This window comes from Hymenobacter sp. NBH84, assembly GCF_014217645.1.
GTDB classification, from domain to species: domain Bacteria; phylum Bacteroidota; class Bacteroidia; order Cytophagales; family Hymenobacteraceae; genus Hymenobacter; species Hymenobacter profundi.
The window spans coordinates 1,373,946-1,489,288 of sequence record NZ_CP043644.1 but is presented as its reverse complement, the minus strand read 5'-3'; the positions used below and the strand labels follow the sequence as shown (position 1 = coordinate 1,489,288).

Sequence of the window (115,343 nt, the reverse complement as noted above, 5' to 3'; positions counted from 1 at the left end):
CTGGTGAGCGAGACGCCCAGCTTCAGCAACAACCAAACCTTCATTACAAATACGGGAGTGGGGGGCGGTTTCGCGAAGGAGCGCTACGCTTCTACCACCGACCAAACGGTGCAACGTCCCAACCTGGCTGGAAATCTCAACCTGCGCCACGTGTTTGCCGACTCCACCAACGCTCCAGAGTTGACTGTTGACCTGGATGTGGCCCGCTACGCCACCGACCGCCTGCTGGCCCTGACAACCGTTTACGAGCTACCCGACGACCCTACCAACGTGCTGCACGGCGACCAGAAGAACCACGTCACTATTCAGTCGGCCAAGGCAGATTACAGCCGTCTGCTACCCTACCGCATCCGCCTGGAAACTGGCGCAAAAGCTACGTTCATCAACTCCGATAACGACGCGGTATTTACAAATATCACTGAGGGCACCATCACGACAGTGGATACCAACAAAACCAACCGCTTCCGCTACGATGAGAACGTGAATGCCGCCTACTTCAGCCTGCAACGCGCTACTGCCCGCACCACTACTCAACTGGGGCTGCGGGCCGAGCAAACGAACACGTTGAGCCGGCAGTCGGTGGGCGACGAGCGCTATGAACGGCACTATTTGCAGCTGTTCCCAAATCTGTCGGTGAAGCGGACGCTTTCGGAGCAGCATGAGCTGGCCCTCTCCCTGAGCCGCCGCCTCGACCGGCCCAGCTACGGGCAGCTTAACCCGCTACGGGTGTATTTTGATGCTACCTCGTACCAGTCGGGCAACCCGGCCTTGCGGCCCCAGACCAGTTACAACCTGGAGCTGACGCACACATTTCAGCAGAAATACATCAGCACCCTAGGTTACGCCCGCACCAGCAACCTTATTCAAAATGTGGTGCAGCCCGCCCCCGAAGGTGGCCGCACGGTGGTGAATCAGTTTGCCAATCTGGGCACGCTGCACTTCCTTACGCTCACACTCACGGCGCCCGTGGAAGTCACCAAGAGCTGGACCATGTACAACAACCTGGTGCTGTTCTACGGCCGCTACCTGGGTAACCTGGCCGGCACCAACCTGGACAGGGGCCGTCCAGCATTCACCTTCAACACCAACCAAAGCTTCAGCTTCGGGCGCGGCTGGTCGGCGGATGTGACGGGGCTGTACCAGTCGCGGGAGGTAGCGGCCTTTGAGGTAGTGCGCCGCCGCGGACAGGTAACGGCCGGCGTGCAAAAGTCCTTGTGGGACAAGCAGGCCACCCTGCGCCTGAACGTGTCGGACATCTTCTACACCACGCCCATCCGCTCTACGGCCACGTACGACAACTTCCGGGAGACTTTCTACAACCGCTTCGACAGCCGCGTGGCTACCCTGGCCTTCACCTACCGCTTCGGGGGTAACAAGGTAGCGGCTGCCCTCAAACGCACCGTAGGCGCCGACGAAGAACTACGCCGGACGGGCGGGTTTTAAGGAAGTACGACAGGGAAACAACTACCCGCGCCGCTTTGCGTCTAAGGAGGAGAGTTCAGCTCATTCTTCCCTCCTCCTGTATGCTTCTCGACACCAAACTACCCGTTGCCTACATCCTCACGCGCATGTGGCCCGATATTATTCGGGTACTGGTCATTTCCCTTTCGTTTCAATTGCTGAAATATTTTCTGGGCGACTACCTCCCCGAAATTCCCTTGCAGCTGCCTACCATCCTAGGTAGCTTGATTTCGTTGCTTCTGGCCTTTAACCTCAACCAGTCGTACGACCGGTGGTGGGAGGCGCGCAAGCTGTGGGGTGCCATCGTGAACGATTCGCGGATGCTGGTGCTGCAAATCCTGCATTTTGTGCCCAATGACCTGTTGCGCAGCCCTACCCTCGGTTCGCCTTTGCAGGCCTTTGCCTACCGTCAGATAGCGTGGTGCTACAGCCTGGGCCAGTCCCTGCGCGGCCAGGACGGGCTGGCGGGCCTCGACAAGTTTCTCCCGGAGCAAGACCTGGCTTATCTGCGCAAACACAGCAACAAGCCCGTCGGGATTCTGGCGCTGCACACGGCGCACACGAAAGAATTGTATCAGCAGGATGTTATTAACCCTTTCCAGCAAGTGCAGATTGACAGCACTATCGTGCGTTACACGGAGGCAATGGGCGGCGCGGAGCGAATCAAGAACACCGTATTTCCCTCCAGCTACCGCCAGCTCATTCATGTGCTGATCTATGTTTTCTTGATTACCCTTTCGCTGAGTTTGGTGGAAACGATCGGCTTATGGGAAATCCCGGTGCTGATGACCATTGCCGTTGCCTTCCTACTCCTGGACCGCACCGCCCGCTACCTGCAAGATCCTTTCAGCGACACGCCCACCGACACACCAATGACGGCCGTGGCCCGCACCATCGAAATCAATTTGCGGCAACTGTTGGAAGAAGATAAAGAGAATATTCCCGCGCCGATGGTATCGGGGTCATATTACTTGATGTAGCAACACATAGTACTTGCATTCGTGACTACGCACAGTAGCAGCGGAGTAGGCTGTGCATTTATATGCAGAACAGGAAGAACTTTGAGTTTTGTTGTGACTGAAGGTATTGGTTTGAATTGTATTAGCAGAGCATAGCTGACAACTCTAGCAACAAGACTCTCTTAACTTGAAACACAAACAGTAGTCAGCTTTAGCAGTATAATGGCGTAGTACAATGGCCATAGCGGAACTTTTCAAACACCTTTTTTAAATACTTTAGCACTATATTCGCATATACAAAAGTAGAATACATTCCCCTTTATAACTGAAGCCCGCATTTGTTTACGAAACTGTTCGTAAACAAATGCGGGCTTTGCTTTTCTCTACTTCCTTATAATGCTGCAGACTATTTTTTGAATCAATTCTAACATACAATATAAAACCTTTATATACAACGCTTTATACTTAAATATATCAGTTGAGCTGACCTGTAAAATTAGGAAAGCGATACCTTTTCATAAAAAAAACATCTTGTGAATAATAGGATCTTTTGAGATTATGATCTTAATTCGCTTCATCTGTTGAAATTTTGTCAAATAATCGTTCAGTTTTCTACGAGGAAATCAACACCTTTCTTATCCTCTATAGCGTGCTCATCACTACGCTATAGATTGCGGATAAAAGTTTGATGCTCCTTCGAAAACTAGTTCAATCAAGAGTATTTGTCCTCACTAGAAAGGATACTTGAAAAGTTTACTGATTTAAGAGAGCACATTACCCACCACGTATTCGCTAATACGAATACGCTTTCTTGGTGCTCTACCCATTCTGGCTGTTGTTCTACAGTGCTTAACGAACAGCTTCTCGCCATTGAATGACTACCCTACCCTGGTGCTTTTTGAGAAAAGCAGTTATAGAAAGGTTTGAAAAGATTTTTGAGCTGTTGCTATTTCCTGGAGAATGAATCAAGCATTTGTTGCTTGAGAGCAACAACTATTGCAAGAGCCTGAAAACGACAGAATACACACCTACTTAAACCCAATTCCGCATGAAGAAAACTTTACTTCTCAGCTTTGTTTTGATGCTGGCGCTGCTAACCCAGGCGTGGGCACAGAACAGAACTGTAACAGGACGAGTAACGGACGTTACCACTGGCGAAGGGATGCCAGGAGTAACTGTTCACCTCAAAGGAACCTCCACGGCTGCACCAACAGACGCGAATGGAAACTATACAATTGGCGTTCCGGCGGGTGAAGCAACGTTGGTATTCACCTTCATTGGGTATGTCAACAAAGAAGTTGCCGTTGGCAACCAATCCACGCTCAACGTAGCCTTAGCAAGCGACTCGCAGAACCTGAATGAGGTAGTGGTAGTGGCCTACGGTACAGCAGACCCCGCCACGTATACGGGCTCGGTCACCCAGATTGGGGCTGAGAAACTGTCGCAACGTCCGGTTACTAACGTTACGAACGCCATTGCCGGCCAAGCCGCTGGGGTGCAGGTTAGTGGGGGATCCGGGCAACCCGGCGCTGGTCCTGACATCCGTATACGGGGCTTCAGCTCAGTGAATTATGCTAATGACCCGCTATATGTAGTAGACGGGGTACCGTACACGGCTGGGCTATCAAACCTGAACACGGAAGACATTGCCAGCATCTCTATTTTGAAAGATGCTGCGTCTACCGCGCTGTATGGCTCCCGCGCCACCAACGGGGTAGTAATGATTACCACCAAGCGGGGTAAGAAAAACCAAGTACAGGTGAACGTGCGGGCGTTGCAGGGCGTCTCTTCCCGGGCTGTTCCTGAATATAACCGCGTGAACGCACAAGAGTACTACCCCCTGATGTGGGAGGCCTACCGCAATAGCCTGGTTAATGCTACCACCACCCGCGAGCAGGCCAACCAGCGCGCTACTAATAATATTAAGGGCCTGCTGGGCTACAATCCATTCAATGTGCCTGACAACCAGATTGTGGGCACGGATGGCACCCTGAACCCTGACGCGCAACTGCTGTGGGGCGATGATCTGGACTGGGAAAAGGCGATAACCAGAACTGGTTCGCGCTCCGACTATACAGCCAGCTTCAACGGGGGCACGGAGAAGAGCGACTATTACGTTTCGCTGGGCTACCTGAACGAGAAAGGCTACGTGATCAGATCGGATTTTGAGCGTTTCTCTGGCCGTATGAATGTCAATAGCAACCTGACCAACTGGTTCAAGGCCGGCGTGAACATGAACTACACGCTTACCAACTCCAACCAGGCCAGCACGGGTAGCGCTACGGGCTTCGTGAATCCGTTCTTCTTCAGCCGCGGCATTGGCCCTATCTACCCCGTGTATCAGCACGACCCCGCAACGGGTGTCTATGTACTAGATGCTAATGGCCAAAAAATATACGACATAGGCGGCTCCTCCCCTACCATGACCCGCCCGGTGTATCCCGGCCGTCATATTGTGGCCGAAACCCAATGGAACAACTACCTCTACCGGCGCAACGTGTTGGGTGGCAGAACCTACGGTGAAATCACTTTCCTGAAGGACTTCAAGTTCACGGGTAATTTTGCCGTTGATATCACCAATTACGAGGAGCAGACCTACGAAAACACAGTAGTAGGTGATGGTGCCCCTGCAGGTAGAGCTGGCCGGGTACTATATAACCTAACCAGCTACACGGCCAACCAACTGCTCAACTACAACAAGACGCTGAGTGGAGTACACACCGTGGAAGTGCTACTGGGCCACGAGAACTACAGCCGGAACCGCGACTACCTGAACGGATCCAAGTCGGGCGAGGTAATTGCCGATAATACAGAGCTGCAGAATTTCAACACAATCAACAGCTTCAATACCTATCTGCAAGAGCACCGGATTGAGTCGTATTTCGGTCGGGCTAACTACACGTTCGATGACCGGTACACGGTTTCCGGTTCGTATCGCCGCGACGGCTCCTCGCGCTTCTACAAAGACGTACGCTGGGGTAGCTTCTGGTCGGTGGGTGGCTCCTGGCGCCTGGATAAGGAAACCTTCTTCACCACGCCCACCTGGGTTAACATGATGAAGCTGCGTTCTTCCTATGGGCAGGTAGGCAACGAGAACCTGGAAAATTCGGATGGAAATAACTATTACGCCTGGCAGGCGCTGTATACCCTTGGCCAGAACAACGCAGCAGAAGCAGGCTTCTCGCAGGCAACCTTGGGTAACCGAGGATTGGTTTGGGAGAAGAATAACAGCTTCGATGCCGGGCTTGAATTTGCCTTGTTCGGCAACCGACTGAACGGCTCGGTTGAGTACTTCAACCGGACGTCGGAAGATCTGTTGTTTGAAGTGCAGCTGCCGCTTTCCAGTGGGGTAGCCAACCGCATCGAAAACATTGGGGCGATGTACAACCGAGGCCTGGAAATTCGTCTGGCCGGGGACATCATTAAAACCAGCGCGTTCAACTGGAATCTGGACGTGAACTGGACCACGTACAAAAACGAGATAACCAGATTGCCCTACGACGAGCTAGTATCTGGCACCAAAAAGTTGAAGGTAGGCCGGAGCCTACAGGAATTCTGGCTGCGCGAGTACTACGGAGTTGACCCCGATAACGGCGACGCGCTATACCGCGCCATCTCCTACAACGAGAGTAACAGCAAAATCATCGGTGGCGATACGGTAACCTCGAATGCCAACAACGCTCGCTACCACTACGCCGGCACAGCCATTCCCAAGTTCTCGGGTGGTATCACCAACACGTTCACCTACAAAGGCTTCACACTGTCAGCCCTGCTGACGTACTCTGTTGGTGGCAAGTTCTACGACAGCCAGTATGCTACCCTCATGAACCACGGCACCTATGGCGGTGCCATGCACGAGGACATGCTGAACCGCTGGCAGAACCCTGGCGACATTACGAATGTACCCCGCCTGCAAGTAGGCAATACCGCCAACCTGGCCGCGGCTTCCGACAGATGGTTGACCGATGCTTCTTATCTCAACTTCCGGTCGGTATCCCTGGGCTACAACATCCCGGCAGCTCTCTCCACCCGACTCAAGCTGCGCAACGTGAACATCTTTGCCACTGGTGAGAACCTGGCGCTGATTACCAAGCGCAAAGGCATGAACGTGGCCCAGACTTTCTCGGGCACTACGTCGGCCGTGTACCTGCCCGCCCGCGTGCTTTCGCTGGGGATGAATCTCTCCTTGTAGTAACTGATTTGTAATGAAAAAGACGATATACAGCGCTTTCCTAACCAGCGTTTTACTTTTTTCCTCCTGCGATAAGGATTACCTGGACACTTCGCCCACCGATGCCGTAACGGAGGAAAACGTTCTTGCTAACACCAAGAACGCCATGGCAGCCCTAAATGGCATCCACCGAATATTGTATTTGCAGCACAATGGTAGCCAAAACCAGGGTGGAGAAGGGTCCATGAAAATCATGATGGATGCTTTGGGAGAAGACTGGGTGCAGACCCTGGGTACTAGTTGGTGGGCGAATGAGCATAACTGGACTTCGCACCGGAATGCTACCTCTACTTCTACCTACAACCACGCCTGGTACTATTTCTACTACCGCATCATCTCCAATGCCAACATGCTCATCAACGGGCTGGACAACGCAACCGGACCTGAAGCGGAAAAGAAGATGGTCATTGGCGAGGCCTTGGTGTACCGTGCCTGGGCTCACTTTCAACTGGTGCAGGTATTTGGAGAACGGTACGACGCTGGCAAAACAAACGACCAGCTGGGAGTGCCGCTGATGATGACCAATACCACGGAAGGTCAGCCTCGCGCCACTGTACAGGCTGTATACGATCAGATCAATAAAGATCTGGACGATGCCATTACGATGCTGACCGGCCTTGACGCGCGCCCAGCGAAATCTCACTTCAATGCAGCAGTCGCCAAAGGCATCAAAGCCCGGGTAGCCCTCACCCAGCAAAACTGGTCTGTAGCTGCGAAGTCTGCGCAGGAGGCTATTCAGCAGAGTGGCGCTACCCTCATGAGCCGGACGCAGTACACGAGCGGGTTCAACAACGTAGACAACCCGGAGTGGATGTGGGGCAGCAAAATGCAGTCTGATCAGACCAACTATTTCTACTCGTTTTTCGCTTACATGTCGGCCAATTTTAGCTCCACCGCTATCCGGCAGAACCCGAAGAAAATCAACTCGGTGCTCTACGATCAGCTGCCTGCTACCGATGTCCGCCGGCAGCTTTGGGACCCAACCGGCACCAGCATTCCGGCTCCACCTAATGGCGTGAAAGTGAAGTATGGTCAGAAGAAGTTTCTGGTAGCCGATCCAAACCTGAGCATTGGCGACGTGCCGCACATGCGCTTGGCGGAGCTATACTTGATTTTGGCCGAGGCCGAAGCCCGGCAAGGAGTTAGCACCGCTGCTACCAATTTGTTTACGCTGGTGAGTGCCCGTGATCCGCAGTACGTGCGGTCTACCAACACGGGCCAAGCCCTGGTAGACGAAATTCTTATCCAGCGCAGGGCAGAGCTGTGGGGCGAAGGCTTCCGCTTCCTGGATTTGAAACGCACCAACAGCCCGCTGAACAGAACAGGCGCAAACCACATTGAGCAATGGGCTTGGGCAGTTAGAACAAACAACTTCACGGTTCCGGTTGGCGCGAACGAATGGCAATTCCTATTCCCGCAAGCCGAACTCAACGTGAACAAAGCCATTGTGCAAAACCCACTGTAGAGATGTCATGGATTTGTTGACGAAGAGATTCAGACAACACGTCTAGCCACCCATTTGGCTTGAAAAGCAAAAGGCCGTTGCACTGCTTGTGCAACGGCCTTTTGCGTTGTGGCGCTTACTTAGCTCCTACCCTGTCATTCAGTACGGCTCGGTATAGCTGCGGATTGTTCTCCTCGAACCCAACAAATCTTCGTATTTCTTTCCCTCTGCTATCGGCTAAAATAACCAGAGGAATAGCGCTAAAGTTGAATTTTTGCTGCACCAAGTCGATCTGCTCTTTATCGACGATGAGCTGCTGCCATGCCATCTGTTCTTGACCTAAGGCCTTCTGCCAGCTCTCTGGTTTGTCGTCGATGGAGACACTAACCAAGTTCACGCCCCGGTCCTTGTACTCAGCATAGAGTTCTTTGAGCTGGGGAATCTCCTTGCGGCATGGCCCGCACCAGCTGGCCCAAAACACGAGCATATTCACCTTGGCGCCGTTGTCCATCATCCAGCCTTGCTGGTTGTCGGGTCTCGCGAAGGACATATTAGGGTAGGGCTGATCCGGGTCTACTCTGTTTGCCAAGTAGCTTTTGACTTTTGTGCCAAAAGCTGAGGCCTGCACCTCTGGGGTGAACAGCGCTAGGATATCGCCTAGCTCCTGCTCAGAGTATTGCTCTTTCGCGTTGTAGATTTCCTTTATGAGGTAATAAGAATAGGGGTTCTTCTTAACTGTATTTGTAAAAAACTTAATTCTAGCTGCCCGTTTTTCTCCCTCACTATTACCCAACCAACCAAAGTCTGCTCTATTTAAACTGTACATAAGACTGGTTTCTTTACTACCAGATACTCTTATTTTATTGCCCTGTAAATTACCCTCTAATTTTGTATGGTTTTTTTCTAAGAAAAAAGCTGTGTTGTAATATTTTAAGCTATCGGCACCTTTAGTATGATTATAAAACGCTAGCATTCTATATCCTAGACGTTTGTAATACTGCTCCCTATCGGTGGAGTCATATGGTATATCGTTGGTGTAGTGAATAGATACCATACTAGGCGTGAACAAGGAATCTGGTTTCAGCTTGAAGAGGAAATGCCCATCCTTACACTCCACCGAATCAAGCAAGATGTCATATTGGTAGGCATCAGCTAAGTACACCTTACCATCCGGCATATTCTTCACATTTCCCTCGACAATAATTTCGTCAGCAGGTTTCTCTTTGGCGCAAGCACACAAGCAAGCGAGTAGGCTAATTTTCACGAACAAATTTCTCATGAGTTAATAGGATAGTAGGTTGATTTGCAGAATACTGAACGGTAATAACTGAATATACAATATACTATTTCTCATAACATGAAAAGCGCCGCGTCAGTACCAACAGAATCTTACTGTCGGTGCTGACGCGGCGCTACACGTTAGTGCAAACTTCCCCTACCCTTTTGCCGTCAATGTAATGTACGGGATGATACATTCCTCCAGCGAGATGCCGCCGTGTTGGAACGTGTCTTTATAGTAGTTCACGTAGTAATTGTAGTTGTTGGGGTAGGCGAAGAAGTAGTCGCCCACGGTAAACACGTAGGCCGTGCTCACGTTCTCGCGGGGTAGGAAGATGCGCTCGGGCTTGCGCACCACGTACACGTCGCGGGAGTCGTCGAAGCCCAGGTTTTTGCCGTGCTTGTAGCGCAGGTTGGTATTCGTGTTTCGGTCGCCCACAATCTTGTAGGGGCGCTTCACACGGATGGTGCCGTGGTCGGTGGTGATGATGAGCTTGCCCTTCTTCTCGGCAATGGTTTGCAGCATCTCATACAGCGGCGAGTGCAGAAACCACGAGCGGGTGATGCTGCGGTACGCCGACTCATCGGCGGCCAGCTCCCGAATCATGGCCATGTCGGTGCGGGCGTGGGAGAGCATGTCCACAAAGTTGTAGACGATGACGTTGAGCTTATAATTGTTGTGCAGGTTGCTCATCTTGCCCAGCAAGTCTTTGCCGGCCTGCAAGTTGGTTACCTTATGGTAGCTATGCTTGTACTTCTGGTTGGCGCGCTGGAAGTTGATTTCCATGAACTCCGCCTCGTGCAGGTTCTTGCCCTCATCGTCGTCGTCGTTCACCCACAGATTAGGGTATTTCTTCTGAATCTCGCCCGGCATCATGCCCGAGAAGATGGCGTTGCGCGCATAGGCCGTGGTGGTGGGTAGGATGGAGTAGTACATCTCCTCCGAGTCCACAGTAAACAGATCGGCAATGATGGGCTCCAGAATCTTCCACTGGTCGTAGCGCAGGTTGTCGATGAGCACGAAGTATACGGGCGTATCGCCAGTTTCCTTGAGCAGCGGAAATACGCGCTCCTTAAACAACTGGTGCGACATGAGCGGGGCGTCCTCGTCGTCGCCGTTCACCCAGTCCTCGTAGTTTTCGGTAATGAAACGGCCGAAGTAGGTATTCGCTTCGTCCTTCTGCATGTTGAACACGTCGGCCATACTCTTGCCTTCCGTCTCATCAATCTCCAACTCCCAGTAGGCCAATTTCTTATACACATCAGCCCACTCCGAAGGCGAGAGCCGGTCGCCTAGCTGCATGCCTAGCTGGCGGAAGTCGCGCTGGTAGCTGCTGTTGGTTTTCTCCGACACCAGGCGCTTGTTGTCCAGCACCTTCTTCACCGACAGCAAGATCTGGTTGGGGTTCACGGGTTTGATGAGGTAGTCGGCAATCTTGCTCCCGATGGCCTCTTCCATAATGTGCTCCTCCTCGCTCTTGGTAATCATCACTACCGGCACAGTCGGCTTTATCGCCTTAATTTCGGTGAGGGTTTCAAGGCCAGTAAGGCCGGGCATATTCTCATCCAGAAACACCAGATCATAGGTTTTTTCCTGAATTTCCTCAATGGCATCAGCGCCAGAGTTCACGCCGGTTACATCGTAGCCTTTTTCTTTGAGAAAGAGAATGTGAGGTTTGAGCAAATCGATTTCGTCGTCGGCCCAGAGAATGGAATATTGCATAGGGGGGTCTTGGGGTTGCAGCGCCAAGTGGTGCTTCGCGCCTTATTGAACGAACTGTTGTAGCCTTGCATTGTCGCGCGGTGGCAAGAAATGCATTCTGGCAAGCCAGCAGCTACCGTTTCGTGAGTAGCTTTACCGTTGATTCGGCACTTTGGGTTTTAGAAAATTAAGGCAAGGCTATATTCTTCTACCCCATTATCAACCAGGAAAAACCGAAAATAGTTAGCAACCAGTGCAAAGCAGTAGCGTTGAGCTTGTGCAAATGTGCTGCATCGCTAACAGCTACGGTAGCTTTATAGCACGAACTTGGAGCTTGGCGCTACGTTCTATCATGAATAAGAAAAAAATCTTCAACGACCCTGTATACGGCTTCGTGACCATCCCCACGGAGCTGCTGTTTGACCTGATTGAGCACCCGTACTTCCAGCGGCTGCGGCGGATTCAGCAGTTAGGTTTGACCAACTTTGTGTATCCGGGGGCGCTGCACACGCGCTTTCACCATGCGCTGGGTGCTATGCACCTGATGTCGCTGGCGCTACGCTCGTTGAAGGATAAGGGTGTGAAGATTTCGGCCAAGGAAGGCGAGGCGGCCATGATTGCCATTTTGCTGCACGACATCGGCCACGGGCCACTTTCGCACGCGCTAGAGCACAGCATTTTCGATGGGGTGCCGCACGAGCAGCTCTCGTTATATCTCATGCAGCGGCTAAATACAGAGTTTGACGGGCAGCTCGATCTTGCTATCGAGATTTTCCAGGGCTCCTACCCCCGGCCGTTCTTTCACCAGCTGGTGAGCAGCCAACTGGATATGGACCGCCTCGACTACCTCAACCGCGACTCCTTCTACACGGGTGTGCAAGAGGGTAGGCCAGGCGCTGACCGTCTCATCAAAATGCTGACGGTAGTAGACGAGAAGTTGGTACTAGAAGAAAAAGCCGTGTACAGCATCGAGAACTTTCTAGTGAGCCGCCGCCTGATGTACTGGCAAGTGTACCTGCACAAAACCGTTACGTCGGCCGAACAGATGGTGATTCGCATTGTGCAGCGCGCCCGCGACCTGGCCCGCGCCGGACAGGAGGTAGGGGCATCGTCGTGCCTGCACTACTTCCTGAGTCGGCCGGTCAGCATCCGCGAGTTTGACACCGACGACAGCATTTTACAGCGCTTCGTGCAGCTCGACGACTACGACATTTGGGGCGCGGTGAAGCAATGGGCCACTCACCCCGACAAGGTACTCAGCTACATGGCCAGTAGCATCCTGAATCGTCATCTGTTTAAAATAACCTTGCAGTCCGACGCGTTTGAGGATGATTTCAAGCTGGGTGTGACGGAGCTGATTGCCGAACATTTTCAACTGCCTGCTGATGAAGCTGCCTTACTCATGCTGCACGGCCGTATCAGCAACAACGCCTACGACGCCGTAGGCGACACCATCGACGTGCTCACCAAGCGCGGACGCGTAGTAAACGTAGCCGAGGCCTCGGACCTACCCAATATCCGCGCCCTCAGCCAACGGGTGGAAAAACACTACCTCTGCTACCCCAAGGAGATTATGTAGTGATTAACAGCTAGTTGCTGAGCTTGAAGCTAACTAGGTCACGCTCACAGTAGAAAAAGGGATATTTCTCTAATTTTGCCCGCTATGGAATTTACGGTAAGTCAGGTGGCGGAAGTGCTGCGCGGCACAACAGAAGGAGATGCCACGCAAAAGATTGATCGGCTGGCGAAGATCGAAGAAGCCCAGCCGGGTTCGCTCTCTTTTCTGGCCAACGCCAAGTACGAGCCGCACCTATATACCACGGGCGCGTCGGCCGTGATTGTGAGCCGGGACCTGGTGCTGCGCCAGCCCGTTACCGCCGCCCTCATCCGCGTCGATGACCCCTATTCCAGCTTTACTACCCTGCTGGAATTCTACCAGCAGGCCACCCGCACCGGCCGCCGGGGCGTGGAGGAGCCGACCTTTCTGGGCGCGGGCTCGGAGGTAGGCGAAGGCCACTACCGCGGCGCCTTCTCCTACGTAGGCGAGGGCTGCAAAATTGGGCGCGACGTACTAATTTTCCCGCACGCCTACCTCGGCGACCGGTGCACCGTCGGCGACGGTACCATCATCTATGCTGGCGCCAAGCTCTACTCCGATACGGTGGTAGGTGCCCGTTGCGTGATTCATGCCGGCGCGGTGCTAGGCTCCGACGGCTTCGGCTTTGCGCCCCAGCCCGACGGCTCTTACCGCCCCATTCCGCAGATTGGCAACGTGGTGCTGGAAGACAACGTGAGCATTGGAGCCAATACCACGATTGACTGCGCTACCATGGGTTCCACAGTCATTCGAGAGGGTGCCAAAATTGACAACCTGGTGCAGCTGGCCCACAACGTAGAGGTAGGCCGGCACACGGTTATTGCGTCACAAACGGGCGTGTCGGGTTCTACTAAAATCGGTGATTTCTGCGTGCTGGCGGGCCAGACGGGCATTGCCGGGCACCTTACGTTGGCCAACCATACCACGGTTACGGCCCAGTCAGGGGTAGGCAAGTCTATCAAGGAAGAAGGGGTATTCTTACAGGGTGCTCCCGCCTTCCATTTGCGTGACAGCCTGCGCGCCCAAGCCGTTTTCCGACACTTACCCGACCTGGAGCGCCGCCTGAGTGTGTTGGAACGTGCCAATCCAAAGCCGGAAAAGTCATAGCTTTGTCGCTACAGAAGCTGTTGGCTATTGGCTGTTAGCTGTTAGCCTTGGTTTTTTACCTCATACGTCACCCTTCTGAATACACCTGTACGGTATTCAGCTAACAGCTAACAGCCCGTAGCTACTAGCTTTACATGAACGACAAGCAACACACGATTAAGGCCCCGGTAACCGTGAGCGGCATTGGCCTGCACACGGGCGTGGTGGCCACCATGACCTTCTGCCCGGCTCCGGTCAACCACGGGTACAAATTTCAGCGCATCGATTTGCCTGGCCAACCGCTCGTAGATGCCGATGTAGACAACGTGGTAGACCTCTCCCGCGGCACCACTATCGAGCAAAACGGCGCCCGCGTAAACACTGTGGAGCATACGTTGGCAGCCCTGGTGGGCCTGCAAATTGACAACGTGCTTATCCAGCTCAGCGGCCCCGAGCCGCCCATCATGGATGGTTCGTCGTACGAGTTCATCAAGCCGTTGCAGGAGGTAGGGCTGGAAGAGCAGAACGCCCTGCGCAACTACTTCGAGATTCCCGACGAAATCCGTTACCAGGACAACCCCCGCGGCGTGGAAATTGCCGCCCTACCCCTCGACAACTATCGCCTCACGGTGATGGTGGACTACAACTCGCCGGTGCTGGGCTCGCAACACGCCTCCCTTACAGAGATGTCGCAGTTTGCCACTGAAATTGCTTCGTCGCGCACGTTTTGCTTCCTGCACGAACTGGAAGCACTTTACAAGCAGAACCTCATCAAAGGTGGCGACCTGAGCAACGCCATTGTGGTGGTAGACCGCGTGGTGAGCGAAGATGAGCTAAGCGAGCTGGCTGAGATGCTGGGCAAGCCCAAAGTGGCCGTGAAGAAGGAAGGCATCCTCAACAATGTGGACCTGCGCCACAAAAATGAGCCCGCCCGCCACAAGCTCCTAGACCTCATTGGCGACCTGGCCCTGGTAGGCCGCCCGCTGAAAGGGCAGATTCTGGCCGCCCGGCCCGGCCACGCCGCCAACGTAGCGTTTGCCAAGCGCATCAAAAAGAAGATGCTGGAGGTAGACTCCTCGCCGGTGCCGCACTACGACCCTGCCCGCGTGCCGGTAATGGACATCAATCAGATTTCGGCCATCCTACCCCACCGCTACCCCTTCCTGCTCATCGACAAAATCATTCACTTGGATGCCACCACGGTAACCGGCGTGAAAAACGTGACGATGAACGAGCCGTTTTTTCCCGGTCACTTCCCCGGCAACCCCGTGATGCCCGGCGTATTACAGATCGAGGCAATGGCCCAAACCGGCGGTATTCTGGTACTTAATACCGTACCCGACCCCGAAAACTACTGGACGTATTTCCTCGGCATCGACACCTGCCGCTTCCGTCGCATGGTGAAGCCCGGCGACACCATTATCTTTAAGTGCCAGCTGCTGGCCCCCATCAAACGGGGTATTGCCAAGATGAGCGGCAAGGCTTTTGTGAACGGGAAAGTGGTGATGGAGGCCGAAATGAGTGCCAGCATCGTGAAGAAAAGTTAATTAAGAATTAAAAGTTAAAAATTAAAAGATGGCTCCGGAGCGTTAGCTGCTCTCGCCATTCTTGTCAATTCTTAATTTTTAATTATTAATTTTTAATTGAAAGAAAGCATGAACCAGCCGTTTGCCTATATCCACCCCGAAGCAAAAATTGCCCATAACGTAGTGGTAGAGCCATTCTCCACTATTTATCAGGACGTTGAAATCGGGGAGGGTACCTGGATTGGTCCGAACGTGACCATTATGCCGGGCGCCCGGATTGGCAAGAACTGTAAGATATTTCCAGGCGCCGTCATTTCCGCCGTACCGCAGGACCTGAAATTTGCGGGCGAAAAAACCACGGCCCACATCGGCGACAACACCGTGCTTCGGGAGTGTGTGACGGTGAACCGCGGCACCGTGGACAAAATGCGCACCGTAGTAGGTAGCAACTGTTTGCTGCAAGCCTACGTCCACGTAGCCCACGATTGCACCATCGGCGACAACTGTGTCATTTCCAACGCCGTGCAGATTGCTGGGCACGTTACTATTGGTGATTGGGCTATTTTAGGTGGCACTTCTGCAGTGCATCAATTCGTGCAAGTTGGCCAGCACGCCTTTATCGGTGGTGGCTCCTTAGTGCGAAAAGACGTTCCACCATTTATTAAGGCCGGACGCGAGCCGCTCACCTACGCGGGCGTTAATTCGGTCGGGCTGCGGCGCCGGGGTTTTTCCGAAGCTGCTATTTTGCAGGTACAACAGTGCTACCGCTTGTTATTCATGAGCGGGCTAAATACCAGTGATGCTCTTGATAAGATTGAGCTGGAAATACTGCCGAGCCCCGAGCGTGATGAGGTAATCAACTTTATCCGTACCTCTGGTCGGGGTATTGTCAAAGGCTTCTCGCGCAGCGCCGACAGTGCAGATTGAGGCGCATTCGTTAAGCAAGCGCTACTTGCGCGAGTGGATTTTTCGGGACTTGACTCACACGTTTCAGCCGGGGTCGGCCACGGCTATTCTGGGCCCGAACGGCTCGGGCAAAAGCACGCTGCTCAACACGTTGTCGGGGCAGCTCCTGCCTAGCCAGGGCATGCTGACCTACTCCTGGCAAGGCAAACCGGTAGCCGTGGACGATGTGCCACGCCTGCTGGCGTACTGCGCGCCCTACCTGGAAGTAGTAGAAGAGCTAACGCTCACGGAGCTGCTGCACTTTCACACCCGCTTTAAGCCTCTGCGCCCCGGCCTCACGCCCCAAAAGCTGATTGAGTTGATGTACCTCGAAAACTCGCGTCATAAATTGGTGCGCGACTTTTCCTCAGGCATGAAGCAACGCTTGAAGCTAGCCCTAGCCCTCTACGCCGACGCCCCCCTACTCCTGCTCGACGAGCCGACCACCAACCTCGACCGGGCCGGCGTGGCGTGGTATTTGGAGCACGCCCACGCCACCATTGCCGAGCGCACGGTGTTGGTCAGCTCCAACGTGCCGGAGGAATACGAATTCTGCCCGAACCACCTCAACGTCACGGATTTTGGAGCGCGGGCAGCCCGCTGATTATGGCTGGTAGCGCGTATATTTGATTATAACCTATTTCGGTATGTCAGCCCAACCACAACCCTATATTACACCCGAGGAGTACTTAGCCGCTGAGCGCGCTGCCCATCGTGATATAGCTGGTAAGCACGAATACTTTCAGGGAGAAGTATATGCCATGGGCGGCGCTAGCCGGCAACATAACTTATTGGTAACCAATTTGATTGTGGGACTAGATACGCGTATTGGTGATGCCTGCAACGTGTATCCTAGCGATATGCGTGTACATGTAGCCAGCAATGGTTTATATACTTACCCGGATGTAGTGGTAGCGTGTGGAGACGAAGAGTTTTTGCCGGACGCCTACCTGGATACACTGTTGAATCCGGTTGTGCTGGTTGAGGTTTCTTCCCGCTCCACAGCACAATATGATCAGGAAGGCAAGTTTCTTCTATACCGCAATATTTCCAGCCTGCGGCACTATTTGCTGGTTGATAGCCAACGTGTACGCATACTATGCATCACGCGACTGGAGGCCGATACGTGGAACTTTCGCGAGTACAGCCAGCTGACTGATCAAGTACTATTATCCGCTTTGGAAGTGGAAATTCCTGTCAGCGAAATCTACCGAAAAGTACCTTTGCCGGCTGCTAATGGCGCTTTGTAAGATTCTCTTTACCTTTCGCCCAAACTTCTAAATGCCCTCGCCGTATCTTCGCCCTTGGGCAGCGGCGCAACGAAGCTGCTTTATTTTTTTCACCTCTTTTCGCCCCTTACCACGGCTATGAGAACGTACGACGACTTCGACGACGACAACCTCGACGATGACGACGAGCTTGACAATTTTGCTAAAGCCGGCGGCAGCAAAACCCGCGGCAGTGCCGAGGATAAGCTCTCGGCCAAATACTCCGACTACCTGATGTGGCGCGACACCGGCTCCTCGCACGACGAGGCCCTGGACCTAGCCAGCATGACGGAGGAAGAATACGCCACAGCAGAGGCTGCCGACGACTCCAGCGACAGCAGCGGCTTCGGCAGCTTCGATGACGATCTGGATGATGATGATGACCTGGATGATGACGACACCTACAGCAGCCGCAGCAGCAAGCGCGGCGGCAAAGGCCGTTACGACGATGATGATTACTAATGTGCTGATTTTTTGATGTACTGGTATGCTGATTTTCTGCACATTTAGCACGCAACAAATACAAGAAAGAAGGCCCGTGCTTGCATAAGCACGGGCCTTCTTTCTTGTATTTCCATCAACAATCAGCACATCAACTCTTGCCAAATACACGCTTCAGCAGCTCTGTAGTACGGGCTACGGGGTTCTCACGGATATTGGCTTCTTCCTGCGCTACCAGTGTAAACAGGCCATCGATGGCTTTGCCGGTGGCGTACTGGTTGAGGTCAGTTTGTACGGGCGTCACCAATGGGATTCTGTTGTAGCGGGTGGTAAGGGCCGTGTAGTAGCGCGTGGCGTTCACTTTATCCAACGACTGCTGAATGATGGGCTGGAAAGCCGTAGTGAGTTGGGTTGTAGTGGTGCGCTTGAGGTACTGGGTAGCGGCGTCTTTCTGGCCAGTCAGGATACCCCACACGTCTTTGAACGTCAGGCTTTTGATGGCAGCCAAGAAGATAGGTTTGGCGCTCTTGGCCGCGTCTTCGGCCCCACGGTTCAACGATAGCTCAAACTGGTCTACCTGGCTACCCAACCCAATAGTGCGCAACGTGTTGGCTACGCGCTGGGCATCGGGAGGAAAAGGAATCCGAATGAGCTTGTTGAGGTAGAAGCCGTCCGTTTGAGAAGCCTGATCGGTGCCTTTGCTGATGCCCTGGATCAGGGCTTGTTTCAACCCTTCCGCCGCCTCCGTCTGACTTACGGAGCCGGTGGTAGAGGTAGTGGTGGTCTTCTTGGTAGTAGGCAATTTGATACCGCCAATTTTGGGCAGCTGGAATATCTGGGCCGAGGCCATCGTATTCAGGCCCAACAGCAAACCAGCAAGAAGAAAGGAGGAGCGAAGATTTTTCATAACTCAAAGCAGCGTTTCACAGTTAGTGGAAGCGAATCTTTTCTTGAAAAGACACAAACCGGACCAAAAACCTTCGCCCCTCTCCCTTCCCACGCTATGCAACAGGTACCTAATGCGGAAATCATAACCATCGGCGACGAGCTGCTCTACGGCCAGGTTATCGACACGAACTCGGCCTTTATGGGGCAGGAGTTGGGCAAGCTCGGCATCCGGGTACGGCAGATTTCCAGCGTATCGGACCGGGGCGCCGAGATTGTGCAGGCCCTGGACGCTGCCCGCGAACGGGCCGACGTTATCCTACTCACGGGTGGCCTCGGCCCCACTAAGGACGACCTCACCAAGCACGTGCTCACCGAGTATTTCCGCTCGGAGCTGGTGCTGCATGAGCCTACCTTGCAACACGTAGAGGCCATCTTTGCCCGCTACAACCGGCCCATGCTGGACGTGAACCGCCAGCAGGCGTACGTGCCGCGCGTGTGCGAAGTGGTGCCTAACCCCATGGGTACGGCGCCGGGCATGTGGTTTGAAGACCGGGGCACGGTGTTCGTATCGATGCCGGGCGTGCCGTTTGAGATGAAGCGCATGATGACCGACACGGTATTGCCGCGCTTGCAAGAGCACTTTCATACGGCGCCCATCGAGCACGTGGTGGTGCAGACGGTAGGGCTGGGCGAGTCGTTCCTGGCGCAGCAGATTGCCGATTGGGAGGACGCCCTACCCCCCAACGTGAAGCTGGCCTATCTCCCTTCACTTGGGACTGTACGCCTGCGCCTCACCGGCACCGACGACGGCCAGCCCGACCTGCGCGGCCGCGTGCTAGCCCTACTCCCTGCGCTGCGTGAACAGCTGGGCACGCATATTTTTGCCGAAGGCGAAGTGAAGCTGGAAGAAGCCGTTGGCCAATTGCTGCGGGAGCGAGGGCTTACGGTGGGCACCGCCGAGAGCTGCACCGGCGGCTACATCGCCCAGCGCATCAGCAGCGTGCCGGGTAGCTCGGCTTATTTTCAGGGTAGCATCGTGGCGTATCACAACGATATTAAGATGAAAGAATTAGGCGTGAAGCCTGAAACCCTGGAAGCCTATGGCGCCGTGAGCGAAGCCACTGCCCGCGAAATGGCCGAAGGTCTCCGCCAGCACTTGGGCGTAGATGTGGCGGTAGCTGCTAGTGGCATTGCTGGCCCCGGTGGTGGCACGCCCGAAAAGCCGGTGGGCACCATCTGCATTGCGTACGCCGACGCTCATCAAACCGTTAGCCGCCAGCTTAGCTTCGACCGGGGCCGGCAACTCAACATCGAGTATACCTCCACCGCCGTTTTGAATCTGCTGCGTTTAAGCTTGCCACCGATAGTGTAAGGGCGGCTTGCTCGCTCAGCCGCTCCTTACCTATTGCGTGCAGCCTAGCTGCTTTCTGCTACCTTTGCGGCACCAATCCTCCCCCACCCTTAACTTCTCTATACCTCCCGCAACCTATGGCACGAGTGGAAATGACGATGCCCAAAATGGGCGAATCCATTATGGAAGGCACCGTTCTGAAATGGCTGAAGCAAGTAGGCGACACCATTGAGCAGGACGAATCGGTGCTGGAAGTAGCTACCGATAAGGTAGATACGGAGGTACCCGCCCTTCATGCCGGCGTGCTGCAAGAAATTTTGGTACAGGAAGGCGACGTGGTACCAGTGGGTGCGCCCATTGCTATTGTCGAAACCGATGCTGCTGGCGCTAGTGCTAGCGCTCCTGCCGCTGCGGCAGAAGCTACGCCGCAGGCTTCTGCGCCCGATACATCTGACGACGAGGAGGAAGCTGCTGCTACGGTGCCGCACGTGCCCCATGATACGCCCCCAGCTTCTAGTGTAGCTTCGCCAGCCGCGGGCCGTTTCTACTCGCCTCTGGTGCTCAGCATTGCCCGCGAAGAAGGCATTTCCCTGGCCGATTTGGAACAATTGCCCGGTACCGGCGCCGAGGGCCGCGTGACCAAGAAGGACATTCTGGACTACGTAGCCGACGGTAAGAAGCCGCTAGCTCAGCCGCAAGCCGCGCCGGCTCCTACCCCCGCTCGTGCATCTCAGGCAGAAACCCCTGCAACTCCCGCAGCCCAGCCCGAAGCAAAAGCCACTACTGCGCCGAAACCCACTGCTACCACAGAGTCGAAATCCAAACCGGCTCCATCGGTAAGCGGCAACGACGAGCTGGTGGAAATGGACCGCATGCGCAAGATGATTGCGCAGCGCATGATCGACTCGAAGCGGATTTCTCCGCACGTTACCTCCTTTGTGGAGGCCGATGTGACGGAATTGGTGAACTGGCGCAACCAGCACAAAGACGCATATAAGAAGCGCACCGGCGAAAACCTCACGTTCACGCCGCTGTTCATTCAGGCCATTGCCCGCGCTATACAGGACCTGCCGAACATCAACGTATCGGTGGAGGGCGACTACATCATCAAGAAGCGCGACATCAACATTGGTGTGGCCGTGGCCCTACCCTCCGGCAACCTAATTGTGCCCGTGATTCACAACGCCGACCAGCTGAACCTGAACGGCTTGAGCAAGCGCGTGAACGACCTTGCCAACCGTGCCCGTCAGAACAAACTGAAGCCTGAAGATTTGGAAGGCGGCACCTATACGGTCAGCAACGTAGGCTCGTTCGGCAACGTGATGGGTACGCCCATCATCATGCAGCCGCAAGTGGCCATTATGGCCGTGGGCGCTATCAAGAAGAAGCCGGCCGTAATTGAGACGCCCCAAGGCGATTTGATTGGCATCCGCCACTTCATGTTCCTCTCGCACAGCTACGACCACCGCGTGGTGGATGGTTCGCTGGGCGGTATGTTCGTGCGCAAGGTAGCCGATTACCTGGAGCAGTTCGACCCCAATACTACCATCTAGCGCCGTATCTTCGCACACTGGTTTCGCATAAGCCCATCCAGCCGGATGGGCTTATCTTTTTGCTTATTTATCCTGATGAAAAACTACGTTTTCCTGGCTGCTTTGCTTATCGCGCTGGGCCTGATTCTCTACCTATTCCGCCAGCTCACGGCCACCGAAGAAGCCTTGAAACTAGCCGAAAAGCGTTTTGCTGACTGCGAGCAAGTCACGTTTCAGCTGCAAATGCAGAACCGTGGTGTTGCGCCCCGCGGCCGGCAAGATGTCACGCGAGACACGTTACAGTAAGGTAATTGTAAATAAAACAGCCGTGTCATCCTGAGCTTGCGAAGGACCTTATTACGCCAGAATGGTCATCATAGCAATGACTCGTTCTCACGTGATAAGGTCCTTCGCAAGCTCAGGATGACACGGCTGTTTTTACTCCAACCAACCTACGCCCGCATGCCCAGCACCAGCATCATAAAGGCATACTGCCGGGCCGTGTCGTGGAGGGATTTGAAGCGGCCGGAGGCGCCGCCGTGGCCGGCGGCCATGTCGGTGTGCAGGAGCAGCATATTGTTATCTGTTTTCATCATACGGAGCTTGGCTACCCACTTGGCCGGCTCGAAATACTGCACCTGCGAGTCGTGTAGGCCAGTGGTAACGAGCATGTTGGGGTAGGCTTGCTTCTTCACGTTGTCGTAGGGCGAGTAGGACAGCATGTAGTCATAGTACTGCTGCTCGTTGGGATTGCCCCACTGGTCGTACTCACCAGTGGTCAAGGGAATGCTTTCGTCAAGCATGGTGGTTACCACGTCCACAAACGGCACGCCAGCAATGATGCCTTTGTATAGGTCAGGGCGCATGTTTACCACGGCGCCCATCAGCAGACCGCCCGCCGAGCCGCCCATCGCAAACAGCTTCTCCGGCGAGGTATACTTCTGCTGAATCAGGTACTCCGAACAGTCGATGAAATCGGTGAAGCTGTTCTTTTTGTGCAGCATACGGCCGTTCTCGAACCACTCCCTACCCATTTCCTGCCCGCCCCGAATGTGGCAGAGCACATAAGCAAACCCTCTATCCAGCAAACTGAGGCGAGCCGCCGAGAAGCCGGGGTCCTGCGAGAAACCGTAGGAACCATAAGCGTACTGCAACAGCGGCGCCTTGCCGTCTTTCTTGAAGCCTTTCTTATAAACAATGGAAATCGGCACCATGGCCCCGTCGCGGGCTTTCACGAAGGTGCGCTCCGTCACGTAGTCTTCTTTCTTGAAGCTGCCTACCACCTCCTGCTGCTTGAGCAAAGTGCTTTTGCCGGTCGCCATGTTGTAGTCATAGGTAGAGGACGGCGTGGTGAGCGAGGTGTAGTTGTAGCGCAGCACCGGCGTATCTAGCTCCGGATTTACGCCGATGGTGGCGGTATACGCCGGCTCACTGAAGGTCATGTAGTTTTTCTTTTTGTCCTTCAGACCCATAATGAGCAGTTGGCGCAGGCCTTCCTTGCGCTCGTTCACCACGAGGTAGTCCCGGAACACATCGAACGCATCAATAAACGCGTCTTTACGGGCCGGAATAACGTCTTTCCACGCCGATTTGGCGGTGTTGCCTACGGGAGTTGCCATCAGGCGGTAGTTGGGCGCCTCCCAGTTGGTGCGCACATAGAACTGGTCGCCTAAGTGCTCCACGTCGTAGAGGTGGTCCTTTTCGCGGGGTAGGAAGGTTTTGAACTCGCCGGTGGGCGTGGCGGCATCCAGGTACCGAATTTCGTTGGAAAGGGAGCTACCGAGCGCCAGGAAGATGTATTTCTTTGATTTCGAACGACCTACTCCTAGATTAAAGGTGTTATCCTTTTCCTCGTATATCAGCTTATCCTGTTTGGGGTCGGTGCCGAGGGTATGGCGGTAGAGTTGGTAGGGCAGCAGCGTGGTCACGTCCTTTTTGGCGTAGAACACGGTTTTGTTATCGGCGGCCCATACGGCACTGCCGCTGGTGTTCGGAATGGCTTCGGGGTAGGCCTTGCCCGTCTTCAAGTCCTTGAAACGCAGCGTGTAGAGGCGGCGGCTCACGGTATCTACGCCGTAGGCCATCAACTGATTGTTGTCGCTGACTTCGTAGCCGCCGATTTGGAAGTAGGTCTTACCCTGACCCATTTGGTTGGCGTTCAGCAGCACTTCTTCCGGCGCTTTCAGGTCGCCCTTCTTGCGGCAGTAGATGGGGTACTCGCCGCCTTTTTCGTAGCGGGTGTAGTAGTAATAGCCGTTGTCGCGGTAGGGCACCGACTCGTCCTGCTCCTTGATGCGGCCCTTTATTTCCTGGTAGAACTTCTCTTCCAGGTCCTTCACCGGCGCCATCATCTTATCGAAGTAGGCATTTTCAGCATCGAGGTAGCTGATTACCTGCGGGTTGGTGCGCTCGTTCAGCCAGTAGTAATTGTCGGTGCGCACGTTGCTTCCCATTTTCAGCTCTTTAGGCTTCACCAGAGCCACAGGCGGGGTAGGCGCCTGCTGTGCCTGGGCCCCGGCGGCCATAGCTAAAGCGCTGAATAGGATAGTAGATTTCTTCATCGTTGTGGAAGGGGTAGGGTTTGGGAGGGAAAGATACAGCCGTGGAGCGAGGGTTGCACCGAGTTACACAGCACATACAAAAACGTCCTTTCGATCGCAAGGAGAAATCTCGCGTGCTGACGAAAGATACTATTCTTCATCAGCACGCGAGATTTCTCCCTACGGTCGAAAGGACGTCCTATTAGTTTACTCCTACCCTTTACAGTGCTGCTAAGCTCTGCTCCAGTGCCGTAATCTTGGCTTCGGCGTCGGCTAGCTTCTGGCGCTCACGCTCTACCAAGTCGGGCTTAGCGTTTTGCACAAACTTCTCGTTGGCCAGCTTTTTCAGCACCGAATCACGGAAACCTTGAGCGTATTCCAATTCCTTGGTCAGGCGCTCTTTTTCGGCACCGAGGTCAATCTGGCCTTCCAACGGAATAAAGAACTCCGAGCCACCCGAAACGAAGCCTACCGCGGCGGCGGGCGCAGCGTCTACCACATTGATTTCCGTTAGCGCCCCCAGCTTGCGCAGGATGCCATCGTAGTCTTGTAGCAGCTGCACGTCGTCGGTTTTGGCGGACAAAGTCAGCGGCTTGTTGGGGCCGAGGCCTTTCTGATTGCGGATGTTGCGGATACCGGCCACCACGTCCAGCGCCTGGCTCATGCGGGCCAGCAGTTCGGCGCCACCGACTACCGGCTGCGGCTTGGGCCAAGCGGCCACGCAGAGGTAGTCCTTATCGGTGCGCTCGGCCAGTTCGTGCCAGATTTCCTCCGTGATGAAGGGCATGAACGGGTGCAGCAGCTTCAGCAGGGTTTCGAGGTAGGCGGTGGTGTAGCGCAGCGTTTCGGCATCGATAGGAGCCTGGTAGGCGGGCTTCACCATTTCCAGGTATACCGAGCAGAAGTCGTCCCACACCAGCTTGTACACCGTCATCAGCGCGTCCGACATCCGGAACTTCTCGAAGTGCTCGTCCAGCTCGGCTAACGTGGTTTGCAGCTTCGCCCCGAACCACTCCACGGCTTTTTGATTGGCGAAGGGTAGGGCGGCGTCTACCTCCCAGCCCTGCGTGAGGCGGAAAGCGTTCCAGAGCTTGTTGGTGAAGTTGCGACCTTGCTCCACCAGCTTGATATCAAACAGCAAGTCGTTGCCGGCTGGCGAGGAAAACAGCATGCCGGTACGCACGCCGTCGGCGCCGTATTGGGCAATGAGGTCGAGCGGGTCGGGCGAGTTGCCGAGTTGCTTGCTCATCTTCCTACCCTGGTCGTCGCGTACAATGCCGGTGAGGTAGACGTTGCGGAAAGGCACTTCCTTGCGGTATTCCAACCCAGCCATAATCATGCGGGCCACCCAAAAAAACAGGATTTCGGGAGCCGTTACGAGGTCGTCGGTAGGGTAGAAATAGTTGATGTCGGCGTTGTCGGGGTCCTTGAAACCGTCAAATACCGAAATCGGCCACAGCCACGATGAGAACCACGTATCCAGCACGTCTTCGTCCTGGCGCAGGTCGCTGGCTTGCAGGTTTTGGTTGCCGCTTTGCTCGCGGGCGAGCTTCAACGCTTCTTCCGAGTCCAGGGCTACTACAAACGAACCGTCGGGCAGGTAGTAGGCCGGAATGCGCTGGCCCCACCACAGTTGCCGCGAAATGCACCAGTCGCGCACGTTCTCCATCCACGCGCGGTACATGTTCTTGAACTTGGGCGGGTGCAGCTTGATTTCGTCATTTTCGACTACTTCCAGCGCCTTTTTCGCCATGTGGTCCATCTTGCAGAACCATTGCAGCGACAAGCGCGGCTCAATCACGGCGCCGGTGCGCTCCGAGGTTTGCAGCACGCTGGCGTACTCCTCTACCTTGTCAAGCAGGCCGGCTTCTTCCAGGTCCTTCACCACGTTGCGACGCGCGGCAAAGCGGTCCTGCCCCACGTACAGAACCGCTTTTTCGTTGAGCGTACCGTCGTTGTTGAGAATGTCGATAACGGGCAGGTTGTGCTTCAGGCCCAGCTCGTAGTCGTTCAGATCGTGCGCGGGCGTCACTTTCAGCGCACCCGTCCCGAAGTCGATGCTCACGTACTCGTCGCCAATCACCGGAATTTCGCGGCCCAGCAGCGGAATCCGAACCCGCTGCCCAATCAGGTGCGTGTAGCGTGGGTCGTTCGGGTTCACCGCTACGGCTACGTCGGCCATAATGGTTTCGGGGCGGGAAGTAGCCACCGTCAGCGCTTGGCCTTCGGTCCCTACTACCTCGTATTTGAGGTGGTACATCTTGGCCATCGTGTCCTTCGGAATTACTTCCTCGTCACTCAGCGCGGTACCGCCTTTGGGGTCCCAGTTCACCATGCGCACGCCGCGGTAAATCTGGCCTTTGCGATACAGGTCCACGAATACGCGCAGTACGGCCTCGGTCAGTTCGGGCTCCATCGTGAAGCGCGTGCGGTCCCAGTCGCAGCTGGCGCCCAGCTTCTTGAGCTGCTCCAGAATGATGCCGCCGTACTTTTCTTTCCAGTCCCAAGCATGGGTCAGGAACTCCTCGCGGGTCAGGTCTTTTTTGCTGATGCCTTTTTCCTGCAACAGCGCTACTACCTTGGCCTCGGTGGCAATGCTGGCGTGGTCGGTGCCGGGCACCCAGCACGCTTCCTTACCCTGCATGCGCGCCCGGCGCACCAGCACATCCTGAATGGTATTGTTGAGCATGTGGCCCATGTGCAGCACGCCCGTTACGTTGGGCGGCGGAATCACCACGGAGTAGGCGGGCTTGCGCGGGTTGGGCTTGGCGTGGAAAAAGCCTTTTTCCTGCCAGCGCTGGTACCATTTGGCTTCAACGTCGGCGGGAGAGTAGGTTTTGGCGATGGACATCGACGGGAGAATCTAGTTGAAAGAGCAAAAATAGGGATTTAGTAGGGTCTGGGTAGTGAGTTGACGTGAGACTAGGTAGGACCTGTCATCCTGAGCGGAGCGAAGGACCTTCTCACGCGAAAACGATGAACAGGGGACGAGTCATTGTTGCGACTGTCTTTCTCACGTGAGAAGGTCCTTCGCTCCGCTCAGGATGACAGACGTTTTCTTCCCTCAGCCTCATCAACCCAATTTCCCTACCCCACAAAAAAGCCTACCTCTTGGCAGAGGCAGGCTTCTGAGTGATAAAGAAGCAGCTTACGCCTCGGCGTGCAGCCACTCTTTCTTTTTCAGTAGCTCCGGCTCCGATTCGCGGTAGTCGGGGTCGTCTACGCAGCAGTCTACGGGGCACACGGCGGCGCACTGGGGCTCCTCGTGGAAGCCAACGCACTCAGTGCATTTATCGGACACGATGTAGTAATACTCGTCGGAAATCGGGGTTTGCGGGGCCACGCCCGACACCACGGTACCGCCGTCCATTTCCACTTCTTTCAGGGCCGTTCCGTCGGCCCAGCGCCACTGGGCACCGCCTTCGTAAATAGCATTGTTGGGGCATTCCGGTTCGCAGGCACCACAATTGATGCACTCGTCGGTTATCATGATGGACATAGCCGTCTGTATTTTTATGCTGAGGTAACGTCGTTGCTTACGTAAAAAGCGCCGCAAACGTAACGCGGGTCGACAAAAATAGAAACTAACTCGCAGTGCGCGTAATTTTAAGCGTTGAATGTTGATCTGAAATGGGCTTTCTAGCCCTGCTTCACTCAAACTTCAGCCTTCCACCCCATCTTTCCTCTATGAATCATTCTGACCGCCTAGCGGCCTTCGTGGCCTTGGGCCAGCGTTTGCAGAACCTATCCGAAGACGAACTAGCTAGCCTAGGTGCCCGTGCGCGCAACCAGAACAACTGGTTCACGCCTACCAATGTAGCCTATGCTATCAAAGGCATTGCCGAACTGTTGGACGAGGAACCGCTGCGCCAATGGGCCGGCCGCTACCCCGCCGAGCCGGAGCAGCCTCGCCAAATTGGCGTAGTCATGGCCGGCAATATTCCGCTGGTAGGCTTTCACGATCTGCTGTGCGTACTGCTCAGCGGCCACATTTTACTGGCAAAACCTAGCTCCGACGACACTGTGCTCATGACCTGGATTGCCAGCGAGTTGGTGAAGATCGAACCGCGCTTCGAGGAAATGATTCGCTTTGCGCCGCGCCTGAACGCTGCCGATGCCTTCATTGCCACCGGCTCCGATAACACGGGCCGTTACTTCGAATACTATTTCGGCAAGAAGCCCAACCTTATCCGCCGCAACCGCACCAGCCTGGCTATCCTCACGGGCCGCGAGTCGGAACACGATTTGGGCTTGCTAGGCGAGGATATTTTCCGCTACTACGGTTTGGGCTGCCGCAACGTGAGCAAGCTGTACGTGCCGGTGGGCTTCTCCTTCCCTACCCTGCTCGACGCGCTGCAACCCTGGCACCACATTCTCGACCATCACAAATACCAGAACAACTACGACTACAACAAAAGCATTCTGCTGGTGAACGGCGTACCGCACTACGACAACGGTTTCCTGCTGCTGACAGAAAGTCCGCAGTTGGTGTCGCCTATCTCGGTGGTGCACTACGAGGGCTATCAGCATGAGGTAGACCTAGTGGAGCGCCTGACTACCGTGGCTGCGCAAACGCAGTGTCTGGTATCGGCGGGCGGGCAATATCCGGGCAGCTTTGCTTTTGGGCGGGCGCAGCACCCGCAGGTGTGGGACTACGCCGACGGCATTGACACGATGAAATTTCTAGCGCAGTTTTAATGGAAGTATAATGCCGTTTTAATACGCTTCAAATCACTACAAGCGTTCTTTACTTACTTTCTCACCCTACTCTACCCATTTACCTTTTCAACCTATGCCCTTCACACCTTCGACAGACACAGCCGAAATCATTGAGAAAGAAGCTATTCCAAGTCTGCACTTTCCTACCGAAGATGTTCTCACAGATCCGCTCGACCGACAACGCCGCCAGCACGATGCCGACCGCGCCACGGCACTCGGCAACAACTATCAGGGTAAAGTCGACATCTATTTCCGCACGTCTGACTACATCACCCGCCGCGTGCACACCAGCATCTGGGCCTGCCACGACAACAGCCTCACGCTGAAAGCTGGCGTATCCCTACCCTTGCAGGCCGTGCTAGGGTTTGATTTTTACTAAGCGAAACCCATAAAGCGTGTCATCCTGAGCGCAGCGAAGGACCTACTCACGGCAGAACGAGTCGTTAATACGCCTATCGTTCACGCGTGAGAAGGTCCTTCGCTGCGCTCAGGATGACACGCTTTGTTTAAAACTTCTAAATGAACAACTCGTCAACTACACTCGGTCCAGCGTTTTCACAATCAAATCGTTGATGACGTTTTCCGAGTCGGTAGCAAACTCGCCGGTGGCGCGGTTGGCTACGATGGCGTTTAGCGATACTACCTCGTGGCCGAGCATACGGCCCAGGGCATAATAGCCAGCCGTTTCCATCTCGAAGTTGGTAAGACGCAACTCCCCTTCGGCGCTTTGGTGACGGAAATTCTGGAACTGCTGGATCAAGTCGGGTTGGCGCAGGTCGAGGCGCAGTACGCGGCCCTGGGGCCCATAGAAACCGGGGCAGGTGAGGGTATTGCCTACCACCATACCTTTCCCGAGTTGCTCGCGCAGCAGGTCGGAGCCGCGCACGCAATAGGGCCGGTAGGGCAGCTGCAAGGCTTGCTGAACACCGGTGGCAACTTCAACTTCCAGGCCCGTTTCAACTAAAGGGTAGAACTGCATCAGTGAATCGAGGCCCACGGCGTGCTCCGTAACGAGGTGCGAGCCTACCGGAATATCGGCCTGTAAGGCGCCACTGGTGCCAATGCGCACAATGCGCAGCTGAATCCGCTCGTCGTGTGGGCAGGCCTCCCGCGCCATGAAGTCAATGTTGACCAGCGCATCCAGCTCGTTGAGCAGAATATCGATATTATCGGTGCCCATGCCGGTCGAAATCACCGTGAGACGCTTGCCTTTGTAGTAGCCTACGTGGGTCACAAACTCGCGCTTCTGAATCTTTGTCTCAATGGAATCGAAGTGCTGGCTGACCATCGGCACCCGTTCCGGGTCGCCCACCGTGATGATAGTTTCGGAGATATGATCGGGTAGCAGGTTGAGGTGGTAGATGCTGCCGTCTTTGTTCAGGATCAGCTCCGATTCAGGAATAGGCATGAGGAAGGTGTTTTAGGTGGGAGAAAGCGAATATAGAAAAAGTGTCATCCTGAGCAGCGCGAAGGACCTTCTCACGCCAGAACGAATCGTTGTTATGATAGTCGCTCTAGCGTGAGAAGGTCCTTCGCGCTGCTCAGGATGATAAACTATTTATAATGCCTACTTAGCAGGTGCCCTATACGATAACAAGCCCTGCTCAGGATTATAATTGTTGCTGTTTTTGGGGTAGGTACCCGTGCCATCGTAGGGGCGCTTGTCGGGGTGCTGCTGGCAGGTAGGCGAGCAGGCACCTTCCAGCTGCTCGGCGCAGGTTTCGCAGAGGGGCAGGTGGTCGTTGCAGTGCGGGTTGGCACAGTTCACCATGCGCGCCGAGGGCGTATGGCAGTGGTGGCAGGTGGAAATGATGGTCGGGTTGACGCTGTTGACATCCACCGCCACACGGCCATCGAATACGTAGCATTTGCCGTCAAAATCCTCACCGCCGGCTTCCAGTCCGTACTTGATAATACCGCCGTGCAGCTGGTACACATTCTCGAAGCCTTGCTCTAGCAGAAAGGCGCTAGCTTTTTCGCACTTGATGCCGCCAGTGCAGTAGGTCAGGATTTTCTTGTCCTTATACTGCGCTAGCTCCTCTACCTTACCCGGAAACTCGCGAAAGTTCTCAATATCGAGCGTAATGGCGTTTTTGAAACGTCCCAGCTCGTGCTCGTAATCGGAGCGCACGTCTAGCACCACCACGTCGTCCTGGTCCTTCATGTCCTTGAACTCCTGGGGTGAGAGGTGGATGCCGGTGCGCTCGTAGGGCTTGATGTCGGGTAGGCCCACGTGCACGATTTCGGGCTTCACGCGCACGTGCAGCTTCTGGAATGTGTGGGCATCGGCGGGTTCTATTTTGAACTCCAGCGCCGCGAAGCGCGGATCAGCTTTCACCACGCGCATGTACTCCTCGCAGTCGGCCCGTCGGCCCGATACTGTACCGTTCAGCCCTTCCGGCGCCACAATGATGCGGCCGCGCAAGTGCAGGCGCAGGCATAAGCGGTGGTGCTCCTCCCGAAATACGTCTACGTCGTCAATGGGCGCGTAGCAGTAATACAACAGAACGAGGTAATCCATTTTTCAATCGAAAATTAAGAATTGAAAATTAAATAGCTGATTCACTGAATACTCGAACAGAACTTATTCAATTCAACAGATCAGTTTCTGCTTTGTAGCAGCTGTTCTTAACCGACTTTCGCGGCGGGATTACCGAATACGGTTTGGTTAGCGGGCACATCGGCCACTACCACCGAGCCGGCCCCTACCCTGGCTTTCTTGCCAATCTTGACGCCTGCCACCACAATGGCGCCGGAGCCGATGAAGGCTTGGTCGCCTACTACTACGCCAGTGTTCAGGATGGCGCCGGAGCCGATTTGCGAGTATTCACCTATCTCAACTTTGGTCTCCACTACGGCGTTGGCTCCAATGATGCAGCCGTCGCCTACCTTGGCGGTGCTGGCTACTACGGCATTGGCGCCTACCAGAATGCCGTGGCCCAGCCAGGCGTGTTCCGCCACGCTGGCACGGGCATGAATGGCGTTGACGGGTGCTACTTCGTATTCGTCGTGCAGCATGCCGGTGAGGCTACGGCGGCTGGCCGCGTCCTCCGTAGCGACAAACACCTCACACTTCTTGCCAAGCAGTTTCAACAGGTCTTTGTTATCGGTGTTGCCCATCACAGGCACGTCGTTTACTTCGGTATTTTGCAGTTGAGCGTCGTCGTCGAGTAGGCAGTAGACTACCACGTCGTTGCTCAGAAAGGAGTCTAGGGCAGCGGTGCCCACGCTCTGTGCGCCCAGAATGATTACAGGATTTTCCATAAAATGAGAACAGCCCACGCGGGGCCGGAGTTTGCAGCGAAACCACAAAGATAGGTTGAATGGTGAAGTTGTGAAGCGTTTGTCATCCTGAGGGTATGAAGGTCTGCCAGTTGCATGAGTCGTTGTTACACTTGTTCTCGCGTGATAAGATTCTTCACTAGCTTGCTGCGTCACATGCTCAGGATGACAAACGCTCCACTACTTCACCATTTTAATACTCTCCGCACGTAGTCGTTTTGCAACAGCAGTAGCAGTAGAAACGGCAGCAGCACTGTGCGGTAGCGATTAAGGGTGCCCAGGTTAGGGGTAGTCAACCCCAACAGAATAGCCAGGCCCAGGCAATACACTACCAGCACCAGCACCAGCGCGAAGGGTAGGCCCCCGCCCCTACCTCGTGCTACGGCAGCCATTGCCGTGAGCAGCAGCGCCAGTAGCACGAGGTTTTCCATACTCACCGTTAGGTAGTTCCAACGCAGGCTTTCCCAAGGCCACGGGCGCACCACAGTATTCAGGGCAGCGGCTGGGGCATTGGTGACTACGCTCTGCCAGGTAGGCGCCAGGTGCTCATACTCGATGTGCGGCTTGTGGCGCGACTGCTCCAACATGCTGTAGTAATTGCGCAGTAGTTGGCTACTAAATCTATTGAAGCGAAAGATGGAGTTCACTTCGCTCAGCACAAAGCCACCGCCTACTAACAGGAGCACTACTAGTGTTACCTGCATCCCGCGCCGCCGCACGCCTAGCCGCTCCCCTACCCTGATAATTGCCAGCCCCAACAATGCCACGAACAGCAGCACCGCGAAGAAATACCGCATCTTGAATGCCACTACCACCAGCACCACCGCCCCTACTACCGACCACGCGCGCACGGGCCGCCCTCCATAAAGCCAACCCAGTACCAGCGCTGTCAGCCATGCCAGCGTACCTACCAATACGCTCTCCTTCGTCAGCCCCGAGGTCCAGTACAACACGCTGGGCCACAGCAGAAAGGAAATAGGCACAGCCAATATCGGCGTATCGGGGAATAGAGGCGGCAGCTTCCGCACCAGTTGCCAACACCCCACAAAGCAGAACACCGACAGATACATCGCATTCAGCCACACGCTACCCAGCGAAGCCAGGTTCAGCGCCGACAGTATCTTAATGAGAAAGAACGTGTTGGAGTATCCGTGGTAGATCAGCTGCCGGTCCGGCGCGTGAAACTCATCGCCCAGCAGCGTACCTACCCAGGCCGTGGGTGCAGTCCATAGTTGATCGGTGAGGGCAATGCCCCAGTACTGAAAATAGCGGGCGTCCTCGGTCAGCAACACAACGGTTGCCAGCGTGATGACCAGCTTCAGGGCCAATAATGGTAAGATAAATTGCCCTACCCCCGCTGCCTGTTGCTGCTGGCGCACCCAGCGCCACAGCAGCCACAGCAGGCCAGTATTTAGTCCAACAGCTAGTAGTATCCTCAACGTAGCATAGGTTTGGGTTGTAGAATGCGGTTGCCAATGGCGCAGCGCAGGCACTGGCGTGGCTGGCAGTAGCCGTGGTGCAACGCTAGCAGGCCCTGCGAGTCGGCGGCAGTGCGGTGCTGGAAACCCAGCAGATCGTAGGCGTCCGTAATGGCATTGCGCTCGGCGGGCAGTTGCGTGAGTAGCGTTACGGCCTGCTCCACTAGCTCCGGCTGGCCGACGTGGCGGGCATAGGCTACGCGCAAGGGCACTACCACGTTAGTTATCAGCAGATGGGCGCTGCTCCTACCCAGCTGGTGCGGCACCTTGCCCGGTCTACCCGGCCGGGTATGCCCCCGCCAATACTCCGATACTGGCGCGGCAAAAAACTGTTCCAGCGTCAGCACGTCCTGAGCGGTTAGCAGGGCATCGAATAGGGCGGGGCGGGCGTGTAGTACGGCCGCCAACTGGGCCAGCCGCACCGGTGGGAAGTTGGCCGGCCGCAAACGCAGAAAATTCCAGTCATGTGGGGCCAGGGCAGTGGCTTTCAGCTGGTACTTATGAGCCAAAAACTCGTATTCAGCCCGCAAATCGGCTACAAACAGGTCGTGGCGGTTTTCGTCGTTTTCGGTTAAAAAACCAGCTTGCCCAAACAGCAGGGCTTCCAGCTGGCGCCGGTCGTGGCGGTGGCGGCGCAATACGGGTAGCGGCAGGGCTTTGGCCAGACGCTGCAAGGGCTCGGTGTTTTTCTTGAAGCCAAAGGCTGCCAGCAGGGCATGGTAGGTGGTGGCCTCCCAGTCACCGCCGAGATGCTGATGCAGGGTTTCGAGGGTAGCAGCTTTCTGCTCCACGCGTTCCAGTAAGGTCCGCTCGACCATCATCACCCGCGCAATAACGGGCACTTGCCCCAGCAACGGCGCGCAGGGTAGGACGGGCGTATCGGTAAGCAGTTGTTGGTAGCGACCCAGTAGCTCCGGTGCCAGACGGCCTTCCAGCGCCAGCGCGGGCACTTCGGAGCCGTTGGTACGGCGCACAGGCTCATCGGCGTGCAACACTACGTGCAGAATTACCTGGTCGTACTTGGGGTCGTGCTGGTGCTGGTGGTGGTGCCAATCGGAAGCACGCAGATGGATTTCTACAGCGCCGTTCCACTCCACCTCCCCCAGATGTAAGCGGGCATTCAGGAAATCGGGGCCGGCATCGTGGTTGTGCAAGCCGGGCTTGAGGATGGTAATGGCTTCGCCGCTGGTAGTGCGCAGGTTGGTTTTATCGAAATATTGCTGTTGCCAGACGTAGTGGAGGAAATCTTCTTTCATAGCAAGTATAAAAGCACATGGATAACTAATCAAGATCTATTTTCTTCTGTCATCCTGAGCATTCCGCGCATCAAGCGGCGACGAAGGACCTGCTCACGCGTGAACGAGTCGTTGTTAAGAATGTCGTTCTGCGGGTATAAGGTCCTTCGCAGGCTCAGGATAACAGACGATTTTTAGGCTTACAACCAAAACTTGTACATGTCTCCCCACAAAGCAAAAACCGGCCCGCCTCCTCTCGGAAGCGGGCCGGCCAAAACGGCAGCGTGGCTGTCAATTAACGCAGATCTACCACTTTCACGCCTTTGTACTTCGATTTGTCGAAGTTGAAGGTGGTGGCGTCTACCGGCGGGTTAGGCTGAAACTGCTTGATGGTGTAGGTATAGCGGTTGCCGTTCTTCTTGAACATCTGCCAGCTTTTCACCGATTTATCGGCCTTGGCTACCTTGATGCGCACTTTGTACACGGCATTGGAGCGGTCTTCCGGCGATAAGTCGATGATGTCGATAGCCTGGCCACCTTCCTTGGCTTCCTGTACGTAAGTGTACTTGTAGCCTTTCTTGTATAGAGTAAATATCTGAGAAGGAGACACTTCCTGATCATCGGGCTCGTAATCCGAAATATTTACCTCGTTTTCCGACTTCAGGTAGGTCCACATCGTCTGACCGTTGTTGATGACCTCCTGGCCGTTCACTTTCAGCCGGAATTTGGGGCCACTCACGATGATATCGCCGCTGATATTTTCCTTCACCTTGGCCTTGTCATTTTCCAGAGTTTGGGTGAAGTTGGCCCGGAACGCCTTCATCGCCTGATACTTGGCGCTCATTTGATCAAGGATTTTACCGGCTTTGGGGTCCTGCTGTGCACTGGCAGCTTGCATAAACGAAGCAGACAAAGCGAGCAGAGCGAGAAATTTTTTCATTGCAGAAATTGGTGTAGCGAGCTTGGATGGTAGAGCGAATTACGCTGCGAAGGTTTAAACGGAGAAAACTAAAAGTAGAACAACGTTATGCTCTTATTTTCTCTCGGCTAAGTTCTATTTCTGCATAGTATTCAACAACTGTTCCAAACTGTACTCATCGGGGATGAGGACTTCGCGGGCTTTGCTACCCTCGAAAGGCCCTACAATGCCGGCATGCTCCAGTTGGTCGATGAGGCGGCCGGCGCGGTTGTAGCCCAGCTTTAGCTTGCGCTGAATGAGCGAAGTGCTACCCTGCTGGTGGGTCACAATCACGCGGGCGGCTTCCTCAAACATGGAGTCGCGGTCGGCGGGGTCGAAGTCCTCGCCGCCGTTGCCACCGCCGTCTTCGCCCGCTACCTCCGGCAGCTGGTAGGCGTCGGGGTAGCCCTGCTGCTCGCCCACAAAGTCGCAGAGGCGGTCTACCTCGGGCGTGTCGATGAAGGCGCACTGTACCCGGATGATATCGGAGCCCTGCGAAATCAGCATGTCGCCCTGGCCCACGAGCTGGTCGGCGCCGCCCGCGTCTAGAATGGTGCGCGAGTCGATTTTAGAGGTCACCTTGAAGCTGATGCGGCACGGGAAGTTGGCCTTGATGATACCCGTAATTACGTTTACCGAGGGGCGCTGGGTGGCCACAATCAGGTGAATACCAATGGCGCGGGCCAGCTGGGCGAGGCGAGCAATAGGTGTCTCTACCTCCTTGCCGGCCGTCATCATCAGGTCGGCCAGCTCGTCAATCACCAGCACCACGAAGGGCAGGTAGCGGTGGCCCTTTTTGGGATTGAGGCGACGCTCCACAAACTTGCGGTTGTACTCCTTCAGGTTGCGGCAGCCGGCGTCTTTCAGCAAGTCATAGCGCCGGTCCATCTCCATGCACAGGGAGTTGAGCGTGTTTACTACCTTTTTGGTATCGGTGATGATGGCTTCCTCGGTATCGGGCAGCTTAGCTAGGAAGTGGCGTTCAATCTTGTTGAAGATACTGAGTTCCACCTTCTTGGGGTCGACCAGCACAAACTTCAACTCCGAGGGGTGACGCTTGTAGAGCAGCGAAGCCAGTATCACGTTCAACCCCACCGACTTACCTTGACCGGTAGCACCAGCCATCAGCAAGTGGGGCATCTTGGCCAGATCGACCACAAACACCTCGTTAGTAATGGTGCGGCCAAAGGAAATCGGCAGGTCCATTTCGGTGTTGATGAACTTGTCGGTGGCAAACACCGAGCGGATGCTCACCATCTCTTTTTTGGTATTCGGCACCTCAATACCAATGGTGCCTTTACCCGGAATTGGCGCAATGATACGGATACCTAACGCGGCCAGGCTCAGGGCAATATCATCTTCCAGGCTCTTGATTTTGGAGATGCGCACGCCCGCATCCGGCACAATCTCATAGAGCGTAACGGTAGGCCCAATGGTGGCCTTAATGCTGGCGATGTTGATGCCGTAGTGCCCCAGCGTTTCCACGATGCGGTCTTTGTTGGCCTCCAACTCCTCCTTGGTTACCTGAGCTTTGGGGGCGCCGTAGTCGTTGAGCAGCTCCAGGGTAGGGTACTGGTAGCGGGGCAGGTCGAGGGTAGGGTCGTAGTTGACGGCGGGCATGGCCTCGGCGTCCTCGTCTTCCTCGGCAATAACGGCCATATCGGCACCAGCCGAAGGATCTAGCTCACCGGTTTTATCCTCGATTTCGAAGGGCGCTTCGGGCTTGGCAGGCTCTACGGTCAGTGGCAGTGCCGAGGCCGTGGCAGCTGGCAGCGGCGCATCAGCGTCGGCGAGGTCAGCCAGGGAAAGCGGGGTTGGCACCCGCGATGCGGGTGTGGCAGTAGGCGCTACCTCCGGCTCGGCGGTGGGCATTTCGAAGGAGAAGCTGGGGCCGCTGGCGGCCGCTTTGGCCGCTACGGCACCCGCGCCAGCCACGGTAGCCGCCGCTCCTGCGGAGGCAGCAACGGCCGGCGCCGCAACGGCTGCTGGGGCTACGCTCAGGGCCACGGCACCACCGGCCACGGCACCCGTATGTACCACTTCTGGCTCGGCGGGAGCGGGGGTAGCAGCCACTGGGCGACGGTCGTGCAGAGTGATGTTCAACGCCTCATCGTCGTCGTCATCTTCTGGTTCCAGGGCGTCGTCTTGCCCCAGTTCTTCCTCAGTAGTTGACGAGAAACGCGGAGCATTACCGGCCCGATTGGCCGCAGCGGCCGGTGTAGCCATAGCGGCAGGAACGGCCTCCTCCCCTACCCCCCGGCCTAGACCCAGGGTAGTCACATTGAAAAAGAATACCACGAAGGAAATCAGCAGGAACGCCAGCAGTAGCACCGTGCCCCAGCCAATGAGGCTGCTCAGCCACAGAGCTGCCTCGTAGCCTACCCCGCCGCTCAGGAAATCGAGGCGATGCGCTAGGTTGGGGTCCGCTTCGGGGTCCTGCATGCTGATGACCACGTAGCCCATTAACACGCTCAGCCACAGCATCGTAAACAGGGACAGCGCCAGCACGTAGCTCACCGACACATCGGCTCGGCGGAACACAATTTTGTAGCCCAAGAAAAACACTACCGGAATAACGGCAAAGGCCGCGATGCCGAAGCCCTTGTAAATCAGGAGTTGTGCAGCCCAGGCCCCTACTAGCCCCAGCAGGTTGCTAGACTCCTGCCCGGCTTCTTTCACCGGCGTGTTGGCCAGGTTCTCCACCACGCTCTGATCGGCGTGCCCCGTGAACAGGAACGACACGAAGGCAATGGTGAGGTAGATGGAGCTGAGCAGGAAGAAAAAGCCTAGGAACAGTTGAAAGCGCCGGTCGCGCAGGAAGCCCAGCACCCCGCCCAGACGTACCGTGGGGAAGCGCATGGGCGGACGAGCGGCGCGGGGCGCGGCCTTCGGTTTTTCCTTGTTGCGCGGCTCGCGGCGGGGTTGCTCGCGGGCGGGTGCTACCTCGTCGGCTACTGGAGCCGAAGCCCGCGCCGGGCGCTGCTCATTGGCACGGGAAGCCGGAGCAGTATTCGTTTGCTTGTATGTATTCTTTGCCATTCGGATGCTCACTAAAAAGCCAAATCTAGCAATTTTGAGGGGGAAACGGGGGTACCAAAACCGTAAAACGGTGAAGCAGTGAAGATACTATTTCCACTGCTCGATTTGTTTGCATATTCTTTCCGTCGCCGCCGCACTCGCTCGGCTCGGCCGAGTGAGGACTACGCTTGAGAGGCTGTGCCCCGAATCCGTCCGCGTCGATTGCCCGAGGCAGGGCTAACGTGATGCAGGCGCGCGCAGCAGAGCTGCTTGAGCGTAGTGCTCACTCGGCGGAGCCGAGCGAGTGCGGCGAAGATACCCCCTCCTACCCTCCTACCTTCGACTCACTCACTCACTCACTCACTCACTCACTCACTCACTCACTCACTCACTCACTCACTCACTCACTCACTCACTCACTCGGCAACGCTACCTCATACACAAACAGCTGCCAGTAGGCCGCAGCATCGGCCTGTACGGCCAGCAGCCGCAAGCCGCTCTCTTGCGGTCGGGCCAGGCGCGCCGCCGAGAGCACGAAGCGCCCGCCCAGCCGCCGAAATGCAGCGGCATCGAAGGCCCAGTGCTGCACTACCCTACGTTGCGCAGCGCCTACCCGAAAGTTCCTTCCTAGCTCGGCCGAGAACAGGTAGCAGCGGTTGCCCCAGGCATCGAAGTAGGCGCGCAGGGCGGGGTCCTTCGCTAGCTCGCCGGCAATAAGGGGTCGGAACTGGTGCTTATAACGCAGGGGGTAGTTGTTCTGGTAGCTGTCGAGGGTGTAGAAGCCGTTGAGCTGGGCCACGCTGGGCGGTAGGCCCAGGCAGGCCACACGGTAGGCGGGCGGCTCCTGGCCGGTGCGCTCGTGCAACAAGGCCCGCACCCGCGCAAACAGTCGGGGTGCCACGTAGGCCGCGTAGCTGGGTTCGGTGGCGGGTGCTACGCCCGCTAGGTGGCGCAAATTGGTGGTCCACTCGGTGTTCATGGCCAGGCCAAGGAGTAGCTGCACCACTGCCAGCCCTACCCGCAGGCGGCCAGGGGGTAGAGCGCGCAAGCTCAATACCAGCACCACAAACCAGAGCAGCGGCGTCAGGAAATGAAACCGGCCGACGTTGAAAGTGCGCAGAAGCGGTATGTATGCCTGCAACGCCGCCAGCAGTTGAGGATAGAAACCGCAAAAGACGGCAGTCAGCACCAGTACGATTCCCAGCGGCAACAGCTGCCGGCCCAGCGCCCGGCGCGTTGCTGGCTCGCCCTTAGTTAGTGCCACTGCCACCACCGCCAAGATCACGCCCCGAAAAAACAGACCGGGGAGGTACTGCCCCATCAGCAGGTAGTGCAGGGTGCTTTTCAGCCCGATAAGGAAACTCATGGGCAGTAGCTGACTGATATCAAACTCCACTCGGTGCGACACGAACTGCTTGGCTATCAGCAAAGAGTAGAGCAGCGGGTATTCTACCACCAGGTAGCTCGCCAGCAACAGCCCGGCGCCCAGCAGCACCGCGCCCAGGTGGGCGCGGCGGCCGTGCCACCAGTCCCACGCCAACAGCCCGCCTATGCCCGCCAGCAAAAACGGCCCCACATACACAAACATCGACCACAGCGGAAACACCGCCAGCGTCAACCAGCTCAGCCCGCGCCGCCTACCCTCCCGCAGATTCAATACAGCCCACAGCACCCATGGCTGCCCTCCTACCGACAGCCCGTAGATGGTATGCATCGGCAGCGTGGCCCAGGCCAGTGCCAGTAGCGCCGCCAACTCGGCATCCTCGGGCTTACGCAGCCAGTGCGTGCGGGCCAGCGCGTAGAAGCCCAGCAACGCTACCAGCCGCACCAGTAGCGCGTGCAGCAGGTAGGCCGGCAGCGGGGGCAGCACGGCAAACAGTTGCATGGTCACGCTCAGGCCGGAGCGCAGGGCATTGCGGGGTAGGCCGTCCATCAGGGGCGGCACCACCGCCGTGGAGCGGTAGTCCAGCAGCACGCCAAGGCGGGGCAGCAAGGAGGGCGCTACCAGCTCCGAATCGAGGTTGTCGTTGATGGACAGGTAGGCGTGTTCGCCCAGCAACCACACGGGCAGTAGCAGCAGCACCAACACCAGCAGCGCCTGGCGAAGTGGAGTGGTAGGAAACCGGAAAAGGGCGGGCATACGATGTGAATCAAATAGGAAGGCAAAAATATCTTGTACCAACTGTAGTTCTTGTTCAGGTTGCTATTCGCAGGAAATCTACCCAGTTTCGCACACTCAACCTTTATCACTTTTCCCGGTTTTCGTTTTTGTCATGCTCTTAAAATCTGCTACCGACCCCTCTGACGGCAGCTCCTGCGTCCTCACATTCGACGAAGTGAACCAATGGTTACGTGCTACTTGGAAAGGGTTTGTTGATACAGGCGAAGCCACGAAAGGCGCTGATAGCTACCTCACTTCCATGCAAACTTTCAGCTGCCCGTATCTATTGAATGACAACAGCCAGCTTGTAGGACCGTGGTTCGATTCGATTGAGTGGTTGCAGCGGATATGGGGACCCCAGGCCAGTCGGCTTGGCCTGCGCTACGTGGCCCACGTCACGCACCGGCTGCGCAGTGAGCTGGCAGTCTTAGACAAGCATCATCCGTTTCAGGACCAATTTGAAGTACAGCTTTTTGAAACTGTAGCTGCCGCCGAAGACTGGCTCCGGTCTTGTCAGAAACGGTAGGAATGCTCACCAGCTCACCACTCAGCTTCGCGGGTGGAACTCCGTAATCACCTGCTTGAGGTAGTCGCGGTCGAGGTGGGTGTAGATTTCGGTGGTGGTGATGCTCTCGTGGCCCAGCATTTCTTGCACGGCACGCAGGTCGGCGCCGCCTTCGATGAGATGGGTAGCAAAGCTGTGGCGGAACGTGTGTGGGCTGATGCTTTTGCGAATACCCGCCTGCTCGGCTAGCGCTTTGATGATGTGGAAGATCATCACGCGGGATAGTTTGCCGCCGCGCCGGTTCAGAAACACAATGTCCTCGTCGCCAGGCTTCACGTCGAGGTGGGCGCGGATGCCGCTGAGGTAGAAGCCCAGGTGCTTGAGCGCGTCGCGGCCGATGGGCACCAGGCGCTCCTTGCTGCCCTTGCCCACCACCCGCACAAAGCCTTGATCTACATATACATTGGAAAGGCGCAGCTCCGTGAGTTCCGATACGCGCAGGCCCGACGAGTAGAGCACTTCCAGCAGGGCGCGGTTGCGGGTGCCCTCGGGCGTGCTCAGGTCGATGGCCGCCAGCAGTTGCTCTATCTCGGGGTAGCTGAGCGTGTCGGGGAGGTGGCGGCCGGTTTTGGGGGCTTCCAGCGTATCGGTGGGGTCTAGCTGGAGCAAGTCTTCCATAATCAGGAAGTTGTAGAAAGCCTTGATACCCGATAGGGTGCGGGCCTGGGAGGTAGCACTCAGGCCCAGTGCCCCCAGCCACGTCAGGAAAGCGCGTAGGTGCTCGGGGGTGATATGCTCGGGCGTGATGGGCAGCTGGTGTAACTCCAGGTATTGGCGCAGCTTGCTTACGTCGCGGGAGTAGGCTTCTACCGAGTTGCCGGCCAGGGATTTTTCGAGCCGCAGATAGCCATCGAATTGCTTTTGCGCGAGTGGCCAGGTCATGGAATAGGGGACTGGGTTGTGGGTGACTGAGGGACTGGGTTGGCGCGGGACGGGGTAGGCAAAGGTCGGTGTTTTTTGCAGGTTGGGTTCTTTCGACTGCTTCCTGGCTGTATCTATCCTGGCGTTGCTGTATGCAGATCAGGTTGTGGTGTGCAGCGAAACCCGGCCGTTCGTTTCCAGCAGGGCAAACTGCTGCCGGCTGGTTGTAGGCAGCACGGCCACTACCTGAGTGGGTGTTTTAATTCTTTTCACCCACTTTGCACCGTCTTCTGTCAGATGGTAGACGGTGGCTTGGTCATTGATGGCCACCAGATGCTCTACTCCAACGAAACCCGATGCTGCGCTCGACAAGCCACCATCAAACACCACTTGCTGTGGCGCTTCATCAGCCCCTTGGGTAGGCATCCATAGTTGCAGCCCTTCTTCTGTGGAAACGGCGAAACAAGGGTTCGGAAGGTAAGCCGAGCGCGTCAGCGAGTAAGTATACTCGTCTTTACTATATACCTGACACCGGCCATCTTCTGCCGCCCACACCACCGCATTATCAAAACAGGTATAGTACAGGCTATCATAATATAGCAACTCGTATGGCTCACCCCGAACACCCGAATCTACCAGGGGTACAGGTACGTCAGGCTGGTAGGTTTGGGTGGCTAACAGCAGACCCGACGGGCCGGCCGCGTCGTAGCGGTGCAGTAGCAGCGTGGTGCCCTCCAGCCACACGCTAGCTATGCATTTATTGGGGAGTAGGGCTACCCGCGTGGGCCAGGGTGGCAGCCAGCTGGGGCACCGCACGGTGAGGCTCTGCGGGAAGTGTTTATTTTGAGACAACTGCTTGGTTTCGAAAGCGGCGCCGGCCGCCGAGCGCAGAATTATTTGGTTGCCGTGCTGCTCGTCGGCCAGCAGCTGCACGCGGGGGTCTTCCAGGGGCGTGGTCCAGGAGTAATACTCTACGTGGCCATACCAGTTGGCGCGGGCTAGGTGCAGGCGCTGGTTGCGCACGCCTACGGCCAGCCACTGCGCCCCGTACCCAACGGCCTGCTGCCACTGCACAGTGGCATCGAGCTGCGGCGCCTGCATGTACAGCGCGGGGGCAGCATCCGTCAGGCGGCGGGCCTGGCGGGTGGTGAAGCGGTTGCAATCGGAGGCCAGCAGGGGGTCGTCGGGCAGAAAATGGTGCAACAGGTTCAGCGGCACAAGGTTGCCAGTGGCGGCCTCGGCACCCACAATCTCGTAGGCCACCTCGCGGGTGGTCGTGCGCAGTTCCGGCGCCGCATATTTTTCACTTAACGTACTGAGCACTTGTAGCAACGGCACGAGCTGCTCCCGGGGCGTGTGGTGCTGAAATACCTTGCGCACCTGCGTGCTCAGATCCGCCCCAGGCACGGTCGCTACCACGTTGAAATACTGCCGCAAGCAGGCTTCGGGCTGCCTACCCACCGTCCAGCCTTCGATCAGCACCGCCTGGGCGCGGTCGGGAGACGCCAGCTTATCGGTCAGCAGGCGAGCGGCGGCGGGATGGTCGTGGTTGGTGAGCAGTAATGCTACCCCGCGCTCGTAGTGGCGGGCGGCCAAGTCAGTTTGGGCGAGCTGCTGATACAGGTCGCCGACTTTCTCGTGCTGCTCCAGCTCGGCAAACAGCGTGGCTGCCTCCAGCAGCAAGCCGCCCCGCTCCAGGCATTGCGCCGCGGCCGGCCGGTTGTGCAGATGCTCCTGGTAAAGCGTGGCCGCTTCGCGGTAGAAGCCGCCCTGTTCCAGTACGCGGGCCGCGCTGGGGTAGTCGCCGAGCAGATGCGCGTAGATATAGGCCGCTTTCTGATAGTGCCCGGCAGCCGTTTCGCGGTGGGCGCTGGCCTGGTACCGCTGGCGTAGGTCTTGCTGGTAGGCGTCCAGGTTCCAGGCATCTACCCTACCCCCGCCCCCCAGGCGGCCCAGGTTGAACTCCGTGGCTCGCGGCCCTAGCTGGGCCGAGGGCGCCGCCGTGCCGCGGTCTTGGTACGGACCACCGAGCGGTATGGCGTACTTCAGCGCTTCGTCGGGGTTGTCGGTAAACAAGCGCAACAGGCGCTCAATTTCATTGTGACGCTTCTTTTCCAGCTCGGCCAAATTGCTGCGCCACCGCTGTTGCAGGCGCGTGAGTAAACCAAGTTTGGCGGGCCTACGAACGGGTGGATAGGCTGGTTGAGAACTATTGTCCTTTTGCTGGGCCGCACGCAGCAAGTGGCTCCCTAGTACCACTAGTACAATCAACATGGTACTCCATGGAAACGAGTCAAGGTCTACACCAACTATCGCATGCAGCAACCATATTACTCCAGCCAGCAACAGCCCTAACAATAGAAGTCCCACCAGTAATTCTCCAGTGGCTAATGGACCCGGCCGTTTCTTTTCGGTAGGGTTTGGCACTCGCTGCATTAGTTGCAACGTCCGACACAGCATTCCACGTCGCAGGTTATCCCATTGCTTTTGCAGCATACCTGGCGTGGTGCCAGGGGGTCTGGGCAAATCTGAGAGGAGTGCGGTGCCAACGTCCTCTTGCATCTCCTGCATTACGTCGGCCGCCGTGGGCGCCTGCACCCGAATCTGCTGCAAGCGTGGCCTAGGCTCATTACCCATCTTGGCACGGCCCCAATCGGTAGCTTGCGGCGCCTGCAACTCCAGTAGACTAGACAGGTCCAGCTCATCCTCTGTATCGAACCCTACCAGCCCGATACTGGGGTGCAGCAGCTGCCGCGGCCACACCAAGGCGGCGCTCAACTCCTCGGGGGTGGTAGCCGGCCACAGCGCGGCGTGCGTGGGCACGTACAGCCGGCCGGCTTCTACTCCGCAGGGTTCCAGCACGTCGGCGGGCAGCGTGCCCTCTGGCGCTACCACCAGCAAGCCCGCCACGCGCACCGAGCGAATCGACTCGGGCACCAAGTAGCAGCTGAGCTGCTCGGCACTAAGGCCCCACCGACCTATTTCGCGCAGCCACGCCGCCGGCTCGGTCCCACGCAAAAACGCCGCGCATGCCGGACGCTGAGCCGCTGGGTGGTAGCGCAAGGCGAGCTGCATAGGGTAGGAAAACGCGGTAGACATCAGTGATACAGGCTATGTTCTTGAATTTCCAATAATGGTACCCCCGCGTTTGCCTAGCGAAGCTGCTCGATAAGCGGCCGGAGGTAGCGGTGGTAGAACTCCCCTACCGGCGCGCTCGGTGTGGGCGCCGCTCCTGTGAAGTACATGGAGCCGCAGACGGTTCCATCCGAAGCCCAGGCCGCCGTGGCCTGCCCGAGTACCAGCACTATGGTCACTTCCGGCAGCGCGGCATCGGTGCTGCGCAGGTGCAGTAGCCCCCGCGAGTCGACCAAGGCCGTGCTGCCGTTGGGCCAGGCTACGCGCCGGAACCGCACCTGGTCGTTGGGAGTGAGCCCGGCCACTTCTTCCTCCACCTGTATATTCGGCAACGCCTTATCGAACGGCGTCTGCACCAGCTGCAACGTTGAGGAGGTGCCACTGTCTACCAGCCGCAGCGTGTGCCCATCAAGCACTAACTCCCGTTCGGCGTTGACAGCCATCCGGCGCACGCGCTGCAATACACTATACCCATTGTTGACGTGGCGCTTCAGATGCCCAAAATCTGCCCGAAACGCAGTATTCGTATTTGTGGGAAAAGTAGTGGTAGTACGTTCCCAGATTTTCCACTGCATGCAGTCAAACACCAGCGTTCCGCTTGGTTGCCGCACGTAATAGCTGCCGTCTTTGAATACCACCGACGGCTGGGCATCCGCGGCCTCCAGTTCACTTGATAAATCGACCCTCACCGGCTCCCCACTCAGAGAAAAACCGTAAATCAGCAGCTGCGTGCGGTTACTGACCAGCACACATATTCCCTCACTATCGGTACCGAAATAATAGTCGCCCGGCTCAATAACTGGCAGCAGCTCCTCGGCGCCTATATCTTTATCGGCCCAATACAGCACGCGGCGCGTATCGGAGATGCTTACCACGCCTAGCTCGGGTACGTAGAACGTGTTCTTGATAGATAGCCGCACGCCCGCGGCTGGGAAGAACAACGGGGCAGAATCACGGTGCAAGAAGGCCGCCGCCGCCGGGTGGCCGGGGCGGCGGGCCGGGCGGCGTGGCGCTTGGTGTAGCACGTCGAGGTCGTGGCGCGTGGTGCTGAGCAACGTGCGGCGGCCCTGCTGGTACTCGAATAGCTGTAGCTCTCCGCTCCGGTCTACCGTCAGCAGGTAGCGCAGCGCGGTTTTCGCCTCGGTCAGCGCGGCCGCAAACTCTGGCAGCTGAAGCAATTGTGCCTCCGTAATCAGCAAGCAGTCGGTAGCGGCAGCCGGCATTTGAGCGAACTGCCGGAGGGCGGGGCCGCCGTGCGGGGCCACATCGAGTTGGCTGAGGGCTTCTACCACGCCATCCAGGGAGGTTAAATCGAGTAGCGTCATTTCCTGCCCGCCCAGCGCATAGGCCGTGGCTTGCCGGCGTGGCTGCCTGGCGGGCTGTACCCAGGCCAGAGCGGCCGCCAGCGCAAATACCCGCGGCACGCCCCACATGCGGAGGGTGCTATCGAGCAGCACTACCCGCGGGCGCACCTCGGGCAGCGGGGGCGCCTCGCGGCGCAGATACAACGCCTCGCCATTCACCAGCCGGGCCAGCAGCAAGGCATCGTCCTGGGCCAGCTCGCTGAGCAGCAGCCGGTCATAGCTGCCTTGGTTGGTGATGTCGGCCACGCCGCCCAGGGGCTGTTCGCTGACCGCGTGCGTGTGCAGCGGAATGCGCAGACTGGCTACCAGCCGCTGCGTGAGGTGGGCCAGGCCGGCCGTGCGCGGGTCCTCCGCCAGCTGATCGAGCAGGCTGCGGGGTGGCTCAGGCTCGGCGGGGGTAGGCAACTCGGGCTCCGGCAGCGGCGCGGGGGCTTCGGGCAGGCCGGTGCGCAGGTGGTGGGCCAGGCTACCCGGCGTGGGAAAGCGTTGCAGAGCGCGGTCCAGACACTGCAAATCAGCCAGAAAAACTTCCAGAGTAATGAGGCTACCCGTCACGCGCAGGCTGGCGTCCAGCTTCCCGCTGGTCCAGAGGTGTAGTGCCTGCTGGCTGCGGGCCTGGGCTACCCCCTGCACGAGGGCCAAGGGGCGCATTTTCTTGCCAACCGGCTCTGGTTGCAGGACTTCGCGGAACAAATGCAGCTTCGGCGGACCGGTGCGCAGCTCGCGGGGCAGGCCTTGCACAACCTCCGCAAACTTGCTGAAGGTAGTCAGGTAGAAATCGAGCTTATCGGCTTCCCTCCCATATCGGACCCGCTGGCTTACCGCCTCCAGCACCGCCCTACCCCCCGAGGCCGACCAGGTATCGGCGCACACGGCTAGTAGCAGCAGCACCGCGCCCAGGGGTGGGAGGCCCGCCGGCACCAGCGTATGCAGCACCGCTTCTAGCTCTTCGCGGTAGCAAATGGTGGTACCGTTCTGCCACTCCGCCAGCGCACCTTCTTCGGTCCAGCGCCAGAAGTAGTTTTGCGGAGTCTGAAAATATTCCAGCGCCAGCTTGAAAGGATCGGGAGCGGACGACTTACTCATGCGAAAAGCTAGCGGCTGTCAGGCGCACGGCGCTGCGGGTAACGGGTAAAAGATGCACAGTGAGCACCCGCTCCCAGGATCCATCCGGAGCAAATAAAACGAAAGCATCGTTTTCGGGTGTCAGCTGGCGGATCAGCAAGGGAGCGAGCAAGGAAGCTTCCAGGTCGAAGCCGGCGGGTAGGAGTAGGTTTTGCTGCTGCCAATACTCCTGCCCCGGCAGCGGCGGCAAGGGCGTGCCCAGCACCAGCACCAGCTGCTCCGCCGACACAGCAAAGCGCAGGGCACGCAGCCGGATTTCGGGTGCCGTTTCGGCGTACGCGTGCCAGCTAGCCCAGGAGGTAAGCAGGGCAGCGCTGGCGGCCGCACGGTCCGAGGGCACCAGCTGCACCGAGTAGCGGGGCGGCGCTTGGGCCGGCAAGGCGGCACTGGATACAGCCAAGGGGGCAAATTCCTGTATGGGTTGCCACGCCAGCGCTGGCAGCGTGCCAACGGGCGTAGTGCGCCCCACCGGGAACAGCCGCCCCGCCACATCGAGGGTGTAGGCGGCCACGATGGGTAGGGTCCTCACAACTAGCGGCAACGGAGCGGCGGCCGGCAGACCGCGTAGCCACACCCTACCATCGGCCCCGGCCGCCCGCAGGTCGGGCACCGCCCGCACGGCGCCCAGCGCTGCGCAATCGGTGGCAGCCAGTACCAACACGTGCTCCGTCATGCCTGCAACACTTTTTGCCAGAGCGCGTCCAGCGGTTCTTGCACATACTGGCGCTGCACCTCGTTGGTGAGCCACTGCGTGCGGCCGTGCAGGTAGCGCAGCTGGTCTTTGATAGCGGTGCGTTCCGCCAACGACGTTTCGGGTTGGTCCCACTGGGCCGTGAGGGCAGCCACTTCGCGCAGCAGGACGTCGGCATTGGGGGCATCCTGGCCGGCGGCGCGGGGGTGGCGGTTGGCCTGCTCGTCGGCGTGCACCACCGCATCCACAATGCCGGCAATGATTTCGCGCTGTTCGTCGGTATCCCAAATGTAGCGCAGCACCCACATATCGGAGGGAATGACCGTGGTGCGCTGGCAGAGCAAGGCGCTGGCCGCTAGCAGCCGTTGCAGCTTCACGGCCCGGCGGTCGGATACGGCTACGCCCGCCAGGCGCAGCTTGCTCACGAGGTCGACGTACAGCGGGCGCACGGCCGTCAGATCGACCGTGGGGATGGCGGCTTGCAGGTGCAGCACCTCCTGGGCCGTGATGGTAGGGGCTTCGGCCGGGGCGCGGCGCTCTAGCGCCCAGCCAGCCGCCAGTACGTCGGTCAGCGCCTCGGGCGCCACGTAGTCGCAGTGGGCGCGTACCAGGAAACGATCGAACAGGGCGTGCAGGGTTTCGTCATCGGGCAGGTGGTTGCTGGCCCCCACCATCAGCAAGGCCGGCAACGGGCGCGACTCCTGCCCACGGCGAAATACCCGCTCGTTCAGCACCATCAACAGGCTGTTGAGAATGGCGCTATTGGCATTCAGCAGCTCATCCAGAAAGACTAGGTGCGCCTCAGGTAACATGCCGGCGGTGTTTGTCACCAAGTCGCCTTCGCGCAGCTTGCGGATATCGAAAGGGCCAAACAGCTCGTTGGGCTCGGTGAAGCGCGTGAGCAGGTACTCGAAGGTTTGGCCTTGCAGGCGCTGGGCTAGGGCCCGCACCAGGGCACTTTTGGCGGTGCCGGGCGGCCCCAGCAGAAACAGATTTTCGCGGCCTACCAGGCACAGGCACAATAGGTCAATGATATCGTCTTTGCCCACAAACGTGGCTTTGAGGTGGCGGGCTACGTGGTTGAGCTTGTCAACCAGCGGTCCTACCTCGGGTAGCAGTGTTTCCATCAAACAGATCAGACAGCGAAAAGGATAAAATCGTGAAAATCGGGCCAGAGCGTGGCGGCGTGGCCGCCCAGGGCAGCGCGTACCAGTGGCAGCAGGTGCGGCTGCCTGGCCCGTTGCTGGTCCTGCTGCCGGATGATGCGGTCGACGTAGGCGAGTTGCAGCGCCGGGTGCGACAGCACGGCTGCTTCTGCCGTGGCGTCTACCTCTGGGTGGCCCACGAACGAGAAGGGCCATTGCCGGGCAATGTCCTGCAACTGCGCTACCAGGGCGTCACCGGGGGCCAAGCCTTTTGCCAGGCGCAGCAAATCCGGCAGGTAGCGAAACGTGAGGTCGACGGAATAGATGGTTTCGGGCGTTACGTCGCCCGTGTAGGCTGGCAAATACTGCTGCATCACGTCTTCGTCCAGCTCCCGCACCAGTGCCAACTGTAGGGTGTGGTAGACGTACTGCGCAGCCCAGCGCGCCGCCGGAGCCGCAAAGGCCGGGACCGTGCCGGGGAGTTCCAGCGCATCTTCGGCGTGGTAGTCGGCCAGTAGCGTATCCGCCGCGTGCAGGTCGTCGGCCTCGAAAGCGCTGGGCTGGCTGGTTAGCGTAACTGCGCCCGTCGACACTAAATCACGCAGAAAAGGAGTGAGTAGCACGAGTGATGTGATAGGTAATGAATAGTAATCAGTAAATAAGACAGCAATTAAAAAGATACTACTTGATAAACAACATTTTGCGCTGTTACCGAAACCCAAGCTGTGTTGTAGCTGGTGGCTAGATAGGCTTGCCTTGATCAGTTTTTTTGGTAGATCAGCGTGTCTGAGTTGGTTTACCAGACGCCTAAGTAGCAAGAAATGCGTCATCTTGCCCTGCAATGCTCGCTATTAGCACAAGACCATTTCATTTTCAACCATATGTCCTCACCCGTTCTGTCTATCCGCGCCTTCATCGGCACCCGAGACTTTACCGTTTCGCGTAGTTTCTACCGCGCCTTCGGCTTTAGTGAAGTGGTTATCTCGCCGGCTTTATCCTATTTCTCTCTCCAAGGCATAGGTTTTTATTTGCAAGACGCCTACGTGCAAGATTGGGTTGACAACTCCATGTTGTTTTTGCAAGTAGCGGATGTGGAGCAGTATTGGGCTGAGCTTGCGGCGCTGGACCTGCCCGGCACGTACGAGGGCGTACGGGTTACGCCCATCCGGCAGGAAGCCTGGGGCAAAGAGGGTTTCGTGTATGACCCGTCCGGTATTCTGTGGCACATTGGCGAGTTCAACCGCGAGTAGTGGGTTTCCTATTGCTCACTCCTTCACAAACCGACTGAATACGATACGTTCCGGCAATTGAAACCTAATCAGGTAGTTGCCGGGCTGTAGGTTGCTGACGGGAATGGTGTGGCCGGGTGTTAGCACGCTCGCCCGCAGCCGCTGCCCGAGCAGCGTGGTTACCTCATAAGGCAGCGGGTGCGCCACAGCCGTCACCACTAATTCTGTTCGGGCCGGATTGGGGTAGAGTGATAAGGTTGACGCTCTATTTGCCAGCTCGGTCCCGCTGGTAGCAGGCAACACCAGGGTGGGGTTACCATCGAGCACATACATAGGCTGAAAATCGGTAGAAGCATCTTCTGTGTACTCTACCACCCGGACGTAATAGCGGCGGCGCGGATCAAGGTGGCTTACGTACACCGAGTCTGTAGCCGCGTTGGCCACCACGTAGGTGCCCGTGCCCAAGGTAGCCCGGCCTTCTCCCCAGGTAGCAGCCGTATAGCGAATGCCATCCAGCGGGAAATCCGTAATCGGCTGATCGGCTTGCAGCAGCACCAGGCAACGCGTGCCGGCGCCGCGCTGCCAGCGCAGCATCACGCCCGCCGAATCGGGTAGTGCCGTGAGTTCCGACGCGTTACGGGTAGGTGGCCGCAGATCGTGGGCGGGTAGGCTTGCCGCGCGTTGCACCGCTACCCAGCCCAGTTGGTCCAGCTCTTTCCAGCACATCTCACTGGTTGGGCGGGCATTCAACAGAATGGCCCAGGTGAAGCCGCCGGCCGTGCATACCAGATAGGTGCCGGTCCCGTCCATCTCCCCGCGGTGCCAGCGGTGGCCGGCGGCGTTTACCATCCAGCCTTTGCCATAGTGCGCATTCACGGCCGATGGCTGCGCCATGGTAGCCAGCGTAGCGGGCGTCAGCAAGCCCGGCTGCCCAGCCCTACCCTCCACCGTTTGCAGAAGCTGCACCAGGCTGCGGGCCGAGCACACCCAGCCGCCGTGGGCACCCATGGCTTCCAGATTGAAGCCGCCGTACGCCGCGGGCACCACCCGCCCCGAGCCGTCGCAGGCCTCGGTTTGGTAATGGCTCTCGTAGGCCACTTCGCGCTCCAGCTTATCGGCGGGCAGGTTGCGGCCCAGGTGGGCTTCGAGGGCGCCAGCTGGCTCCAATAGTTGCTGGCGCACCCAGGTTTCGTAGGGCTGGCCCGTTATGGCTTCCAGTAGCTTGCCCAGCACTAGGTAACCGATGTTGGAATAGGCGTAATGCGTGCCCGGCGCGGTATTCAGCCCGCGGGTTAGCAGGAAACGTATCAGGGTGGAGTCGGCTACCGGCGTGGCGGCTTGCATGGCCTGGGCCACGTGCACGGGAAAGTCGATGGGGTCGCAGCCGTCCTGGCCGTCGCAATCGCTGTCGCGGTCCCAGCCGGCGGTGTGCTCTAGCAGCTGCTGTACGGTGATGTCGTAGATGCGCTGGTCGCGGATGGCTTCGGTGTAGTAGGGACGTTGTAGGTAGCCCTGCGGTCCAAATACCTTATCGGTTAGGTGCAGGCGCCCCTGTTCCACCAACTTCATGACTGCCAACGCGGTGATGGGCTTCGATACGCTGGCCACGCGCAGCAGGTGGTAGGGCTGCATGGGCTGCGCACCTGCCGCGTCGGAGGTGCCAAAAGCCCGGGCATACACCACACGTCCTTGCGCGCCAAACGCTACCGAAGCACCCCGGATACCCCAGCGCTGCATAAACTGCTGCATGGCCTTGTCGAACGGCTGAAAGGCGGATACCGCCACACCCGTTTGCGCGCCTGTCCGAAGAGAAAATAACAAGCAGATAAAAAGGCAAAATTTCTTCAACGACTCAGCTACTAAAAATGTGCAACATCTGCCCAAGGCCTTTATACGACCCAGGTATTTATTGCAATTTTTGTAGCACAATTCAGCTTTATAAGATGTTTAAAAAAGTATATTTTATAATTTTTTAGGGGCTTAGGAAGCAAAACTAATTAGAGGGGCTGTTGACGAAGCAATTTAAGTAAGAGTTTGTACAGGTCTTCGTGGCGATGATTGAAGCGAAACTCGGCCTCTTTCAAGTGTAGTAAAAACGTATGGTTGGGCACGCCCTTGAAGCGTTGCAGATGGGCTTTGGCAAAGCTCCAAAATGATTCAATCCCGTTGATATGCGAGGCTCCCTGGACAAACTCGTTCTGCCCATGATGCACCCGAAAATGACGGTCGTAGCCCACGTCCACCAAGCCATCATAGCCGCGCCAGCCATCGGTGTTGACCATCGCCGTGACATCAATCTTACCCCGAATAATAGCTTGCAGGGTCTTTTTCGAGCAATCCGGGACGATTTCCGTGTATACCTGAGCCCCGCGTTTGAACAGGCCAAAGACAATGGTTTTACCCCCCGCTCCCCGGCCCCGTTTGCCGCGTACGCGCCGCGGGCCGAAGTAGCTCTCGTCCAGTTCGACGGCCCCGTCCAGGTCAGCCGGCACCGGGCTGCAAGCTAGCAGCCGGTGGCGCAGGCGCAGGTATATGTCGTTGACCGCGCGTACGCTCAGACCCGTCAGCCGGGCCGCGTCCGAAGCCGTCAAATCCAGCGCGAAAAGACGCAACAAGTAGCGAAATTTGACCTCGGAAATTTTGCTGCACTTATAATAGCGGTTAGTTTGCTGCATAACAGGAAGTTATGCCCCATTCCTCGCTTTTTGCTTCCTAAGCCCCTTTTTTAAATAAAATTCACAGGTCTACCCTAACAGATCAGCTTCACCATTCGACATGCATAAAATTGAATATTATTTATACCAGTGCTTTGCAGCACCTGTCATGCATACTATACTTTGTTCGTGACAAATCCCGTTGCCGTCAGTTATAGCCTTGTTCGGCGGCTTTTATCGTGCGGCATCTTTCCTACCTTGCCAACTGATTTTTGGCGCTTGCCTCCATTCGTTTTACGCGTTCTTTCATGCAAATTCTCATTCTCAACGGCCCCAACCTCAATCTGCTGGGTCAGCGCGAGCCGGGCATCTACGGCACCCGCTCGTTTGACGAGTACCTGCCCGAGCTGCAAGAGGCTTTCCCTAGCCTAACCATAGAGTATTTCCAGAGCAACCACGAAGGCGAGCTGATCGACAAGCTGCACGAAATCGGCTTCACCTACCACGGCGCGGTGCTGAACGCGGGCGGCTACACGCACACCAGCGTGGCCCTCGCCGACGCCATTGCGGCCATCAACACGCCCGTGGTGGAAGTGCACCTGAGCAACCTGCACGCCCGCGAGGAATTCCGCCAGAAAAGCCTCATTGGCAAAAACTGCGTGGGCAGCATCGCCGGCTTCAAGCTCGACAGCTACAAGCTGGCCCTGCATTACTTTGATGGCCTGCGGCCTAAGCGGGTAGGGTTTCGGGTGTGAAGAGGTGAAATGGTGAGTTTTCGTTCTGTCATCCTAAGTTGTCTGTCATCCTGAGCGGAGCGAAGGACCTTATGCCCGCAGAACGAGTCGTTGTTACACTTGTCGTTCTGCGGGCATAAGGTCCTTCGCTCCGCTCAGGATGACATGCGCTTTCTCAATTCACAATTTCACAAGCTCACAACTTCACCAACTCCCCCTTTCCCTACCTTTGTTTTTCCTCACGTTTGACTTTCCCTCCTATGTATACTTTCAATCCGGGGCCGGCCGCTGTGTATCCGGCAGTGCGGCAATATTTAACCGATGCGTATGACCAGGGCTGGCTGTCGGCCCAGCACCGGGGCGAGCGATTTACGACGTTGATGCGCCAGATTGTGGCCGACCTCAAGACCAAGCTCAACATTCCGCAGGACTACACCATCTTCTTCATGAACTCGGCCACCGAGTGCTGGGAGGTGCTGGCCCAGAGCCTCACGCCGCGCAAGAGCCTGCACTTGTACAGCGGTGCTTTCGGAGAGAAGTGGTACGAGTACGCCAAGGCTCTGCGCCCGGCCTGCGTGGGCTACCCCTTCGGCATCGACGAGGTGCCCAACGTGGCCGCCCTACCCCTCCCCGAAGATGAGCTGGACCTGGTGTGCATCACCCAAAACGAAACCAGCAACGCCACCCAGCTGCGCGACGGCTTCATTCTCAACCTGTTCAACAAGATCGGCAATGCCCTGCTGGCCGTGGATGCTACCTCCTCGATGGCGGGCGTGCAGCTGAAGTTCATCAAGGGCGACATCTGGTATGCTTCGGTGCAGAAGTGCTTCGGGTTGCCGGCGGGGCTGAGCATCATGGTATTGTCGCCGCGGGCGGTGGCGCGCTTCCGGCACATCAACGAGAGCAGCCACTACAACTCCCTCACGGCGCAGTATGAGAAGATGCTCAACTTCCAAACCACGCACACGCCCAACGTGCTCAACCTCTATCTGTTGAGCCGAGTGTTGCAGGACCGGGAGCCCATCAAAACCGTGCACCAACACCTGCTGGACCGCGCCACCAAGCTCTACGATTACTTCGACCAGGCCACCCAGCTTAAGCCCATGGTCACGAACCCCGAAACGCGCTCTACCACCGTCATCGGCCTGCAAGGTCCGCCTGCCCTGATTGACGAGGTGAAGCGCAAAGCCTTGGAGCAAGGCATGCAACTCGGCAGCGGTTACGGCCAGTGGAAACCTACCACCCTGCGCATCGCCAACTTCCCCGCCGTACCCGATGCGGCGTTTGAGCAGTTGGTGCAGTTTTTTGCTCGCGAGTTTGCGTAACGGTGAAATAGTGAGATGGTGAAATAGTGAGTTGTTGTGTTGATAACCAGTATTTCATCCTCTCATCGCTTCATTATCCACTCTTTCACTGATGTTCAGTTTAAAAGAAATATTCTCCGTTACGCTCACCCTATTTGCCATCATCGACATTCTGGGCTCGGTGCCGATTATTCTGCAAATCCGGCAGCGCGAGGGGAAAATTCACTCGGAGAAGGCTACGCTGGTGGCAGGCTTGCTGATGGTAGCCTTTCTGTTTCTGGGGCAGAGTATTTTGTCGCTTTTTGGGGTTGACTATCAATCATTTGCTTTGGCCGGCGCCATCATCATCTTCCTCATTGGTATGGAGATGATTCTGGGGATTGAGCTGTTTCGGCATAACCCGGCGGCTTCGTCGGGTTCCATTGTGCCGCTGGCGTTTCCGCTGATTGTGGGCGCCGGCACTATGACTACGCTGCTCTCCCTGCGGGCGGCCTATTCCCTACCCAACGTGCTGGTAGGCATCGTGCTGAACCTAGTGTTTGTGTACGCCGTGCTGAAAAGCTCGTCCTGGATTGAGCGCAAGCTTGGCAAAGCCGGCGAGGACATTCTGCGCCGCGTGTTCGGCGTGATTCTGCTGGCCATTGCCATCAAGCTGTTTAAGAGTAATTTCTAAAGGAGTCTTAGGGGCTTGGTTGATGTTCAACGGATCATCTTTCAGAACATCAATCCAAGCTCCCAAGCCCTTACTAATCATCGCATGATTCACTTATATACCGATGGCTCGTCGCGGGGGAACCCGGGGCCGGGCGGCTACGGGGCCATTCTGCGCTTCGGGCCGCACGAGAAAGAGCTGACCCAGGGCTTCCGCCTGACCACCAACAACCGCATGGAGCTGCTGGCCGTGATTGTAGGCCTGGAGGCCATCACGCGCCCCGAAGTGCCCATCACCGTCGTCACCGACTCGAAGTACGTGGTGGACGCCGTGGAGAAGAAGTGGGTGTTCGGCTGGGCGAACAAACCCGATTTCGGCAAGAAAGCCAACGAGGACCTCTGGCGCCGTTTCCTGAAAGTGTACCGCCAGCGCACCGTGCGCTTCCAATGGGTACGCGGCCACAACGGCCACCCCGAAAACGAGCGTTGCGACCAACTAGCCGTGTGGAGTGCTACACAGGGCAAGCTGCTGGTGGATGAAGGATATGAGTTGATAGAGCAGAAGCGGTGAGATGGTGAGGGTGTGAGTGAAAAAACGTGTGTCATCCTGAGCGCAGCGAAGGACCTTATGCCAGTTGAACGAGTCGTTACGTTCTAGCGTGATAAGGTCCTTCGCTGCGCTCAGGATGACACACGTTTTTTTCACTCACACCCTCACCAGTCACCATTTCACAAACTTACCTTTCACCGCCTAGCCGCTGGGGTAGGCGTATTCAACGTTTTCGGAACGGTAGGGGCTTGGGGTAGCGTGATGGGTACGGCGCGGGGTGCGGGCTGGCGCACAGGCCGGAGTGGGGTACGGCTGAGCACCAGCGTGTCCTGTTGCAGGCGGGCTTGCAGAAACTGGTAGAGGCGTTGGGTTTCGGCGGGGGTAGGCACGGTATCGGGGCGCTGCCAGGCTACGGCTACGGTGAGCAGGGTGTCGGCGCGGAGGGTATCGGGGGCAATATCGGTTTGAGGGCGGGCCACGCTCAGGCCCGCCACGCGCGGAAAGGCGGCACGGACCTCGCGCAACACTTGCGCCGCCGAGGGCAGCGGATTGCTGGCCGGGCTGCTGGTAGTGCGGATGGTAGGTGCACGCGTCAGCTCCGCTTCTAACTGCATATTTTGAAACAGATTGCGGGCGGCTTCTTCACTCAGCTGCGCTACTTCTTCCTTTGAAATATTCACCCGCGACACCTCCACTTGGTAGTTTTTGAGGTCGCGCTGGCGCAGCCGCTTTTCCATTTGGGCCACTTGGCGGGGCACTACATTCAGGCCCGAGAAGTACACCCGCACTAGGTTGGTTGAATCGGTGTGCGCGATATCCCAGCGCAACACTTCGTTGCCTTGCGCCCGCAATCCGTCTACCACCACCTCTTCCACAATGCGCCGGTCGCGCTCCTGGCGGTATACACTCACCAGAAAATAGACGCTGGGAGCCACAATTAAAGCCAGCAGCAGACCCATAATAATGTTGACGCGGCGCTGCTGTCCTTCCTCCACGTAGGTGCGTTGCGGAAAGCGCATTACCCTCACAATCATGTAAGTAGCCAAGCTGATGAAGGCCGCGTTGATACAGTATAGGTACAACGCCCCCAGAAAAACTGACCAGTTGAGATGCGCCAGGCCAAAGCCGGCCGTGCACAGCGGGGGCATAAGCGCCGTAGCAATGGCCACGCCCGGAATGGCGTTGGTCTTATCGCGCCGGGAGCTGGAAATGATGCCGGCCACGCCCCCAAACAAGGCAATGAGCACATCGAGCAGGGTAGGGTGCGTGCGCGCCAGCAGCTCGGGTGTGGCTTGCCCCAGGGGCGTGAGGCTGAAATAGAGTACGCTGGCTACCAGGCTGATAGCAGTAGCCAACCCCAGTTGGCGCAGCGCGTGCCGAAACATAGCCGAGTCGTTGATACCCAAGCTCATGCCTACCCCCAAAATCGGCCCCATCAGCGGCGAAATCAACATGGCCCCAATGATGACGGCGGCCGAGTTGGTATCCAAGCCGATGCTGGCCAGCAGCGCCGCGCACATCAGAATCCAAAGCACCGAACCTCGCAGTTCAATATTGGCTTCAATGTCCTCGACGGTACCGCCGATGGACGCGCCCGTGCGAAGGTTCAGCAAACGGAGTAAACGCAGCAGCATAGGGAAACTTTAGGTAGTAAGGACGAAGGTAAAGCCAGCATACGGAAAGCACGACAGGAAGGTAGCCTATCTTTGCCCGCGATTATGCCGCTTTAGTATCATGGCCAATTCCTACTTCCAGTTCAAGCAGTTTCGGGTAGAGCAGGCGCACTGTGCCATGAAGGTGTGCACCGATGCCTGCGTGCTGGGCGCCATGGCGGCGGTAGCCGGCGCCCGGCGCGTACTGGATATTGGCACCGGCACCGGCCTGCTGGCCCTGATGGCCGCCCAGCGCAACTCCACGGCCACCATTGAAGCAGTGGAATTAGATGCCGCCGCGGCCGCCCAGGCCGCCGAGAACTTTGCTGCCTCGCCGTGGGCAGAGCGCCTGCGCGCCTACCCCATTAGCCTAGCCCAATTTGCGGCCACCCACCCCGCCTCCTACGACCACATCCTGTGCAACCCGCCGTTTTTCCGTCAATCGCTCCGCTCGCCCGACGCGCAACGCACCACGGCCCGCCACACTGCCAACGACACCCTGACGTTCACCGAAATCAGCCGGTTTGCCGCTGATTTTTTAACTGAACAGGGCAAACTCACGGTGCTATTACCGCCACCCGAGATGCTGCATTTTGAGCAGGACGCAGCGGCCGCGGGCCTCTACCCTACCGCTCGGCTGGCGCTGCACCACCGCCCCGGCAGCCGGGCGTTGCGCCACATTACCGCCTTTGGGCGGCAGCCACAACCTGTGAGTACGCAAACGCTACTGCTGCATGATGCGGATGAGGCGGTGTATTCGCAGGAGTTCCGGGCGCTGCTGGGCGGGTTTTATCTGCACTTGTAGCGCTACACTAGTTGCCGGAGTCGGGTAAGTTTGTCTTGGTAGAATTCGTCGAGCAAATCGGTGCTGACTTGGTCGAACTCGGTATGGGTGTAGTGGCGGCGCACGGTGCCAGCGGCCAGGATGGTCAGCTCGTCGCAGATTTCGGTGAGGGTGCCGAGTAGGTGTGATGTCAGGAGAATACCAGTGCCGCGTGCGCGCAGCCGCAGCAGCATTTCCTTCACTAGTAGGTTGGTACCCAGGTCGAGGCCGTTGAAGGGTTCATCGAGAATGAGGTAGCGGAAGTCCTGCACCAGCACCGCCAGCAGGGCCAGCTTCTTCTTCATCCCGGCGGAATAGTCTTCGGCGTAGGCATCAAGCGGTAGTTCCAGCAACTCATTCCACTCCGCGAAATCCGGCACTTTACGGCTTCGCGCCTGTAAGCAAAAAGTGAGGTATTCGCGGCCCGTGAAGCGCGGATAGAAGTAGGGCTCGTAGGGTAGCAGGCCCGTATGCTGGCGCAGGCTGAGGCCGGTAGTCTCGCGCACCGTGCCGTGGTAATCGGCAATCAGCCCGTAGATGCAATTCAGCAGCGTGGTTTTGCCAGCCCCGTTCACCCCTACCAACCCGTGAATGGTACCAGGGCGCAGGTCGAGGCTGACGTGGTGCAGCACGGGCTGCGCGTCGTAGGCTTTGTATAGGTCGCGAATTTCAATCATAGCGAAAAGCAGCCAACCGCCGTCGGCTTTTGGTGAGCAATACAGGAAACGCCGCCACAAATACTGCCCCGTACACGGTATTCAGCACAATCAGCAAGCCCAGCGCTACCACGCCCACTTGTATGGTACGACTCAAGAAAGCATTGGGGTAGAAGGCGTATTTGGCGAGCAGCGCGCCGGTCAGGACCGCCAAGCTCCACAGCAGCATTCCCAGAGCACTTACCCACGTGGCCGGGCCAAGGGCCATAACCACCAACAAAGGAGCAGCTGTGAGCACATAATAGATCCATAATACCCATAAGCGCCTCCACAAAAACGCCCCTACCCCGCGGGCAGCCGTGAGCAGCATAGTAGCTGGCTCGGCGCTGCCATAGCAACTTAGCACCCACACCAGCCAAAGCACCGCGGCGCCGGCCGCCACAATGGGTTGATGCTGCTGCCACACAGCCACGCCCAGCAGCCCCAGCCATACCAGCATGCCGCCGCCCTGCCGCCAGCCCCCTACCCACTCAAACGCCTCAGCCCGAAACAGACTACTCCTACCCTGCTTGCGCGTCCGCACGGCCGGAATCGGCAGCCACGGTACAGCGGCAGCAGCCAGCACCGTTAGTACCGCGGCGCCTACCCTGCCATGCGCCAGCAGCACTGCCGCAGTTGGGTTCAGCAGCAACGCATACTCCACGGCCAACCATTGCCGAAATGTGGGGGCTACTGCTTGCAGAAAAGGCACGTCGTCTCGCCGCCAGTGGGCGCTGAGGCACAGCCACATGCCTAGTATTGGCACTGCCCACTGGCCTACCGGATGGCGCGCCGCCGTGAGCAGCGCTTTGCTACTTACCGCTAATAGCATTGCCCCAAGCAGTAGCAACCGCCACCATCCTAGCTCCAGCAGGTGACGCCCCAATACGCGCAGGCGTAGACGAAAGTAAGACTGCATAGCCGCTACAACGGCGAACTAACGACACCCTATATAGTCAGGCAACTATTTTTGCGAGTTGCCTACCGATCGGACGCTGTAGGCATCCGACCGTTTGCCGTCAGTTGGCTGCTGTAAACGAGCTTCGTGCGGATGTTACGGAGGCGGCACGATTGTCAGCAGGCGGCACCCGTTCGGACGCCTACAGCATCGGACCGGCAGACGTCCTCTTCATTCAGCCATCAGGCCTCTTTCTTCTCCCTCCACAAATCGAATTCCGTATTCCGTGGCCAGTTCATCGAGAATAGGCTCATAGATTTCTGCTTTGGTAGGAATCATGATACCGTGCGAGGCAATTTGCCCAGCGGCTAGCCGGCGCACGGCCATGCCCAGCGGCAGCCCTACCGTCTTGGCCATGGCGGTGTGTGTGGCGTCATCGCCTACAACCACCAGGGAGGCGGTATTGCGATACAACAGGCCCGCTATTTCATACTCGAATTCATGCTGCATCACGACCATATCGCGGTCCTGCGGTTGAAGCGCCCATTTCTGGAGCAGCAGGTGCTCTAGCAGTTGGGCCGGCGTGGCGTTGGCAATGCCTACCGGCTCTTGGGAGAAGATGCCCAGCCACGTCAGCAACTTCATTTCGGGGCTGTTGGGCGCGAGTTGCAGGTAAGCAGCGGCTTGGCTGGCTACTGCTTCTTGAGGTGTGGGTAGGGAACGTAAGCAGCCGGCTACCAACTCGCTCCACGGCAGGCTCGCAGCATTGCCCAGGCGCACCGAGTCGTCGGTGAGGCCCAGCTGAACGAGGGCGTGCCAGGCGGCGCAGTAGCCGGGGCGGCGCAGGGTGCCGCGCAGCATGGTCGGAATATCGGTGAGGCCGTAGAGGGGACGGTAGCTGAGCGAGTCGCGGTTGGGGTAGCCCTCAAAGTCGCCGTAACCGGGTACGCTGATGGATGCGGCGCGGGCAAATAGCTGGTGGTAGGGCACCAGCCGCAACCGACCATCTTCTAGGTACTGCGCCGTGCTCTGCCCCGCCAGCACCACGTTGCGCGGATTCCAGGTGAACTTGTAGCGCCACGGATTGTCGCCTTCTGAATCAGGGGCTAGCAAGCCGCCGCAGTGCGATTTGAAGCTGGTGAGCCGCCCGCCCCGCGCCCGAATGCTGTCAATCATCTGCATAGCCGACATATGATCCAGGCCGGGGTCGAGGCCGCACTCCATGAGCAGCGTGACGCCCGCGGCACGGGCCTCCGCATCCAATGCGCGCAGCTCGGGCGTGGCGTAGCTGGCAGTGGCCAGGTGCCGGCGGTGGCGTACGCACACCCGCGCCACCACCGGGTGCAGAAACGCGGGCAGCATCGAAATCACAACGTCGTGCGCTTTCACCAGCTCGTCGAGGCGGGCGGCATCGTCGGTGGAGAACGGCACGGCGCGGGCGTAGGCAGCGTGCGCGGCCAGTACGGGCGCCAAGGGAGCGGGATCGAGGTCAGCAATGGTGAGCTGCCAGTTTTCCTGGGGCGCGTGACGCAGCAGGTAGGAAATGAGAGTGGAGGCCGAGCGGCCAGCACCGAGCAGCAGCAGGCGGGTGGGGTGGGTCATGTCGGAAGGGTAGGCGTGTCATCAAAGCTAACAACTCCGGGAACATACGCCTGCCGGTCCGACGCCGCGGGTGTCCGACTGGTTGCCATTGCTGACTACCGCACCACATACCTAGCCATCAGTAGGAAACCCAGACCGTAACCGGTTGTCGGACCGGCAGGCGTATGCTCTGCCATTCGCCCTACCCCCAGCGCAGTTCAACCCGCTGTTGTACCGTTCGCTGAAAAACAATTTTTCCCGGCTGAAAGGCCCGCTAGGTTTGAGGTATCAATCGCACTACAAACGTCTTATACCCCTACCACGATGAACTTGACAGCCCTCCTCCGTCCCTTCTGCGCTGCCCTGCTTACCAGCGCCACACTTTTCACCACCGCACCCATAGCCAGCGCATCGGCCCCTACCCTTCTGGTAGCCGATAACCCAGCCGCTGCGCACCCCAACTTCACGGTGCGCGTGGTGGGCAAAGGCCAACCCATGCTCCTGATTCCGGGCCTAACCTGCCCCGGCGCGGTGTGGGACGAGACGGTGGCACACTACCAGAAACAGTACCAGTGCCACATCATTTCCATCAATGGGTTTGGTGGCACCGCCGCCCCGGCCAGCACTGAAAACCTGCTCCAAAACGTGCGCGACCAACTCCTGACTTACGTCAAAACGCAGCACCTCCACAAGCCCGTAGTAGTAGGGCACAGCCTGGGCGGCTTTCTAGCCCTGTGGATGAGCACCACCCAGCCCGACGCCGTGGGGCCGCTGGTGATTGTGGATTCTCTACCCTTCCTCTCGGCGGTGCAAAATCCTATGCTGACTGCCGAGGCCACCAAGCCCATGGCCGAGGGCGTACGGCAGCAGGTAGGCCGTGGCCACATGGACGCCGCCACCGCCCGCCAGATGTCGGCCAGCCTGATGACCGATACGGCCCGCATCCGACAGGCCACCGCCTGGAGCGTGGCTTCCAACCCCGCTACTGTAGGCCAAGCCATGTACGATATGTATACCACCGACTTGCGCCCCGACGTGGCCCGCATTCAGCAGCCCGTATTGGTGCTGGGTGCCTGGGCCGCTTACAAGGCCTACGGCTCTACCAAGGAGAGCACCCGCGCTATTTTCGAACAGCAGTACGCCAAGCTACCTCAGCACCGGATTGAGATGTCGGAAGCCGGCAAGCATTTTCTGATGTGGGACGACACGCAGTGGTTCCTAGCGCAGTCGGACGCTTTTTTGAAGCAGTACGCAGTCGCTAAAAAATAGAAGACCGTCATGCCTGATCAGGCATGACGGTCTCCCCTGGCCCCACTGCTACTCCCTAGAAATCAGAATACGCCACTGGGTGCAGGAATTGCATATCAATATGCGATACGTTGTCCTGGTATTCGGGCCGGGCCGAGAGCTTCTTCCAATCCGCCGATTCCCCGAACTGTTTCCAGTGCGCGTCGCGGGCGGCTTTGTTCTCGAAGGTGGTCATATACATCAGGTTGGGCATGTGGCTGCCCGCCAGAACCCGGCCGTAGAATACCGCATTGAAACCCAGGCGCTTGAACAGGCCTACCTCGTCGCCCTGCACAAACATCTGCACCTTGTTGAGGTGCTGGGCCTGGGTAGCGCTTTCGTAGCTGCGCAGCTCGTAGATGCGCTCGGGGCGTGGACCAGTTAGGGGCGGCGTCTGGAGCTTGAGTTGATCAGAAAACGACTCTAGCAGAATATTTTCCAGGCGGGTGTAGGGTGCTTGATCGTGGGCGGCCTGCCAGTATTGTTGTCCAGCGGCGCCATACACCTTCGGTTGCTCCAACTGCGTTGTTACGCGTTGCCACTGTTGCAGCGACTGGTAGGGCACCAGCACCAGCAGGCGTCGGTCGGCAGCCGTATCGTTGCCAACTGGCTCGAACACGCCCACTTTCGGGATACCCAGCTTGTGCAGCGCCGGCAGGTAGGCGTCTTTCAAAAAGGCCTCTACCCGCTGTTGCTGTTGTTGATCGCGCAGATGATAGACTTGTATTTGGTAGTACTCACGGCCGGCGGCGCGGGTGGTCGTTGCACTCAGCAGCATACCGGCCAGCAGCAGCAATTGGCAGATTGTGGTGCGGAAGCGTGGAGGGGATTTGGGTGTCATCGGTACAGTTCAGAATAGATTAACTGCTTAAACATACCGCAAATTCGGCAACCGTCGGCTTGCTTTCTCCTAATTCTACACAAACCCTTCTTGCCATGATAGTCCCTAGCTCATCCTTAGATCAGCAACGTGCGCAGTTTACCGCCCAGCGCCTGCTGGCTATGCCGTTGGCAGGCACTGTGGCTTGGGCGATAGTAGGCGTGGCTGGCCTCACGCTGTCAGCCGTGCAGATGGTGTGGGCGCTGTACCTGAGCACCGGCAGCATTGTGTATCTGGGCCTGTTTTTCTCCCGGTTCACCGGCGAAAACTTCCTGAACCGCACCAAACCCAAAAATGCGTTTGACACTCTGTTTTTCAGCACGGTAGCGATGTCGTTGCTGGTGTACGCCATTGCCATTCCCTTTTTTCAGGCCGATTATACCTCCCTACCCCTCACCGTCGGTATCCTCTCGGGACTGATGTGGCTGCCGCTGTCCTGGATTATCCAGCACTGGGTAGGAATTTTTCACGCCGTGGCGCGCACGGTGCTGGTGCTGGCCACCTGGTACGCTTTTCCGGCCCATCGATTCATTGCTATTCCATTTCTCATCGTGGGGCTGTATGTTGTGACGATCCTCATCCTGGAATACCGCTGGCGGGCCGTTCGGCGAGAAAACGCGGTGGCTTTATCAGCTTAATTGTATGTCTTCCTTATCCGTCGATAGCCCTACCCCTGCGCCTACTCCTACCCATCGTCGTTGGTATTGGAGCCTGCAAGTAGCGGGCTGGCTGCTCTACGCCTGTCTTGGCCTGATACTAATTCGGTTGTTTGCGGCGCGCGTGGTCATTGGCTGGCATCTTCTTGCCATTCAATTAGCTATGGCTGTGGTGCTTCTTCTTGTCAGCCACTGCGTGCGCGCTTGGATAAAACGGCAGCATTGGAAGCAGTTGCCTTTTGGGGCGTTGTTATGGCGGCTGCTTGTAGCCAATGGGGTAGCCGCCGTGCTCGGCCAGATAGTGCTGGGAGTTATTATTGCCTTTCTGATCCGGCCGCCTGCCAGCATGGGTGGGTTGGCCGGCGGCGCTCAATTTGTGGGCTATATTCTTAACACTTACTTCGTGCTTTGGCTCTGGACGGCCTGCTATTTCGGCTGGCACTACCTCAGTCGCTACAAGCAGGCCGAGGTAGATAAATGGAAGTTACAGGCGGCCGTGCGAGAGGCGGAAATGAGCACCCTGAAAGCCCAGATCAACCCGCATTTTCTGTTCAATGGCCTTAATAATATTCGGGCCTTGGTGATGGAAGACCCCGCCCGCGCCCGCGCCATGATGACGCACCTCTCTGACCTGCTGCGCTACTCCATCCAACTCAACGGCACCGAGCAGGTACCGCTGGCCCGCGAGTTGGAAATTGTGGAGCACTACCTTCAGCTGGAAGCCATGCAATTGGAAGAACGCCTGACGTATACGCTCGACATTGACCCCGCTACCCTAGCCATGCCCATACCCCCCATGACCTTGCAGCTGCTGGTGGAGAATGCCATTAAGCACGGTATTGCGCCCCGCCCCGAGGGCGGCACCATCACTGTTTCGGCCCAGCTGGCCGCCGATGGCGCACAGCTGCACGTGGTAGTGCGCAACACGGGCTACTACCAGCCGCCTGCGCCGGGCCATACGGGTATCGGGCTGCGCAATGCCCGCGAGCGGCTCGCACTGCTCTTCGGTCCCGCCGCTACCCTCACGCTCACCAACGACCCAAACGCACCCAACCAGGTAATGGCCCACGTGCAGCTACCTGTAGCTGCTGCCCTACCCTTCCACTCCACGCCCGCTACGGCAGCCAGTGTATAGCTAGTTTTTGCGCTATGAATATTCTGTTAGTTGATGATTCGCGCCTGGCACGCCAGGAACTGCGCCACCTGTTGCAAGCCCACCCAGAGGTGACGGTAGTAGGCGAAGCTCGCCACGCCGCCGAAACCCGCCAGCTCCTACCCACGCTCCGCCCCGATGTGCTACTACTCGACATCCACATGCCCGGCGAAACCGGCTTTGATCTGCTGGCCTCGCTGGACACGGCTCCACACGTCATCTTCACCACCGCCTACGACGAATATGCCCTCCGTGCCTTCGAGGTGAATGCCCTAGATTACCTGCTGAAGCCCGTGCAGGAGCACCGCCTCGCCGCAGCCTTGGCCAAGGCCCGCACCGCCCTCACCCCTCCCGACGACAACCCGCCTACCCCAACGCCCGAGCAAGCCCCTACCCTCCTCACCGAGCACGACCAAGTGTTTGTGAAGGACGGCGAGCGGTGCTGGTTTGTGCGCTTGGCTGATATCCGCCTGTTTGAAATCAACGGCAGCTACACCCAAATCTACTTCGATACACAGCACCCCCTCATCCCGCGCACCTTGCAGCACCTGGAGCAGCGCCTCGACCCGCGGGTATTTTTCCGGGCCAACCGCCAACAGATTATCAACCTGAAATGGATTGCCGGCATTGAACCCTGGTTCAGCAACACGCTCAAAATTCAGTTGCGCGAAGGGCCGGAGGTGGAAGTTTCGCGCCAGCAGTCGGCCCGCTTTCGGGAGTTGATGAGTCTGTAGAGGGATTGTTTTCAACCAGAACGTCATGCTGAGCGGAGTCGGAGCATCTCGCGTGCTGATGTGAGGTAGTAATTCTAAAAGTTGAAATTCTTAAGAGCACGCGAGATGCTCCGACTCCGCTCAGCATGACCATCTAACGAGCCCAAACCGATTTATCGGCAGATAATTGTATTTTCGCCGCCCCTCTTCACAAACGGGGCCGCTGTTCGGCGCCGTCACTTCTTTTGCCCTGCCGATGGCTCACCCCTTACACCTCACTATCACCGTTGACGTATTAGCGTCGGAAGCGGAACTGACGCCCGCCGAAGCCACCGTGTGGCAGGCTGCCCGCGCCGCTACCAACCATGCGTACGCGCCCTACTCACATTTTCACGTGGGCGCGGCGCTGCTGCTGGAAGATGGCAGTGTGTTTCGGGGAAACAACCAGGAGAATGCGGCCTACCCTTCTGGCCTCTGCGCCGAGCGGACGGCTCTGTTTGGCTGGGCAGCTAGCCAGCCGGCCCAGCGCATTGTGGGCATGGCCGTGGCCGCCCGCCCCGCCAACGGCGAGTTCACGCTGGCCTGGCCTTGCGGCGCCTGCCGCCAGGTGATGACGGAGTACGAGCACCGCCAACAGCATCCCATTCCGCTGCTGCTACCCGGCCCCGATGGTACCATCTACCGCTACCGCAGCGTGGGCGACCTGCTACCCTTCAGCTTCTCAGCTGAGAATTTGCCTACCCCCCAACCTATCGTATAACGCTGCTGGTGGCTGCTCAGGAACATCATCTTCGCGTTCAGCGCACGGCGCGCTACTATCAACTAGGCACTCCTGGACCTACCACGCGCCGCGTGTGGGTGGTGTGCCACGGCTACGGACAGCTGGCTGCCTACTTCATTCGGCACTTCGCTTTCCTCACCGAGGACGACCCAAACACGGTAGTCTTGGCGCCCGAAGGACTTTCACGCTTCTACCTACAGGGCACCAATGGCCGCGTAGGGTCTACCTGGATGACGCGCGAAGACCGCCTCACCGAAATTGAGGATTACGTAGCCTACCTCAACCAGCTCTCAGATACCATTCTGGCCCAATGCGCGCCCGACGCGCAAGTGCTGGTGCTGGGCTTTTCCCAAGGCGCCGCTACTGTAAGCCGATGGCTGGCTCACGCCCCGTTCCGGGCGGCGCGGCTGGTGCTCTGGGCCGGCGCCTTCCCACCCGATATGGACTTGTCTGTGGCCGCCCGCCTGCTTCGGCAGGTGCCCGTCACGCTGGTATGCGGTACGCAGGACGAATACGTAACCGATGAAGCCGTAGCGCAGCAGCAAGAGGCGCTGCATGGACTAGGCGTAGAGCCGGAAATCATTTGGTTCGAGGGACGGCATCAGCTGGATAGAGTGGTACTGCAGCAGCTCCGTGAAGCTTTGGAACACTAGAAAATGTCTATCATCCTGAGCTTGCGAAGGACCTTCTCACGCGTGAACGGCCAGCGTACTAACGACTCGTTCACGCGTGAGAAGGTCCTTCGCAAGCTCAGGATGACAGATAGCGCCCTACCCCTTCTGAATAGCAGTAGCCGCGCCCTGCGCGGTGGGTAGCAGCAGCACTTCCGCCACGTTGACGTGCGGCGGGCGCGTGACCATAAATCGGATAACATCGGCCACATCCTCAGCGCGGAGCGGCTCAAACCCCTGGTACACCTTGTCGGCACGTTCCTGGTCGCCCTTGAAGCGCACCTGCGAAAATTCTGTTTCCACGGCGCCAGGGTTTACCTCTGCTACCCGAATACCATGGGGTAGCAAATCCAGCCGCATGCCTTTGGTGAGCGAATCTACGGCGGCTTTGGAGGCGCAGTACACATTGCCGTTGGCGTAAGCCTCTTTGCCGGCAATAGAGCCCACATTCACGATGTGGCCCTGCTGGCGGCGCGTCATGGTGGGGAGCACGGCGCGGGTCACGTAAAGCAAACCTTTCACGTTGCCGTCCAGCATGGCATCCCAATCCTCCGGGTCGCCATCCTGAATGGGGGCCAGGCCGTGGGCATTGCCGGCGTTGTTGATTAGCACGTCAATCTCCTGAAACTCGGTGGGTAGGCTGCCAATGGCTGCCTCCGTAGCAGCCCGGTCGCGCACATCAAAGGTGAGTAAATGGGTAGGAGCAGGCGCCAGTTGCTGCGCCAGTTCTTCCAGCTTCTCGCGCCGACGCCCCGTAAGTACCAGCCGGAAACCGGCTTCGGCCAGCGCCACCGCCGTAGCTCGGCCAATCCCCGACGAAGCGCCTGTGATTAAAGCAGTTTTCATACAATGAAAGGGTAGATGGCTGAAAAACGAAAGGGTGAATGAGTAATCCAGCGACTACTCATTCACCCTTTCGTTCTTCACCTTATTCAAAATTCAGATACAGCGTCACGGTGTGGCTGCTCATCCGTTGCAAACTATTGTTATACACATCCGTCTGGCCTTCTTTCTGCTGAATGTTGCGCAGGCCGTGCGAGAAGCGCAGTTCCGGGGCAAACTTGAACAGCGGATAAAACAGGTCAAGCCCTACCCCATACTCGATGGCAAGGTCGGTTTTGTTGACGCGTAGCAGGTTATTTTCCGGGTCTTTGATGCGGTTGCCCACGTTCACACTCGGCTTGATCCCACCCACCATATACACGCGGGTGTTGCGCCGCCGCTGCGAGTGAAATTTCAGTAGAATCGGAAAATCCATTTGGGTGGTTTCCACCTCCTGGTTCTGGATTTCTCTGGGCATATCTGGCACGTTTAGGTCGGGTGTGTAGCCGTAGGGCTTAAACTCCACCCGGCGCGTCATGAAGCTCACGCCCGGCGCAAAGCGCAGGCTCAAAAACTCCAACAAGCGCGCGTCGCCCACAAAACCCACCGAGAAGCCGGGGCTGTTGATGGTATTCGCCGTTACGCCCAGGCCGCTGTCTCGCCGGTCAATGTAGGTCTGCGTATGCTCGATGCGGTAGCCGGAGAAATTTGGTGCGATGTAAAAGCCGGGGTGAAACCACCGGTCATCGTAGCCCGGCAAGTTGTTGCTGGTCACCGATTTCACTTGGCCACGCCGGCCGCGACTGGCTGTAGTAAGGCTTTTTTTCTGGGCGTAGGCGCCAAAAGGAACCACGGCAGCCAAAGCGGCCACCACGGCCACTCGACCTATTTGTGCGCAGTATAAATGGAGCTGATGCCGAAAGTAAGAGGCTGCCATGCGGGGGTAATAAATCCAACCTGTGAAAGAATTGCCAGAAAATCAGGACCATCGGGAAACGCCTGCACCGACTCGGGCAAGTAAGTATAAGCCGCTTGGTCCTTGGAAATCAGCTTGCCAAACACAGGTAGAATGTGCTGAAAATAGAAATTGTACGCCTGCTTCATAGGGAAAGCAGTGGGCTTGGAAAATTCCAGAATCACAAGCTTTCCGCCGGGCCGCAGTACTCGCCGCATCTCCGTTAGGCCCTGCTTGAGGTTCTCAAAGTTGCGCACGCCAAAAGACGCTGTGACGGCATCGAAGTGGTCGTCGGGGAATGGCAGGTTTTCAGAGTCGCCTAGTTCGAGCTTAATCCGGTTGGTGAGACCTTTAGCCTGTAGCTTGCGCCGCCCTACCTCCAGCATTCCCTCCGATATGTCCACGCCCGTTACCTGCGCGTCGGGGGTGGCGGCACGTAGCGTTTCGATGGCAAAATCGGCGGTGCCGGTGGCAATATCCAGAATCCGGGCCGGTCGCAGTTGCTTCAACTCACCCACTGCTTTGCGCCGCCAGTAGATATCGGTGCCGACACTCAGGAAATGGTTCAGAAAGTCATACTTGCCGGCGATGCTGTTAAACATGGTAGCTACCTGCGATTTTTTGCCGGCAGCGTCGTCTTTGTAGGGAACAACGGACATATAGTGCAGAAACGAAGTAAGGGGCGCTGAATTGCTCAAACATAACGCCCCGGCGCGGATAAAGTTGGGATAAGGTCTCGCAACTTCCGCAGTAGGTGCCTGTAAACTAAACGGGCCGGGCATGATGCCCGGCCCGCGTTGTTGGCAGACAATGACTTATTAATTGTCAGTCTTCACTTTGGTTTTCTCGCCGGTAGCGGTCTTTGCTTTCGCGTCGATGGTACCGTTCTGCGTAACCGTCTTCGACTTGGAGCCTTCCGGACCTTTGGTTTTAATTTTCACCTTGTCCGAATCCTCGTCTACTTTCACCTTCACTTTGGTGCCATCGTCGAGCTTCACCGTGTTCTTGCCGGGCTCCAGCGTGGCGCTGGTTCCGCCAGGAGCGGCATTCATGGGCCGGGTCATGCGAGGCTGCGAGCTAGGGCTCATCATGGCACCTCCGCCCGAGTTAGTGCTCGTGCCGCCGCCATTCATCTGCGGCATGGTTTCACCCTCACCCAAAATCACGCGGAATTCGGTGCGGCGGTTTAGCTGCATGTTCTCCGGCGAATCGTTCGGGGCAGCCGGACGACGCTCACCGTAGCTCACCGTTACCATGCGGGTTTCAGCTACGCCTTGCTTCTTCAGGTAGTTGTAAGCAGCATTGGCGCGGTTCTGACCCAATACCATGTTGTACTCATCGGTGTTACGCGAGTCGCAGTTACCTTCCACCGAGATATTGATACCGGGGTTTGCCTTCAGAATGCGTGCGATGTTGTCCAATTCCGTAATCGACTCCGGCCGCAGGTTATACTTGTCGGTATCGAAGTAGATATTGTTGAGCGCGACTTGCGAAGTGGTATCTACGTAGGGCACATAGAAGTTCTTCACAATAGTGGTAGAGTCGTTGGTAGAGATAGGCACCTCAAATTCCTGCGTCTCGATGTTCTTACCGTCTTTCGACACGGCTACCTGGTAGGTACGACCCGACAGCAGGCTTACCTGATAGTCGCCGTTGCCGGGCTTGGTTACATCGCGGTAGCTTAGGGCCGTGTTATCGGCTTGTTTGCCGCTGAACACCAGCTCCACACCTGGAATCACAGAAGCGCTGTCGCGGGCCGAGAACACCTGGCCGCGAATCGTCACGTTCTTGATGTAGTTGATGGTGTAGATGTCCTTCTCACCGTAGCCACCGATGCGGTAGCTGGAGAGGTAGGCGTAGCTGCCATCGGGGCTGAGGCGGTAGTAGGTATCATCGTCGGGCGTGTTGATGGGGTAGCCCATATTCTCGGCCCGACCCCACTTGCGGCCTACTTCGTCCCACTCCGACTTGAAAATATCGTAGCCACCCATGGTGTTGTGGCCGCGCGAGGCGAAATACAGCGTTTTGCCGTCGCGGCTCAGGTAGGGGCTATCGTCGTCGTAGGGCGTGTTGATAGCGCTACCAATCGACTTGGCTGGTCCCCAATCACCGCCTTGCTGGCGAGTAGAGTAGTAAATGTCCAGCGTGCCGTCTTCCGAGTACTTCGAGGTAGAGAAGTAAATCGTCTGGCCATCGGGCGTGATATAGGCGTCCGACTCGTACGACTTAGAGTTGATGTTGCTGTTCAGCTTCTTCGCCTCCGTCCAGTCGCTACCTACCTTCTCCGAGTAGAAGATGTCGCCATCTTCGTCGTTGCGGTACATCAGCAGCTTGGTGTCGTTATCAAATACCTGAATAGAAGCGTCGTGACCCTTGCCGTTGAGCACAGTGCTCAGCGAGCGAGGCTTCTCCCACTCCTCATCGTTGATGCGCTTGGCCTCGTAGATGTTTTCGTAGTACTGGCCGTCGGCGGCTAGTTTCTTGTCTTTTACTTTGCTCTTGTTATTCTCCGTCACCACTGGCGTCTCGTTCATATTGTCCGAGCGCGAGGTGAAGAGCAGCACCTGGTCGTCCTGCGAGATAACCGGGCTGTGCTCCGACCACTGGGTGTTGATGGTCGGCCCCAGGTTTTTCACGAAGATATCCTTGGGCGTATTGAACTGCACCTTAGCGTTTTTGCTGTGCTGAATCAGCTGGGCCAGTTCTTTTTTGCGGGTATCCTTGGCTTTCAGGGTGGTGTTGTAGGCCTGAAAGTGGGCAATAGCTTCGTCGAAGTTGTAGTTGAGGTGATCTACGCGGCCCAACCAATACTCCACATCACGCGACACACGTGGTTTCAACTTCTGTGCCTTATAGATATAGTCGCTTGCTTTTTCCTTATCAAACGACATATAGGCAATACCAGCCCGGAACAGTGCCTGTGCGTTGTTGGGGTCCTGCGCCAACACCTGCTCATAGTAAGGAATAGAAGCCCGATAGTTCTCCTGCTCGAAAAACTTATTAGCGGTCTTCAGCTGCTTGCGGGTACCTTGAGCCAGCGCAGGCTGGGCCATAGCAGTAGCAAGGGCAAAAGCACAAGAGGCCTTTAATAAGCTTTTGACTACGTTGTCCATTGGGGGAGATGTTTGAAAAATAAAGCGGTGCGGTAGCTCGTTGGTAGAGCAGCTTCGCCCTGCAAACTTAGTTTTTATTAGGCTGCCTCTTATACTTAAAACCTGCTACAGGGTTAAGGGCAAGCAAATAATTTAGTAGCGCTGGTACGACGAAGTGGAACTAATTGTTAGTAACAGTCTGTTGTAGAGCTTCCCCAACAAGCACGTTTGCGGGCAAAGATAGAAATTTTATAATACGCCCTTGCTCTTATCCTATCCATTCGAAAATATTGAGGTGACGCTCATTGCTCGGAGATTTGGCCATCCAAAAAGTATACCTAGTATTTCAATTTTTTACACGAATACAGGATTATAACGCTATTTAAAAGGAAATAGCAAAGTTTTTTCCTGGCGCTTCATACTGGCGTCTCGTTGTACCTTTGCGGTTTCGCCTAGCTGCCTATGCAAATTCACGATGCTGCCTTCCTGGCTAGCAATACTCGCCTCGACGCTTGCCCACCGCCTACCTTGCCGGAATATGCCTTCATTGGGCGCTCCAATGTGGGCAAATCTTCCCTCATCAATATGCTAACCGGGCAGAAGGCGTTGGCTAAAACGTCCTCCACTCCTGGTAAAACACAGCTGATCAACCATTTCCTGATCAACAAAAACTGGTACTTGGTCGATTTGCCAGGTTATGGCTACGCCAAAGTGAGCAAAGTGGCGCGGGCGCAGTGGGGAAAGATGATCAACTTCTACCTGCGCAACCGCGAAAATCTGACGTGCCTATTTGTGCTGCTCGACTCGCGCCTACCCCCGCAGGCTGTGGACCTAGAGTTTATGGAAATGCTAGGCACGCAGGGCATTCCCTTTGCCATGGTGTTCACCAAGGCCGATAAGCAGTCGGCCACGCGCACACGCCAGCTGATTGATGCGTATCTGGAAAAGATGAGCGCGATTTGGGATGAGCTGCCACGCCACTTTATTACCTCTGCCGAGTCGAAGGAAGGACGGGAGGAGATACTCGGTTTTATTGGTGAAATCAATCAGCAGCTGGCCGAAACACCAGAGAACCCATAATCTGGCTTCTTTCTTGACGTTAGGGGTAGGCAGCGCGGCCGTATGTTTTCTTGACCGCTGTCTTCTCATTCACTGAAACGATTAATAACTCGTTTACTTTCGAACGATTACTTAATTCCCATGAAAAAATTCGCTTTTCTTCTGAGTTGTGGTTTGCTGGCTGGTGCAACTTCCGTGGTTGCCCAAACCAAGCCTGCAGCCCCGGCACCAACCGCTACCCAAGCGGCTCCGGCCGGCGGCGTTGCCAAAGCCATTCCAGTGGCTGAGTATTACGAGGGTGGTCAGGAAGCCATGTATGCCTTTATTGAGAAGGAGCTGAAATACCCGGTGCTGGCCAAGCGCAACCGCATTCAGGGCACCTGTATTGTGAGCTTCACGCTGAACACCGACGGCACTACCAGCGGCTTTAAGCTGGTGAAAGGAGTAGGCGGTGGCTGCGGCGATGAAGCCATGCGCGTAGCTAAACTGCTGCAATTCAAGAAGCCCGATTACGCGGTGCTCACCAGCCTGCCTATCGTGTTTAAGCTCTAATTGAATCTTCGGGCGGCCATCCGGCACCAACTCGTTCGGAATGCTACCTTTGCCGCCTTCTACACCAACCGACTTTACCCTTATGCCCTACGACCTGAAGGAAATTGCCGCCATTAGCGGAATGCCCGGTCTGTACCGTCTTGTAAGCCCCACCCGCACCGGCGTTATTATTGAAGCCCTTGATGGCCGCGGCACGCGCTCCATCGCCTCGGCCCGCAACAAAGTGTCACTGCTCCAGGAAATTTCCATCTACACCCAGGACTATGACCAGACTGTAGCTCTGACTGAGGTGTTTGACCGGATTCACCAGCAGTTTGGCGCCGAGCTGGAGCTGACCAGCAAATCGGATGACCGCGACCTGACGGCTTTCATGGGCCAGGTAATTCCGGATTACGACCGCGACCGGGTGTATATGTCTGATATCAAGAAACTGGTGACTTGGTACGGCATTGTGAGCAAAAACCTGGAATACCAGGCTCCGGCTACCGATGAGGACGACGCTACCCCCGCAGCCGACGAGCCCCTCAGCACGGGCGGCGAGATTTCAGCGGATGCTACGGCAACGGACGACGCAGCGGCTGCCAACCCAGAGGCTGCCACGGAAGCATCCAAAAAGAGTAAGAAAAAAGCCGAATAGTCGGCTTCGATTACACGCGAAAGCCCGCTCAGGTAATTCCTGAGCGGGCTTTTGTACTTGTTATCTGCGAATTCAATTCCGGAGCCGCTACTTTTGAGCCATGCAGCCACTACCCACTCTAAAGGTTTTTAAGTTTGGAGGTGCCTCCGTGAAGGACGCCCCTGCCATCCGCAATCTGGTCGCCATTGTGCGGATGTATGAAGGCCAGGGCCCGCTGCTGATTGTGGTATCGGCAATGGGCAAAACCACCAATGCGTTGGAGGATGTCTTTCAGCGGGCCTACACAGGAAAGCCGTATGCGGAAGCCTTGCAGGTGGTGGAGGACTACCACCTGCAAACGGCCCAAGAACTGGCAGAGCCTACCCGGCAGGATGCACAACCCACTCTACAAGAACTATTTACTTTTCTTCGGCAGCAGTTGAGCGACCTCACGCCCGAGCAATACGACCAGCAATACGACCAGATTGTGAGTTTCGGGGAGCTGCTGGCTACGCGGCTGGTGGCTCACACGCTGGCGGCGCAGTGGCTGGATTGCCGCTCCCTCCTCCGCACCGACAGCACGTGGCGCGAGGCGCGCGTGGATTGGGCCACCACCGAACAGCAGCTACAGGCTACTCTACCCCCACTGCTGGCCCAAGGCCCCGTGGTGACGCAGGGCTTTCTGGGCGGCACCGCCGACGGCCGCACCACCACGCTCGGCCGTGAGGGCTCAGACTACACCGCGGCCATTCTGGCGTACTGTATGGGCGCTGAATCCGTTACCATCTGGAAAGACGTGGCGGGCCTACTCAACGCCGACCCCAAGTTTTTTACCGACACGGTGCGCTACCCCGAAATCAGCTACCAGGAAACCATCGAAATGGCCTACTACGGTGCGTCTGTGATTCACCCCAAAACCATTAAGCCGCTGGCGGTGCGCGGAATTCCGTTGCTGGTGAAGTCGTTTTTGCACCCCACGGCTGAAGGAACGCGCGTGCATGACTGTCAGCACGGGCTGCTGGCGCCGGCCTATATCCGCAAGGCCGGCCAGTGCCTGATTTCCTTTGAGTCGAAAGACCTCACGTTTATTTCGGAGGAAAACCTGGAGGTAATTTTTGGGGCGTTGGCGCAGGTGCGGCTCAAGATTCACGTGATGCAGAACTCGGCCATTAGCTTCTCGGTGTGCACCGATTTTTCGGCTTATCGGTTGGAGCAATTGCTGAGCTTGCTGCGCGACCAGTTCACGGTGCATTACAACACGGAGTTAGTGCTTTACACCATTAAAAACTACACTACTGATAGCCTGGAACGCCTTACGGCGGGCCGTACGCTGCTGCTGGAGCAACGCACCCGGCAAACCTTCCAGATGGTGTGCCGCGAGGAGGTATAAGTGAGATGGTAGTGCCAGGCTAGCCGAAACATTGTGGCGGCTCCTGCGCTTTTCACCTTATCTTTGCGGTCTATACCTCCTACCCAGTGCCGGTTTCTGCTTCTTCTGCCACTTCCTTGCCTACCCCTGCGCACGTGCGCAGTCTGCTGGCTCGTGCCGGATTGCGCGCCACCCAACAGCGCCTCCTGATTCTGGGCGGCTTGCTGGCCCTGCGCGACCATCCCACGGCTGAGCAGGTGCACCGGCAAGTGGCCGCCGAAGTCCCTACCCTGTCGCTGGGTACGGTGTATAAGGCGCTGGATAGCTTTGTGGCGGCGGGGCTGGTGAAGCGCGTGGCTGTGGCCGACGGCGCCGCCCGGCGCTACGACGCCGACTGCTCGCCCCACCACCACCTGTTTTGCACCGCTACCCAGGAAATTCTGGACTACCGCGACCCGCAGCTGGACCAGCTGATTCAGGAGTTTCTGGCGGCGCGGGGGTTCGAGAACTTCCAGCCGCATTCGTTCTCGCTGCACATCACCGGCGAGAAAATCATCCGCTCTGCCTGACCCATCCCGCCCAACGAATTTCTTGCTTTTTCATTTCCTTCATACCCCCAATCTCCTAACAACATGGCAGTTCTCGTTGGCAAACGTGCTCCTTCTTTCAAGGCTACGGCCGTTATCGACGGCGAATTTGAGGAAGAGTATTCCCTCGACCGTTACCTGGGCAAGAAGCACGTCTTGTTCTACTTCTACCCTTCTGATTTCACTTTTGTGTGCCCCACCGAAATCCTGGCTTTCCAGGAGCGGCTGGCCGATTTCGAGAAGAAAGGCGTGGCCGTGGTCGGCTGCTCCACCGACTCGCACTTCTCGCACTTTGCTTGGCTGAATACTCCGCACGACCGGGGTGGCATTGAGGGTGTAACCTACCCGCTGGTAGCCGACGCTACCAAAACCATTGCCGCCAACTACGACGTGCTGGGCGGTCATTACGATTACAATGAGTCTGGCGAAATGATTTTCGTAGGCTCACCGGTTGCATACCGCGGCTTGTTTCTGATTGACAAAGATGGCATTGTGCGTCACCAGCTCGTGAACGACGGCCCGCTGGGTCGCTCCATCGACGAAGCAATGCGCATGGTAGACGCCCTGCAACACTTCGAGAAGTTTGGCGAGGTATGCCCCGCCGACTGGGAAGAAGGCAAGCAAGGCATGCAGGCCACGCAGGAAGGCGTTTCGAATTACCTGGGCCAGCAGGGCCGCTAATTCACCCCTTATTAGTTGCTTTCGGCAAAGCCCCGGTCCTACTGGACCGGGGCTTTTTCGTGGGGCAGCCGGAACCCGCTACTTTTGCAGAAACCACCAGCGCGTTGCTGGTTTTTCTTATCCGTTATTTCCGCATTTGCTGTTGAGTTTTCTGTATTCCGTTGCCATGTATTTGTATGGCCTGCTGCTGCGGCTGGCGGCTCCCTTTGTGCCTAAGGCGGCGCAGTGGGTAGGCGGCCGCAAGGCTTGGCACACCCGTTTGCGCGAGGCGCTCCAGCACGAAACGGCGCCGCTGGCGTGGTTTCACTGTGCTTCGCTGGGCGAGTTTGAGCAGGGCCGGCCACTCATAGAGGCTTACGCCCGCCAGTATCCCACGCACAAAATCGTGCTAACGTTTTTCTCGCCCTCGGGCTACGAAGTGCGCAAGAACTGGCCCGGCGCGGCCTATATTCTATATCTACCTTTGGATACGGCCGCCAATGCCCGCGCCTTTCTTGACTTGGTGCGGCCCCGGCTGGCAGTGTTTGTGAAGTATGAATTCTGGCATCACTTCCTGCGGGAACTACAACGCCGCCAGGTTCCTACCCTATGCGTATCCGCTATTTTTCGAGCCGAGCAAGTCTTTTTCAAACCCTGGGGCGGCTTCTTCCGTGATATTCTGAACCGATTCACGCATATTTTCACGCAGAATGACGCTTCGGTTGAGTTGCTCCGCCAAGCTGGCATTCAGCAGGCGAGCGTGGCTGGCGACACGCGCTTTGATACGGTAGCACGCACAGCGGCACAACCGCCCATTCCTCTACCCCTCGTAGAAGCTTTTCAGGCCGATGGGGCGCCGGTGATGATTGTGGGTAGCAGCTGGCCCGAAGACCTGCCTACCCTCACGCCGATATTCCAGAATTACTGCCAAGAGCTACGCTTTATCGTGGCACCGCATGAAATTGGCGAGGCCAATCTGCGGCAGGTAGAGGCGGCGCTGCCGGGCCAAGTGGTGCGCTACTCCACCGCCACGCCGGCCACCGTGGCGCAAGCCCGTGTGTTGCTCATCGACAACGTAGGGCTGCTCTCTCAGCTCTACCGTTTCGGTCAGTTTGCCTACGTGGGTGGGGCCTTTGGCAAAGGCCTACATAACACATTGGAAGCGGCGGCGTTTGGCTTGCCGGTGTTTTTTGGGCCTACTTACCACAAGTTTCAGGAGGCTGTGGAATTGGTGGCGCTAGGCGGCGCGTTTCCTGTGCACTCGGCGCAGGAGCTGGAAAAGGCGCTGCTACCCCTGCTGCGCAACGAAGCCGCCCGCCTAGTCGTGCAAGACCTCAACCTGGACTACGTATTTCAACACGCCGGCGCCACCCAGCGCATTATGGCGTGGCTTGATGGTGAACTAGTGAGTGATAATAAAAACCGTTTGTCATCCTGAGCTTGCGAAGGACCTTCACATGTGAGCACGACAGACGTACCAACGACTCGTTCTACCGTGAGAAGGTCCTTCGCAAGCGCAGGATAACAATACTGTATTACACTTGCTATCACGCATTTATTCACTCATTTATTCAGTTACTCGCTGTGGTAGGTATTGTTGTTAAATCAACTGGGTCTTGGTATTTGGTGCGCGATACAGCTACTGGAACGCTGCACCGCTGCCGACTGCGGGGCAAGTTCAAGCAGAAGGGCCTGAAGGTGAGCAACCCGCTGGCTGTGGGCGACCAAGTGGAGTTTACGGTGGAGGAGCAAACCGAAGGCGCGGGCGTGATTCATCACATCGAGCCGCGCCGCAACTACATCATCCGGCGCTCGGTGCATAAAACGGAGCATTCCCACATTGTAGCCGCCAACCTCGATCAGGCGCTGCTGGTGGTCACGCTGGTATCGCCGGCCACGTCGTTCGGGTTCATCGACCGGTTTCTGGTTACGGCGGAGGCGTACAGCATTCCGGTCACGCTCATCTTCAACAAAGCTGATTTGCATGACGACGACCTAGCCGATTATCAGCAGCAGATTGGTAAAATGTACCAACGCGTGGGCTACCCCAGCCTACTCACCTCGGCCCAAAGCGGGGTAGGCGTGGCCGAAGTTGATGCTTTGCTCGATGGTAAAACCACGCTGCTTTCGGGGCACTCCGGGGTAGGAAAAAGCACGTTGATCAATGTACTGGTGCCCGATTTGGACTTGAAAACTGCTGAAATCAGCCAGTTTTCCGATAAAGGCGTGCATACCACTACCTACGCCGAAATGCTGGAAGTGCGCCCCGGCACCTACCTGATCGACACGCCCGGCATCAAGGAACTGGGTCTGGTGGACGTGCAGCCAGGCGAGTTGGCGCACTTTTTCCCGGAGATGCGCGCCCTGCTCAACCAGTGCCGGTACCACAACTGCCGCCACGTGCAGGAGCCAGGCTGCGCTGTTATCGAAGCCGTGGAAAAAGGCCGCATTGCCCTACCCCGCTACGACAGCTATCTGAGCATGCTCCACGACGAGGATAATCGACATTGATTGAGCTATTGACATTTAGAAAATGCACCCAAAGGGCGCTTGTTGGGCTTGTTTTGGATTAGGTGAACATGCGGAAGAAAGCCTCTACCTGTCTTCCTATCCCTCTAACCGAAACTGAAGTTGCTGATGAACAGCCAGCAGCAACTAGCGTAGGGAATAAGTTAGAACAAGAGCTAGTGGCTGATAGCCAACAGCTAAAAGCATCATAACATGATCCACTGCTTCTTATTTGCACCTTTCGCAGACGCCGCCCGGCAGCGGCAGTACGAAGCAGTATGCGAGGTATTGGAGGCCGAAGTAGCTGCCCCTACCACGTTGCTACTAGGAAATTTAGATGTCGCGGGTATTGCCCTCGATGCCGTGGTAGTGCGGCCGCGCAGCATCACAGCGTTAGTACTGGAACCTGGGAGCGGCCATCTGAGCGTACCTACCCTAGAGTACGGCGCCTGGAAGCTAAATGGCCAGCCCCTACCCAGCCGGGCGGCAGCCGATAATCCGTTTGACCAATACCAACAGCAACAAGCAGCGCTGGCGGCTTGGCTGAGCAAGGAGCTGCATCGACCAGCGGCCGAGCTACCGCCCCTTACGGGCATGGTACTATTTGAAGCGCCGTTGTCGTTTGGGCCGGAGGTGGAGCGGCAGCTTCGCCACTACCCCGGCGCCGGGGATTTCCAACTCCTAAGCAACGCGCAACTGCTGCCGCGCCGCTTGTGGCAGCTGGCGCACCCAGAATTACTCCTGGCCGAACACGAGCTGCTGGCCTGGGCTGACCGCCTGACAGCTCTTTACCAAGCCGAAGACCCCGCCAACGAAGCTACCCCAGCAACGGATGCAGAAGCCGATGGCTACTGGACGCGCAAGCTACGGCAGCTTTGGGGCTGGCTGGGCGCCGAAGACGTACCCGCCGATCCGCCCTACGGAGCACCTTCGCCTACCTCGCTAGCCGAGCAACAGCAGGAACAAGTGCGGCTAGAGCAGTTGCGGCGAGAGTTGCAGCAGCAGCTTGCGCAGCAACAGCAAACCGCTGCTGCCCGCGAGTCGGTGCAGGCGAAGGAGCTGGAACAGCTACGGCAGCAGGTAGCGCAAGCCGGTCAATCGGATGCGGCGCGGCGGGCCGAGCAACAGGAGCAGGCGTTGGAAGAAGCATTGCGTACCGTGCGCGCTGAGGCAGCCGCCCGCAATCAGGAATTGGACGCCCGCATTCAACAGCTCGGCCAACTCCTGGAACAACTGCGTCATTCAACCCTAACTCCTGCTCCTACCCCAATGGTCGAAGTACCGCTGACGGTTTCGGCCCAACCTCAACGCCCTAGCGCTTCACGCACGCCGCCTCCTCCTGGGCGTGTGGCTAAATCTCAAAAGCTGGTTCGTCTGGAACGGGTAGCCCTGCTGGTGTTGGTCTTGCTATTGGGTCTGGTAGCGGGCATTTGGGGAGTGAAACATTTCACCCGCCCCACCACGCGGCCGCACGCTCCTACTAGGTCTATTCGACACAGAACACCTCCTGTGGAGGAGGAGGTTATGATGGCCCCTGATTCCGCCGAGACAAGTGATTCCGTTGAAACACTACCTGCTTCGCCCGAGCCAGCTATACTGGAAGAGGAGGAGTTGGAGCCACAGGACCCAGACCAAATCATGCACACGCCGTCCGACAGCATCGCCCGCTCCCTTCAAAACGAGTAACCGGCGGTCGACAGTCTCTTTTCGCACTTCCTGCGTATACCCAGCCATTTGCACCTTCACTTTTCACAAAGAAAATGGCTGAGGAAATTGCCTTTTTGGGCTTGGGCAGCATGGGCGCCGCCATGGCGACCAACTTACTGAAAGCCGGTTTTCCGCTCACCGTATACAACCGCACGGCTAGCAAAGCCGAGCCACTCCGGCAACAGGGCGCTACCGTAGCCGCTACCCCTGTTGAGGCTGTCCGTGAAGCCACGGTTGTGTTTACGATGGTGACGGATGATAAGGCGCTGGAAGAACTATTGGCCCCGAGGGCTTTCTGACGACCCTGCCTCAAGGTGCTATTCATGCTTCGTGTAGCACTGTAGCCCCCGACACCAACCGCCGTCTGGCCGAGGCGCATCAGCAACATGGCTCTACTCTGGTAGCCTCGCCCGTATTTGGCAAGCCCGACGTGGCCCAGGCCGGTAACCTGTGGGTAGGCAGCTCTGGCCCCACCGAAGCGCGGCAGCGGCTGGAGCCTTTGCAAGCGGCTTTCGGCCAAGGCACCTATTCATTCGGCGACGATGCTGGTGCTGCCAGCGTAGCCAAGCTTTGCGGCAACTTCCTACTCGGCACCGTGATTGAGGGCATGGCCGAAGCTCTCACCTTGGCCGAAAAAGCCGGTCTCGATCGGGTAGCCTTCTACGAAATGCTTACCAGTACGCTGTTCAACAATCCCATCTACAAAAGCTACGGCAAGCTGATAGCCGAGCGCCACTACCAGCCTGTGGGCGCCCCACCCGCCATCATTCGCAAGGATATGAACTTGGTGGTGCAGGAAGCTTACAAACAGGGGGTACCCATGCCCTTCGCTAACATCATCCGCGACCAACTCACCGCAACCGTCGCGCTCAATGAACAAGATGTTGACTGGGCCAGCTTCGCAGAGCGCGTGGCCCAAGGCGCTGGGCTGTAGGGGCGCGTTGCACGCGTCTGTCGCACCAAAAAAAAGCCCAGCCGAAACAGCTGGGCCTTTTCAACCAATCAGGAAATCGTTGATATTATTGAGCGGTGGGCAGCAGCACACCGTCGATGATGTGGGTTACGCCGTTGCTGGAAACTACATCGGCAGTTTGCACGGTAACAGGTGCGTCTTTGCCGTTGCTGATCATCACTTTACCACCTTGCACCGAGATTTTTACTTTCTCGCCATTCATGGTGGTCAGTTCCTGCCCGTCTTTGAGGTCAGCGGCCAGCAGGCGGCCCTGGATAACGTGGTAGGTGAGCACACCCTTCAGCTTTTCTTTGCTTTCAGGCTTCATCAAGCCAGCGAGTGCGCCTTTCGGTAGCTTATCGAAGGCGGCGTTGGTGGGCGCAAATACGGTGAACGGACCGGGGCCGCTTAGGGTACCGTCGAGGCCAGCAGCTTGCACAGCCTTCACCAGCGTGCTCACGCTAGGTGCCATCACAGCATTTTGCACAATGGATTTGTCTGGCGTCATGGGTACGCCATCTACCAGCACGCCCTCGGGCTTGCCCATGCGCGACGAGTCGTTGGGCATGGTAGCTAGCGTGTCGGTCATGGCCGATTCGGTGCCGGGGGCTTCCGTGGTGGTGTCAGCACCCTTGTTGTTGTCGCAGCTGGTCAGGCCAAACCCTACCGAGGCAACAGCGCAAAGCGCCAGAAAGGAATTGCGGAAAGTCTTTTTCATGAAGACAGGAAACGAAATGAGGGTTAAGAAAGAAAGTATGTTTGGCCCGAAAGCCACCGCAAGCTCGGCTACGGTGGCCGTTCTACCAAATACCTACGACAAGGAATTGGCCACCGGATTTCCTACCCCCGCAAATTGGTTACTTTTGCAGGGCTGCCACTTCTTCGGCAGGTATTCTTTCCACCCATCTAATCTTCCGTTTTTCATATGAAAACCGCTGAAATCCACACCAATAAGGGTATCATGAAAGTAGAATTCTACGAGCAGGACGCCCCCAAAACCGTTAAAAATTTCACCGATCTGGCGCAAAAAGGCTTCTACGACGGTCTGAAGTTTCACCGCGTTATCCCCAACTTCGTGATTCAGGGCGGCTGCCCCAACTCCCGCGATGGTGCCAAGGGCACACCCGGCACCGGCGGCCCCGGCTATAAAATTGACTGTGAGCTGACCGGCGACCACCAGTACCACGAGCGCGGTGCTCTGAGCATGGCCCACGCCGGCCGCAACACGGGGGGCAGCCAGTTCTTTATTGTACACGACCGCCAGAACACCGCCCACCTTGACCGAAACCACACTGTATTTGGTAAAGTGGTAGAGGGTGTGGACATAATCGACGAGATTCGCGCCAACGATACGATTGAGAAAATTGTAGTGAACGAGGCGTAGCTTTCGGTTCCTAATTTCTGATAAAGAAGGCCTGCCAACTTCGTGTTGGCAGGCCTTCTTTATTTTAACGCCCGCTCAACCAGCTAGCTGGTCTCACGTACATGACAGTATAACAATGCTTTTCACTTATGAAATTCTTTCCTAAAACAATTCTCTTTGCTTTCCTATCTGTTGCATCACTCAGCAGCTGCTCTGTCTTCCGATCCGACGTTAACTCGAACAATCCGGTAATAGCCGAGCAAGCTCAACGGGTAGAAGGTTTGGAGCGAGACATTGACAGCCAGGAGCGCATTGTTGATGCTGAAAAGGCAAAACTGAAGTCCATGGAATATCAATTGAAAGCAGCCAAGCAGGAGCTAAAGGCTCGTAAGCTCTAAGCTGATTTTCCTCTTTCACTACTCAAAAAGGCCCAGGCTATAGCTAGCGTGGGCCTTTTTGCATGCGTACTATAACGCTCCTACCCTACCGGCGCTTGCGCAAGGCAGCCGCCAGCCACAACTTGCCGGACTGTTGCCGCAGAAAACGCGAAACAGCCCGGCAGTTGCTATCTTCCGCACCTCATTTTACTCTATACTACATGCCCGCATTGTTACCGCTCTTTCCTGCTACTACCCTACCTACCCCTCTATCTCACTTCGACCCCGCCACGGCCCTACCCAATTTTACGGAGCGGGTGCGCCACTTGCGTCGCTGGCAGCAAGCCATTAAAGACGGCTACGTGCGCAGCCGCAAGGAAGAAGCCTTGCAGGCCGAGTTTTTGGACCTGCTCTTTGGAGAGGTGCTGGGCTACGAGTATCAGGCTACCACCCACCGCCAGCTCCAACTAGAGCTGAAAACCCTCACCGACGGCACCAAGCCCGACGGTGCCCTCGGCGACTTTGTGGCCGCGCCCGGCGGCAACCTCGGCGGGCCGGTGCGGGCCGTGGTGGAGCTGAAAGACGCCCGCACCGCCTTGGATGCCAAGCAGCGCGGTGGCGCGGGCAAGGGCCGCCAGGAAACGCCCGTGGAGCAGGCCTTCAGCTACCCCAGCAAGTTTGGTGGCCAGTGCCGCTGGGTGCTGGTCAGCAACTTTGTGGAGCTGCGCCTCTACTCGGCCCAGGACCAGAGCCGCGCCGAGGTGTTCAACCTCGAAACCCTACCCGACCAGCCCGAGCAGCTACGCCGCTTCTTTGCCCTGCTGCTACCCACGCATCTGCTGCCCCCAGCTGGCCGCGCCGAAGCCCCGCTCGACGAAGCCCTGCAACAGCGCCAGCAGGAAGAAACCAAAATCACGAAGGCGTTTTACAAAGACTACAGCGCCGCCCGCCGCCAGCTGCTCGACCACCTCATTGAGCAGAACCCCACGGTGCCGCCGCTGGAGCTACTGGCCCACACCCAGAAGCTGCTGGACCGCGTGATTTTCGTGTGCTTCTGCGAGGACAAAAGTATTATTCCGCGCCTCACCTTCAGGCGTCTGCTCGATAACGTGCGCGCCAACATCTTCGACCCCGAGGATGAGGATAAGGTATACCGGAGTGTACGCGGGCTGTTTCGCAGCATCGATAAGGGTAACCCCGCCGCCAACATAAACCGTTTTAACGGGGGCCTATTCGCTCCCGATGCAGCCCTCGATGCGCTGGCCATCAAAGATTACACTCTGCGGCCGGTGATTGAATTGGAAAAGTACGACTTTGCCTCCGACCTGAACGTGAACATCCTGGGGCATATTTTCGAGCAGAGCCTCTCCGACCTCGAAGCCGAGCGCGCCCGCCTCTTGGGGCAGGACTACAACGCCAAGCAGGGCAAGCGCAAGCAGGACGGCATCTTTTACACCCCCGAGTACATTACGCGTTACATTGTGCGGCAGGCCGTGGGCGGGTGGTTGCAGGAGCGTCGCCGCGAAGCCGGCCTCGATGCCCTCCCCGACCTCCCCGACGACGACCGCGCCACCATCCGTCTGGGGGTAGGCAACCGGCTGGTGCAGCCCTCCCGCACCGTGCAGAAACACATTGCGGCCTGGGAAACCTATGCCACCGCGCTGGAGAATATCCGGGTGCTGGACCCGGCCTGCGGCTCGGGGGCGTTTCTGAACGAGGCCTTTGGCTACCTGCTGCGCGAGGGCCAGCACGTGAACCAGGAACTGGCTACCCTGCGCGCCGGCCAGTTTAAGGTATTCGACCTCGACCGCCACATTCTGCAACACAACCTCTACGGCGTCGACCTGAACCCGGAGTCGGTGGACATTACGCGCCTGAGCTTGTGGCTGCAAACCGCCAACCCCGGCAAGCCCCTCACCTCTCTCGACCACAGCATCCGCTGCGGCAACTCGCTCATCTCCGACCCCGCCGTGGCCGGCCCCCGCGCCTTCGACTGGCAAACCGCCTTCCCCGAAGTGTTTGAACAAGGTGGGTTTGATGTGGTGATTGGCAATCCGCCGTATGGGGCGAAGTTGAACGAAGAAGACAAAAAGCTTTTATCAACTCAATTTTCAGGATTCAAGGGTAATCAAGATGTCTACAGCGCTTTTATTGAAAAAACGAATGAATTACTAGACAATAAAGGAAATTGGGGATTCGTAGTACCTGTTTCATGGCAGAATGGAGAAGGGTATACTGCTTTGCGAAAATTTATCAAAGACAACAATAGATTGATTTCAGCCATTAAACTACCATATAATGTATTCACTGATGCTTATGTTGACACAGGCGTATACGTGGCTACAAAAGCTACTATCCATAAATATTTTATTGATGTATATGAGTTTCCAACATCACTAGACACTTCTACTGATATTTTTCAAAACATCTTACCAAAACAGCTTTCTAGTGAAGTATGGCATTCTCACAAGAGTCTAAGCTTAGTTTTAAATCCTGATTTTTATACTCTTGTTCCAAAAATAAGCCATGAGACTATACAGTTAAGTTCCATATCAGAATCTGCTCGGGGTATACTTTCAAATTCAGATGACATCTATTCAATTCAAGTTAATAACTCGTTGCCATTTTTTACAGGAGATGCTAATCGATACATTTTTTCACACAATTTTTCATGGGTTGTGTACGGTGAAAATTTAAAAGAAAAACCTAAATCAGATACATTTTTCAAAGAAGAGAGAATATTAGTTAGAAGATTAATTAATAGGCAGTTTAGAGTAATGGCCATATATACAGAAGAGACTTTCGTAACTAAAAAAGATTTTTATTCTATAAAAATAACAAATAGCGAATTTTCATATAAATATATTCTATCAATTATAAACTCTTCTCTCATTTCCTACCTAAAAACAAAAGCATCAACAGCAGCTACAAAGGATGATTTTTCTCAATTGACTTTAGGTGACGTTCGTAACATACCTATAAAACCCCTCTCCCCCGCCGAGCAGCAACCATTCATAGCCGCTGCCGAGGCTCTACTCGCCGGGCACAAGGAGCTGCACGAGGCCGAGGCCAAAGCCGGGCGGCTGGTGCAGGCCGAGCTGGGCCTCACGGTGCCGCTCACGGGCAAGCTGGCCCTCACCCAGCCCTGGAAAACCTGGAGCACCGCCCTCGAAAAAGCCCTGAGCCGCAAACTCACCCTGGCCGAGAAGGGCGAGTGGCTGCCCTACCTCGAGCAGTTCCAGCAGCAGCAGGAGCAGCGCCGCGCCGCCCTCCAGCGCCAGGATACCGCCCTCGACCAGCTGGTGTACCAGCTCTACCAGCTCACGCCCGAGGAAATTGCCTTGGTAGAAGGCAAAGCCGAATAAATCGTTTCTTCCGGTTTTTGCTTCTCAACACAAAGCCCCGCACTCCAAGTGGAATGCGGGGCTTTGTTACTTGCAATGGGCTACCCTACCGGCGCTTGCGCTTGCGCGACGACTGGTAGTCTTCGTCATCGTCGTCGTCATCCCCGAAGTTGGGCATAGTGAACATGCTGCTGAGCAGGTCCTTGAACTGCGCGCCGGCCGTGAGGCGGTTGCGCGAAATCAGGCTGTGCTCGGCCATGCCGTGCAGGGCAAATTCCATCCAGAAGTAGCGGTTCTCCTTGCTCAACTCGCTGGGTACGCTCTGCTGCACCAAGTCTTGCAAACCTGGCACCACGTCGAGCACCTTGCGGTAGTCTTCGTCGGAAGCGTCGTGCAGCAGGTCGATGGTGCGCGAGCCAAACCAGTCCTGGATGGACTTGTAGGGATTCGGCTTGTCTTTCTGCTTCTTCGACTTTTCAGGGTCGGGGAAGTAGTTTAGGAATTGCGTACGTAGGGCCTTGCCCATCAGCTTTTCGGCCACAATGCCGGCGCCTTCCTGTTCGCCTTCGTACACCAGCTCTACCTTACCCGTTACGGCAGGCACGGCTCCTACGAAGTCGGCAATGCGCACGTACGTGTTTTTCTCACCGTTGATGAGCGCCCGGCGCTCGGCGGCAGCAATTACCTGCTCGTAGGCCGAGATAGTAAGGCGGGCCGACACGCCCGACTTGGCATCCACGTACTCCGAGCCGCGGGCCTCAATGGCCACCTGCTCCACCAGATCGTGCACAATTTCGTTGGTGGTCACCAGGCCTTTTTGCTCCTCTTTAATGCGAGCTTCTTGCTTGGTGATACGCTTACCAATTTCGATGCTCTTGGGGTAGTGCGTGATAATCTGCGCGTCGATACGGTCCTTCAGCGGCGTTACGATGCTGCCACGATTGGTATAGTCTTCGGGGTTGGCAGTGAAGACGAACTGGATATCCAGCGGCAGGCGCACCTTGAAACCGCGAATCTGAATATCACCTTCCTGCAAGATGTTGAAGAGCGACACTTGAATACGGGCCTGCAAGTCGGGCAGCTCGTTGATAACGAAGATGCCGCGGTGCGCACGCGGAATTAGACCGAAGTGAATCACCCGTTCGTCGGAGTAGGGCAGCTTCAGGGTAGCGGCTTTGATGGGGTCGGCGTCGCCGATGAGGTCAGCTACGGATACGTCGGGGGTAGCCAGCTTCTCGGTGTAGCGCTCATCGCGGTGCAGCCAGGAAATGGGCGTATCGTCGCCTTTCTCCTCAATGAGGTTGCGGGCAAATACCGACAGGGGCTGCAAAGGGTCATCGTTCAGCTCCGAGCCTTCCACTACGGGAATGTATTCGTCGAGCAAACCTACCAGCAGGCGAGCAATACGAGTTTTGGCCTGCCCCCGTAGGCCCAGCATGTTGATGTGGTGCCCGGCCAGAATGGCGCGTTGCAGATCAGGAATAACGGTTTCCTCGTAGCCATAAATGCCAGGAAACACTTCTTCTTTGGAGCGGAGCTTGGCAATCAGGTTGTCGCGTAGCTCTTGTTTCACAGAGCGGGGCTGATAACCAGATTGTTTTAGCTCGCCGAGGGTACGAATAGTGGGTACGTTCATATAGAAGGGAAAGTGCCAGGAAAGCTTCGCGCTGCATCGGCCAAGCCATAGTAGGGCAACTGAAGCATACAACTGATTCGCTGGGACATTGGTTTCGGGCTACCTCAGTTGCCCCCTGAAAATTATAAGGTGGCGCATATCTTTTTCCTTTCTACATGAGAACTTCTTTCAGTAGATAAGCGCTATATTGTATTTATAAAATATAATTTATGATTATATTAATAGGATTGTAAAAATTGGGGGCGCTGTGCTGCTAGTTATCCTTGTAGCAGTACTCGGGTTTGTGGTGTGGGTGCAGGTGCGTGGCGTGCCTACCTACGAAGTGCCCACCAGCCAACTGCCTACCCTTGTGGTACCGGCTACCCCTACCCAGGTAGAATTGGGGGAGAAACTGGTTATGGCTAGTTGCGCCGATTGCCACCCCAATTGACAAACCAATTTACTATCTGGTCATCAACTGCTGGATATTCCGAAGGAATTCGGAGCGGTTTATTCGGCCAATATCACCCAAGATAAAACGCACGGCATCGGCAACTGGACCGATGCGGAGGTGGTGACGCTCTTACGCACCGGTATCGGGCGCGACGGGCGTTATCGTCTCATTATGCCACATTTTGTGCATATGTCGGATGAGGACATGAGCAGTATGCTGGCCTTTCTGCACTCTGGCAGCCCGTGGGTGAAACCCGCGCCTACCCCTACCCCCGCGCAGCAGCCTTCATTCCTGCTTAAGGCATTGGCGAATACGGTAATGAAGCCCACGCCCCTACCCACTCGCAGCATAGCCCCACCCAAGCCAGCCGAAACCATAGCCTACGGCCGCTATCTGGTAGTGGGCCGCTACCAATGCTTCGAGTGCCACTCCAAAGACTTCAAAACCAACAACGCCGAGCACCCCGAGCAGTCGGAAGGTTACCTGGGTGGCGGCAACCAGCTAGTCACACTACAGGGCCAGCCCATCTACTCCCGCAACATCACCGCTGACCCCGAAACCGGCATCGGCACCTGGACCGAAGCGCAGTTTGGCCAAGCCATGCGCTACGGCATGGCACCTAGCGGCCCTCTACAGAACCCCATGCCCAAGTACTCCCGCCTGACCGAAGAAGAAGTGCACGCGCTGTATGCCTACTTGCAATCGGTGCCCAAAATCAAGAATGCCACGGCGGAAGATGGCGTGCGGGTAGCAACGCGGTAAGAACGTTGCTGTCATCCTGAGCGCAGCGAAGGACCTTACTACGCTTGAACAAGTAATGGTAAATGCTAATTACCTAGTACTAGTCGTTCAAGCGTGATAAGGTCCTTCGCTGCGCTCAGGATGACAGAAAAAGGCTTCTACAGTGACTTCCTGCGGTTCTTTTTATAATCCTCAAATACCAAGTGCCCCAGCCCTTTCAGGCCGCTGTAGTAAGCTTTGCCCTGGTTCACCTCCGTGAATTCTTCCACAAACTCCCGCAGGTAGGGGTCCTGGGCAATCATGAAGGTAGTGATGGGGATTTTGAGACGGCGGGCGGCGGCGGCCAGGTTCAGAGTTTTGTTGACCACTTTGCGGTCCAGGCCGAAGCTATTTTTATAGTAGCCGGTAGGCTCCTTCAAGCAAGTCGGCTTGCCATCGGTAATCATAAAAATCTGCTTGTTAGCGGTTTTGCGCTTGCGTAGCAAATCCATCGCCAGCTCCAAGCCAGCTACGGTGTTGGTATGGTAGGGGCCTACTTGCAGGTAGGGCAAGTCTTTCACCTTAATTTCCCAGGCGTCGTTGCCGAACACGATTACGTCGAGGAAATCTTTGGGATACTTCTGCTTCACCAACTCGGCCAGGGCCATGGCTACCTTCTTGGCGGGCGTGATGCGGTCCTCGCCGTACAGAATCATCGAGTGCGAGATGTCAATCATCAACACCGTGCTGGTCTGGGTTTTGTGCTCGGTGTCGCGCACTTCCAAGTCGCCTTCAGTCAGCATGAAGTCACCGCTGAGACCGTGGTTGAGTTGGGCATTACGCAGGGATTCGGTCATCTGAATCTGCTCCAGCGTGTCGCCGAACTCGTAGCTGCGCATGTCGGTACCTGCCTCGTCGCCCTGACCGCTGTGGGGAGTAGCGTGGTTGCCCGAGTTACCCTTCTTAAGCTTGCCGAAGATTTCTTCCAGCGCCGATTTGCGAATATTCTGCTCGCTTTTGGCGGTGATGTTGAACGCACCCGGCTCCTGCGGGTTCTCATCGATATACCCTTTTTTCTTCAGGTCTTCGATGAAGTCGCCCATGCCGTAGTCATTGTCGGTGAGGCCATATTGCTTGTCCAGCTCGTTGAGCCATTGCAGAGCCTCCCCCACGTCGCCGCTCGTGATGGTCACGAGTTGCATGAATAGTTTGAAAAGCGTGTCGAAGCCTTTCTCACCCGATTCCTCGGGCACAAAATCCTGGAAGCGAAAACCTAGTGCCATGTGTGTCTGAACTGCTTGAATAATCGGCACTGAGCTTCGTGCATGAACGAATGCGTAGCCGCGCCAAAAACTAACACCGCCTTGCGCAGGAATGTTTCCTGTGGGGCCAGGCCTACGTGTTGCGCGAGTGCAGACGGCGCATGAGCGCCATGCGGACCGCTTTGGCCTGCTGTAGCAGCCATGGTAAGCGGTTATAGGAAATAGTAAGATATGGTACCGCTGCTGAGCCAAAACTGCTATAAAACTGTACTAAATTAGGGATTTCGGGAGCTTCAAAGTCAAAAAGCAAATTGGTTTCGGCATGAGAAGACAGAAATTCATCAATGAGTAAAGAGATAGCGCGAGTGGCTTTGCCTTCGATTGAGGAAGAGTTAAATAAATAAGTCACCTCATTGTTATGCTTCAATAATAGCATACTGGCTACTACTTTTCCATCTGTGGTTTTCACTTGCCATATAGACGCCTTTGCACGCCGTTGCGCCTCACGATACAAACTGCGCAATAAGGGATAAGCATGCCCTTCACCTATAAGGCCATAGATTTTTGGAGCTGTATGTTGATCAAATAGTCGAATTAGCTGCTCAATATCGGTAGTGGATTCAATCGTCAGATTGTGATTACGGGCCTGTTGGAGTTGGCGTCTGCGACTAGGTTTGTAATCGGCAAATAGTTGCGAATAGGTGGGACGCAACGACAAATGATAAGTGGAGCGGCTTACACCAGGCAGCAACAAGCTATCAGTAATTATAGATGGTGAATTACTTATGTTGAAAGCATAATTGGTGATGAGTCGAAATTCTCTACGTAGGAGTTGACCAATTTCTTTCCAGTCTTCGGTCGTAGGTGTTTCGAGGGAAAATACGCCTAACTGCTGCGCAAACAACGGTTGCTGGAGGTAGCGAAACCCAAATTTTTTGCGTACTGGTAGCGGCATCACGGCCACGTAGCGTCCTTGTTCCTCTTTAATCAGTGCCTCCCAACCGGGCGATACAATATCGAGGTACCAAGTAAGGGCATAGATGAGGCCGTTGGGCGCTAGCTCAATCAGCGCATCCCACTGCACTCGGTCTATTTTATTGTGTCGGATGTGACGCATCATTTGCCTTATTCTACTCTCAGGAAATAGCGAGGTATTAAAAGTAGCTAACTAAAGTCAGAAGCACTCTTCCGGCGGCCACACAGCTCTGCTGGCAAACCCCAAAACTTCACCTAACCTAAGGTGGTTATATTAGTCAAAACTCATCCGTAACAACCCTAAAAACCCCTTCCATGAAAGCTATTTGGAACAACGCCGTACTAGCCGAAAGCGACGACACAGTGGTGGTGGAGAACAACCACTATTTCCCGGCCGACTCCCTCAACCGCGAATATTTTGAGGACAGTATTGCCGGTACTACCTGCCCTTGGAAAGGGCGCGCCAGCTACTACTCTGTGCGGGTAGATGGCGAGCTGAACAAGGATGCGGCCTGGTATTATCCCGAGCCCAAAGAAGCTGCACAGCAGATCAAGGGACGCGTGGCTTTCTGGAAAGGTGTGCAGGTGACTTCCTAATGGGCGTAACCCTCCGGGCGGGCCGGCGTTTGTAGAAAGATGCAGCCGTGGCTGTCTCCCTTTCTAATCTAATTTTTGCTCCGGCTAAGCCTATGCCTGCTCTTTCTCTACCCCGTTTTTTACTACCCTTACTAGGTGCTGCACTGGTGCTGACTGCCTGCGATTCGCAACGCTCTACCACCGAAATGGCCGACCCGGCTACCATGCGCTCGGTGCCTACGGAGGCCGTGAGCTTCCGTAAAGAAGTGACCGACGGCGACCATCGTTTTGTGGTGCAAACCACTGGTGAGGGAAGCCAACGCCAGCTCATGCTCCGCGCCGAAAAGAACGGCAGGGAACTAACTACTACCCGGCAGCCACTCAACGGCCAAGTGTCTGATGTGGTCGTTACTAACCTCAACGAAGACAATTCTCCCGAGTTGCTCATCTTCGTGGCCGACGCGGGTAGCGGCTCCTATGGGCAGTTGCTGGGGTATGAGTTTATGAACCAGGGGCGCCGCCCAGTTGATCTACCCGACCTAAGCGGCCCCGCTGCTCAGGGCTACCAGGGGCACGACGAATTTAAAGTAGTAGGCCACGAAGTGCAGCGCATGTTTCCTATCTACCAGCCCGCCGATGCCAACTGCTGCCCCTCCGGCGGCACCCGCACCGTGCGCTACACCCTACCCCCCGAAGGCCTCACGCTACAGCAAGTAGCTTTTGCAGATCAGAAGTAAATCGTATTCAGACTTAAATAGAAATAGAACGCCCCTTCAACTGACAGTTGAAGGGGCGTTCTAGTTAACAGGGGTTGTTTTCAGCTATGTGGCTAGTCGATCCACTTGAATTTGTACTCCAACTTGGGTACAGGCATCCGGTCGGCCACGCGGCGCAGGCGGGCGGGTAGAGCCATCACGTAATCGCGGGCTTTTTCGGCGGCAGGAGTCAGGCCGGTGCGGTCACCTACTTTCCAATCTATCAGCAGCGTGTCGAGAATATCCGTGTAATCGGCGCTGGTGTACACGCCGATGCGCTGGGCAGCATCAGTGAAGTGACCGAATGTTTTGCCCATCTCCACGCCCAGCTCGCGCATGTAGTGCGCTGGCATCACAATTTTCTTGCGCATCATATCCTCGAAAGCCAACATCATTTCGGAAGGGTCTACCTCAAAAATCTTGTCGACGAAGGTTTTGTAAACGCGGGCATGGCGGGTTTCGTCGCCGGCAATCATGCCGCAGATTTTGGATAGCTGATCGTCGCCAGCTTTGCGGGCAAACTGGCCCACGCGACGGTGCGAGATGTTGGTGGCCATTTCCTGGTAGCTGGTGTACACAAACGCCCGGTAGGGGTCGTGCGCCGTGCCCAGGTCGAAGCCATCGGCGATAAGGTGCTGGGTAGAGGCTTCGAACTCGCGCATGTTCACGCGTCCCGAGAGGTAGAGGTAGCGGTTGAGCAGGTCGCCGTGACGGTTTTCCTCAGCCGTCCAGCCCCGGACCCACTGCGCCCAGCCGTTGTCCCGGTCGCGGTTCAGGTCGTCCAACTCGTGAAACCACGCCTCGTAGTTGGGTAGGGCTTCTTCAGTAATCGTGTCGCCTACCAGCACGGCCAATAGGTCGTAGCTAAGGCCCGCGGCGCGCTCACGGAGCAGCTTCACCTCATCGAAAAACGTATCGAGACGCGAATCAGGAATATAGTCAGAGGGCTGCCAGCTATCTTCTACGGTACGAAGAAAAGTGCCAATGTTTTCCTTTACGAACGATTCTAGGTGCACGAGCACTTCGGCGCGGGAGATGGCAGTGGAAAGCATAGCAGGGGGGACAAAAAAGAGAGAAAAAAGCAATTACGCGTCAAATGTATGTATTCAGTACCCCGTATCGGATAGAATAAGTCCATTTATACCCTAAAAAATTTTGGCCTTATTGAGCTACTTCACAGATTGCACATCTGGCACGTACGGCTGCGGTTGGTTGGGCAGATAGGAGGAATCGGGTGCCAGCGCACGCAGCTGCACCGCTGGTTGCGTAGCAGACAGCGTATGTTCAAGCTGGTTATTAAGTAGTTCTGCCCCCGCTGGCGTTAACACCCATTGCACGCCCTGCTTCTGAGTAGCCAGATAACGTAGCGCATCGGGAACAGCCCGCGTGCCGGTGTGTGCTGCCCGCAAAGCTGCCTGCTCGGGGCTGAGGGACTGCCAGCCCGAAAGCGACAAGATACGCCCCGATAGCGGCCACGTTGCGTCGAACGGGCTGCGGGATTTGTAGTAGGTTTCCAGGCCGTCGGCTACCAGCAAGGTAGTGGCTGACTGCGCCAGGCTGCGCAGCATGTGGCTATTGGCACGTTGCTCGGCATAAAGCACCTGCCGACGGTGCACAGTCTTGTAGCCATATAGCCCAATCACCGCTACCAACCCTACCACCACCGGCCACGGACGGCGCGGCAGCCGCTCGGCACGCTTCAGCATAAAGACACCATTGGCCAGCACCCAGGCATCGAGGTAGGGCAATGCCAAACGAGGGGGCAATTTGAGGATACCTGCCAGTAGCAGCAGCCCTACCCCAAAGCCAACTTGCACCAATACAAACTCGCGGCGCCCAATGTGCCTGGCGCGGCGCGCCACCCATATCCAGGACAGCAACAACAAGACAAGCAGCGGAAAGTAGTTCTGCACCAGCAGTTGTGCAGTTTCTCGAAGCTTGGCTGGCACTGTTTCCTGCACGAAATACGTCGCATCCAACGGCAGCGCCCGCTCGAACAGGCCCTCATTGACCAGGGTAGAATCGGCCAGCAACCAGTGCTGCACGGCGCGCACGCCCAGGCTGTCGGTGGCGGTGCGGGGGGTAGGGCGCAACAGCTGGTAGTCGTTGAGGTTGGATTTGAGCACGTCGAGGCGACGGAAGGTAGCGGCTGTGGGCGAGCGGGTGAGACTGACGGCCAGCGCGCCTACCAGCGCCAGCGCGGCCGCGCCGGCCAACACCCGCCAGCTACGCCGCCCACTCAGCCACCATGCGCCCGGCACGGCCAGCAGCAGCCCCAGCACCGCCGCGCTCGGCCGAATCAGCCACGCTATTCCGAAAGCCATTATTCCTACCACGAGTGCAGTATTCCGGGCAGGCCGGGCCGCTGCGTACCATACGCCCGCCGCGGCCAGTAGCAGCGGCACCCGCATGTAGTTGAACCACATGGCGTGTTCTAGCCACCCCACCAGAAAAAACAACGCCAGGGCCAGCACCGTTTCACCCGGTCGCAGCCAGGCCCGCAGCAGCCGGTATAGTACCCTAAAAAGCAGCGCAGTAGCCAGGTAGAGCAGGCCGTACAGCAGTAAGCCATACCAGGGCACATCGGGCCATTGCTGGTAGAGATATGCCAGCGGCGCGGCTACTCCATGAAAGTACAGGTGCAGGCTGGTGATGGGCACGGCACTCATACGGCCCTGTAAAAACAGGGTCAGCACTGTGTCGTCGTTGGTTTCGTAGTAGCTGCCGAGCCCCACTATTGTAGCCAGTAGCAGTAGCGCGGGCAGCAGCCAGACAAAAAGCCAGCGCCGGGATTTGCGGTATACCATAGTCCGCAAAGAACGGGGATTTGGGAGAGTGTTAGCAACGGACTTCCTTGATTATACTGCTTTTCGGTAGCGCAACTATTTAACTTGCCGCGTGAAATTCTCTGCCTCTCGCCTACCCTTGCTCACGCTGCTGTTTGTGGCGGTGATGACCGTCGCGTTTTTCATCTTCACCCACGAAGGACTATAAGCGCTGGACGACTATTTCTACTCCCGTTACGCGCACCAACTGCTTACTGGCGCCTTCCGGCTACAGCCCGACCCGCTTGGTCTATTGCACGATCCGCTGAAGGAGCGCCCTATGATCTTCGGGCCAGTGGCAGGGTTGTATGCATTACTAGGTGTCAACATCATTTCCACTACGCTGTGGCCGCTGCTGGCTACGGTGGGCTGCGCCGGCATTCTCTATTTCCTATACCACCGCCAGGCACCAGTTGTGGCCAGCGCGGCCATGCTGCCCAGGCGTGGCTGCTACTCAACCGCGCTACCCTCAGCAACGACGAGCTAACCCGCAAGCTCATCCGCTACTCCCCCGATTCGGTGCTGAGTTGGTTTCCGCGCCGCCGCTTGCTAGCACAGGACGGCCAGGTAGAGCTGTATATCGTAGGCCTTAAGTAACCCGTAAAAAAAGGTTATGCCTAGGCAACCAGACCCACAGCGTGTAGGCCGGCCGTAGCTTAACGTGGCTCCGCCTAGCACCAGCCAAACCGAGTTAATCTTATAGCGCATCAGCATAAGCTACTCCCCCTATAACACTTTCGCGTAGGTTTCCACTACCTCTGCTCTGGCACCGAACCCTTCCTTATAGCTCAACAGGCCATAATTAACCTCCCCTTCCACCGTGGAAATACCAAGGGAAAACCGCTGGTACTTGTCCTGTGCCTGCTGCATAATATGATACAGAATGGCATCAACCGCACCTACCTGCCTACCCTCGGTATTTGTTGAAACGTACTGGCTATGCAGATAGCCTTTTTGTAGCTCCTTGAAAACTACCACCCCCGCTAGTATTCGGTTTTCAATCTGCGCTATGTATAATTCTATATTCTCGGGGTGATTTTCGCGCAAGTATGTAATTTCTGCTAATGTGTGCACCGGTTTCACGCCGTGTACTTGCCGGAGATTATCAATTAATATTTGCCAAAACGCATCAAGTCGCTCTGAAATTTCTACTCTTACGTTATTTTTCCTCGCTTTACGAAGATTATTCTGCTGCCTGGAGCCAATCTTAAAATCCTGCGTTAAATCAACAACAGAATTCAACTCCCTTCTTTCCAACTCAAAGCTACTTTTATTAAGTATAAACGAACTGTTATCGGAGTAGTATTTACAAAATACTCTTGGTGTAAGTTTTATTTTTAACTGCGTAAACCCGTTTTCTTTCAGAAAATTGAATAAGGTCGTGTAGAGTGCTTCCAGCACGGAGTACTTTAAATTGTGCGCTGTAATTAACCCGCCGTATGTCAGACCTGAATGCGCAATAAGCAATCTGTCATGTGCACGTTGTCGTGGCATAGCGGCCGCAAACACAGCGAGAAGTTTGTTATTGCTCCATAGTAAAAATGAAAAATCATCAAATCTTTCCTGATGATATTCCATAAATGAACGCTTCAGAATAAAGCCACCGTTAACAGATTGCTCTATCAGCTCATCCCAAATATGTGCATCGCTTGGGGCGTAACGTTTGATTTGAAAATCAGTAAGCATAGTGACCACAGTACAATCAAACACTACGGTTTCGCAATAACGCTTTGAAAAACAACCATTATTGATTAGCTAAAGCTTGAAATACTTCAAAATCTCTTATATAATCAGCCTCATTGTATTCAGTGGAAGCTAAGCATAGTAAAACAGCATCATGGGAGAAATTAATGGTGCGCCAGTGCATTTCAGGGATATACAACCCAACATTGGGTTTTTCTAAATGGAATATAGTTTTTTCTCCTGCTACGTTTTCCAATACAAATTCAATACTGCCATGCACAGCAATTACTACTTGTTGTAGCTCGTGGTGTGCATGATGACCTCTGGCTACCGTTTCTGGCGTACAATAAATCCAGTAGGTTCGCTTTATCTGAAATGGCAATGCACTATTTCCAGCTACAGCTATATACCCTAAATCGGGAGCACCTATTGTATCGAAAGTAAGCAAATACGGTTTTTGCACGTTCATTATTCTTTTTAAAATACTGCTCAGCGTATCCTTGCTGGCGTAGTGGGCAGCACGTACAGTGCCAATTCTAGCTACGCAAAAACCGATTTATCACGCGGACTACCTTCGGAGCTAGGCGATACGTCAGCCAGTCGAGTGGCCGCACGGCGCGTAGCTGCCGGAGCAGCCGGTACAGGTCGTGAATCTCTACGTGGTTGCCCCAACGTACGGCTTGGCGCAGCTCCCAGCGTACGCGCACTGCCAATGCATCCCGTTCGACGGATGTACGGCATAGCGCTAATGCCTTGTAGCACACCCGGATAGTAGAAGCCAGGTAGGGGTCGTGCGGGCGGTAGGCCACACTCGACTTACTACCAGGGTGCAACCGCTTGCGGGTAGAAACGACGTCGAGAAAGCGAAATTGCCACGAGCGCGCAGCCCGCACCCAGAAGTCGAAATCCTCGTACGTCAGCGTTTCGTCGTAGCCGCCGAGGCTGAGCAGCGTGGTGCGGCGCATCATCATGGTAGGGGTGCTGATGAAGTAGCGGCGCAGCACATCGGCAAATATCCAGCCCTCGGCGGGGCGGGGATGCAGCCGGCCGCGGGCGTCGCGGCGGTGGTGCAGGCGCACAGGGCGCGAGGCTTCGTCAATCAACTCCGCATCGGTATACACAACGCCATACTCGGCTGGTAGCGCCTGAAAAGCTGCTACTTGCTGCGTTATCCGCGTGGAGAGCAGCACGTCGTCGGTGGCAAAATCAATGATGAATTCGCCGCACGATTGCCGGAAAGCGGCGTTGAACGCCGCGCAGTTGCCCACATTGTGAGGTAGAAACAGGGTTTTCCAGCGCGGGTTGGCCTGCGCATAGCGGGCCAATACGGCTTGGCTGTTATCGGTGCTGGCATCGTCTACCAGTATTACCTCCAGATGCGGGTAGGTTTGTGCCAAAATCGAATCCAGGGCCTCACTTAGGAAAGGCGCGTGGTTGTAGCACAGCGCCACAATGGATACCAACGGCATCCCGTCCCCCTGAAGGGTAGGCGGTGCAGAAAGACGGGAGTTGGCAGCGGTACTACTCATGGTGAAGTGCGCCAATCGGCCCGGAAATATACGGCGCATGCTACTAGCAGCAGGCAATAGTGCACGGCGTGAGTTAGTGTGGCGCCCAGCAGTTGGTAGCGCGGCAACAACACGGCCAGCAAGCTTACATAGAGTATTGCCGCGCCTATTTGCACCGCCACGTAGCGCCCTACCTGGGCGCGGGCCGTGAGCTGATATAGCAGCAGCCAACTCAGAAATTTGGCCCAGTCGCCGAGCAACTGGGGCGCAAGCAAGGGTCGAGCTGCCAGAAAGCGCAGTTCGAACAGCAGCGGCAGCAGCCAACTTTGCAGCAAATAAATAAGGCTGAGGCCCACAGCCAGCACTGGTGCCAGTAGCAGCAACACCGTGCGGACGTAGCGACGCATGGCGGCGGGCTGCCCTACCAGCGCCGCCAGCCGGGGGTAGTACACGCTGCTTATTACCGCCGAAAACACCATCGTGTAGTTGTCGGACAGCTTCACTACGGCCTGCCACAAGTCGGTGCGGGCCAGGCCGTAGCGGGCTATTAGCAGGTCGCGCACGGCAAAGTCTACGGCTTTACCGAACAGCAGCAGGCTCACAGCCATCAACAAAAACCGCCCCAGCCCCCGTAGCGCGGCCGCACTCATCTGGCCCCGCCAGCGGTGCACCAGCCCACCTCGAAGCGTCAGCCACAACGCCGGTATGGCCATGCTACCCTGGGCCAGCAGGTAGGCCAACAGCGCCTCTCCTGCCGAACCGCCACGTAGCAGCACTACTGCCACGGCGGATACACTCAGCCCACTCAATAACACTGTGAGCAGTACGTAGTGGCGCAACCGGCCAGCCGCCAGCAACAGCGTTTGCAGCAGCGCGTAGCTCACTAGCAGTACTATCCCTACCCCGAAGCCCAGCCGTAGCATCAGGCCCGGCCCCAGCAGCTCTGTGAGCAGAGCCGGACGCAGCAGCAGCAACGCCATGCCCAGCAGCAGCGTACCCGCATTCAGCAGCACTCCTGCGCCCAGCCACGCCCGGTAGCGCCCCGAGCCAGCCCGTAACGGCGCCAGGTATTTGGTGATGCCTACGTTCACGCCCTCGCCGGGCAGGGTAGTAAATAAGCCCAGCAGGTTCTGAAAGTGCGCCAGCAGCGTAAGTCCACCGGGGCCACCGTACACGGCCAGCAGCTTATTGAGCACCACGGCCCCTACCCCCCGCGCCACCACGGCCACCCCCGCCCCCGCCGAGCCCCTCAGAAACCGTTGTAGCGTGGACATGGGAGTTATGAGATGGTGATGAGTTTGACGTTCTAGCCGCGCAGATGGCGCAAGTTGCACCAGCAGAACGTTAAACTCACTATTTCACTACACACCAGCTCGCCACTCCAGTGTCAAGCGGGGGCTGGCTACGCCGCCGAGGTGACGCTTGAAGGCGTGCAGGGACTCGCTGGGGCCATCGGGGAGTGTGGAGGTGCCAAGGTCGAGGAGGCGGTAGCCGCTGGCCTGCCCGAAGGCGTGCAGGCCCTGGGTGAGCAGAATGGCGGGGCTAAACGTATTCCAACTGAGTGGACTGGCTGGGGGAATGCAGTGCAGCACCTCGTCGCTGACACGGGTGAGTACCGTCATGGCAGCCCAGGCACCGGCCGCATCGCGCACCGAGAAAAGGAAATAGTCGTTGGGAAAGGCGCGAAATAAGGCTTGCAGCCGCTCCAGCGACAACGACATCCTTTGGTTCTTTTCTTGCCGACACTGCTGCATGAACGCATACGCCAGAGGTAGGAACAGCGGCGTCTCCTGCTCCACGCGCAGGCCGTGGCGGTGGCACTTGCGCAGCCGGCGTCGCGCCGAGGGATGCAGCTCTTCTTCAAAAGACTGCGCCAATGGCAGTGTATAGCTGGTTTCCGTCAGCGTGATGCGGTAGCCCAGTTCCTCAAAGACAGGGAGCAGCACGTTGCTGGCGGCCTCGTCGTAACTCATGGGGTAGGCGCGCAGGTGCACTCGTGCTACTCCGTTTGTCACTAGGGTTTGGTGCACCGCCGTCGCAAAGGCTCGCGTGGTGGCCGCTGGTACCCCGGGTGCTACCTGCATGCCCCCGAACGGCGCTTGCCAGGGGCTGTAGGCCTGGTGTTCTACTACAATCAGCGGCCATTGCCCTACCGTCTGGCCCTGCTGATGATCTTCGAGGTAGAAGAATAGCGTCTCGCCGGGGGCGTGCTGCAAGGCTATGTGCGCCGGCCGCAGGTATAGGTAGGGCTCATAGGCCAGCGGCAGGGTAGCATCGGGCGCGGGCGGCACCGCGCACCGCACCCGGTAGCGGTCATCAGACGAAAAAAGCGGCGTGGAAGTAGGAAGCAAAGCGGCAGGACGAATACTGTTCAAAAGTACGGCAGATTTCGCGTTTGCTGGAAAAGGGCGCTTTAGCCCGTCGGTTTCCATTCGATGGGAAATACTACGGGTTGAGCCTAGCCGTCATTCTCTACCGCACTCTTTTGGCTGTGCCGAGTGAGCACTACGCCCAAGCAGCTCTGCTGCGCACGTCTGCATTCGGTTCGGACGGCTTCGTGCAAGCGGCGCGGACGGCTTCGGGGCGCAGCCTCTCAAGTGTAAGCCTCACTCGGCACAGCCGAGCGAGTGCGGTAGGATGACTAGTGTACCAACGACTCGTTCTATCGTGAGCAGGTCCTTCGACACTGGCTTGCTGCGCCACATGTTCAGGATGATAGACTCCTACCCTCTTTCCTACTCTCCTACCCTTGCCTCACCCAACCAAATGGTGAATACTGTGCGGCCGGGAGCCACCGTTTCCAGCCGGAAGGGGAACTGATGTTGTAGCAGAATGTCGCGCACGAGCGTGAGGCCGATGCCTTGGCCGTCGCGTTTGGTGCTGAAAAACGGCGTGAATAAGCGTTGTTGTACCTCGGGCGGAATGGATGGGCCGTTATTTTCCAGCTCGATGAGGGGCGGGCTGAGTTGGGTGCGTACAGTGAGCGTGCCGCCATCGGGCAGGGCTTCCAGGGCATTTTTGGCGATGTTGAGCAGCGCCTGTTCCAGCTGTTGCTGATCCAGAGAGGCCCACAGCGGCTCGTCGATTAGCTGCCAGCGCCAGGTAATCTGGCGCCGCTCGCTCACTACGTGCAGCAGGCGCGCCAGCTGGTGCAGCAGGGCGTGCACATCCGTGGGTTGCAGCGTAGGCGGGGGTAGGCGCACCAGGTTGGCGAAGCCACCCACAAAGTTGCTCAGGTTGGTGTTGCGCTGAATGGATACATCGAGTGCCTCCCGGAAGTCGGGCTGGTCGTCGGGGCGGAGCTGAGGGGCGTAGTGGTGGAAGCTTTGCAGGATGGAGTTGATGGCCCCAATGGAGTTGTTGATTTCGTGCGTCATCATCCGAATCAGCTGCTCGTAAGCTTGCTTTTCCTGCCGAATCAGCTCCTGGGTCAACTCTTCCAGCAGAATAAAATAGCGCGTGAAACCCCGATCGAGAAAGTGGGCTCGGTGGGCGCGGTAGGTTTGCACGCCTGAGAGGCGCACCACCTGGGGCGCGTCGGGCAGCAACGTGCTGAGCGCTGTGCCCCAGGCGCCGGGTAGGGCGGCCAATGGCTGGCCCAGGAGTGCAGCGGCGGGTAGTTGCAGCATCCGCTCGGCGGCAGGGTTCACACTTTCAATGGTGCCGTCGAAGCTCAGCAGCAGCACCCCGGCCGGTGAGGCCCGCAGCAGACTATCCAGCAGAAAACTCTTTTCGTGCTGCGTCACCCGCTCGCGGCGCAGCTCATCAATCATGTGGTTGTATACGCCGATGAGCTGGTCCATCTCCCGCTGGCCTACGGGCACAAACTTCAACGAGAAATCCTTGGCCTGCATAGCTTCCGTACCGGCCGCAATCAGCTGAAACGGGCGTACGAAGCCCCGGTACAGTTGCATCGTCAGCCCGATACTCACTAGCAACAACACCTCCGCACCGATGAATAGCGGCACGTTGGTATGCCGCAATTGCGCCGCCAGCACCAGCAGTACCGCGTGTATCAGCGTGACAAAAAGCAGGAACTGAAGGCGAAGGGACATGGGGAGTAATAATAGCTATTAGCTACTGGCTATTAACTGTTAGCATTTTGTAGAACGAGAGCCAATAGCTAATAGCCAGCAGCTAACAGCTATCATTCGTAGGGGATTTCGTATTTTTCTAGTCTCCGATACAAGGCCGGTCGACTCAGGCCCAGGGCTTTAGCTACGCGGCTGATGTTGCCCTGATAATGCTCCAAGGTGTTGCGAATCATCTGGGCTTCCAGCTCGTCCAGCGTCATGGTGCCGGGTGGGGGCAGTTCGCCAGGCTCGGGGGTGCGGGTGGGTAGGGACTGCGCCTGGGCCTGGAAATCCTCGGGCAGCAGTTCGTCGTGACCGGAAACCAATACGGCGCGCTCCACTAGGTTTTTCAGCTCGCGGATGTTGCCGGGTAGCGGCTGTTGCTGGAGCCAGTGCCCGGCGCGGGTGCCTACCTTCAGGGCCGGGCGGGCGTAGGTGGTGCGCAGCCCGGCCACAAAGTGCTGCACCAGCAGCGGAATATCCTGGGGCCGTTCGCGCAGGGCGGGCAGGCGCACCGTGATGAGGTTGATGCGGTAGAACAAATCCTCGCGGAAGCGGCCGGCGCGTACCTCCTCGGCCAGCGTGCGGTTGGTGGCGCAAATCACCCGAATGTCGAGGCGGCGCGGCTTGCTGTCGCCCAGCACCTCGTAGGTGCGGTCTTGCAACACGCGCAGCAGCTTCACCTGGGAGGACAGGTCCAGCTCCCCGATTTCGTCCAGAAAAATGGTGCCGCCGTTGGCCAACTCGAAGCGCCCTACCCTGTCGGTTTTGGCATCGGTGAAGGCCCCGCGCCGGTGGCCAAATAGCTCACTCTCAAACAGTGATGCGGAGATACCGCCCAGGTTCACCTTCACAAACGCCTTGTTCCGGCGTGGGCTGTTGCGGTGCACAGCTTCAGCAATCAGCTCCTTGCCCGTACCCGACTCGCCCTCAATCAGCACCGAGGCATCGGTGGCGGCCACCTGCCCTACCTGGCGCAGCACGTGTAGCAAGCCGGCATCTTGCCCCACAATGTCCCGAAAATCGTACTGCTGATCGAGTTGGCGGCGCGTGGGCTCTGGCCCCCTACCCTGCGCCACGGGTAGGCTTAGTAGGGTGCGAATGGTCTGGAGCAGGGCGTCGTTGTTCCAGGGCTTGGTGATGAACTCGGCAGCCCCGGCCTTCATGCCTTCCACGGCCAGCGCAATGCTTCCCCAGCCGGTGATGAGCACCACGGGCACCTGTGGCGCCAGTTGCTTCACCTGCGCCAGTAGTTGCAGGCCGTCGCGACCCGTAGTATCGAGGGAGAAGTTCATGTCCATCAGCACCAGCTCCGGCAGCGCGGCGGCTACCGCTTGCAGGGCTGCTTCGGGGTTGTCGACGGCCTGCGTGAGGTAGCCGGCTTGCTTCAGCAACAAACCAAGCGAAATGCGAATGGCGGGGTCATCGTCGATTATCAGGAGCATGTTGTCTGGTTGTTCAGGTGTTGTTTCTCGCAGAGGTTCGCTGAGGTAGGCGCGGAGGTTCGCAGTGGCTAGGTGGGCGATAGGTGCCGACCACTCAGAGGCGCCTACTCTTCCCGCAGCGCCACGGCCGGCTGAATGCCAGCCGCCAGGCGGCTGGGGTAGAGCGCGCATACGGTAGCCAGCAGGTAGAGCAGCCCCGCCGCCAGCAGCATGGCCGTGAGGTAGACGCCAGTTTGCACGCCCATCACGCCCAGTAGCGGAAACTGCGCCGCCACCAGCAGCCCCAACCCTAGCCCGAAGGTAGTGAGCACCAAGATTTCGCCCAGCACTTGTAGGCTGATGTTGCCAGCGGTGGCGCCCATGGCGCGGCGCACGCCAATTTCGCCCCGGCGGCGGCTGATGTTGAGCCACAACACACCGAATAGGCCAAGGGCCACGTTCACAATCAAGAATATGCATACCATACCTAGTATTACGGGCGGTGCGAGATTCACCTTTAGCTGAGCCAGACGTTGTGTAGGTAAAGGATTCACACCCATTTCCCAGCTAGCATTAATCGCACGCACATCATTCGTAATGCGTTTTTCTAGGGCGGCGCCTGCACCAGGGCGCACCCGCACAAGCAGAACTTGCATTGCTCGTGCCGTATCCTGCGGGCTTACATAGAGAAAGAAGCCGGGCCGTGGTTCGCTCAACTCACCGCCAGCCCGGTAGGGCCCGCTCACGCCTATCACCTGAAACTCTTCGGGTTTGCCTAGGCTGGCGCGCACTGTTTTTCCTATTGCTGACTGGCCATCTGGGAAAAGAGCCTTTTGCATAAGCTCGGTAATTACTACCGGTGGGCGGCGGCTTACGGCATCGTCGCGGCGGTCGAACCACCGGCCTGCCACTATTCGTAGCCCCATTACCTCAGGTAGCTCGGCGCCTGCATCGTATACATCACCATAGCCTTGTGGGGTGCCCTCACCTGTATCCAGCGTTGTGCTGTTTTCACTGAATGCAAACGGGGTGTTGCTCACGCTACGCGACACGCTTACTATCCCTGGGGTGCTCCGTAGGCGCTGCAAGATGCGTTGCAGGGTTCCAAATTGTTCTGCGCGGGGCTGCGTACCAGGGTTAAGATCTATCTCCCACACATCTTGGTAATCAAAGCCCAGAGGCGTCTGGTAGTTGCGCCAAGTATATACACCCACGCTGCCAACCGAGAACAAGACCACAAAGGCCAGAAATATCTCCACAATGAGCAAGCCATTAGCTCGCTTGCGGTTCCACATAAGGGTAATCAGGTGGCGTATCATGCGGCAGTTTCTCCTTTTAAGGCCTTCACGGCTTGTAGCTTCGACATTTTATAAGCCGGGTAGGCTCCCGACAGAATTCCAAAAAACAGGATTACTCCTAGTGCCACCGCGCATACCCGCCCGTTGAGAGCGAATGTGGAGTACGCCAGAAAATGACTGTCATTGACTAGGTGCAGTGCTCCCGCTGCCAACCCCAGCCCCAGTATGCCCCCCAATAGGGTCAGAAAGATATTTTCGAGCAGAAACTGACCTACCAAGTTGCCCGCTGTTGCTCCAAATGCCTTTCGTACTCCAATCTCAGCCGAGCGCTCCAATGTGCGGCTCACGTTGATGTTGATCAAGTTCAAAGCGGGCAATAGCATAAACAGCAACCCCATACTTAACACCACTTTCATGAAGCGCCCTACGCCCCCCTCAACGCCAGCATCGTTGTTGAAGCGTGCAGTGAGCGATGCCAGTAGCGGCTGAGCGTAGGAGTTTACCTTCTTGTAGGTTTTGGGGTCGGGTACAGGTAGGCGATTCACAACCTGCTGATATTCGTCCTGTATCTGCTGCAAATCACCAGCCCGGCGAGCCAATATGATAGCCTGGTAGCCGCCCAAGTAGTTGGGGTCTTTCAGGTTATCGGTAGTTGTAGTCACCGGGGTCCAGATTTCTGCGTAGGAGAAGATTCGCGAAATAGAAATGTCGCGTACCACTCCTACCACTCGATACGGCACCGCATCGAGCACCAGTGGCCGACCTATTACCCCGGTTGTGGTTCCAAAGTAGCGACGGCTAGTCGTCTCATTGATGACGACCACGCGAGCCGCGTCGCGCACTTCGTCTAAGTTGTAGGGCCGCCCAGACACGAAGTCGAAATCTAGGACCTGCCAGAATTCCCCATCGGTGCGTTTATGGTCTAACTTTAGTACCTGTTGTCCTACGTAGGCTACCGTCGTACCGAAGTTACTTTCGCTGAGCGACACCTTTTCTGGTGTGTGCAGGGTGCGTACGTGCCGCGTCAGAAAGTCGTAACCGATGGAGGAATTGCTCTGTCCGCCTTCGCGATACATTAGCTGCATCCGATTCGCGAACAGCATGCGGTCGACGCGTTTCTCGGGTGTGTGCGGCCCTATCGTGTAGTCGATCATCGCATAGAGCACCACTAAGATCATCAGCGTGAAGCTGATGCCGAACAAGCTGATGAAGGTAAAAAACTTGCGCCTGAGCAAGACCTTCCAGGCTATCTTGAGGTAGTTGAGAAGCATAAGAATAAAGGTGAAATGGTGGGTAGTAAAATGGTGAGTTATGGTGCTAATGGCGCAGTTTGTTCTTCAAACTCACCATCTCACTACTCACCATTTTACCATTTAATTGACCTGGCTGCCGTCGAAAAACCGGATGATGCGCTCGGTTTTCAGGGCTTGCTGCTCGTCGTGCGTTACCATCACGATAGTAGCGCCCTGTTGGCGGTTCAGGGTCAGCAGTAGGTCCATGATTTCCTCGCCCATCACCGAGTCGAGGTTGCCGGTGGGCTCGTCGGCGAGGATGATTTCGGGCCGGCCAGCCAGGGCGCGGGCAATGGCTACGCGCTGGCGTTGCCCGCCCGAGAGCTGGCTAGGGAAGTGCCGGGTGCGGGCGCTCAAGCCCACCGTATCGAGGGCAGCCAGGGCGCGCTGACGGCGCTCAGCTCCCCCTACCCCTTTGCGGTAAAGCAAGGGCAGCTCCACGTTGTCGAGCACCGACAGGTCGTTAATCAGGTGGTAGCTCTGAAACACGAACCCGATTTTGTGGTTGCGCAGGTTTGCCAGCTCCCGGTCGGAGTAGCTGGTCACGGCGCGACCATCAATAGCCACGGTGCCGCTGGTGGGCTCATCCAGCAAGCCCATGATGCTGAGCAAGGTAGACTTACCACACCCGCTCGGCCCCATCACCGACACAAATTCGCCCCGCTGAATCGACAGATTCACTTGGTTTAGGGCCACCGTCTCGATGGTTTTGGTTTGATATACCTTTTCGATGCCGGTGAGCTGAATAACGGCCTCAGCAGCGGCTACTGTCGACGCTGGCTGGGTAGCAGAGGTAGGAAACTGGTTCATAGGAGTAGGCGAAGGTGGAAGAAGTGTTCGGTTTTATGTAGCATGGTGCTCGTCTCTGATAGAAGTAGCCAAGCCGCGTGCCATTCACGTAAAGTTTTTATTATCAATAATTTACATTCATCATTCATAAAATGCGCTTGCTAAAATATGTTCGCAAACGAACAGGTTGTTCGGATTCATCAACCCAGTATTTATCACCGTCTTTCCTGGATTGTCATCCTGAGTGCAGCGAAGAACCTTATGACGGTAGGACAAGTCATTGGCGCGGCTGTCGTTCTGTTGTGAGAAGGTCCTTCGCTGCACTCAGGATGACAGCCATTGTTGGTGTCGTTTTTATCATGACCTTTCCGCTACTCCCGCGCCAGCGGCTGTTCTTGCTCAAAATCATACAGCGTGAGGGCGCGCAGGCGATAGTGCGCCACCCAAGCGGCGCGCAGGGCCGCAATGTAGGCGCGCTTGGCCTGGTCTTTTTCCGCAAGGGCAATGTTGAGGTCGGTGAGGCTGATGCGGCCAACCTTGTAGGTAGCCTGGGAAATATCGTAGCGCTGCTGGGCCAGGGTGTCGGCCTGGGCGGCCAGGGTTAGCTGCTCGTGCAAGCCACCTAGTTGCGCGGCCTGCGTGGTGATGCTCTGCTCGAAGGTTAGCTCCTCCTGGGCTACCGTGAGGGCTACCTGCTGGCGGCTCAGCTCGGCCGTTTTCCGCACCGATTTTTGCCTACCCCAGTCCACCACCGGTAGCGCAAAGCCCAGACTAATTTGCTGCTGTTGCTGCGGCTGATGGTAAGTGCGCCAGAAGTCCTGCGCACTATTGGTATAACCCACATTGGCCTGTAGAGTAGCCACAAACCCCGTGGTTCCCCGCGCCTGGGCTACCTCGCTTTCGGCCTCCAGTAAGCGCCGCCGGAAGGCCAGCGGTGCGGCGCGGTATTGGCGGGCGTAGGCTAGCGCCTGAGCAGGAGCCACCACCGGACGCGGCGCTACGACGGGCACCGCGAGCAGCAGCGTATCGGCGCGCAGGCCGGTGTAGCTTTGTAGGCCCACGGCGGCTTGCTGAGCATCAAGGCGGGCTTGCACCAGAGCCTGGCGCGAGCGGAGCAGGTTCAATTCCAGCAGCAGCAAGTCGTTTTGCGACAGGCGGCCGAGCTGTTGCCGCTCCCTACCCAAGCGCAGCAGCTCGGCGTTGGCCTGGGCGTTTTGGGTGGCTACGCGGGCATTCACTTGTTGCAGCAGCACGTCAAAATACAGCTCCGTGATGCGCTGAGCAATGGTTTCACGCTCCTCCACAAACTGCCGACTGGCCTCTTGGTAACGCAGCGGCTCAATGCGGCGCGCCCAACGCAGGGCGTTGTAACGCCCCAGCGGCTGCGTGAGGCCCAGGCTGAATGGCTGGTTGTTGTAGAGGCGGGTGTTGCGGTTGAAATCGTCGAAGCGCTGAGCCTCGGAAGTCACATACACCGAGCCGCCCGTGACACCAATGGCCTGACTTAAGGTAAGACCCAGGGTGGAATAGTTCTGGCGCACGGCCTGAAATTCAATGGTGCCGTCGGGCTGCACTACGGGCGTAATCACGCGGCTGAAGTTGGGCACGGTGCCCTGCAACGCCAGCTGCGGCCGGTAGTTCGACTGATACGTGCGGTACTGCCAATAGCTGGTTTCGCGGGTGGTAGCGGCCTGCCCCGCCACCGCCGACTCCTTTAGCGCCGCGCCGATGACACCAGGCAGCGTGAGGGTTTGGGCGCGCAAGGGTAGGGAGCCGAGGAGCAGGAGAAACAATACCAGCAGGCTGGGGGGTGAGGTTATTTTTCTCATTTTCCTACTCCGTTATCCGCAGGCGCGGCGTGTCTTGGTGTTCCTTCATGTCGCTGAGCACGATTTGCTCGCCGGGGCGCAGGCCGCTTATTACCTCCACGTAGTCGAAGTTGCTGTCGCCGAAGCGCACGGTGCGGCGCTCGGCCCAGCCGTCTTTTACCACAAACACCGGCTGCTCGCGGCCGCCTTGGTAGAAGGGGCCGTTTTTCACGCGCACGGCCTTGGGGTGGGCTTTGGTCACCACAAACACGTCGGCGCGTAGGTTGGGGCGCAGGTCGGGGTGGTGGTCCTGGGCCAGTTGGGCGTAGAAGGTGACTACCCCTTTGTCGGCGGCGGGGCTGATGGTGCCGATGGTGCCGCGCAGATCGGTGTCGTTGTTGAGGCGCACCACTACGGCGCCGCCGGGGCTCAACTGGCCGGCGTAGGTGTCGGCAATGGTGGCGCGCACCCGAAAGCTGCTCAGGTCGGCCACGCGGGCCAGCACGTCGCCCTGGCGCACGGTGCTACCCAGGTCCTCGTTCACCCAGGTGAGCACGCCAGGCCGGGGGCTGCTGATGTCGGCCTGGGTGAGCTTGCCGGCCAACTCCGCAATGCTACGCTGCTGCATCTGCATGGTGTAGCCCAGCTCGCGCACGTCGGCGGCATTGGCGCGGCGCTGGTTGCCAATTTGCTCCTGCAAGCGGCGCAGTTCCAGCTGGGCTACCTTCAGGTTCAGCTCAGCCTGGCGCACGCTTTCGGCAGTGCCACCTCCTATTTTCAGCAAGTACTGTTCGTCGCGCAGGGCCGATTGCAGGCTGCCTACCTTCACGCGCTGCACCTGTTCCTGCGACTGTAAGTCGTTGAGGGCGCGTTCCAGCGTCAGGCGTAGTTGGTCGTGCTTGTTGCGGTTTTGTTGCTGGGCATCTTCCAGCTTGGCCAGCTCCGTGGCGGTCAACTCCTTGTCTAGCTCCAGAATGGGCTGGCCGGGCTGCACGGGTTGCCCTACCTGCCGCACCACGCGCCGCACGGTGCTGGCGATAGGGCTGGTGAGCACAGCTTCGTGGGCGGGAATGAGTAGGCCCGCGGCCGTTAACGACGCCTCCACGGGACCGGTATCCACGGTGGCCGTCAGGATTTCGGGGCGGCGGATGCTAGGTTGCAGCACCGTGCGAAAGGCTACCAGGGCCGCGCCCACGGCCACCACCGCGGCCACCAGCCACAGGCCGAGCCGCCAGTGACGCTGGCGCTGCGTAGCAGATGATATAGCTCTGTCCATTTTTGTACGGGATAAAGGGTGTTTCCCGTACTGATAGCCAAGCGCCAAGCCAAACTTATAAATATCTATTATACAATTATTTACATCTTAACACAGTTTTGTCAACTGTTTAAAAACTGTCCGCAAGTGGACAGCCTGTTCGCTGGTAGCGCCACAGGTAGCATCTTGCCAACAGTTTACCTTTTACCAACCTACCTACGTAGTTTACCCGTACGTTTTCCTTTTTTGCTTTTTATGGATTCCACCACGGCCCCTCCCGTTGCTGCCCCTTCCACCCTACCCCATCCAGACGACGACCACGACCAGGACCTTGCGCACAACAGTGGCATTTCGGACCGCGACGCCACGCGCGAGGCCCGCGACCAGGTAGTAGGGCAACGGCCAGGCACCCTGGTGATTTCGCCCCGCGCCCTGCGCCCGCGCCTGTTTTTGTATTCCTACGACGAGCAGCATATGTTGGAGGAGGAGTATGATACGTACGACGAGCTGATGCGCTATTTCCGCGCCCACCCCGAGCAGCGCCACTGGATTGATATACGCGGCTACAACAGCCTGCCCATGATGGAGCAGTTGATGGTCGATTTCAATATTCACCCGCTGCAAATGGAAGACGTGCTGGGCGACTACCAACGGGCCAAAGTGGAGCTGTTTGACGAGAATCGGCTGTTTCTGGTGTCGCGCATGACGGAGTTTACCCCCTCCCGCGACATCGACGACGACCAGCTATCCATCTTCACTGGCGACAACTACGTGCTCACGTTTCAGGACGACTACGAGGACTGCCTCGACAGCGTGCGGCAACGCCTGCGCTCGGGCTTCAGCAGCATCCGGCGGCGCCCCCCGCAGTACCTGGCCTACGCCCTCACCGACGTAGTGCTCGACCACTACTACCCTACTATGGCCGCCATCGGCGACTACATCGAAACGCTGGAAGACCGCACCCTCTCCGACCGGCCCTCGCGCCGCCTGCTCAGCCGCATCTTGCAGGTAAAGAAAGACATCGTGCGTTTCCGCCGCTTGGTATACCCCGAGCGCGAGAAAATTGCCGAAGTCCTGCGCATGCCCGAGGAAGTGGTGCCCGAAGAAATGAAGGTGTTTTTCCGCGACTGCTACGACCACGCCATCCAGGCCATGGACCTGGCCGAGAGCTACCGCGAATCGGTGAGCAGCTTAGTGGACTTGTACATGTCGAACCAGAGCAACCGCATGAACGAGGTGATGAAGGTGCTCACCATCATCAGCAGCATCTTCATTCCCCTGAGCTTTGTGGTAGGGCTCTACGGCATGAACTTCCAGCGCGAAGGCCCCGACGGCCGCATCAACTACCTCAACATGCCCGAGCTCTACAGCCCCATCGGCTACCCCGTGCTGATTGTGGTGCTGGTGGTGATTGTTGTTGGGCAGCTCATCTATTTCTGGCGCAAAGGCTGGCTGTCGGATAAGTAGTGAGGTAGGGAGATAATGAAATTGTGAGTTAAAAAACGTCTGTCATCCTGAGCGGAGCGAAGGACCTTCTCACAGTAGAACGACAAGCATAACAACGACTCGTTCATCGGGCAGAAGGTCCTTCGCTCCGCTCAGGATGACAGACGACTTTTTGCATTCACCACTTCCCAACCTCGCCACCTCGCCATTTTACCACGGTACCAGTGTGCGGTGCAACTCAGAACCGGATACGCGGTAGAGCTGGTAGGCGCGGCGGGTAGCATCGTAATTGAGGGAGATGGTGGGGGCAGTGCTGGGGAAGGGGCGGCCGCTGATGAGACGCCCTTCTGTGTCGTAGAGATACACGTTGCCGGGACCGGGCTCAGAGAGGGCTACCACCTGAAGTTTCTGGCTGAAGTTGAAATACTGCACCGGCTTGATACCCGACGTCAGGAATCGGCGACTGAGCAACTGCCGGCCCGTGGGGCTAAACACGGCCAGCTGGCCGCGGTCATCTTCCCGTACCACCACATACGTAGCATTGTTCTGATCAGGAATCAGGCGAAAAATGGAAGTACGGCTCCAGGTAGCCACCCGGCTTCGGCTCACAATCTCGCCGCTGAGCGCAAACGTCACCCGCTCGCCGTGCTGGGTTACCATCGTCAGACGGGTGCGGCGTAGCGTGGTGCCCTGCTCCACAAACACACCGCTTTGCAGCCGTGCT

99 protein-coding genes (2 of these 99 cut by a window edge) are annotated in these 115,343 nt (G+C 57.1%); 49 read left to right on the top strand and 50 right to left on the bottom strand.

The window, feature by feature from the left end:
• The 4 genes from F1C16_RS06190 to F1C16_RS06175 all read left to right on the top strand — a co-directional run.
• Nucleotides 1–1,443: the 3' portion of a TonB-dependent receptor domain-containing protein gene (locus F1C16_RS06190; protein WP_258049040.1), read on the top strand. It extends 957 nt beyond the left edge of the window; the window shows 1,443 of its 2,400 coding nt (coding positions 958–2,400); its start codon lies beyond the left edge, outside the window; it ends in the stop codon at nt 1,441–1,443.
• 80 nt (nt 1,444–1,523) lie between these two features.
• Entirely contained in the window at nt 1,524–2,441 is a 918-nt protein-coding gene (locus F1C16_RS06185; protein WP_185283474.1) for a bestrophin family protein, read from the top strand.
• Between the two features lie 1,027 nt (nt 2,442–3,468).
• Nucleotides 3,469–6,612 (top strand): TonB-dependent receptor, encoded by a 3,144-nt coding sequence (locus F1C16_RS06180; RefSeq protein WP_185283473.1) that lies wholly within the window; start codon nt 3,469–3,471, stop codon nt 6,610–6,612.
• A gap of 13 nt (nt 6,613–6,625) precedes the next feature.
• Complete coding sequence (locus tag F1C16_RS06175; protein WP_185283472.1) at nt 6,626–8,116, top strand: RagB/SusD family nutrient uptake outer membrane protein; 1,491 nt, start codon at nt 6,626–6,628, stop codon at nt 8,114–8,116.
• A gap of 115 nt (nt 8,117–8,231) precedes the next feature.
• Here the strand turns inward: F1C16_RS06175 and F1C16_RS06170 are convergent, their stop codons facing one another.
• Both F1C16_RS06170 and F1C16_RS06165 read right to left on the bottom strand, forming a co-directional pair.
• Nucleotides 8,232–9,374 (bottom strand): TlpA disulfide reductase family protein, encoded by a 1,143-nt coding sequence (locus tag F1C16_RS06170; protein ID WP_185283471.1) that lies wholly within the window; start codon nt 9,372–9,374, stop codon nt 8,232–8,234.
• 156 nt (nt 9,375–9,530) lie between these two features.
• Nucleotides 9,531–11,096 (bottom strand): PglZ domain-containing protein, encoded by a 1,566-nt coding sequence (locus F1C16_RS06165; RefSeq protein WP_185283470.1) that lies wholly within the window; start codon nt 11,094–11,096, stop codon nt 9,531–9,533.
• Nucleotides 11,097–11,427: 331 nt separating this feature from the next.
• Between F1C16_RS06165 and F1C16_RS06160 the strand changes: the two genes are divergently transcribed.
• From F1C16_RS06160 to F1C16_RS06130, 7 genes are all read left to right on the top strand, one after another.
• Entirely contained in the window at nt 11,428–12,654 is a 1,227-nt protein-coding gene (locus F1C16_RS06160) for an HD domain-containing protein (protein ID WP_185283469.1), read from the top strand.
• Between the two features lie 84 nt (nt 12,655–12,738).
• A complete protein-coding gene (gene lpxD / locus F1C16_RS06155) occupies nt 12,739–13,779 on the top strand; it encodes a UDP-3-O-(3-hydroxymyristoyl)glucosamine N-acyltransferase (protein WP_185283468.1) in 1,041 nt (346 codons plus the stop codon).
• A gap of 134 nt (nt 13,780–13,913) precedes the next feature.
• Nucleotides 13,914–15,305 (top strand): bifunctional UDP-3-O-[3-hydroxymyristoyl] N-acetylglucosamine deacetylase/3-hydroxyacyl-ACP dehydratase, encoded by a 1,392-nt coding sequence (locus tag F1C16_RS06150; RefSeq protein WP_185283467.1) that lies wholly within the window; start codon nt 13,914–13,916, stop codon nt 15,303–15,305.
• 108 nt (nt 15,306–15,413) lie between these two features.
• Complete coding sequence (lpxA, locus tag F1C16_RS06145) at nt 15,414–16,211, top strand: acyl-ACP--UDP-N-acetylglucosamine O-acyltransferase (protein WP_185283466.1); 798 nt, start codon at nt 15,414–15,416, stop codon at nt 16,209–16,211.
• Nucleotides 16,171–16,833 (top strand): ABC transporter ATP-binding protein, encoded by a 663-nt coding sequence (locus tag F1C16_RS06140; RefSeq protein ID WP_258049039.1) that lies wholly within the window; start codon nt 16,171–16,173, stop codon nt 16,831–16,833. Before lpxA ends, F1C16_RS06140 begins: the two co-directional genes overlap by 41 nt.
• Before the next feature lie 43 nt (nt 16,834–16,876).
• Entirely contained in the window at nt 16,877–17,479 is a 603-nt protein-coding gene (locus F1C16_RS06135) for a Uma2 family endonuclease (protein WP_185283465.1), read from the top strand.
• Between the two features lie 117 nt (nt 17,480–17,596).
• Nucleotides 17,597–17,959: a hypothetical protein gene (locus F1C16_RS06130; RefSeq protein WP_185283464.1), complete on the top strand. Its 363-nt coding sequence runs from the start codon at nt 17,597–17,599 to the stop codon at nt 17,957–17,959.
• A gap of 130 nt (nt 17,960–18,089) precedes the next feature.
• Here the strand turns inward: F1C16_RS06130 and F1C16_RS06125 are convergent, their stop codons facing one another.
• Nucleotides 18,090–18,845, bottom strand: a complete 756-nt coding sequence (locus tag F1C16_RS06125) for a DUF4197 domain-containing protein (RefSeq protein ID WP_185283463.1) — start codon at nt 18,843–18,845, stop codon at nt 18,090–18,092.
• Between the two features lie 96 nt (nt 18,846–18,941).
• Here F1C16_RS06125 and F1C16_RS06120 point away from each other — a divergent pair, with 96 nt between their 5' ends.
• The 3 genes from F1C16_RS06120 to F1C16_RS06110 all read left to right on the top strand — a co-directional run bounded on the left by F1C16_RS06120 (nt 18,942) and on the right by F1C16_RS06110 (nt 22,015).
• On the top strand, nt 18,942–20,198 hold the full coding sequence (locus F1C16_RS06120; protein ID WP_185283462.1) for a competence/damage-inducible protein A: 1,257 nt from the start codon (nt 18,942–18,944) through the stop codon (nt 20,196–20,198).
• A gap of 116 nt (nt 20,199–20,314) precedes the next feature.
• On the top strand, nt 20,315–21,730 hold the full coding sequence (locus F1C16_RS06115) for a dihydrolipoamide acetyltransferase family protein (RefSeq protein ID WP_185283461.1): 1,416 nt from the start codon (nt 20,315–20,317) through the stop codon (nt 21,728–21,730).
• Nucleotides 21,731–21,805: 75 nt separating this feature from the next.
• Nucleotides 21,806–22,015 carry a hypothetical protein gene (locus F1C16_RS06110; protein ID WP_185283460.1) on the top strand — a complete coding sequence of 70 codons (210 nt, stop codon included), beginning with the start codon at nt 21,806–21,808 and terminating at the stop codon, nt 22,013–22,015.
• A gap of 146 nt (nt 22,016–22,161) precedes the next feature.
• Here the strand turns inward: F1C16_RS06110 and F1C16_RS06105 are convergent, their stop codons facing one another.
• The 3 genes from F1C16_RS06105 to F1C16_RS06095 form a co-directional block, all read right to left on the bottom strand.
• On the bottom strand, nt 22,162–24,270 hold the full coding sequence (locus tag F1C16_RS06105) for a S9 family peptidase (protein WP_185283459.1): 2,109 nt from the start codon (nt 24,268–24,270) through the stop codon (nt 22,162–22,164).
• A 199-nt stretch (nt 24,271–24,469) separates the two neighbouring features.
• The gene (locus tag F1C16_RS06100; RefSeq protein ID WP_185283458.1) at nt 24,470–27,100 is read right to left on the bottom strand and encodes a valine--tRNA ligase; all 2,631 of its coding nucleotides are present in this window, start codon (nt 27,098–27,100) and stop codon (nt 24,470–24,472) included.
• 297 nt (nt 27,101–27,397) lie between these two features.
• Nucleotides 27,398–27,748, bottom strand: coding sequence for a 4Fe-4S dicluster domain-containing protein (locus F1C16_RS06095; RefSeq protein ID WP_185283457.1), 351 nt, complete (start codon nt 27,746–27,748; stop codon nt 27,398–27,400).
• 188 nt (nt 27,749–27,936) lie between these two features.
• Between F1C16_RS06095 and F1C16_RS06090 the strand changes: the two genes are divergently transcribed.
• Together F1C16_RS06090 and F1C16_RS06085 are read left to right on the top strand one after the other, a co-directional pair.
• Nucleotides 27,937–28,947: an acyl-CoA reductase gene (locus F1C16_RS06090; RefSeq protein ID WP_185283456.1), complete on the top strand. Its 1,011-nt coding sequence runs from the start codon at nt 27,937–27,939 to the stop codon at nt 28,945–28,947.
• 94 nt (nt 28,948–29,041) lie between these two features.
• On the top strand, nt 29,042–29,347 hold the full coding sequence (locus tag F1C16_RS06085; RefSeq protein ID WP_185283455.1) for a hypothetical protein: 306 nt from the start codon (nt 29,042–29,044) through the stop codon (nt 29,345–29,347).
• Nucleotides 29,348–29,503: 156 nt separating this feature from the next.
• Here the strand turns inward: F1C16_RS06085 and F1C16_RS06080 are convergent, their stop codons facing one another.
• The 8 genes from F1C16_RS06080 to F1C16_RS06045 all read right to left on the bottom strand — a co-directional run bounded on the left by F1C16_RS06080 (nt 29,504) and on the right by F1C16_RS06045 (nt 41,079).
• The gene (locus F1C16_RS06080) at nt 29,504–30,376 is read right to left on the bottom strand and encodes a nucleoside phosphorylase (protein WP_185283454.1); all 873 of its coding nucleotides are present in this window, start codon (nt 30,374–30,376) and stop codon (nt 29,504–29,506) included.
• 159 nt (nt 30,377–30,535) lie between these two features.
• Nucleotides 30,536–31,489: a rhodanese-related sulfurtransferase gene (locus F1C16_RS06075; protein ID WP_185283453.1), complete on the bottom strand. Its 954-nt coding sequence runs from the start codon at nt 31,487–31,489 to the stop codon at nt 30,536–30,538.
• Nucleotides 31,490–31,596: 107 nt separating this feature from the next.
• Entirely contained in the window at nt 31,597–32,232 is a 636-nt protein-coding gene (locus F1C16_RS06070; protein WP_185283452.1) for a NeuD/PglB/VioB family sugar acetyltransferase, read from the bottom strand.
• Between the two features lie 203 nt (nt 32,233–32,435).
• Nucleotides 32,436–33,689 (bottom strand): hypothetical protein, encoded by a 1,254-nt coding sequence (locus F1C16_RS06065; protein WP_185283451.1) that lies wholly within the window; start codon nt 33,687–33,689, stop codon nt 32,436–32,438.
• Nucleotides 33,686–34,984: a DUF2851 family protein gene (locus tag F1C16_RS06060; protein WP_185283450.1), complete on the bottom strand. Its 1,299-nt coding sequence runs from the start codon at nt 34,982–34,984 to the stop codon at nt 33,686–33,688. The genes F1C16_RS06065 and F1C16_RS06060 overlap by 4 nt, the downstream gene beginning before the upstream one ends.
• A gap of 274 nt (nt 34,985–35,258) precedes the next feature.
• Entirely contained in the window at nt 35,259–35,903 is a 645-nt protein-coding gene (locus F1C16_RS06055) for an outer membrane lipoprotein carrier protein LolA (protein ID WP_185283449.1), read from the bottom strand.
• A gap of 114 nt (nt 35,904–36,017) precedes the next feature.
• Nucleotides 36,018–38,960, bottom strand: a complete 2,943-nt coding sequence (locus tag F1C16_RS06050; RefSeq protein WP_185283448.1) for a DNA translocase FtsK — start codon at nt 38,958–38,960, stop codon at nt 36,018–36,020.
• A gap of 391 nt (nt 38,961–39,351) precedes the next feature.
• A complete protein-coding gene (locus tag F1C16_RS06045; protein ID WP_185283447.1) occupies nt 39,352–41,079 on the bottom strand; it encodes a DUF6044 family protein in 1,728 nt (575 codons plus the stop codon).
• 133 nt (nt 41,080–41,212) lie between these two features.
• Between F1C16_RS06045 and F1C16_RS06040 the strand changes: the two genes are divergently transcribed.
• Nucleotides 41,213–41,626: a hypothetical protein gene (locus F1C16_RS06040; RefSeq protein WP_185283446.1), complete on the top strand. Its 414-nt coding sequence runs from the start codon at nt 41,213–41,215 to the stop codon at nt 41,624–41,626.
• A 21-nt stretch (nt 41,627–41,647) separates the two neighbouring features.
• Here F1C16_RS06040 and xerD read toward each other — a convergent pair whose 3' ends face one another.
• From xerD to F1C16_RS06010, 6 genes are all read right to left on the bottom strand, one after another.
• Nucleotides 41,648–42,547 (bottom strand): site-specific tyrosine recombinase XerD, encoded by a 900-nt coding sequence (gene xerD / locus F1C16_RS06035; protein WP_185283445.1) that lies wholly within the window; start codon nt 42,545–42,547, stop codon nt 41,648–41,650.
• A gap of 138 nt (nt 42,548–42,685) precedes the next feature.
• The gene (locus F1C16_RS06030) at nt 42,686–45,625 is read right to left on the bottom strand and encodes a hypothetical protein (protein ID WP_185283444.1); all 2,940 of its coding nucleotides are present in this window, start codon (nt 45,623–45,625) and stop codon (nt 42,686–42,688) included.
• Nucleotides 45,626–45,678: 53 nt separating this feature from the next.
• Nucleotides 45,679–48,111 carry a hypothetical protein gene (locus F1C16_RS06025; RefSeq protein ID WP_185283443.1) on the bottom strand — a complete coding sequence of 811 codons (2,433 nt, stop codon included), beginning with the start codon at nt 48,109–48,111 and terminating at the stop codon, nt 45,679–45,681.
• Nucleotides 48,104–48,823 carry a hypothetical protein gene (locus F1C16_RS06020; RefSeq protein WP_185283442.1) on the bottom strand — a complete coding sequence of 240 codons (720 nt, stop codon included), beginning with the start codon at nt 48,821–48,823 and terminating at the stop codon, nt 48,104–48,106. The genes F1C16_RS06025 and F1C16_RS06020 overlap by 8 nt, the downstream gene beginning before the upstream one ends.
• Nucleotides 48,820–49,968, bottom strand: coding sequence for an AAA family ATPase (locus tag F1C16_RS06015; RefSeq protein WP_185283441.1), 1,149 nt, complete (start codon nt 49,966–49,968; stop codon nt 48,820–48,822). The genes F1C16_RS06020 and F1C16_RS06015 overlap by 4 nt, the downstream gene beginning before the upstream one ends.
• An 8-nt stretch (nt 49,969–49,976) precedes the next feature.
• Nucleotides 49,977–50,609, bottom strand: a complete 633-nt coding sequence (locus tag F1C16_RS06010; RefSeq protein ID WP_185283440.1) for a hypothetical protein — start codon at nt 50,607–50,609, stop codon at nt 49,977–49,979.
• Between the two features lie 258 nt (nt 50,610–50,867).
• Between F1C16_RS06010 and F1C16_RS06005 the strand changes: the two genes are divergently transcribed.
• Nucleotides 50,868–51,236, top strand: a complete 369-nt coding sequence (locus F1C16_RS06005) for a glyoxalase (protein WP_185283439.1) — start codon at nt 50,868–50,870, stop codon at nt 51,234–51,236.
• Between the two features lie 15 nt (nt 51,237–51,251).
• On the opposite strand, the gene F1C16_RS06000 is transcribed toward F1C16_RS06005, so the two are convergent.
• Together F1C16_RS06000 and F1C16_RS05995 are read right to left on the bottom strand one after the other, a co-directional pair.
• Nucleotides 51,252–53,036: a serine hydrolase gene (locus F1C16_RS06000; RefSeq protein ID WP_185283438.1), complete on the bottom strand. Its 1,785-nt coding sequence runs from the start codon at nt 53,034–53,036 to the stop codon at nt 51,252–51,254.
• A gap of 176 nt (nt 53,037–53,212) precedes the next feature.
• Nucleotides 53,213–53,890 carry an IS1595 family transposase gene (locus F1C16_RS05995; RefSeq protein ID WP_185281262.1) on the bottom strand — a complete coding sequence of 226 codons (678 nt, stop codon included), beginning with the start codon at nt 53,888–53,890 and terminating at the stop codon, nt 53,213–53,215.
• Between the two features lie 287 nt (nt 53,891–54,177).
• Between F1C16_RS05995 and aroQ the strand changes: the two genes are divergently transcribed.
• The 4 genes from aroQ (at nt 54,178) to rnhA (ending at nt 57,129) form a co-directional block, all read left to right on the top strand.
• Nucleotides 54,178–54,624 carry a type II 3-dehydroquinate dehydratase gene (gene aroQ / locus F1C16_RS05990; RefSeq protein ID WP_185283437.1) on the top strand — a complete coding sequence of 149 codons (447 nt, stop codon included), beginning with the start codon at nt 54,178–54,180 and terminating at the stop codon, nt 54,622–54,624.
• 239 nt (nt 54,625–54,863) lie between these two features.
• Nucleotides 54,864–55,928 (top strand): aminotransferase class V-fold PLP-dependent enzyme, encoded by a 1,065-nt coding sequence (locus tag F1C16_RS05985; protein WP_185283436.1) that lies wholly within the window; start codon nt 54,864–54,866, stop codon nt 55,926–55,928.
• A 91-nt stretch (nt 55,929–56,019) separates the two neighbouring features.
• Nucleotides 56,020–56,580: a MarC family protein gene (locus F1C16_RS05980; RefSeq protein WP_185283435.1), complete on the top strand. Its 561-nt coding sequence runs from the start codon at nt 56,020–56,022 to the stop codon at nt 56,578–56,580.
• Nucleotides 56,581–56,664: 84 nt separating this feature from the next.
• Entirely contained in the window at nt 56,665–57,129 is a 465-nt protein-coding gene (gene rnhA / locus F1C16_RS05975) for a ribonuclease HI (protein ID WP_185283434.1), read from the top strand.
• A 173-nt stretch (nt 57,130–57,302) separates the two neighbouring features.
• Here the strand turns inward: rnhA and F1C16_RS05970 are convergent, their stop codons facing one another.
• Complete coding sequence (locus tag F1C16_RS05970; RefSeq protein WP_185283433.1) at nt 57,303–58,742, bottom strand: DUF389 domain-containing protein; 1,440 nt, start codon at nt 58,740–58,742, stop codon at nt 57,303–57,305.
• A 100-nt stretch (nt 58,743–58,842) separates the two neighbouring features.
• On the opposite strand from F1C16_RS05970, the gene F1C16_RS05965 reads away from it, so the two are divergent.
• The gene (locus F1C16_RS05965; protein ID WP_185283432.1) at nt 58,843–59,565 is read left to right on the top strand and encodes a tRNA1(Val) (adenine(37)-N6)-methyltransferase; all 723 of its coding nucleotides are present in this window, start codon (nt 58,843–58,845) and stop codon (nt 59,563–59,565) included.
• Between the two features lie 2 nt (nt 59,566–59,567).
• Here F1C16_RS05965 and F1C16_RS05960 read toward each other — a convergent pair whose 3' ends face one another.
• The 3 genes from F1C16_RS05960 to F1C16_RS05950 all read right to left on the bottom strand — a co-directional run bounded on the left by F1C16_RS05960 (nt 59,568) and on the right by F1C16_RS05950 (nt 62,778).
• Nucleotides 59,568–60,260 carry an ATP-binding cassette domain-containing protein gene (locus F1C16_RS05960; protein WP_185283431.1) on the bottom strand — a complete coding sequence of 231 codons (693 nt, stop codon included), beginning with the start codon at nt 60,258–60,260 and terminating at the stop codon, nt 59,568–59,570.
• Nucleotides 60,253–61,197, bottom strand: a complete 945-nt coding sequence (locus F1C16_RS05955; RefSeq protein WP_185283430.1) for a hypothetical protein — start codon at nt 61,195–61,197, stop codon at nt 60,253–60,255. Before F1C16_RS05955 ends, F1C16_RS05960 begins: the two co-directional genes overlap by 8 nt.
• Before the next feature lie 210 nt (nt 61,198–61,407).
• Complete coding sequence (locus F1C16_RS05950; protein ID WP_185283429.1) at nt 61,408–62,778, bottom strand: saccharopine dehydrogenase C-terminal domain-containing protein; 1,371 nt, start codon at nt 62,776–62,778, stop codon at nt 61,408–61,410.
• Nucleotides 62,779–63,087: 309 nt separating this feature from the next.
• Between F1C16_RS05950 and F1C16_RS05945 the strand changes: the two genes are divergently transcribed.
• Nucleotides 63,088–64,026, top strand: a complete 939-nt coding sequence (locus F1C16_RS05945) for an alpha/beta fold hydrolase (protein ID WP_185283428.1) — start codon at nt 63,088–63,090, stop codon at nt 64,024–64,026.
• A gap of 55 nt (nt 64,027–64,081) precedes the next feature.
• Here F1C16_RS05945 and F1C16_RS05940 read toward each other — a convergent pair whose 3' ends face one another.
• Nucleotides 64,082–64,885 carry an NIPSNAP family protein gene (locus F1C16_RS05940; protein ID WP_258049038.1) on the bottom strand — a complete coding sequence of 268 codons (804 nt, stop codon included), beginning with the start codon at nt 64,883–64,885 and terminating at the stop codon, nt 64,082–64,084.
• A gap of 95 nt (nt 64,886–64,980) precedes the next feature.
• Between F1C16_RS05940 and F1C16_RS05935 the strand changes: the two genes are divergently transcribed.
• The 5 genes from F1C16_RS05935 to F1C16_RS05915 all read left to right on the top strand — a co-directional run bounded on the left by F1C16_RS05935 (nt 64,981) and on the right by F1C16_RS05915 (nt 68,880).
• Nucleotides 64,981–65,562 (top strand): DUF7010 family protein, encoded by a 582-nt coding sequence (locus F1C16_RS05935; protein WP_185283427.1) that lies wholly within the window; start codon nt 64,981–64,983, stop codon nt 65,560–65,562.
• 4 nt (nt 65,563–65,566) lie between these two features.
• Nucleotides 65,567–66,715, top strand: coding sequence for a sensor histidine kinase (locus tag F1C16_RS05930; protein ID WP_185283426.1), 1,149 nt, complete (start codon nt 65,567–65,569; stop codon nt 66,713–66,715).
• Nucleotides 66,716–66,729: 14 nt separating this feature from the next.
• Complete coding sequence (locus F1C16_RS05925) at nt 66,730–67,467, top strand: LytTR family DNA-binding domain-containing protein (protein WP_185283425.1); 738 nt, start codon at nt 66,730–66,732, stop codon at nt 67,465–67,467.
• Nucleotides 67,468–67,702: 235 nt separating this feature from the next.
• Nucleotides 67,703–68,206 carry a cytidine deaminase gene (gene cdd, locus F1C16_RS05920; RefSeq protein WP_185283424.1) on the top strand — a complete coding sequence of 168 codons (504 nt, stop codon included), beginning with the start codon at nt 67,703–67,705 and terminating at the stop codon, nt 68,204–68,206.
• Nucleotides 68,207–68,214: 8 nt separating this feature from the next.
• Entirely contained in the window at nt 68,215–68,880 is a 666-nt protein-coding gene (locus tag F1C16_RS05915; RefSeq protein WP_185283423.1) for an alpha/beta hydrolase, read from the top strand.
• Nucleotides 68,881–68,997: 117 nt separating this feature from the next.
• Here F1C16_RS05915 and F1C16_RS05910 read toward each other — a convergent pair whose 3' ends face one another.
• The 4 genes from F1C16_RS05910 to F1C16_RS05895 all read right to left on the bottom strand — a co-directional run bounded on the left by F1C16_RS05910 (nt 68,998) and on the right by F1C16_RS05895 (nt 73,728).
• The gene (locus tag F1C16_RS05910) at nt 68,998–69,744 is read right to left on the bottom strand and encodes an SDR family NAD(P)-dependent oxidoreductase (RefSeq protein WP_185283422.1); all 747 of its coding nucleotides are present in this window, start codon (nt 69,742–69,744) and stop codon (nt 68,998–69,000) included.
• Nucleotides 69,745–69,826: 82 nt separating this feature from the next.
• Nucleotides 69,827–70,657 (bottom strand): porin family protein, encoded by an 831-nt coding sequence (locus F1C16_RS05905; RefSeq protein WP_185283421.1) that lies wholly within the window; start codon nt 70,655–70,657, stop codon nt 69,827–69,829.
• Complete coding sequence (gene ubiE, locus F1C16_RS05900; protein ID WP_185283420.1) at nt 70,606–71,334, bottom strand: bifunctional demethylmenaquinone methyltransferase/2-methoxy-6-polyprenyl-1,4-benzoquinol methylase UbiE; 729 nt, start codon at nt 71,332–71,334, stop codon at nt 70,606–70,608. Before ubiE ends, F1C16_RS05905 begins: the two co-directional genes overlap by 52 nt.
• Before the next feature lie 159 nt (nt 71,335–71,493).
• Nucleotides 71,494–73,728, bottom strand: a complete 2,235-nt coding sequence (locus tag F1C16_RS05895) for an OmpA family protein (protein WP_185283419.1) — start codon at nt 73,726–73,728, stop codon at nt 71,494–71,496.
• A 501-nt stretch (nt 73,729–74,229) separates the two neighbouring features.
• Here F1C16_RS05895 and yihA point away from each other — a divergent pair.
• From yihA to F1C16_RS05840, 11 genes are all read left to right on the top strand, one after another.
• Nucleotides 74,230–74,847: a ribosome biogenesis GTP-binding protein YihA/YsxC gene (gene yihA / locus F1C16_RS05890; protein ID WP_185283418.1), complete on the top strand. Its 618-nt coding sequence runs from the start codon at nt 74,230–74,232 to the stop codon at nt 74,845–74,847.
• 120 nt (nt 74,848–74,967) lie between these two features.
• Entirely contained in the window at nt 74,968–75,378 is a 411-nt protein-coding gene (locus tag F1C16_RS05885; protein ID WP_185283417.1) for an energy transducer TonB, read from the top strand.
• Between the two features lie 82 nt (nt 75,379–75,460).
• Nucleotides 75,461–76,015, top strand: a complete 555-nt coding sequence (locus F1C16_RS05880) for a DUF5606 domain-containing protein (RefSeq protein ID WP_185283416.1) — start codon at nt 75,461–75,463, stop codon at nt 76,013–76,015.
• A 100-nt stretch (nt 76,016–76,115) separates the two neighbouring features.
• Complete coding sequence (locus tag F1C16_RS05875; RefSeq protein ID WP_185283415.1) at nt 76,116–77,384, top strand: aspartate kinase; 1,269 nt, start codon at nt 76,116–76,118, stop codon at nt 77,382–77,384.
• Between the two features lie 86 nt (nt 77,385–77,470).
• Nucleotides 77,471–77,932, top strand: coding sequence for a Fur family transcriptional regulator (locus tag F1C16_RS05870; protein ID WP_185283414.1), 462 nt, complete (start codon nt 77,471–77,473; stop codon nt 77,930–77,932).
• Between the two features lie 63 nt (nt 77,933–77,995).
• Nucleotides 77,996–78,631 (top strand): peroxiredoxin, encoded by a 636-nt coding sequence (locus F1C16_RS05865; RefSeq protein WP_185283413.1) that lies wholly within the window; start codon nt 77,996–77,998, stop codon nt 78,629–78,631.
• A gap of 136 nt (nt 78,632–78,767) precedes the next feature.
• Nucleotides 78,768–80,048: a glycosyltransferase N-terminal domain-containing protein gene (locus F1C16_RS05860; protein WP_308461649.1), complete on the top strand. Its 1,281-nt coding sequence runs from the start codon at nt 78,768–78,770 to the stop codon at nt 80,046–80,048.
• Between the two features lie 146 nt (nt 80,049–80,194).
• Nucleotides 80,195–81,121 carry a ribosome small subunit-dependent GTPase A gene (gene rsgA / locus F1C16_RS05855; protein ID WP_185283412.1) on the top strand — a complete coding sequence of 309 codons (927 nt, stop codon included), beginning with the start codon at nt 80,195–80,197 and terminating at the stop codon, nt 81,119–81,121.
• Between the two features lie 210 nt (nt 81,122–81,331).
• Nucleotides 81,332–82,804 (top strand): hypothetical protein, encoded by a 1,473-nt coding sequence (locus F1C16_RS05850; RefSeq protein ID WP_185283411.1) that lies wholly within the window; start codon nt 81,332–81,334, stop codon nt 82,802–82,804.
• Nucleotides 82,805–82,878: 74 nt separating this feature from the next.
• A complete protein-coding gene (locus F1C16_RS05845; RefSeq protein ID WP_185283410.1) occupies nt 82,879–83,124 on the top strand; it encodes an NAD(P)-binding domain-containing protein in 246 nt (81 codons plus the stop codon).
• Complete coding sequence (locus F1C16_RS05840; RefSeq protein ID WP_308461657.1) at nt 83,103–83,759, top strand: NAD(P)-dependent oxidoreductase; 657 nt, start codon at nt 83,103–83,105, stop codon at nt 83,757–83,759. The genes F1C16_RS05845 and F1C16_RS05840 overlap by 22 nt, the downstream gene beginning before the upstream one ends.
• An 85-nt stretch (nt 83,760–83,844) precedes the next feature.
• On the opposite strand, the gene F1C16_RS05835 is transcribed toward F1C16_RS05840, so the two are convergent.
• Nucleotides 83,845–84,495: a fasciclin domain-containing protein gene (locus F1C16_RS05835; protein ID WP_185283408.1), complete on the bottom strand. Its 651-nt coding sequence runs from the start codon at nt 84,493–84,495 to the stop codon at nt 83,845–83,847.
• Between the two features lie 207 nt (nt 84,496–84,702).
• On the opposite strand from F1C16_RS05835, the gene F1C16_RS05830 reads away from it, so the two are divergent.
• From F1C16_RS05830 to F1C16_RS05820, 3 genes are all read left to right on the top strand, one after another.
• Nucleotides 84,703–85,161, top strand: a complete 459-nt coding sequence (locus F1C16_RS05830) for a peptidylprolyl isomerase (RefSeq protein ID WP_185283407.1) — start codon at nt 84,703–84,705, stop codon at nt 85,159–85,161.
• 128 nt (nt 85,162–85,289) lie between these two features.
• Nucleotides 85,290–85,538 carry a hypothetical protein gene (locus F1C16_RS05825; RefSeq protein ID WP_185283406.1) on the top strand — a complete coding sequence of 83 codons (249 nt, stop codon included), beginning with the start codon at nt 85,290–85,292 and terminating at the stop codon, nt 85,536–85,538.
• Between the two features lie 200 nt (nt 85,539–85,738).
• The gene (locus F1C16_RS05820) at nt 85,739–88,882 is read left to right on the top strand and encodes an Eco57I restriction-modification methylase domain-containing protein (RefSeq protein WP_185283405.1); all 3,144 of its coding nucleotides are present in this window, start codon (nt 85,739–85,741) and stop codon (nt 88,880–88,882) included.
• A gap of 85 nt (nt 88,883–88,967) precedes the next feature.
• Here the strand turns inward: F1C16_RS05820 and F1C16_RS05815 are convergent, their stop codons facing one another.
• Entirely contained in the window at nt 88,968–90,497 is a 1,530-nt protein-coding gene (locus F1C16_RS05815) for a sigma 54-interacting transcriptional regulator (RefSeq protein ID WP_185283404.1), read from the bottom strand.
• A 247-nt stretch (nt 90,498–90,744) separates the two neighbouring features.
• Between F1C16_RS05815 and F1C16_RS05810 the strand changes: the two genes are divergently transcribed.
• Both F1C16_RS05810 and F1C16_RS05805 read left to right on the top strand, forming a co-directional pair.
• Nucleotides 90,745–90,927: a hypothetical protein gene (locus F1C16_RS05810; protein WP_185283403.1), complete on the top strand. Its 183-nt coding sequence runs from the start codon at nt 90,745–90,747 to the stop codon at nt 90,925–90,927.
• A gap of 174 nt (nt 90,928–91,101) precedes the next feature.
• Nucleotides 91,102–91,692, top strand: coding sequence for a c-type cytochrome (locus tag F1C16_RS05805; protein WP_185283402.1), 591 nt, complete (start codon nt 91,102–91,104; stop codon nt 91,690–91,692).
• A gap of 137 nt (nt 91,693–91,829) precedes the next feature.
• On the opposite strand, the gene F1C16_RS05800 is transcribed toward F1C16_RS05805, so the two are convergent.
• Together F1C16_RS05800 and F1C16_RS05795 are read right to left on the bottom strand one after the other, a co-directional pair.
• Entirely contained in the window at nt 91,830–92,933 is a 1,104-nt protein-coding gene (locus F1C16_RS05800; protein ID WP_185283401.1) for a VWA domain-containing protein, read from the bottom strand.
• Between the two features lie 112 nt (nt 92,934–93,045).
• Nucleotides 93,046–94,032, bottom strand: coding sequence for a GNAT family N-acetyltransferase (locus F1C16_RS05795; RefSeq protein ID WP_185283400.1), 987 nt, complete (start codon nt 94,030–94,032; stop codon nt 93,046–93,048).
• Between the two features lie 170 nt (nt 94,033–94,202).
• Between F1C16_RS05795 and F1C16_RS05790 the strand changes: the two genes are divergently transcribed.
• Nucleotides 94,203–94,484, top strand: a complete 282-nt coding sequence (locus F1C16_RS05790; RefSeq protein WP_185283399.1) for a DUF427 domain-containing protein — start codon at nt 94,203–94,205, stop codon at nt 94,482–94,484.
• 92 nt (nt 94,485–94,576) lie between these two features.
• On the top strand, nt 94,577–95,200 hold the full coding sequence (locus F1C16_RS05785) for a hypothetical protein (RefSeq protein WP_185283398.1): 624 nt from the start codon (nt 94,577–94,579) through the stop codon (nt 95,198–95,200).
• A gap of 92 nt (nt 95,201–95,292) precedes the next feature.
• Here the strand turns inward: F1C16_RS05785 and F1C16_RS05780 are convergent, their stop codons facing one another.
• Both F1C16_RS05780 and F1C16_RS05775 read right to left on the bottom strand, forming a co-directional pair.
• Nucleotides 95,293–96,270 carry an acyl-ACP desaturase gene (locus F1C16_RS05780; protein ID WP_185283397.1) on the bottom strand — a complete coding sequence of 326 codons (978 nt, stop codon included), beginning with the start codon at nt 96,268–96,270 and terminating at the stop codon, nt 95,293–95,295.
• Nucleotides 96,271–96,387: 117 nt separating this feature from the next.
• A complete protein-coding gene (locus tag F1C16_RS05775; protein ID WP_185283396.1) occupies nt 96,388–98,025 on the bottom strand; it encodes a hypothetical protein in 1,638 nt (545 codons plus the stop codon).
• 363 nt (nt 98,026–98,388) lie between these two features.
• Between F1C16_RS05775 and F1C16_RS05770 the strand changes: the two genes are divergently transcribed.
• Nucleotides 98,389–98,640, top strand: coding sequence for a hypothetical protein (locus F1C16_RS05770; RefSeq protein ID WP_185283395.1), 252 nt, complete (start codon nt 98,389–98,391; stop codon nt 98,638–98,640).
• 129 nt (nt 98,641–98,769) lie between these two features.
• Here the strand turns inward: F1C16_RS05770 and F1C16_RS05765 are convergent, their stop codons facing one another.
• The 12 genes from F1C16_RS05765 to F1C16_RS05710 form a co-directional block, all read right to left on the bottom strand.
• Entirely contained in the window at nt 98,770–99,729 is a 960-nt protein-coding gene (locus F1C16_RS05765) for a GNAT family N-acetyltransferase (protein ID WP_185283394.1), read from the bottom strand.
• Between the two features lie 58 nt (nt 99,730–99,787).
• Nucleotides 99,788–100,195 carry an FdtA/QdtA family cupin domain-containing protein gene (locus tag F1C16_RS05760; RefSeq protein WP_185283393.1) on the bottom strand — a complete coding sequence of 136 codons (408 nt, stop codon included), beginning with the start codon at nt 100,193–100,195 and terminating at the stop codon, nt 99,788–99,790.
• A 67-nt stretch (nt 100,196–100,262) separates the two neighbouring features.
• Nucleotides 100,263–101,294, bottom strand: coding sequence for a glycosyltransferase (locus F1C16_RS05755; protein ID WP_185283392.1), 1,032 nt, complete (start codon nt 101,292–101,294; stop codon nt 100,263–100,265).
• Complete coding sequence (locus F1C16_RS05750; protein WP_185283391.1) at nt 101,252–102,508, bottom strand: hypothetical protein; 1,257 nt, start codon at nt 102,506–102,508, stop codon at nt 101,252–101,254. The genes F1C16_RS05755 and F1C16_RS05750 overlap by 43 nt, the downstream gene beginning before the upstream one ends.
• Nucleotides 102,509–102,595: 87 nt before the next feature.
• Nucleotides 102,596–103,585 (bottom strand): hypothetical protein, encoded by a 990-nt coding sequence (locus F1C16_RS05745; RefSeq protein WP_185283390.1) that lies wholly within the window; start codon nt 103,583–103,585, stop codon nt 102,596–102,598.
• A 384-nt stretch (nt 103,586–103,969) separates the two neighbouring features.
• Nucleotides 103,970–105,289, bottom strand: coding sequence for a PAS domain-containing sensor histidine kinase (locus F1C16_RS05740; RefSeq protein WP_185283389.1), 1,320 nt, complete (start codon nt 105,287–105,289; stop codon nt 103,970–103,972).
• Between the two features lie 92 nt (nt 105,290–105,381).
• Nucleotides 105,382–106,752, bottom strand: coding sequence for a sigma-54 dependent transcriptional regulator (locus F1C16_RS05735; RefSeq protein WP_185283388.1), 1,371 nt, complete (start codon nt 106,750–106,752; stop codon nt 105,382–105,384).
• Nucleotides 106,753–106,856: 104 nt separating this feature from the next.
• Complete coding sequence (locus F1C16_RS05730; protein ID WP_185283387.1) at nt 106,857–108,050, bottom strand: ABC transporter permease; 1,194 nt, start codon at nt 108,048–108,050, stop codon at nt 106,857–106,859.
• On the bottom strand, nt 108,047–109,300 hold the full coding sequence (locus tag F1C16_RS05725; protein WP_185283386.1) for an ABC transporter permease: 1,254 nt from the start codon (nt 109,298–109,300) through the stop codon (nt 108,047–108,049). The genes F1C16_RS05730 and F1C16_RS05725 overlap by 4 nt, the downstream gene beginning before the upstream one ends.
• 102 nt (nt 109,301–109,402) lie before the next feature.
• A complete protein-coding gene (locus F1C16_RS05720; protein WP_185283385.1) occupies nt 109,403–110,131 on the bottom strand; it encodes an ABC transporter ATP-binding protein in 729 nt (242 codons plus the stop codon).
• Nucleotides 110,132–110,481: 350 nt separating this feature from the next.
• Complete coding sequence (locus F1C16_RS05715; protein WP_185283384.1) at nt 110,482–111,939, bottom strand: TolC family protein; 1,458 nt, start codon at nt 111,937–111,939, stop codon at nt 110,482–110,484.
• Between the two features lie 4 nt (nt 111,940–111,943).
• Nucleotides 111,944–113,194, bottom strand: a complete 1,251-nt coding sequence (locus F1C16_RS05710; protein WP_185283383.1) for an efflux RND transporter periplasmic adaptor subunit — start codon at nt 113,192–113,194, stop codon at nt 111,944–111,946.
• Between the two features lie 234 nt (nt 113,195–113,428).
• On the opposite strand from F1C16_RS05710, the gene corA reads away from it, so the two are divergent.
• Nucleotides 113,429–114,640: a magnesium/cobalt transporter CorA gene (gene corA, locus F1C16_RS05705; RefSeq protein WP_185283382.1), complete on the top strand. Its 1,212-nt coding sequence runs from the start codon at nt 113,429–113,431 to the stop codon at nt 114,638–114,640.
• 189 nt (nt 114,641–114,829) lie between these two features.
• Here corA and F1C16_RS05700 read toward each other — a convergent pair whose 3' ends face one another.
• Nucleotides 114,830–115,343: the 3' end of a hypothetical protein gene (locus tag F1C16_RS05700; RefSeq protein ID WP_185283381.1), read on the bottom strand. It continues 2,222 nt past the right edge of the window; only the last 514 of its 2,736 coding nucleotides appear in the window; the start codon falls outside the window, past its right edge; it ends in the stop codon at nt 114,830–114,832.

Bases quoted from the DNA above. Each gene is read 5' to 3' on its own strand.
- F1C16_RS06185 (WP_185283474.1), top strand. From the start codon at position 1,524: ATGCTTCTCGACACCAAACTACCCGTTGCCTACATCCTCACGCGCATG.
- F1C16_RS06180 (WP_185283473.1), top strand. From the start codon at position 3,469: ATGAAGAAAACTTTACTTCTCAGCTTTGTTTTGATGCTGGCGCTGCTA.
- F1C16_RS06175 (WP_185283472.1), top strand. From the start codon at position 6,626: ATGAAAAAGACGATATACAGCGCTTTCCTAACCAGCGTTTTACTTTTT.
- F1C16_RS06170 (WP_185283471.1), bottom strand. From the start codon at position 9,374: ATGAGAAATTTGTTCGTGAAAATTAGCCTACTCGCTTGCTTGTGTGCT.
- F1C16_RS06165 (WP_185283470.1), bottom strand. From the start codon at position 11,096: ATGCAATATTCCATTCTCTGGGCCGACGACGAAATCGATTTGCTCAAA.
- F1C16_RS06160 (WP_185283469.1), top strand. From the start codon at position 11,428: ATGAATAAGAAAAAAATCTTCAACGACCCTGTATACGGCTTCGTGACC.
- lpxD (WP_185283468.1), top strand. From the start codon at position 12,739: ATGGAATTTACGGTAAGTCAGGTGGCGGAAGTGCTGCGCGGCACAACA.
- F1C16_RS06150 (WP_185283467.1), top strand. From the start codon at position 13,914: ATGAACGACAAGCAACACACGATTAAGGCCCCGGTAACCGTGAGCGGC.
- lpxA (WP_185283466.1), top strand. From the start codon at position 15,414: ATGAACCAGCCGTTTGCCTATATCCACCCCGAAGCAAAAATTGCCCAT.
- F1C16_RS06135 (WP_185283465.1), top strand. From the start codon at position 16,877: ATGTCAGCCCAACCACAACCCTATATTACACCCGAGGAGTACTTAGCC.
- F1C16_RS06130 (WP_185283464.1), top strand. From the start codon at position 17,597: ATGAGAACGTACGACGACTTCGACGACGACAACCTCGACGATGACGAC.
- F1C16_RS06125 (WP_185283463.1), bottom strand. From the start codon at position 18,845: ATGAAAAATCTTCGCTCCTCCTTTCTTCTTGCTGGTTTGCTGTTGGGC.
- F1C16_RS06120 (WP_185283462.1), top strand. From the start codon at position 18,942: ATGCAACAGGTACCTAATGCGGAAATCATAACCATCGGCGACGAGCTG.
- F1C16_RS06115 (WP_185283461.1), top strand. From the start codon at position 20,315: ATGGCACGAGTGGAAATGACGATGCCCAAAATGGGCGAATCCATTATG.
- F1C16_RS06110 (WP_185283460.1), top strand. From the start codon at position 21,806: ATGAAAAACTACGTTTTCCTGGCTGCTTTGCTTATCGCGCTGGGCCTG.
- F1C16_RS06105 (WP_185283459.1), bottom strand. From the start codon at position 24,270: ATGAAGAAATCTACTATCCTATTCAGCGCTTTAGCTATGGCCGCCGGG.
- F1C16_RS06100 (WP_185283458.1), bottom strand. From the start codon at position 27,100: ATGTCCATCGCCAAAACCTACTCTCCCGCCGACGTTGAAGCCAAATGG.
- F1C16_RS06095 (WP_185283457.1), bottom strand. From the start codon at position 27,748: ATGTCCATCATGATAACCGACGAGTGCATCAATTGTGGTGCCTGCGAA.
- F1C16_RS06090 (WP_185283456.1), top strand. From the start codon at position 27,937: ATGAATCATTCTGACCGCCTAGCGGCCTTCGTGGCCTTGGGCCAGCGT.
- F1C16_RS06085 (WP_185283455.1), top strand. From the start codon at position 29,042: ATGCCCTTCACACCTTCGACAGACACAGCCGAAATCATTGAGAAAGAA.
- F1C16_RS06080 (WP_185283454.1), bottom strand. From the start codon at position 30,376: ATGCCTATTCCTGAATCGGAGCTGATCCTGAACAAAGACGGCAGCATC.
- F1C16_RS06075 (WP_185283453.1), bottom strand. From the start codon at position 31,489: ATGGATTACCTCGTTCTGTTGTATTACTGCTACGCGCCCATTGACGAC.
- F1C16_RS06070 (WP_185283452.1), bottom strand. From the start codon at position 32,232: ATGGAAAATCCTGTAATCATTCTGGGCGCACAGAGCGTGGGCACCGCT.
- F1C16_RS06060 (WP_185283450.1), bottom strand. From the start codon at position 34,984: ATGAAAGAAGATTTCCTCCACTACGTCTGGCAACAGCAATATTTCGAT.
- F1C16_RS06055 (WP_185283449.1), bottom strand. From the start codon at position 35,903: ATGAAAAAATTTCTCGCTCTGCTCGCTTTGTCTGCTTCGTTTATGCAA.
- F1C16_RS06050 (WP_185283448.1), bottom strand. From the start codon at position 38,960: ATGGCAAAGAATACATACAAGCAAACGAATACTGCTCCGGCTTCCCGT.
- F1C16_RS06045 (WP_185283447.1), bottom strand. From the start codon at position 41,079: ATGCCCGCCCTTTTCCGGTTTCCTACCACTCCACTTCGCCAGGCGCTG.
- F1C16_RS06040 (WP_185283446.1), top strand. From the start codon at position 41,213: ATGCTCTTAAAATCTGCTACCGACCCCTCTGACGGCAGCTCCTGCGTC.
- xerD (WP_185283445.1), bottom strand. From the start codon at position 42,547: ATGACCTGGCCACTCGCGCAAAAGCAATTCGATGGCTATCTGCGGCTC.
- F1C16_RS06030 (WP_185283444.1), bottom strand. From the start codon at position 45,625: ATGTCTACCGCGTTTTCCTACCCTATGCAGCTCGCCTTGCGCTACCAC.
- F1C16_RS06025 (WP_185283443.1), bottom strand. From the start codon at position 48,111: ATGAGTAAGTCGTCCGCTCCCGATCCTTTCAAGCTGGCGCTGGAATAT.
- F1C16_RS06020 (WP_185283442.1), bottom strand. From the start codon at position 48,823: ATGACGGAGCACGTGTTGGTACTGGCTGCCACCGATTGCGCAGCGCTG.
- F1C16_RS06015 (WP_185283441.1), bottom strand. From the start codon at position 49,968: ATGGAAACACTGCTACCCGAGGTAGGACCGCTGGTTGACAAGCTCAAC.
- F1C16_RS06005 (WP_185283439.1), top strand. From the start codon at position 50,868: ATGTCCTCACCCGTTCTGTCTATCCGCGCCTTCATCGGCACCCGAGAC.
- F1C16_RS05995 (WP_185281262.1), bottom strand. From the start codon at position 53,890: ATGCAGCAAACTAACCGCTATTATAAGTGCAGCAAAATTTCCGAGGTC.
- aroQ (WP_185283437.1), top strand. From the start codon at position 54,178: ATGCAAATTCTCATTCTCAACGGCCCCAACCTCAATCTGCTGGGTCAG.
- F1C16_RS05985 (WP_185283436.1), top strand. From the start codon at position 54,864: ATGTATACTTTCAATCCGGGGCCGGCCGCTGTGTATCCGGCAGTGCGG.
- F1C16_RS05980 (WP_185283435.1), top strand. From the start codon at position 56,020: ATGTTCAGTTTAAAAGAAATATTCTCCGTTACGCTCACCCTATTTGCC.
- rnhA (WP_185283434.1), top strand. From the start codon at position 56,665: ATGATTCACTTATATACCGATGGCTCGTCGCGGGGGAACCCGGGGCCG.
- F1C16_RS05970 (WP_185283433.1), bottom strand. From the start codon at position 58,742: ATGCTGCTGCGTTTACTCCGTTTGCTGAACCTTCGCACGGGCGCGTCC.
- F1C16_RS05965 (WP_185283432.1), top strand. From the start codon at position 58,843: ATGGCCAATTCCTACTTCCAGTTCAAGCAGTTTCGGGTAGAGCAGGCG.
- F1C16_RS05960 (WP_185283431.1), bottom strand. From the start codon at position 60,260: ATGATTGAAATTCGCGACCTATACAAAGCCTACGACGCGCAGCCCGTG.
- F1C16_RS05955 (WP_185283430.1), bottom strand. From the start codon at position 61,197: ATGCAGTCTTACTTTCGTCTACGCCTGCGCGTATTGGGGCGTCACCTG.
- F1C16_RS05950 (WP_185283429.1), bottom strand. From the start codon at position 62,778: ATGACCCACCCCACCCGCCTGCTGCTGCTCGGTGCTGGCCGCTCGGCC.
- F1C16_RS05940 (WP_258049038.1), bottom strand. From the start codon at position 64,885: ATGACACCCAAATCCCCTCCACGCTTCCGCACCACAATCTGCCAATTG.
- F1C16_RS05935 (WP_185283427.1), top strand. From the start codon at position 64,981: ATGATAGTCCCTAGCTCATCCTTAGATCAGCAACGTGCGCAGTTTACC.
- F1C16_RS05930 (WP_185283426.1), top strand. From the start codon at position 65,567: ATGTCTTCCTTATCCGTCGATAGCCCTACCCCTGCGCCTACTCCTACC.
- F1C16_RS05925 (WP_185283425.1), top strand. From the start codon at position 66,730: ATGAATATTCTGTTAGTTGATGATTCGCGCCTGGCACGCCAGGAACTG.
- cdd (WP_185283424.1), top strand. From the start codon at position 67,703: ATGGCTCACCCCTTACACCTCACTATCACCGTTGACGTATTAGCGTCG.
- F1C16_RS05910 (WP_185283422.1), bottom strand. From the start codon at position 69,744: ATGAAAACTGCTTTAATCACAGGCGCTTCGTCGGGGATTGGCCGAGCT.
- F1C16_RS05905 (WP_185283421.1), bottom strand. From the start codon at position 70,657: ATGGCAGCCTCTTACTTTCGGCATCAGCTCCATTTATACTGCGCACAA.
- ubiE (WP_185283420.1), bottom strand. From the start codon at position 71,334: ATGTCCGTTGTTCCCTACAAAGACGACGCTGCCGGCAAAAAATCGCAG.
- F1C16_RS05895 (WP_185283419.1), bottom strand. From the start codon at position 73,728: ATGGCCCAGCCTGCGCTGGCTCAAGGTACCCGCAAGCAGCTGAAGACC.
- yihA (WP_185283418.1), top strand. From the start codon at position 74,230: ATGCAAATTCACGATGCTGCCTTCCTGGCTAGCAATACTCGCCTCGAC.
- F1C16_RS05885 (WP_185283417.1), top strand. From the start codon at position 74,968: ATGAAAAAATTCGCTTTTCTTCTGAGTTGTGGTTTGCTGGCTGGTGCA.
- F1C16_RS05880 (WP_185283416.1), top strand. From the start codon at position 75,461: ATGCCCTACGACCTGAAGGAAATTGCCGCCATTAGCGGAATGCCCGGT.
- F1C16_RS05875 (WP_185283415.1), top strand. From the start codon at position 76,116: ATGCAGCCACTACCCACTCTAAAGGTTTTTAAGTTTGGAGGTGCCTCC.
- F1C16_RS05865 (WP_185283413.1), top strand. From the start codon at position 77,996: ATGGCAGTTCTCGTTGGCAAACGTGCTCCTTCTTTCAAGGCTACGGCC.
- F1C16_RS05850 (WP_185283411.1), top strand. From the start codon at position 81,332: ATGATCCACTGCTTCTTATTTGCACCTTTCGCAGACGCCGCCCGGCAG.
- F1C16_RS05845 (WP_185283410.1), top strand. From the start codon at position 82,879: ATGGCTGAGGAAATTGCCTTTTTGGGCTTGGGCAGCATGGGCGCCGCC.
- F1C16_RS05835 (WP_185283408.1), bottom strand. From the start codon at position 84,495: ATGAAAAAGACTTTCCGCAATTCCTTTCTGGCGCTTTGCGCTGTTGCC.
- F1C16_RS05830 (WP_185283407.1), top strand. From the start codon at position 84,703: ATGAAAACCGCTGAAATCCACACCAATAAGGGTATCATGAAAGTAGAA.
- F1C16_RS05825 (WP_185283406.1), top strand. From the start codon at position 85,290: ATGAAATTCTTTCCTAAAACAATTCTCTTTGCTTTCCTATCTGTTGCA.
- F1C16_RS05820 (WP_185283405.1), top strand. From the start codon at position 85,739: ATGCCCGCATTGTTACCGCTCTTTCCTGCTACTACCCTACCTACCCCT.
- F1C16_RS05815 (WP_185283404.1), bottom strand. From the start codon at position 90,497: ATGAACGTACCCACTATTCGTACCCTCGGCGAGCTAAAACAATCTGGT.
- F1C16_RS05805 (WP_185283402.1), top strand. From the start codon at position 91,102: ATGCCACATTTTGTGCATATGTCGGATGAGGACATGAGCAGTATGCTG.
- F1C16_RS05800 (WP_185283401.1), bottom strand. From the start codon at position 92,933: ATGGCACTAGGTTTTCGCTTCCAGGATTTTGTGCCCGAGGAATCGGGT.
- F1C16_RS05795 (WP_185283400.1), bottom strand. From the start codon at position 94,032: ATGATGCGTCACATCCGACACAATAAAATAGACCGAGTGCAGTGGGAT.
- F1C16_RS05790 (WP_185283399.1), top strand. From the start codon at position 94,203: ATGAAAGCTATTTGGAACAACGCCGTACTAGCCGAAAGCGACGACACA.
- F1C16_RS05785 (WP_185283398.1), top strand. From the start codon at position 94,577: ATGCCTGCTCTTTCTCTACCCCGTTTTTTACTACCCTTACTAGGTGCT.
- F1C16_RS05780 (WP_185283397.1), bottom strand. From the start codon at position 96,270: ATGCTTTCCACTGCCATCTCCCGCGCCGAAGTGCTCGTGCACCTAGAA.
- F1C16_RS05775 (WP_185283396.1), bottom strand. From the start codon at position 98,025: ATGGTATACCGCAAATCCCGGCGCTGGCTTTTTGTCTGGCTGCTGCCC.
- F1C16_RS05765 (WP_185283394.1), bottom strand. From the start codon at position 99,729: ATGCTTACTGATTTTCAAATCAAACGTTACGCCCCAAGCGATGCACAT.
- F1C16_RS05760 (WP_185283393.1), bottom strand. From the start codon at position 100,195: ATGAACGTGCAAAAACCGTATTTGCTTACTTTCGATACAATAGGTGCT.
- F1C16_RS05755 (WP_185283392.1), bottom strand. From the start codon at position 101,294: ATGCGCCGTATATTTCCGGGCCGATTGGCGCACTTCACCATGAGTAGT.
- F1C16_RS05750 (WP_185283391.1), bottom strand. From the start codon at position 102,508: ATGTCCACGCTACAACGGTTTCTGAGGGGCTCGGCGGGGGCGGGGGTG.
- F1C16_RS05740 (WP_185283389.1), bottom strand. From the start codon at position 105,289: ATGTCCCTTCGCCTTCAGTTCCTGCTTTTTGTCACGCTGATACACGCG.
- F1C16_RS05735 (WP_185283388.1), bottom strand. From the start codon at position 106,752: ATGCTCCTGATAATCGACGATGACCCCGCCATTCGCATTTCGCTTGGT.
- F1C16_RS05730 (WP_185283387.1), bottom strand. From the start codon at position 108,050: ATGATACGCCACCTGATTACCCTTATGTGGAACCGCAAGCGAGCTAAT.
- F1C16_RS05725 (WP_185283386.1), bottom strand. From the start codon at position 109,300: ATGCTTCTCAACTACCTCAAGATAGCCTGGAAGGTCTTGCTCAGGCGC.
- F1C16_RS05720 (WP_185283385.1), bottom strand. From the start codon at position 110,131: ATGAACCAGTTTCCTACCTCTGCTACCCAGCCAGCGTCGACAGTAGCC.
- F1C16_RS05715 (WP_185283384.1), bottom strand. From the start codon at position 111,939: ATGAGAAAAATAACCTCACCCCCCAGCCTGCTGGTATTGTTTCTCCTG.
- F1C16_RS05710 (WP_185283383.1), bottom strand. From the start codon at position 113,194: ATGGACAGAGCTATATCATCTGCTACGCAGCGCCAGCGTCACTGGCGG.
- corA (WP_185283382.1), top strand. From the start codon at position 113,429: ATGGATTCCACCACGGCCCCTCCCGTTGCTGCCCCTTCCACCCTACCC.